We start from the raw sequence: 112,399 nt of genomic DNA, 5'->3' as shown, positions 1-112,399 counted from the left end.
GTCGGGAGTGAAGAGCCACTCCAGCATCTCGTCGTCGGTGAAGCCGTCGTCCTTCAGGAGCGTCAGGGTCCCGGCGAGACCCTTGACCACCTTGTTGCCGTCGATGAAGGCGGCAGGCACCTGAAGCGCCCGGTTCTCACCGCGGCGCACGGCGATCAGCTGGCCCTCCTTGACCAGCTGCCGTACGCGTGTCACCTCGACATCGAGCATTTCCGCGATGTCGGGAAGGTGGAGCCAGGCGGGGACGAGAGCATCGATTTTTGCGTCAATCTCGGTCACAGGACAAGCGTGCCATCCCGGACTGACAGTCGGTAGCCGGACCCCTCGCGCGGCACCTCGCTGCCCCCTAGACAGCCGCCGCCTTCAGAGGGACGGACGGGTCCGCCGCGCGGTCCGGATCCAGCCGCGCGCCGGACAGGATGAGTTTGCGCCCCTGCGCCAGGTCACGGGCCCTGCCCACGGCGAGCAGCGCTACCAGCGCACCCTCGCGCAGCCAGAGCACCGACCAGGAGGCGGCCGCCGGATCGCCCCGCCACACCATCGTGTCGGCGGCAGCGTGATGGCCCGCGTACTGCACGAAGCGGCCGAATTGCTCGGACCAGAAATACGGCACCGGGTCATAGACCTGCGGGGCCTCGCCCACGACATTGGCGGCCACCGTGCGCGGCCCCTGCAGGGCGTTGTCCCAGTGGTGCACGAGCAGCCGCTCGCCGTAGCGCGCGGACGGGAAGGAGGCGCAGTCCCCCACCGCGTACACATCGGGCAGCGAGGTGCGCAGATACTCGTCCGCGGTGATTGCTCCGTCCGGGCCGAGTTCGATGCCGGAGCCCGCGAGCCAGCCGGTGGCGGGGCGCGCGCCGATGCCCACGACCACGGCCCCGGCCGGGAGCAGGCGGCCGTCCGCCAGGATCACCGTGCCCGGCTCGATGTCGGCCACGCGCGCGTGGGTGATCAGTTCGGCGCCGTACTCCGCGTACCAGTGGGCCATCGGGGCGGCGACCTCGGCGGGCAGGGCACCCGCGAGGGGGCGGTCGGCGGCCTCGACGACGATCACGGCGCAGCCCGCCTCCCGGGCTGCCGTCGCGAACTCCGCGCCGATCCAGCCCGCGCCGACGACCACGACGTCGTGCTGCTGCGCGAGTACCGGGCGCAGCCGCTCGGCGTCGTCGAGGGTGCGCAGGAGATGGACGCCGGGGACGCCTTCGGTGCCGGGCAGGGTGATCGGCTCGGCACCGCCGGCGATGACCAGGACGTCGTACGGGACGGGCCCCGCCTCGGTGTCCAGCTCATGCACGGCCGGGCGCACGCCGGTCACCTCGCAGCCCAGCCGCAGTTCGATGTCGAGCGCCTCGAAGTCGACCTCGAAGGCCGACCCCTCCGCCTTGCCGAGCAGGATCGCCTTGGAGAGCGGGGGTCTGTCGTACGGCTGGTGGGGCTCGGCGCCGATCAGGGTGACCGGGCCGGTGAAGCCCTGCTCGCGCAGCGCCACCGCGGTCTGCACGCCGGCCATTCCCGCGCCGACGACGACCACGCGGCGCCCGCCCTGTGCTGTCTGCTGCTGCTCGCTCACCCTGCAACCCTAACGATCTGACGACCTGTCAGGAAGCCGGGATCCGCGACGCCGCTCACCCCGCACTCCCTTACTGCGAGTTGATGGCTGGGGTTAGGGTGGCCACCGTAAGGCACTCGCGGGAGCCCGGACGCACCGGGCTGAGAGGGAGGCTGGCGGCCTCCGACCGTACGAACCTGATCCGGGTCATGCCGGCGAAGGGAGGGGCTGGACGCCCATGTCGCGTATTTCCGAAACGCGCACTTCAGACGTCCTCGTCATCGGGGGCGGAATCATCGGCCTGGTCACGGCCTGGCGCACGGCACAGCGCGGACTGCGGGTCGCCGTCGCCGATCCGGAGCCGGGCGGCGGGGCCGCGCAGGTCGCCGCGGGCATGCTCGCCGCCGTCACCGAGCTGCACTACGGCGAGCAGATGCTGCTCGGTCTCAATCTGGAGTCCGCCGGACGCTATCCCGCATTCGTCGCCGAACTCGAGGAGGCGAGCGGGCAGCGCCTCGGGTACCGCGCCTGCGGGACACTCGCCGTCGCGCTGGATGCCGACGACCGCGCGCATCTGCGTGAACTGCACACCCTGCAACGCCGGTCCGGTCTTCAGTCGGAGTGGCTGACGGGCCGCGAATGCAGACGTCTCGAGCCGATGCTCGCACCCGGCGTGCGCGGGGGCCTGCGGGTGGACGGCGATCACCAGATCGATCCGCGCCGGCTGGCGGCCGCGCTGCTGACCGCCTGCGAGCGGGCCGGGGTGGTCTTCCACCGCGGCTGGGCGGACCGGCTTTCCGTGGTGCGGGACCGGGCGGCCGGGGCCGTACTGACCGACGGCGACGAGCTCAGCGCGGATCAGGTCGTCCTGGCGGGCGGCAGCCTGAGCGGCAGGCTCGGCGGTGTGCCGGCGGACGTACTGCCTCCCGTACGGCCGGTGAAGGGCCAGGTCCTGCGGCTGACCGTGCCGCCCGCGTACGCGCCCTTCCTCTCCCGGACGGTGCGGGCCGTGGTGCGCGGCAGCAATGTCTATCTGGTGCCGCGCGAGAACGGCGAGCTGGTCGTCGGCGCGACCAGCGAGGAGCTCGGCTGGGACACCACGGTCACCGCGGGTGGTGTGTACGAGCTGCTGCGCGACGCGCACGAGCTGGTGCCCGGCATCACCGAGCTGCCGCTCACCGAGACCCGCGCGGGGCTGCGCCCCGCCTCCCCCGACAACGCCCCGCTGCTGGGCCCGACCGCGCTGCCCGGTCTGCATCTGGCCACCGGGCACTACCGCAACGGGGTACTGCTGACTCCCGTCACCGGCGATGTGCTGGCCGAGCTGCTGGTCACCGGCGCGCTGCCGGACGAGGCCCGCGCCTTCACGCCGCGCCGTTTCTCTCCCGTACCTCTGGAGCAGCCCGCATGAACGTCTCCGTCAACGGCGAGGCCCGCGAGCTCACCGCCGGAACCACCCTGGACACCCTGGTCACGGCCCTCACCGCCGCTCCCGCCGGGGTCGCCGCCGCCGTCAACGAAGCGGTCGTCCCGCGCAGCCAGTGGTCGGGCACGCTGCTCGGCGACGGCGACCGCGTCGAGGTCCTCACCGCAGTGCAGGGAGGCTGATCAGCCATGGCCGACGACCGTCTCACCATCGGTGACACCGTCTTCAACTCCCGCCTGATCATGGGTACGGGCGGGGCGCCGAGCCTCGACGTGCTCGAACGCTCCCTCGTCGCGAGCGGCACCGAGCTCACCACCGTCGCGATGCGCCGCCTCGACCCGACGGTCCAGGGCTCCGTGCTGTCCGTCCTGGAGAAGCTGAACATCCGCGTCCTGCCCAATACGGCGGGCTGCTTCACCGCGGGCGAGGCCGTGCTGACCGCCCGGCTCGCGCGCGAGGCGCTCGGCACGGACTGGATCAAGCTGGAGGTCGTCGCGGACGAACGGACCCTGCTGCCCGATCCGATCGAGCTGCTCGACGCGGCCGAGACGCTGGTCGACGACGGCTTCACGGTGCTGCCGTACACCAATGACGATCCGGTGCTGGCCCGGAAGCTTCAGGACGTGGGGTGTGCGGCGATCATGCCGTTGGGCTCGCCGATCGGCTCCGGTCTGGGTATCCGCAACCCGCACAACTTCCAGCTGATCGTGGAACACGCGCGCGTGCCGGTCGTGCTGGACGCGGGAGCGGGCACGGCGTCGGACGCGGCGCTGGCGATGGAGCTGGGCTGCGCGGCGGTGATGCTGGCCTCGGCGGTCACGCGGGCGCAGGAACCGGTGCTGATGGCGGAGGCGATGCGGCACGCGGTGGAGGCGGGACGCCTCGCGTACCGGGCGGGCCGTATCCCGCGGCGCCACTTCGCGGAGGCGTCGTCGCCGCATGAGGGCCGCGCGGCCCTGGACCCGGAACGCCCGGCGTTCTGACCGCTGCGGCCGTTTCCGTAGCCGGGGCTCCGCCCCGGATCCTCCCCCTACGCCCTGCGGGCGTGGGGGGACCTCCACGCCTCAAACGCCGGCGGGGCTGAATTCAGCCCGTCTGGGGTCCCCCCGGACGAAGTCTGGGGGAGATTGAGGAACAACGCCCGAAGGGCGTCCCGGGCGGAGCCCCGGTCAACCCGCGCTGTCACAGCTCGGCTGCAGTACGGCCCCGGTCCCGCCCCGGGGAGTCTGGCCTGTCCGTGGTGACTCGTAGAATCTCCCGCGTGGATACGACCCTCAGGGACCCCCTCGTCGGGCAGGTGCTCGACGGCCGCTACCGCGTCGACGCGCGCGTCGCAGTCGGCGGCATGGCCACGGTCTACCGGGCCGTCGACACCCGACTCGACCGGGTGCTCGCGCTCAAGGTGATGCACCCCGCCCTCGCCACCGACGCCTCCTTCGTGGAGCGCTTCATCCGCGAGGCCAAGTCCGTGGCGCGGCTCGCCCACCCCAATGTGGTCGCGGTCTTCGACCAGGGCGCCGAGGGTGCGTACGTCTATCTCGCCATGGAGTACGTCGCGGGCTGCACCCTGCGCGACGTACTGCGCGAGCGCGGGGCGCTCCAGCCGCGGGCCGCGCTCGACATCCTGGAGCCCGTGCTGGCCGCCCTCGGTGCCGCGCACCGGGCCGGGTTCGTCCACCGGGACATGAAGCCGGAGAACGTGCTGATAGGAGACGACGGCCGGGTCAAGGTCGCCGACTTCGGTCTCGTACGTTCCGTCGGCTCGGTCACCAGCACCACCGGCACCGTGCTGGGCACGGTCTCCTATCTGGCTCCCGAGCAGATCGAGCACGGCACGGCCGACACCCGCGCCGATGTGTACGCCTGCGGGGTCGTCCTCTACGAGATGCTGACCGGTGCCAAGCCGCACGCCGGGGACACCCCCGCCCAGGTGCTCTTCCAGCATCTGAACGAGGCCATGCCGGCGCCCTCAGCGCAGTTCCCCGGACTCGCCGTCGAGCTCGACGAGCTGGTCGCGAGTGCCACCGCCCGCACCCCCGAGGTCCGTCCGTACGACGCGGTGGCGCTGCTGGCGCAGGTCCGCGAGGCCCGTGCGGCGCTCGGCGACGAGCAGTTGGACATGGTGCCGCCGCGTGCGCGTACCGAGGATCCGGCCGAGAACCCGGCGCGGAACGGAATCACCGGCGATAGCGCGGGCGAGATCTCCTCCTCGTCCGAGGACCGTACGGATGTCATCCCGCGGGTGATCTCCCGCGAGGAACCACCGGTGGACCACACCGCCCGGTTGGTGATGCCGCCCCCGCAGCCGCCGTACCAGCCCGAGCCGCCCCGCCTCCTGGGCGTCCCGCGGCGCGGCATGCTCGCCATTCTGGTCGCCGTCCTGCTCGTGCTCGGCGTGGGCGCCGGTGTCTGGTACATCAACTCGGGTCAGTTCACCCGCGTACCGGCCCTCATCGGCAAGACCGAGCAGGACGCCAGGCAGCAGCTGAAGAGCGCCGGTCTCGGCGTGAAGAAGGTGCGGTACGACTTCAGCGAGACGGTAGAGCGCGGCACGGTGATCAACAGCGTCCCCGCGATCAATCAGCGCATCCGCGGCAACGGCTCCGTGACACTCATCGTCTCGCGCGGCCCGGAGATCGTCAGGGTCCCCGACGTCGGCAGCATGCCGCTCAAGAAGGCCGAGCAGGAGCTGCGGAAGGTCGGCCTGGCACCCGGTGTGATCACCAAGGCCTTCAGCGACGAGATCGAGCAGGGCTCGGTGATCAGTACGGAACCGGCGGCCGGTACCGGACGCAGCCCGGACTCCGCGGTCGCCCTCGTCGTCAGCCGGGGCGCCCCGGTCGATGTCCCGGATGTGACCGGCGAGTCGGTGGAGGATGCCACCAGCAAGCTCGAAGGCGCCGGCTTCAAGGTCAAGGTCGCCGCCGAGCAGATCAACTCCCCCGAGGAGGCGGGCACCATCGCCGAGCAGTCCGCGACCGAGGGCGCCCAGCTGGCCCGCGGCGACACCATCACGCTCACGGTCTCCAAGGGCCCGCGCATGGTGGAGGTCCCCGATGTCGTGGGCATGAAGGCGGACGAGGCCACCGACAAGCTGAAGTCGGCAGGCTTCGAGGTCAAGGTGGAGAAGAGCTTCCCCTTCCTCGGCGACACCGTGGAGAGCCAGTCCGTCGCGGCGGGCGAACAGGCCCCCGAGGGCAGCACGATCACCATCAAGACCAAGGGACTGTAGTTCTGATGCGCAACCCCGTCGGCGGCCATGTCCCCGTGGCCGGCGGCCTCGCCACCACCGGCCTTGCCTACGCCCGTGAGCTGGAGGCCGAGACAGTACAGGTCTTCGTGGCCAATCCGCGCGGCTGGGCGACGCCCGCCGGAAACCCGGCGCAGGACGAGCGGTTCCGGGCCGAGTGCGCCGCCGACGGGATCTCGGCGTACGTGCACGCCCCCTATCTGATCAACTTCGGCTCGCACACCGAGGCGACCGCCGAGAAATCCGTGGAGTCGCTGCGGCACTCGCTGCGCCGGGGCCGGGAGATCGGCGCTCTGGGCGTGGTCGTGCACACCGGCTCGGCAACCGGGGGCAGGACCCGCGAGGTGGCGCTGGCGCAGGTGCGGGAGCGGATGCTGCCGCTGCTCGACGAGCTGACGCACGACGACGACCCGTTCCTGCTGCTGGAGTCGACGGCCGGCCAGGGCTTCTCGCTCTGCTCGAGGACCTGGGACTTCGGGCCGTACTTCGAGGCCCTCGACTCCCATCCGAAGCTGGGCGTCTGCCTGGACACCTGCCACGTCTTCGCGGCCGGGCACGATCTGGCGGGCCCGGACGGGATGGCGCAGACCCTGGATCTGTTGGTGGAGACGGTCGGCGAGGGCCGGCTCAAGCTGATCCACGCCAATGACTCCAAGGACGTGGTGGGCGCCCACAAGGACAGGCACGAGAACATCGGCGCAGGTCACATAGGTGAGGAGCCGTTCAGGGAGCTGATGCGGCATCCGGCGACCGAGGGCGTACCGCTGATCATCGAGACGCCCGGCGGCAAGGAGGGGCACGCGGCGGACGTGGCACGGCTGAAGAAACTCCGCTGAGAGATCCCCATCAGGGAATACCCTTGGGGGGTATACGGTTCTTGCTCGGCAGGAACCGCTGTCCGGCATTGGGGGCACTCATGCAGCACGAGACTCACACCGAGCACGCGCACCACACGCCCGAGGGCCGCGGCAGGGTCAGCTGGGCCATGGCCGCCGGGGCGACCCTTCACTGCCTCACGGGCTGCGCCATCGGCGAGGTGCTCGGTATGGTCATCGGCACCGCGCTGGGCTGGGGAAACGTCCCGACGACGGTCCTGGCGATCATCCTGGCCTTCTTCTTCGGTTACTCGCTCACGCTGCGCGGCGTCCTCAGGGCCGGAGTCGACTTCAGGACCGCGGTGCGGGTCGCCCTCGCCGCCGACACCCTCTCCATCGCCGTGATGGAGCTGATCGACAACGGCGTGATCGTGCTCTGGCCGGGCGCCATGGACGCACAGCTGGCCGACGCACTGTTCTGGGGCGCTCTCGCCATCTCGCTCGTCGTGGCCTTCGTGGTCACCACACCCGTGAACAGATGGATGATCGGCCGCGGAAAGGGCCATGCGGTGGTTCACCGGTACCACCACTGACCTGGGGCGCCAGGACTCAGAGCTCGGGGCCGTCCCCGGGCTCTTCCTGGTACGAGTAGCGCTGTTCCCGCCATGGGTCGCCGAGATTGTGGTACCCGCGCTCTTCCCAGAAGCCGCGGCGGTCGGCGGTCATGTATTCCACGCCCCGGACCCACTTGGGTCCCTTCCAGGCATACAGATGCGGCACGACAAGGCGGAGCGGGAAGCCGTGCTCGGCGGTGAGCAGTTCGCCGTCCTTGTGGGTCGCGAAGATCGTGCGCTCCGAGACGAAGTCGGCGAGCCGCATATTGGCGCTGAATCCGTACTCGGCCCAGACCATGGCATGGGTGGCGTTCGCCGCCGGCGGTGCGAGTTCCACGATCGTACGGGCGGGGACACCACCCCATTCGGCCCCCAGCATGCTGAACTTCGTCACGCAGTGCAGGTCGGCGACCACCGTCGAGAAAGGCAGAGCCGAGAACTCCTCATGGTTCCAGCAGTGCTTGCCGCCGTCGGCAGTGGCGCCGAAAACCCTGAACTCCCAGCGGTCCGGCTTGAACTTGGGTACGGGCCCGTAGTGAGTGACCGGCCAGCCACGCTGCAGTCGCTGCCCCGGCGGAAGCTCGGACTCCTCTGATGCGCGGTATTCCCGGCTTTCCGGCTGACCCATGCCTTCAATGGTGACAGACCTGGAGGGGTGGTCATGACCAGGTCTGGCCCGATTCGGGCAACTCGTACTAAGCATGCACTTACTGGACTGCCCCGGGCCGCGGTGCGAGGATTCGCCCACCTGCCCAGTCACACGTGCGGAAGGAGCCTCTGCGATGCAGGGCGACCCCGAAGTCATCGAGTTTCTCAATGAGCAGCTGACCGCCGAATTGACGGCCATCAACCAGTACTTCCTGCACGCGAAGATGCAGGAGAACTTCGGCTGGACGAAGCTCGCCAAGTACACCAGGGCAGAGTCGTTCGACGAGATGAAGCACGCGGAAGTGCTCACCGACCGGATCCTCTTCCTCGACGGCCTGCCGAACTACCAGCGCCTGTTCCATGTGCGTGTGGGCCAGACGGTGACCGAGATGTTCCAGTCGGACCGGCAGGTCGAGGTGGAGGCGATCGACCGCCTCAAGCGCGGGATCGAGGTGATGCGCAGCAAGGGCGACATCACGTCGGCGAACATCTTCGAGTCGATCCTGGCGGACGAGGAGCACCACATCGACTATCTCGACACGCAGCTGGAGCTGATCGAGAAGCTCGGTGAGCCGCTCTACATCGCGCAGCTGATCGAGCAGCCGGAGAGCTAGAGGTCGCCCCGGATCAGGCCGCTTCGCGGAGCTCGGTCTGCGCGTCGGCGCCGGGGTCGGAGGTCAGCACGGCTGTGCCGTTACCCTGCTCCAGCAGCTCACGCCGCGGGCAGCTGCCCCGGCCCAGAATCCCCTGGATGCGGCGGACACACGATCCACAGTCGGTACCGGCTTTGGATACCGACGCTATCTGTCGAGGGGTGCAGGCACCGGCGTCCGCGTGTTCCTTGACCTGCTTCTCGGTGATGCCGAAGCATGAGCACACGTACACGCGGTTCACCTCCCGGACGGGATCGATACGGTGGCGCCTTTCCCGATGATCGGTGAGGCTTACCTAACCTTAGCCGCAGAACCGGATACGCAAAAGCCCCGAAATGACGGTGGGGCGCGGATCACACCGATCCGCGCCCCACTGTCATTGATCCGTTACTACTGGTCGCGGTACATCTCGGCGACCAGGAAGGCCAGGTCCAGGGACTGGCTGCGGTTCAGGCGCGGGTCGCAGGCCGTCTCGTAGCGCTGGTGCAGATCGTCGACGAAGATCTCGTCGCCGCCGCCCACGCACTCGGTGACATCGTCACCGGTGAGCTCGACATGGATACCGCCCGGGTGCGTGCCGAGCGCCTTGTGGACCTCGAAGAAGCCCTTGACCTCGTCGAGCACGTCGTCGAAGCGGCGGGTCTTGTGGCCGGAGGCCGCCTCGAAGGTGTTGCCGTGCATCGGGTCGGTCACCCAGGCCACGGTGGCGCCGGAGGCGGTGACCTTCTCGACCAGCTCCGGGAGCCTGTCGCGGACCTTGTCGGCGCCCATGCGGACCACGAAGGTCAGCCGCCCGGGCTCGCGCTCCGGGTCGAGCTTGTCGATGTACTGCAGCGCCTCGTCGACCGTGGTCGTCGGGCCGAGCTTCACACCGATCGGGTTGCGGATCCTGGAGGCGAACTCGATGTGCGCCCCGTCCAGCTGGCGGGTGCGCTCGCCGATCCAGACCATGTGGCCCGAGACGTCGTACAGATTGCCCGTACGGGAGTCGATGCGGGTCAGCGCCGACTCGTAGTCGAGCAGCAGCGCCTCGTGGGAGGCGTAGAACTCGACCGTGCGGAACTCCGCCGGGTCGGTGCCACAGGCCTCCATGAAGTTCAGCGCGTTGTCGATCTCGCGGGCGAGCTGCTCGTAGCGCTGGCCGGAGGGCGACGACTTCACGAAGTCCTGGTTCCAGGCGTGCACCTGGCGCAGGTCGGCGTAGCCACCGGTGGTGAAGGCGCGCACCAGGTTGAGCGTCGCGGCGGAGGCGTTGTACATCCGCTTGAGGCGCTCGGGGTCCGGGATGCGGGCCGCCTCGGTGAAGTCGAAGCCGTTGACGGAGTCGCCCCGGTAGGTGGGGAGCGTCACGCCGTCGCGGGTCTCGGTCGGCTTGGAGCGCGGCTTGGAGTACTGGCCGGCGATACGGCCGACCTTCACCACGGGCACGGACGCGGCGTAGGTCAGCACCGCGCCCATCTGGAGCAGGGTCTTCAGCTTGTTACGGATGTGGTCGGCGGACACGGCGTCGAAGGCCTCGGCGCAGTCGCCACCCTGAAGCAGGAACGCCTCGCCCTTGGCGACGGCTCCCATCCGGGCACGCAGCTGGTCGCACTCGCCCGCGAAGACGAGCGGCGGATACGACTCGAGGTCCGCGATCACATCGCGCAGAGCCTCGGCATCGGGGTACTCGGGCTGCTGCGCCGCGGGCAGGTCTCGCCAGGTGTTGCCACCGACAGCGGTGGTCTTAGCGTTCACGGTCACCCAGCCAACAGTACGGGGTCTTCGCGGACGCCCCTTCCAGCGCCCACCAAATGAGACGCGATGTCCACCACTCCGCCATTGGTTGTTCAACGGGCCAGGTGGCCCGGCATGTCGGATCTGTCTGCCGAGGCGATGCGGAGCCCTCGCGCCTGTTACTCTCACGCCGATTTTCGCATTGGTTTGAGATTAAACAAGTAAACCAGGGGTGGGCGTGATCCGGGGTCATCGAAGAGACCGCAAGAAGAAGCTGCTCATTTACGGTGTCGCCACGGCCGTGGTCGCCACCGTCACGATCGGCACCATCGCCGTGGCCTCGCCCGGCTTCCTCGACTCCTCCGGCGACGGCAAGCCGACGCCTCCGGGTGCGGTGCTGCAGTCCCAGTTCGAGGACGCCGCGCGGGAGTTCGACGTACCGAAGAGCGTGCTGATGGCGGTCTCGTACCACCAGACGCGCTGGGAGAGTCACGACGGCCTGCCGAGCACCACCGGCGCCTACAACGTGATGGGCCTCACCCAGGTGACGCCGGACGACCTGGAGAAGCCGACCACCGAGGAGCGGCTCGCCCACCTCAACAGGAGCGGCGACCCCACGGTCGAAAAGCACTTCGACGCCGCGCGTGCGCTGAAGACCAACCCGACCACCGTGGACACGAGCGACCCGCGTCTGCACACGCTGAAGGAGGCGGCGGAGCTCATCGACGAGCCGGCCGACTCGCTCCGGACGGACGCGAAGGAGAGCATCCGCGCGGGTGCGGCGCTGCTCGCCGAGTACCAGCGCGAGGCCACCGACTCGCTTCCCGACGAGCCCGGCCAGTGGTACCCCGCGATCGCCCGCTTCAGCCAGGCGCCCGACGCCAAGGGCGCCCAGCTGTTCACGAAGCGCGTCTTCGCGTCCATCAACGCGGGCGAGAGCCGGCTCACGACGGACGGCCAGCAGGTCACGCTCGTCGGCGACCCCTCGGTCAAGCCCGTCAAGCCGTCGAGACTTCCCCTCGCCGCCAGTTACGCGAGTACGTCCGCGGTCCCGACGCCCGAGTGCCCGGCCGGACTGAACTGCGATTTCGTCCCGGCCGGCTATGCGGAGGACCAGGGCAACTACAACATTGCCAGCCGTCCGGCGAACGGCTTCGACATCCGCAAGATCGTCATCCACGACACGGAGGGCGGCTACGACGGATCGCTGGCCGCCTTCAAGAACCCGGCGTCGTACGCGAGCGCGCACTACATGATCCGCGCGTCCGACGGCCTGGTCACACAGATGGTGGAGACCAAGAACGAGGCGTGGCACGCGGGCAACAAGACCGTGAACATGCACTCGATCGGCATCGAGCACGAGGGCTACGCCATCAAGGCGGGCAGCTGGTACACCGAACCCCAGTACGAGTCCTCGGCGGCCGTGGCGAAATACGTGGCGGCCAAGTTCTCCGTCCCGCTGGACCGCGAGCACATCATCGGCCATGACGAGGTGCCGGGCGTGCTGGACGACAAGGTCCGCGCGCAGCACTGGGACCCGGGCCCGTTCTGGGACTGGAACCACTACATGTCGCTGCTGGGTGCACCCACCGGTGCGGGCGGCGCGGGCGGCCCGCTGACGGCCGGGCAGCTGGTCCGCGTCGTGCCCCCGTTCACCACGGCGAACCAGCCCAAGCTGACCAATGGTGGCGCCGCCGTCGCCACGCAGCCGACGAACTTCGGATACCTGTACGAGTCGCCATCGGCCGACGCGACGAAGCTGACCGACCCCTACTTCCCCACCGTGCTCTGGAGCGACGGCGCGAATTGGTCGAACAAGGTCCTCGCAGGCGGCGAGTACGTCGTCGCCGAGGCCCGGACCGACTGGACGGCGATCTGGTACGGCGGCACGAAGGCCTGGTTCTACAACCCGGGCGGGCAGTTCACCGCGCCGGTCGGCAAGACCTCCCAGACCGTGCTGGCCGCCAAAGCGGGCGTGACGTCGATCCCGGTCTACGGGCGTGCCTACCCGGAGGACGCGGCCTACGCGGGGACCGGTGTCCCGGTCCAGGACGACAACTCCGCATCGCTGACCAAGTACAGCGTCCCTGCCGGACAGGCCTACGCACTGGCCGGCGGATCGGCCGCCGGTGACTACTACTACTCGGCCTACAACACCGACGGCACCCTGGTGAAGGGCACCAACTCCTTCTTGCCGATCCACTTCAACCACCGCATGGCGTGGGTGAGGGCGAGCGACGTCCAGCAGATCAACAGCACCGTCCCGGACGCGGGCACCAGCCGTTACAACACGCTCGCCCGCGACTCCTCGGGCGTGCTGTGGCAGTACCAGGGCACGGGCAGCGCGACCGCTCCGTACCTCTCCCGCTACCGCGTCGGCAGCGGCTGGCAGGGCTACGACGCGGTGACCTCGATGACCGCCCTGCGGGCCGACGCCGTCGGCGACATCGTGGCCCGCGAGCCCTCCGGAGTGCTCTGGTACTACCGGGCCAGCGGCAATCCGTCCGCGCCGTTCCTCAAGCGTCTCGAAGTCGGCAAGGGCTGGCAGATCTACAACCAGCTCACCGGCGCCCGGGACATCACCGGTGACGGCACGGCCGATCTGGTCGCGCGGGACTCCTCCGGTGTGCTCTGGCTCTACACCGGCACCGGAACCGCCACCGCGCCGTTCGCCGCCAGGGTGAAGATCGGCTCCGGCTGGGGGATCTACACCCAGCTGACCGACACCGGTGACCTCACCGCCGACGGCAAGGCCGACCTGATCGCCCGCGACACCTCCGGCGTGCTCTGGCTCTACCGGGGCACGGGCAACGCCACCGCACCGTACGCCGCACGGACCAAGATCGGCACCGGCTGGGGGATCTACAACGTCCTGGTCGGGCCGAGCGACCTCTCCGGTGACGGCAAGCCCGACCTGATCGCCCGGGACTCCTCGGGTGTGCTGTGGCTGTACCAGGGCAGCGGCAGCGCGACATCGCCGTTTGCCGCCCGCGTCAAGATCGCCGACGGCTGGGGGATCTACAACCTGCTGGTCTGACCCCCGTCCGACCTCCCGGGGCTCCGCCCACGGTGCCGCGGCCGTCCGTTTCCCGGACTGCCGCGGCACCGCGCGCGGATGTGCGTTAGGGTCTGCGACATGTTCGCGCACTCGATCCAGAACTGGTGGTGGACCGCACACCCGGCGGCCCACTGACTGATCGCGCGCAACAGGATCGCGAAGGCCGCCCGAGGGGCGGCCTTCAGTGTTTCCCGGGTCCCGGGGCAACGGCCGTTCCTCCCACTCGGAAGGAACACCGATGCTCATCAGCCGACTCCTGGACGACGACTGCCCACCCTTCGCCCTGCTGCGCAGGCGCACCCCCGGCCATGACCACGACATCGTCGAGGTCCTGATCGGCTCCGTGCACGAGGTCGAGCGGCTCGCCGACCTCCCGGCCGGAGACCGCCCGTCCCTCGCCCTCGTCCCGTTCCGCCAGATCAGAGAACGCGGCTTCGACGTACGCGACGACGGCACGCCGCTGTCGGTGCTCGTCGCCGACGAGTCGTACGAACTGCCGCTCGCCGAAGTCCTGTCGACGCTTCCCGCCCATGACGTACAGGTCGAGGGCGGGGCCTTCGACGTCGGCGACGAGGAGTACGCGGACATCGTCCGCCGGGTCATCGACGACGAGATCGGCCGCGGCGAGGGCGCGAACTTCGTCATCCGCCGCACCTATACCGGCCGCATCCCCGGCTTCGGCCGGGCCGACGCCCTCGCCCTGTTCCGGCGGCTGCTGGCCGGCGAGCGCGGCGCGTACTGGACCTTCGTCGTGCACACCGGCGAGCGGACCCTGGTCGGCGCCTCCCCCGAGGTACATGTCCGGATGAGCGGCGGCACCGTCGTGATGAACCCCATCAGCGGCACCTTCCGCTATCCGCCCGAGGGCCCGACCCCCGAGGCGCTGCTCTCCTTCCTGGCGGACCGCAAGGAGCGCGAGGAGCTCTCCATGGTCGTCGACGAGGAGCTGAAGATGATGTGCAACGTCGGCGACATGGGCGGCGTCGTCATCGGTCCCCGGCTCAAGGAGATGGCCCATCTCGCGCACACCGAGTACGAGTTGAGGGGCAGGAGCTCCCTGGACGTACGGGACGTACTGCGGGAGACCATGTTCGCGGCGACGGTGACAGGATCGCCGGTGCAGAACGCCTGCCGGGTCATCGAACGGCACGAGATGGGCGGGCGCGGCTACTACGCGGGGGCCCTCGCGCTGATCGGCCTTGACGCGGGCGGTGCGCAGACCCTCGACTCACCCATCCTGATCCGTACCGCCGACATCGACGCCGAGGGCTTTCTGCGGGTGCCGGTCGGTGCGACGCTGGTCCGGCACTCCGACCCGGCGGGCGAGGTCGCCGAGACGCACGCCAAGGCTGCCGGTGTGCTCGCCGCACTGGGGGTGGCGCCGGGCCGGCCGCGGGAGGACGCCGGGCGCCCGCAGCTCGCCGACGACCCGCGGGTACGGGCCGCCCTCGACGCCCGCCGCGCCGACCTCGCGCCCTTCTGGCTGCGGATGCAGGAGCGCAGCGCCCGGCTGAGCGGCCATGCGCTGGTCGTCGACGGCGAGGACACCTTCACCGCGATGCTGGCGCATCTGCTGCGCTCCACCGGCCTGGAGGTGACGGTGCGTCGGTACGACGAGCCGGGCCTGCGGGAATCGGCCTTGTCGCATACGGGACCGGTGGTGCTGGGGCCGGGACCGGGCGATCCGGCCGACGCGGGCGACCCGAAGATGCGCTTCCTGCACTCGCTCGCAGCGGATCTGCTGCGCGATCACCGCCACGGTCTGCTGGGCGTCTGCCTCGGCCATGAGCTGATGGCGGCCGAGCTCGGCCTGGAGATCGTACGCAAGGACGCGCCGTACCAGGGGGCGCAGGAGCGGATCGACTTCTTCGGGCGTGCGGAGACGGTGGGCTTCTACAACAGCTTCACGGCGCGCTGCGACGACGCGGCGGCGGCGGAGCTGGAGGCGCACGGGGTCGAGGTGGCCCGCGATCCCGTCTCGGCGGAGGTGCATGCCCTGCGGGGCACGGGCTTCGCGGGCATCCAGTTCCACCCGGAGTCGGTACTGACGATGCGGGGGCCGGAGGTGATCCACGGCCTCCTCACCTCAACGGTGCGAGCGGGCCGAGCCTGATTTCTTGGCTGCGGTTCCGCCCCGGACCCTCCCCCCTACGCCCTGCGGGCGTGGGGGGACCGGCCCCCACGCCTCAATCGCCGGCGGTGCTCGAGGACATGCCTGAAGGGCGTACGGGGTCCGGGGCGGAGCCCCAGGGGTCAGCCGAAGAAGACCCCGACCTCCTCGTACAGCTTCGGGTCGACCGTCTTCAGCTTGGCCGTGGCCTCCGCGATCGGCACTCGCACGATGTCCGTGCCCTGCAGCGCGACCATCTTGCCGAAGTCCCCGTCCCGCACCGCGTCGATCACGTGCAGTCCGAAGCGGGTGGCCAGCCAGCGGTCGAAGGCGCTCGGGGTGCCGCCGCGCTGGACATGGCCGAGGACGGTGGTGCGGGCCTCCTTGCCCGTACGCCTCTCGATCTCCTTGGCCAGCCACTCGCCGACGCCGGAGAGCCGGACATGGCCGAAGGAGTCGAGCGAGCCGTCCTTGAGGACCGCCTCGCCGTCCTTGGGCATGGCGCCCTCGGCCACCACCACGATCGGGGCGTAACTGGCCTTGAAACGCGAGGTCACCCAGGCGCAGACCTGGTCGACGTCGAAGCGCTGCTCGGGGATGAGGATGACATTGGCGCCGCCGGCCAGACCGGAGTGCAGGGCGATCCAGCCCGCGTGGCGCCCCATCACCTCGACGACCAGGACGCGCATATGGGATTCGGCGGTGGTGTGCAGCCGGTCGATGGCCTCGGTGGCGATGCCGACCGCGGTGTCGAAGCCGAAGGTGTAGTCGGTGGCGGACAGATCGTTGTCGATGGTCTTGGGCACGCCGACGCACTTGATGCCGTACTCCTCGTACAGGCGCGCGGCAACGCCGAGGGTGTCCTCGCCGCCGATCGCGATCAGCGCGTCCACCTCGTGCTTGGCGAGGTTCTCCTTGATGCGGCGGACGCCGTTCTCCGACTTGAGGGGGTTGGTGCGCGAAGAGCCGAGGATGGTGCCGCCGCGGGGGAGGATGCCGCGTACGGCCGGGATGTCGAGCGTGACCGTGTCGCCCTCGACGGGTCCGCGCCAGCCGTCGCGATAGCCGACGAATTCGTACCCGTACTCCTGCACGCCCTTGCGGACGATGCCACGGATGACCGCATTGAGCCCGGGGCAGTCGCCGCCCCCGGTCAGTACTCCGACGCGCATGGAAACTTCCCTTCGCCTGGTGAGCCGTATTGACCGCCACGCTAATGGTGATCCAGGTCACTACGGGATGGGACGAAAGGTCAATTCCTGTGCGTCATACGACGGTTGACGCCCGTTTTTCACCCGTACGAGTCTCGTACGGGTGAGGGGCGGCGGGTTACTCGTCGTCGAGGCCGCGCTCGATCGCGTACCGCACGAGCTCCACGCGGTTGTGCAACTGGAGCTTGCCGAGCGTGTTCTGGACGTGGTTCTGGACAGTGCGGTGGGAGATGACCAGGCGCTCGGCGATCTGCTTGTAGGAGAGCCCCTTGGCGACCAGGCGCAGCACCTCGGTCTCGCGCTCGGTCAGCTGCGGGGCCTTCGGCTCGTCGCCCCCCGGCCCGGGAGCGGGCTCGGAGGCGAGCCTGCGGTACTCGCCGAGGACCAGGCCCGCGAGGCCGGGCGTGAAGACCGGGTCGCCGACGGCGGTGCGCCGCACGGCGTCGGTCAGCTCCTCCGTACTGGCGGACTTGAGCAGATAGCCGGTGGCGCCGGACTTCACCGCTTCCAGTACGTCCGCATGCTCGCCGCTCGCGGAGAGCACCAGGACCCGCAGGGCGGGGTGGGAGCCGACGAGTTCCTTGCACACCTGGACGCCCGGCATCCCGGGCAGATTGAGGTCGAGTACGAGGACGTCGGGCGCGACGGCCCTGGCGCGGCGCACGGCCTGGGGACCGTCGCCGGCCGTCCCCACCACCTTGAAGCCGGCGGCGTCCAGGTCGCGGGCGACCGCGTCCCGCCACATCGGGTGGTCGTCGACGACCATCACCTTGATCGTCTGCTGATCCGTCATTTTCCTGCCTTCCCCCGTGGAACCCGTGTCCGTGGAGCCCGCGAGGCCCGTGGAACCTTCAGTTCGACTTCTGTGCCCTGGCCCGGGACCGAGATCACTTCGGCCGTGCCGCCGAGATCCCGCAGCCGCCCGCGGATCGAGAGGGCGACACCGAGCCGTCCCTCGCCCTCCGCCTGGGCAAGCCTGCCCTCCGGAATGCCCGGGCCGTCGTCCCGGACCGTCACGATCACCTCGTCCGGCCAGTCCTCGACCAGGATCCAGGCCTGGGCGTTGTCCCCCGCGTGCTTGCGGACATTGTCCAGGGCGGCACTGACAGCGGCGGCGAGTTCGGCCGCCGCGGTCGTCGGGAGCAGCACCGGCGCGCCCGGCTCCGAGAACGTCACCTTCGATCCGGCGTGCTGCGCGAGCAGCGACCGCAGATCGTAGAGCTCCGGCTCGCCCGAGGCCTCGTCGTCCTCGACGGTGCGGACCACGGCACCCATCGAGGCGTCGTCGGAGGCACGCATCGCCGGGACCAGGCCGCTGGAGACCAGGGTGCGCAGGGCGACCTCCTGCTCCCCCGCCATCCGGCCGAGTTCGGCGGCCTCGCCGCCCAGCGCCGTACCGCGCCGCTGCACCATCGCAAGCACCTGGAGCACGCTGTCGTGGATGTCGCGGGCCAGCCGCTCCCGCTCGCGGGTCGCCGCCTCGATCTCCAGGGCGCGGGCGAGGGTGCGCTCGGAGGCGCGGGCGACCTCGACGACATAGCCGATGGCGACCGAGGCGACCCAGACCAGCAGGACGTTGTGGAAGGTGTCCCGGCTGGGCTGGCCGCGCTCGATGATGTTGACGACGGCGACGAGTGAGGACGCGAAGCCTGCCCAGCGCCAGCCGCCCTTGATGGCGAAGGCCAGGACGGATCCGGCGGTCCATATCGTCGGCAGCGTCGGGCCGTCCATGTGCTGCGCCTGGGCGTCGGCGAGCGGGGTGAGCAGAATGCCCGTCAGCGCAATGGTGAGATCGGCGCCGAGGAAGCGTTTGGTGCAGCGGCGGGCGTTGGCCACCTTGGGGAGCGTGAGCAGCGTCCAGACGGAGATCACCGCGAGGACGGCCACCGCCACCCAGGGACGCTCGAACTTGTCCCGGGTGAAGACGGCGAGGACCACCGCGTACGTCATGGTGATGAGGCGGTACGCCGTCAGCGCACGCCACAGCGGCAGTTCGACCGACATCCGTACGACCCGTCGGCGCTTGGCCATGTCCCCCACCCCAGGACGGACGGCTCGGCTAGGCAGCCGGCCGGTCCGTCGTCTCTGCCGTGTCCGCCTTCGCGGCCGCCTTCGCCGCCTTCTCCGCCGCCGCCTTCTGCTCGGCGATCTGGCGCTTCGCAGCCGTCGCGTAGATGTCGACGTACTCCTGGCCGGAGAGCTTCATGATCTCGTACATGACCTCGTCGGTCACCGAGCGCAGGATGAAGCGGTCGCCCTCCATGCCGTGGTAGCGGCTGAAGTCGAGCGGCTTGCCGATCCTGATCCCCGGGCGCATCAGCTTGGGGACCACCTTGCCGGGCGGCTGGATCTTCTCCGTGTCGATCATCGCGACCGGGATGACGGGAGCGCCGGTGGCGAGCGCCACGCGCGCGAGGCCGCCCGGCTTACCGCGATAGAGGCGCCCGTCCGGGGAGCGGGTGCCCTCCGGGTAGATGCCGAACAGGCCGCCGCCCGCGATGACATCGACTCCGGCCTTGATCGCTGCCTCACCGGCGCCGCGCGCGCCCGAACGGTCCACCGGGAGCTGTCCGACGCCCTTGAAGAAGGCCGCGGTGAGCTTGCCCTTGATTCCGGGCGAGGTGAAGTACTCCGCCTTGGCGATGAAGGTGACCTTGCGGTCGAGCACCGCCGGGAGGAAGAACGAGTCCGAGAAGGACAGATGATTGCTCGCCAGGATCGCCGGTCCCTCGGCGGGAATGTTCTCAAGACCCTCCACCCAGGGCCTGAAGGCAAGCTTCAGCGAGCCTCCGATGGAGAACTTCATTGCGCCGTAGATCAACTCGGGTGCCTCCTGTGTGCTGTGGAACAGACCTTAACCCGAGGTGGGCCCGGGGTCCCCGCGCTGGGGGGGCTTACGCACCTGGTCGGTGTCGGTCCGGTCGCGTACGGTGAAGTACACCTTCAGCAACTGACGAACAGGAGACCCTGGTGCCGGTCCTTCCTGGAGCCGAGCCATACCGCCACGAAGGCGGAGAGGTCGGCGTCCTTCTCTGTCACGGATTCACCGGTTCCCCGCAGTCGCTGCGCCCCTGGGCCGAGTATCTGGCGGAGCGCGGTCTCACCGTGTCGCTGCCGCTGCTCCCCGGGCACGGCACGAGCTGGCAGGACATGCAGGTCACCGGCTGGCAGGACTGGTATGCGGAGGTGGACCGCGAGCTTCGGGTGCTGGTCGAGCGGTGCAGCCAGGTCTTCGTCTTCGGGCTCTCGATGGGCGGCGCGCTCACGCTGCGGCTCGCCGCGAAGCACGGGGACGCGATCAGCGGCATCGTCCTGGTCAACCCGGCGAACAAGGTCCACGGCCCGTCGGCGCACGCCCTGCCGGTCGCCCGCCACTTCGTGCGCACGACCAAGGGGCTGACGAGCGACATCGCCAAGGAGGGGTCCCTGGAGGTCGGGTACGACCGGGTGCCGCTGCACGCCGCGCACTCCCTGCGGAACTTCCTCCGGCTGGTCGACGGCGAGCTGCCGCAGGTCACCCAGCCGATGGTGCTGCTGCACAGCCCGCAGGACCATGTGGTGCCGCCGGTCGACTCGGCCCGCGTCCTCAGCCGGGTCTCCTCCACGGACGTCACGGAGATCCTGCTGGAACAGAGCTACCACGTGGCGACGTTGGACCACGATGCGGAGCGGATTTTCGACGAGAGTTACGCGTTCATCGGCCGGCTCGCTCCGAGTGTCGGGAAGAAGGGGAGCACGACCGGTGGCTGAACAGCACGACGCGGACCGCGAGCCGCAGCCCATCGACGAGGAGGCCGCCTGGGCGGCCATCGTCGCCGGGTACGGCGACGAGCCCGCAGACCCGCCGGGCGCGAAGCCGTTCAAGTCGGTGGAGGATCTCGCGCTGCTCGCTGAGGGCGAGGTGAACGAGACCCCTCAGGACCGGGCGGCGCAGCCGGAGCCCGACCCCGAGGAGGACTCCGACGCGGACAGGCCCGCGCTGGGCAGCTCGATCACCTTTGCACCGGGGGTCGGCGGACCGCGCGACTACCAGGTGGAGGAGCCGAAGGAAGGCGACCTCGACGACGACGGCGACGACGAGGGCCACTTCGTGCCGCCGGAGCCGCCGCCGCTGCCGGAGGCCGATGTCACGGCCAAGTTCGCCTGGCTCGCGGTGGTCGGCGGCCCGGTGCTGATGCTCGTCGCGGTGCTCTTGCAGTGGGACATGACGTGGTGGCTGACGACGCTCTGCGTCGGCGGCTTCCTGGGCGGTTTCGCCACCTTGGTGGCCCGGATGTCGGGCGCCGACGACGACGAGGACGACGACCCGGGCCGCGGGGCAGTGGTCTGATCCGGGGGCTCGTACGAGGAGTGGTCTGATCCGGGGCTCGGGCGGGCCACCCGCTCAGGCCGCGGGCACCCGGAGCGCGGCCAGCACCGGAAGGTGATCCGTCGCGGCCTCCAGGTCGTCCGCGGTGATGCCCGGGAGGTCCAGCGGCACGCCGCAGCCCAGCACTTCGACCCCCTCCGTCGCGAAGATCGCGTCGATCCGCTGGTGCGGGTCCTCGGGCGTCGACGTGTGCTCGCCGCCCCAGGGGGCGACCGCCCAGCAGTCCTGCAGCGCCCCCGCAAGCCTGCGGAAGCTCCGCCCGGTGGGCCGGTCGTTGAGGTCGCCCGCCGCGATCGCGTACGGCACGTCCATCGCCCTCAGCCGGTCGAGCAGCATCCCGGCCTGTGTGTAGCGCTCGTCGCTCTGCAGGCTCAGATGACAGCTGAGCAATCCGATCCGGGCGCCCCCGATGCGTACGACGGCGGTGGCGAAGCCGCGCCGGTGCAGGCCGGGGGTGCGCGGCAGCAGCACGTCCTGCGTACGCTCCACGGTCGCCCGCAGCGAACACATCAGCAGCGGCCCGGCCGCGGTCGCGCCGCCGGTCAGCACGACGAGCTCGCTCTTGGCGGCGAGCCGGGCGGCGTGCTTGCGCCAGCGGAAGAACCGCGGCGCCTCCTGGACGAAGACCAGATCGGGCTCACAGGCACGGATCACCCGGGTCAGCGCGTCCTCGTCGTCGCGCAGGGAGCGGATGTTGTAGCTGAGCACCCGGATCACCACCGAACCGTCCGGCTCGGTGCGGGGGTTGGGCAGCACGGTGATCGCCATGCGGCTCACGATACGACGCCACGAGCCATCCACCGGGGCTCCGCCCCGGACCCTGCTCCTCAATCGCCGGAGCGGCTGATTCCGGGGGCTTCGCCCCCGGACCGGGATGCCCTTCGGGTGTGCCCTCAATCGCGGGCGGGCCGCATTTCGGCCCGCCCGCGATTGAGGACGAAGAGCTCAGCCCTGCCGGGCCAGGTCCGCCGCGCCCACCAGGCCCGCCCTGCCGCCCAGTTGCGCCGCCAGAACCTGCGCGTGCGGCCGGTACCGGCCGCCGATCAGCCAGCGGCGGAAGGACTTGCGGATCGGGTCCAGGACCAGCTCGCCCTCGTCCGAGACGCCGCCGCCCACGATGAACGCCGACGGGTCGAAGAGCGAGGCCAGATCGGCCAGGCCCGCGCCCGCCCAGCGCGCCAGTTCGCGGAAGGAGTCGACCGCGACCGGGTCGCCCTGCCGGGCCGCCGCGCTGACGTGCTTGCCCTCGATGCCCTCGACCGTGCCGTCGCCCAGAGAGAGGAGCACCTCGGCGTTCTCCGGGGTGGCGTTGGCGCGCTGTTTCGCGTACCGCACGAGGGCGCGCCCGGAGGCGTACTGCTCCCAGCAGCCCTGGCTGCCACAGCCGCACTGCAGACCGTCGGGGACCACCCGGATGTGGCCGAACTCCGCGGCCACGCCGAAGCGTCCGCGGCGCAACTTGTTGCCGATGATGATGCCGCCGCCGAGCCCGGTGCCGAGGGTGATGCAGATGACGTCCTCGTGGCCCTGGCCCGCGCCGAAGCGGTACTCGCCCCAGGCCGCCGCGTTCGCGTCGTTCTCGACGACCACCGGGAGCCCTACGCGCTGCTCGACCTTGTCCTTCAGCGGTTCGTGCCGCCAGTGGATGTTCGGCGCGAACAGCACGGTGGCGCGCTTGTCGTCGACGTATCCGGCGGCGCCGATGCCGACGGCCTCGATGTCGTGCCCCTCGCCGGCTCCGGCCACGGCGGAGCAGATCGCGTCGACGATGCCTTGCGGGGTCGACGGGGTGGGCACCGTGTGCGTCTCGATGATGGTGCCCTCTTCGTCGACCACGCCGGCCGCGATCTTCGTGCCGCCGATGTCGACGCCGATGGTGAGTCCCATGTGTCCCTCAGTTTTCGGTCGAGCCCCGCTACGGCCAACCGTACCCGAGGGCGGGCACCGCCTTTGTCAGTCCAGGTCGATGTGCTCGCTCGCCCCGGGGCCCTCGTCGCGGGGGTCCGTGTCGTCCTCGGCGGCCGCCGTGCCCTTCGTTCCCCTCGGGTCGTACGGCCGCTGTGCCCAGCGTCGCTCATGGCCCTCGACGGCCGATCGATACGCGGCGAGCAGCTCGCCGCCCGCCGCGGCGAGGTGGTCGAAGACCTGTGGGTTGCGCTCGATGACCGGCTCGACGGCCGATTTCGCCTGGTTGACCAGCTGCTGCACGGCGCTCTGCGCGGCCAGGCCGGGAACGGAGCTCTGGAACGAGGAGACCTTGTCGGCGACCGCGTCGAGCAGCTTGCGCAGCTCCTCCGCGGCGGAGCCGGGCGGCGGCCCGTACTGGGCGCGGCGGCGGGCCTTCTCGGCCTCCAGGTCCTCGGCGCACGCCCTGGCCCAGGCGTCGTCGTCGACGGGACGCTCGGTGGCATCACTCATGGCGTACTCCTGCACGGCGGCGGTGGCGGAACTTCCGGTTCGTACGCTCGACGTTACCCGAATGGGGGCAGGTCGTTCAGCGTGCCCGCGGCCACAGCTCGGGGTCCGGAGTGAAGCGGACCCGCAGCACGTCGTCGGTGAGTCCGGCGCCCGACACGGTGCAGCGGCGCAGTACGGACGGCAGCGAAACGATCCTGCGGAACGGGCCCACGGTGAGCAGCAGTTCGTCCCCACGGCGGACAAGCCCGACGTCCTCCTTGACGGCGCCGGGCAGCCGGAGCCCCCAGACGAGGACCCCCTCCTCCACGCGCCGGTCCTCGACCGGCTGCCAGGCGCTGCCCGCGCCCGCCGGTCCGGCACCCGCGCGACCGCGCAGCAGTGCGTCAAAACCGCCGTCCGCGGCCGGGTCGTCCACCGCCCAGGGGTCGGCGGCCCGCCGCTCGCGGTCCCAGTCGAGTTCGACCGCGAGCCCGTCGCCCGCGAAAAGGCCGCCGCCGGTGCCCGCCTGCTCGAAGGTGGTGCAGGACGAACCCGTGTCGAGGAGCGTGAGGTCGTCCAGGCCACGCGGGTCCCGGCCGAGGTGGGCCACCTCGCAGAGCGAGGCCTCGGGCACCCACAGCTCGTACCACTCGCGCAGGCACTTCTCCTGCTGGGCGGAGAGGGTCGCGAGCCAGGTGTCGGCCGAGTCCCGCGGCAGGATCCTGTTCGGTACGAGGGTGTCGACCCGCAGTCCGTGCAGTGCGAGCCCGGGGCGAGCGGCGGACAGGGCGTCGGCGGCCGCGGGCGAGGGCTCGGCGACGACCCGCAGGGTCGTGTTGCTGGATTCGATCACCGTCTGGACAGCGGCCAGTTCGGCGTCCCAGCGGGCCGCGGTCTCGTACAGCCACTGCGCGGGCATCGGCACGCCGGCGAGCTGGGCGAGCATCGGGCGCAGCGCGCGGGCGACCTGCCGTTCCGGCGGCAGCAACCGGCGCAGATAGCGCCGCAGCTGCTCGGGCAGGGCGAGCAGGGCGATGGACTCGCGCAGCGGCGGCATGTCGACGACGACCACGTCCCAGTCGCCGTCGGCGGCGGACGTCAGGGCGCGCAGCAGTGCGTACTGGTCGCTGCCGGGAAGCTCGGTCAGCTCCTCGTCCTCCAGCCGGGCCGCGCCCAGCAGATCGAGCGCGGCGCCGCTGCGCTCCTGCAGAGCGAGCAGCTCGGCCCGGAAGTCGGTCGCGGAGTCGATGCGCGCGGCCCACAGCCCGTCCGTGAGCTGCGCCGGATCGCCGGGCCGGCCGGTGACGGGCGTGCCGAGGACGTCGCCGGGTTCGGCGGAGAGCAGCAGTGTGCGCCGGCCGCGGCGGGCCGCGGCGAGCGCGGTGGCAGCGGCGACGGTGGTACGGCCCGCGCCGCCGAGGCCGGTGACGAGGACCTTGCGCATCAGGCGGTGGGCGCGCTCTCGACGCGCTTCTTCAGACCGGCCAGGGCGCGGTCGATGATGACCTTCTCGGCCTTGCGCTTGATCATGCCGAGCATGGGGATCTTGACGTCGACGGTCAGCTGGTAGGTGACCTCGGTGCGGTCGCCACCGCCGACGGCCTTGAGGCTGTACGAGCCGTCGATGGTGCGCAGCATCTGGGACTTGACGAGCGTCCAGCTGACCTCGTTGTCGCCGTTCCAGGTGTACGCGAGGGTGTGGTCGTCCTTGATCGCGCCGGCGTCGAGCACCAGGCGGACCTGCTCGGCGCGGCCCTTGGCGTCGGTGGCGAGCACCTCGGCCTCCTTCACCTCACCCGTCCACTCCGGGTAGCGGGCGAAGTCGGAGATCACGCCCATCACGTCGGCCGGCGCCGCCTCGATCGTGATGCTCGAGCTGGTGTGTTCCGCCATCGCTGCGGCTCCTCACAGTGCGGTTCGGACCGGGGGTGGTGTGGTGTGCAGGCTATCGCGCCCCGACTGGTCAGCACTCCAGGGCCCGTGGGTCACCACTGCGTGCCCCCACATCACCACTCCAGCGCCCAGGGGCGACCGGTCGAGGCGAAATGCCCGACGTTCACGCACTCCGTCCGGCCGACGCGCATTCGCTGGGCGAGCGGCTGGTGGACATGGCCGAAAAGCGCGTACCGGGGGCGGATCCGGTGGATCGCGTCGAGCAGTGCGCTGCTGCCGCGCTCGAAGCGGCGCGCGACGGTGTCGTACGTCAACTCGGGCACCTCCGGCGGGATGTGCGAGCAGAGCACATCGACGTCTCCGAGCGCCTCGACCTTGGCCGCGTACTCCTCGTCGGAGATCTCGTAGGGAGTGTTCATCGGGCTGCGCAGTCCCCCGCCGACAAAGCCGAAGACAAGGCCGCCGATTTCGACGCGCTCGCCGTCGAGAACGGTGGTGCCGGGGCGCGCGTACTCCGGCCAGAGGGCCGGCATGTCGACATTGCCGTAGGTGGCGTACGTCGGAGTGGGGAAGGCCGCGAACAACTCGGCGTACTGGCGCCGTACGGCCGACTCGATCGCGCTCTCCCGGTCCGTCCGGAGCTCACCCCAGAGCCTGCGCCCCAGCTCGCGGGCCTCGTCGAAGCGGCGGGCCGTGCGCAGCTCCACGATCAGGTCGGCGTTCTCGACGCCGAAGAGATCGGGGAAGATGCCGCGCGAGTGGTCGGCGTAGTCGAGAAAGAGGACGAGGTCACCGAGGCAGACGAGCGCGTCGGCACCGTCCCCCGCCATGGCTAGATCCTTGGCGTTGCCGTGCACGTCACTCACCACATTGACTCGCATGCCTCGCATGACGATCACCCTAGGACGACGGAGTTGTGGCTGGGTAGTGGGGGACGGACCAGCCGTTCTACCGAGGCGTCATGGGTGTGGACTACTCTGCGCGAAGCGATGCCACACACATGTGACGCAGCGAACATCTGGCCGGAACCCCCTATCCGGAACCGAGTACTGGTGGGTAACGTCCGGGCAGTCCAGTCGTGCTCGCCCCCATGAGCACCTGCCCGATCTTGGACCGCAGCCGGTGCATCACACAGAGCCGTGGCGCCGGCGCCTGATGAGGAGCAGCAGTCTTGCGCGAGTTCAGCCTCCCGGCCCTGTACGAGGTCCCTTCGGACGGCAATCTGACGGATCTGATCCGCCGCAATGCCGCTCAGCATCCTGATGTAGCCGTCATGGGCAGAAAGGTGGCGGGCGTCTGGACGGACGTCACCGCCACGCAGTTCCTTGCGGAGGTGCGCGCCGCCGCCAAGGGCCTGATCGCCGCGGGTATCCAGCCCGGCGACCGGGTGGCCCTGATGTCGCGCACCCGTTACGAGTGGGTGCAGCTGGACTTCGCGATCTGGAGCGCGGGCGCGGTCACCGTCCCGGTGTACGAGACCAGCTCGGCCGAGCAGGTCTCCTGGATCCTCGGCGACTCCGGCGCGGTCGCGGTGATCGTGGAGAACGACGGGCACGCCCAAGCCGTGGAGTCGGTACGGGACCGGCTCCCCGCTCTGCGCAGTGTCTGGCAGATCGAGAAAGGCGCGGTCGAGGAGCTGACCGCGGCCGGCGCCGAGGTCGCCGAAGAGACGGTCGACGCGCGCAGCGCCGCCGCCAAGGCGGACGACCCGGCGACGATCGTCTACACCTCGGGCACCACCGGCCGCCCCAAGGGCTGTGTGCTCACGCACCGCAGCTTCTTCGCGGAGTGCGGCAATCTCGTCGAGCGCCTCAAGCCGCTGTTCCGCACGGGCGAGAGTTCCGTTCTGCTCTTCCTCCCCGCCGCGCACGTCTTCGGCCGCATGGTCGCGCTCGCGCCGGCGATGGCGCCGATCAAGCTCGGCTGCGTTTCGGACATCAAGAACCTCACCGACGAGCTCGCGTCCTTCCGGCCGACGCTGATCCTCGGTGTGCCGCGCGTCTTCGAGAAGGTCTACAACTCGGCGCGGGCGAAGGCCCAGGCGGACGGCAAGGGCAAGATCTTCGACAAGGCCACGGACACGGCGATCGCGTACAGCAAGGCGATCGGCACCCCCGAGGGCGCGTCGGTCGGCCTCAAGATCAAGCACAAGGTCTTCGACAAGCTCGTCTACAGCAAGCTCCGTGCAGTCCTCGGCGGGCGCGGCGAGTACGCGATCTCCGGCGGCGCTCCGCTGGGCGAGCGGCTCGGCCACTTCTTCCGCGGCATCGGCTTCACGGTGCTGGAGGGCTACGGCCTCACCGAGTCGTGTGCGGCCACCGCGTTCAACCCGTGGGACCGGCAGAAGATCGGCACGGTCGGCCAGCCGCTGCCGGGCTCGGTGGTGCGGATCGCGGACGACGGCGAGGTGCTGCTGCACGGCGAGCATGTCTTCCAGGGGTACTGGAACAACGAGGCCGCGACCGCGGAGGCGCTGGCCGACGGCTGGTTCCACACGGGCGACATCGGCACCCTGGACGAGGACGGCTACCTCGCGATCACGGGCCGCAAGAAGGAGATCCTGGTCACCGCGGGCGGCAAGAACGTCGCCCCCGCAGTGATCGAGGACCGCATCCGCGCGCACGCACTGGTCGCGGAGTGCATGGTGGTGGGCGACGGGCGGCCCTTCGTGGGCGCGCTGGTCACCATCGACGAGGAGTTCCTCGGACGCTGGGTCTCGGACCACGGCAAACCGGCCGGTTCGACGGCGGCTTCGCTGCGCGACGACGCGGATCTGCTGGCGGAGGTCCAGCGGGCGGTGGACGACGGCAATGCGGCCGTCTCCAAGGCGGAATCGGTGCGGAAATTCCGCATTCTCTCCTCCCAGTTCACTGAAGAGGCGGGACACATCACGCCGTCGCTGAAGCTGAAGCGCAATGTGGTGGCGAAGGACTTCGCCGATGAGATCGAGGCGATCTACCGGGGCTGAGTGCCGCCGCTGATCAGCCGCTGGGGTCCTCGGCCAGAATCCGGGTCATGTTCCGTTCGGCGAGAGCCGTGATGGTGACGAACGGATTGACCCCGATCGAGCCGGGGACCAGCGCGCCGTCGGTGACATACAACCCCGAATACCCCCTGGCACGGCCGTAGTTGTCGGTGGCCCGGCCCAGTACGCAGCCGCCCAGGGGGTGGTACGTGAAGTCGTCGGCGAAGGTTTTGTTGCCACCGAAGAGGTCGTACCGGTAAATGGTGGCGTTCGCCCTGTTGACGCGGTCGAAGAGAGATTTGGCCGCGTTGACGGAGGGCTGATTCTGCGACCGGGTCCAGTCGAGCTTTGCGGAGTCGCCGGCGGGGTCGTACGAGAAAGTCCCGCGCTCCGGGTTCTTGGTGATCGCCAGATAGAGGCTGATCCAGTGCTCGAATCCCATGGGCAGCGGCGCGATTTCCGCGAAGACGGGATTCGTGGGGTTGGCCCAGTCGTCGATGCCCATGGTGGGCATGGTCGCCTGGTTCGCCCCGACAGTGTCCCAGATGTGGTTGGCACGGCCGGTCATCACATTGCCGTTGTGGCCCCAGCCTCTGCCCACCTCGGCGCTGAGGTCGGGCAGCGTGCCCTTCTCCCGTGCGCGCAGCAGGAGTTCGGTGCTGCCGAGGCTGCCCGCGCCGAGGAAGAGCTGCCGGCAGCCGATCTCGTCGGTCCCGACGACCCTGCCCGAGATGTCCGTCCGGTCGACGGTCAGGACATAGCCGCCGTCGGGTTCCCTTCGGATGCCTCGGGCCCGGCTCATGGTCTGGATGGTGACGTTGCCGGTGCCGAGCGCGGCCGCGAGATAGGTCTTGTCGACGCTGCGCTTGCCATGGTTGTTGCCGTAGATGACCTCGCCGGCGAGCGCCGACTTCGGGGCCTGTCCGGCGGCTTCACGCTGCATATGGCCGAAGTCGTAGACGTTCGGCACGAAGACGGTCCTCAGGCCGGCGTTCTGGGCGTGCTTGCGGGAGATCCGTGAGAAGCGGTACCACTCGGTGGACTCGAACCAGGCCGGGTCGATGGTGTTGACGCCGAGCATCCGGCGGGCCCGCGGGAAGTAGGTGTCGTACATCTCGGCGGCGTCGACCTGGGGCAGTACCTCGGAGAAGTACGTACGCAGCGGGGTCACCGCCATCCCGCCGTTGACCAGCGATCCGCCGCCGACGCCGCGTCCTACGTAGACGGACATGCCGGGGTAGCGAACCCGGTCGAGTACGCCGGGGTAGGGGCTGATGTTCTTGTTGACGACATCCAGCCAGAGGAAGGTGGCGAGCGGGGCCTCGGTGCGGGTGCGGAACCACATGGAGCGCTGATCGGGGGCTCCGGTGCTACAGAAGATCTTTCCGTCCGGGCCCGGGGTGTCCCAGAGCCGGCCCATCTCCAGTACGAGGGTGCGGACGCCCGCCTCGCCGAGACGGAGGGCGGCGACGGCAGCGCCGTAGCCGGAGCCGATCACGACTGCGGGGGCGTAGTCGGCTGCCGAGGGCTCGACGGCGGCCGAGGCCTCCCCGGCGGCTGCCGGGGAGAGACCGATGCGGGTGAAGCCGAGCGCGGCCGCGGTCTGCAGGGCGGCGATACCCAGCAGTTGACGGCGCGTCAGATTTGATGTCATGTCCGGAGCATGGGCGGAATTCGGTCTTGTGCCCATATCCCGCGCGGCTCAGAACTGACGCTCCATCAAAAAATGGTTTACGCAGCTCAGCGATGTGTCCGGTACGGGTTTACGCAGGTCAGCAAAATGTCTGGTTTCAGGGCTGGTCAGAGCAGTGTGCGAAGCTTCTCGGCCAGCAGGTCCCAGCGCCACTTCTCCTCGACCCACTCCCGGCCGCGCTCCCCCATCCGCCGCCGCAGCCCCGGGTCCTCGAGCAGCGCCACGATCCGCTCGGCCGACTCCTCGGCACTCCCGCCGCGGACCACCCAGCCCGTCTCTCCGTCTAGTACGGCGTCGGGGGCGCCGCCCGAGTCGCCCGCGACGACCGGGAGCCCGGTCGCCGACGCCTCCAGATACACGATTCCAAGGCCCTCGACGTCGAGGCCGCCTCTTCGGGTGCGGCAGGGCATCGCGAAGACGTCGCCCGCGCCGAAGTGCGCGGGCAGTTCCTCCCACGGCACGGCGCCGGTGAAGCGCACGGAGCCCGCGACGCCGCTCTCGTCGGCGAGCCTGCGCAGATCCTTCTCGTAGGGACCGCCGCCGACGATCAGGAGCACCGCGTCCGGCACCTTGGCCAGGATCGCGGGCATCGCCTGGATCAGCGTGTCCTGGCCCTTGCGCGGCACCAGCCGCGATACGCACACCACGACCGGCCGGCCGGCCAGCCCCAGCCGCTCGCGGACCGCGTCCCCGCCCGAGCCCGGATGGAAGGTCTTCTCGTCCACACCGGGCGGGAGTTGGACCATGCGCCCGGCCGCGGCGGGGGTGAGCGCGGCGGCTATGCGCGAGCGGGTGTACTCACCGAGATAGGTGATCGTGTCCGTGCCCTCGCCGATCCGGCGCAGCAACTGCCGGGACACGGGCAGCTGCGCCCAGCCGGCCTCGTGGCCGTGCGTGGTGGCCACCAGCCGACGTGCACCGGCCCTGCGCAGGGCCGGGGCCATCAGACCGAGCGGGGCTGCCGCGCCGAACCACACGGATTCACAGCCGTGCTCGCGCAGCAGCTGGGTCGCCCTCCGCGTGACACGCGGGGTCGGCAGCAGCATCGTCGTACGGTCCCGTACGACCGTGAACGGCTGCTCGACGTCGAATGCTGCGGTCGATTCGGCGCCCTCGCGGCCACGCTTCCAGGTGGAGGCATAGACGACGAGCTGCTCCGGGTCCAGCCGCAGCGCCATGTTGTGCAGGAACGCCTGGATGCCGCCGGGCCTGGGCGGGAAGTCGTTGGTCACGATCAAGGTCTTGTGCATCGTCGCCGACAGTACCGAACGGCCCTGCCTCACCGCTCCTGCGCTGCCCTGCCGGGCATCATGGGGACCCACAAATCGGCCCGAACGGGATGAGGTGCTCATGGCGGGCGGGCGCGGGAGCGGTGGCGGCACGGGCGGCGTCGGCGGTGACGCCACAAAGGGCGCGGGCAGCAGCGGCAGGGGCGGCACATGGCTTGCCGTCGCGGTGTGGATCCTCACCAGGACGGCGGTGCTGCTCTGCGTCCTCGATGTGCTGCCCCTCCCCGGCCCCGATGTCACCGCCGATGTCTCGGTGATCTACGAGGGCTGGTACGAGGTGCTGAAGAACGGCACCTATCCGATGGACGACGTCGCCTGGCAGTACCCGCCCGCCGCGGCGCTGGCGATCCTCTCCCCGGCCCTGCTGCCCTTCCTCGGCTACGCCCACGCGTTCTTCGCCCTCACCCTGCTCTGTGACGCGCTGGTCTTCGGCCTGCTGCTCCATGCGGGCGGACAGCTCCGCGAGCGACGCCCGCGAGGCCGCCGGGCAGCAGGCGGCGACGAAAGCCGCGCTGTCGCCGAGCGGGCGGAGAAGCGTGCAGAGGACAGGGGCAGGTCGCCGCATGGAGCGTGGGTGTGGGTCGCCGGTGTGCCGCTGCTCGGCCCGACCGCGTACGCCCGCTACGACCTCATGGTCACAGCCGTCGCCGTGGCCGCGCTGCTGGCCGGCGCTCGCCATCCGCGCACACTGGGCGCGCTCGCGGCCTTCGGCGCGCTGCTGAAGGTCTGGCCGCTGCTGCTGCTCACGGGGGTCCCGGGCGTACGGGCGAACCGCCGCGCCTGGGCCACCGCGGCGGGCACGGCGGCAGCGGTCGCGGTTGCGCTCGTAGCGGCGATGCCGGGGGCGCTGGCCTTTCTCACCTTCCAGCGCGATCGGGGCACCGAGATCGAGTCGCTGGGCGGACTGGTCTTCCATGTGGCGCGGCACCACGGCTGGCAGGGTCAGGTGCTGCTGCACTACGGGTCGGTGGAGTTCGTGGGCCGCCATGTCACCCTCGTCTCCACACTCTCCCTCGGCCTCGCCCTGCTCGCCCTCGGCTGGCTGGTGCTGTGGCGGCTGCGAATCAAGAAATTCGAGCCGAGCACGCTGTCCGACGCGGCGTTCACCGCGGTGCTGCTGTTCACCACGACGAGCCGGGTGATCAGCCCCCAGTACATGATCTGGCTGGTCGGCCTGGCCGCGGTGTGTCTGGTCTTCCGGGGCAGCCGGATGGCGCCGCCCGCCTGGCTGGTGCTGGCCGCGACGGGGGGCTCGCTGCTGGAGTTCCCCGTCTGGTTCTCACAGGTGGTGGCGAGCGAGCCGCTGGGGGTGCTGCTGCTGTTCGTACGCAACGGACTGCTCGTCGCCGCGACGCTGACGGCGTGCCTGCGGCTGTGGCGCCAGACGGTGAGCGAGCCGGGCCGCCGCCGGCTGCTGCCCGCCCAGTCGACCCGCGACAATGCGCTGCTGTCCTCCTGACCCCGAGTCCCGGTCCATGACCCCGACTCCCGGTCCGGCGCCGCGCCCGGGACAGCCATGGCAGCGTGGTCAGCCCGCCAGTCGCTCGCGCAGATACTCCCGCCACCGCACCGTGAAGTCCTGCGGCGTCGTCCCCAGCACATCCGCCAGCGCCTTCTCGACGGCCCCCGCCCGGTGTTTGCCCGCCCCCACGGCCCGGTAGAACGCCGTCAGCTTCTCCTCGCCCCAGCGCGCCGCAATCAGCTCACAGGCCAGCCACCCGCCCTCGTACGCCCGCGCCAGCCTGTCCGCGTCCGCCCCGAAGGCGAAGTCCGCGTCGGACGGCAGCGCGGCCGGCACCTCGCCGCTCCGGACCGCGCGCTGGAGTTCGGGGGCCGTCTGCCCGGCCGTGCGGCCCCTGCCGCGGTACGCGACCCAGTCGGCGAAGCCCTCCGAGAGCCACATCGGGGTCGACGCCGAGGTGTACGCGCGGGTGGCCACATGGGTGGTCTCATGCGTGAGGACGACACTCCTGCCGAAGTCGCCGAGCACCCCGTAGGCATCGGGGTTGACGATCACCCGGTCCGCCGGCGATGTGCCGGCCGCACCCGTCTCGCCCGTGGTGACCGCCGCTATCCCCCGGTACCCGGCAGCGGGCGCGCCCAGCAGCCTCCCCATGGCATCCAGTGAGGCAGGGACGAGGACGACGACGCGGCGCGCCCAGGGAGACGTCCAGGCGTCCGAGACGGCGGGCACGGCCCGGTCGGCGGTCGCCACGAGGGCTTTCAGCCGCTCGCCGTTCTGGCCGACGGCGAGGATCAGACTCCGCTCGCCCCGGACCACCCGCACATCACCCTGCTGCCAGAGCTGCTGGCCGCCGCCCTTGCCCGCGCGTTCGGCCGTGACGTACCAGCGGCCGTCGCGCTCGGCGAGCTCCAGCGTGCGGGACGCGGTCACCGGGGCGGTGTCGTACCCCTCGATCCGGTAGCGCAGTTCGGCCTCGGCGACGGCTCGGGTGCCGTGCCGCCGCACCGTCCCCAGCCGGTACTCCCAGGAGCGCAGTGGCACGTCCGCGAGGTTCCGGAACTCCCTGCGCTCCGCCGTACGCAGTTGCACGGCCTCGGGCGCCAGCGCGGCCAGATAGGCGCTCTCGTCATGGCCCAGGACGGCGGCCGCGCGCCCGTCCAGGGTCTGCTGGATGTCCCGCACGCTCGTGTCGGAGCCCTCGTCGGCCGTACAGCCGGACACCAGCAGGGCGGCGGAGAGGATCAGCCCCGCCGCACGCCGTATCGCCCGGCGCCCTGCGCTGCGCCCCTGACCTGCCACATGACCGATCGTACGGAACGGGGCGCGGAACGAAACGCAGCGGTTCGGAACACAGCGGGGAGCGGAACGCCGCTCAGACGCGGGTGACCGAGGAGATCGGCATCATGCCGACCGGGTCGTAGCGCACCGCGGCGCCGGGGTAGGGGGCGTGCACGACCTGTCCGTTGCCCATGTACATCCCGATATGACTGGCGTCGTTGCGGTACGCCACGAGGTCTCCCGGACGCGCCTGCGACAGCGGGACCTGCCGGCCCGCGTACCGCTGCGCCTGCGAGGTGCGGGGCAGACCGACGCCCGCCTGTGCGTACGACCACTGGGTGAGCCCCGAACAGTCGAAGCCGGACGGCCCGTTGGCGCCCCACACATAGGGGCGGCCGACCACGCTGCGGGCCGCCCGCACCGCGGCGGCCGCCCGCGCGGAGGCGGGCGCGAGGCCGGAGAGCGCGGGCAGGGGGCCGCGGCCCGCGCGCGACACCCGGTCGAAGGCCTCGCGGTCGGCGGCCGGCAGGGAGTTCAGCAGCCGCTGCGCCTCGGTGAGTTTGCGCTCGACGGTGCGTTTGTGGCGGGCCACCGCCGCCCGGCTGCGCTCCAGTTCGGCGAGGTCGCGGGAGGCCTCGGCCCGCTCCTGGCCGAGGCTGCGCTGCTCCCGCCGCAGATCCCGCAGCACGGCGGTCTGCCGCTCGCTGATGCGGTCCAGGGTCGCGGCCCTGTCCAGGTAGCTGTCCGGGTCCGCGGAGAGCAGCAGGGCGAGCGCGGGGTCCATGCCGCCCGACCGGTACTGCGCGCCTGCCACCGATCCGAGCGCTCCCCGCATCCGGTTGATGCGCTCCTGGCCGCGCGCCACGCTGTCCTGCACCTGCGTCACCTGCTCACGCAGCCGCTCGACGCGCTCACCGGCCTTGTTGAACTCCTCGGTGGCCTGCTCGGCCTCCTCGTAGAGCCGGTCGACCGTGGCCCGGGTGCTCTCCGCGGTGGCGCCCGGGTCGGCGCTCGCCGGTGCGGCCCCGAGCGCTGCGGCGGCCGTTGCCGCCGCGGCGGACAGGACGGTGACCCGGGCACTCTGAGTGAGGCCCGACTGTGAGAGCCGTCGATGGGACGTCACGAGCCGCGCTCCCTTCCGCTGTACGAGGGATGTTGCGCGGCAGACAGTAGCCGGGCGAACACGGAGCGGCCAAAGGCCGCGCCGGGCACGCAAAGTGACGCCCCGCCGGAGACCACAGGTCAATGGCGGGGCGTGACGTCAGCAGTGGGTACGGGAAATCGCCCGATTGGGCGTCAGATGCGCACGCCGAACTGGAACGGCATGTTGCCGATCGACTCGTAGCGCACACTGGCACCGGGCTTGGGGGCGTGCAGCACCTGGCCGTTGCCGGCGTACAGGCCGACGTGGTGCATGTCGCCGTAGAAGATGACCAGGTCGCCCTGCTGGAGCCCGCTCTGCGAGTAGATGCGGGTGCCGGCGTTGGCCTGCGACTGCGAGGTACGGGGTATGGAGACACCGGCCTGCGAGTACGCCCAGGAGGTCAGCCCGGAGCAGTCGAAGGAGCTGGGGCCGGACGCGCCGTAGACGTACGGCGAGCCGATCTTGCTCTGGGCGGCCGCGAAGGCCGCGCCCGCGCGCTGCGAGGCGGGAACCGAGTTGCCGAGGTCCGCACGCGAGTTGTCACGGTTTGCCCGGGACTCGTCGGCGGAGAGAGCGGCACGCTCCTGCGCGGTAAGGGTGTTGAGAAGCTTCTGCGCGGCGCCGAGCTTGGACTGGACTTCCTTCTTCTTGGCGCCCAGCTCCTTGCGCGTGTCGGCCAGGTCGGCGAGCTTGTCCTGGGCCTCCCTGCGCTGCTGCGCAAGGGTCCGCTGCTTGGCCTGGATCTCGGCCAGCGCCTCGGTCTGCTTGGCGCCCAGCTGGTCCAGCGCGGAGGCCTTGTCGAGGTAGGTGTCCGGGTCGGAGGAGAGGAAGAGCTGCACGGCCGGGTCGATGCCGCCCGAGCGGTACTGGGCGCTCGCCACCGAACCGAGTCCGTCGCGCAGGGTGTTGAGCTCGTCCTGACCGCGGGCGACCTTGTCCTGCAGAGCGTCGACCTGCTTCTCGAGCTTCTCCTGCTGCTCCTTGGCCCCGTTGTACTTCTCGGTGGCCTTCTCCGCCTCTTCGTAGAGCTTGTCGACCTTCTCCTTGACCTCGCTCTTGCTCGGCTTCGGCTCGGCCTGGGCGGCCTGGGAGGTCAGGGCTACGGCCGCAGCGGCGGTCGCGGTGAGCACGGTCACGCGGGTGCGGCTCGGCTGCTTGGGTCGACGGTGGGACGCCACGAAGGCGAGCTCCTTCTTCCTCGAGCCGCCTACCGGGCTGTGGGGGGTTGAATCCCCGGCTCTGGGCATTCATCCCCCGGGGACAAAAGGGCTGAACTGCACAGATTCGGCGGTTCCTTCGCTGTTCGCCCCGGCTGGACGATCAACCGCGCGAAGGTTCGAGGCCCGACCCTAGTGACCTTCTTGTGATCAGTTCAAATCCTGATGAGAAAAATCTGGGTCACCGACTGGATTCTTTACCCACATCACACGCGTAGTAGTGGCCACTTGACACAACGTCCCGTCAACATCGGTCGAATTCGGGCATTGGGCACGGGAGTTACTTAGACCCGTGAAAGCCGCTTCAGCAACAAGACGGACGCGACCGGCCGAGCCCCGGCCTTCGCCACTCCGTCGGCGACCTCGCGGTCGGTGGACACCACCACCACCGGCCGGCCCGGCGGCTCCGCCCGTACGAGCTGACGGATCAGTTCGTCCGCCGTCACGCCCGGCTTGGAGAACAGCACCCGCACTCCACGCGGTGGCGCGAGCAGCACCGGGGCGGCCAGCTCCGCTCCGTCGAAGACACAGGTGATCTCGGCGCCGGTCTGCGCGGCAAGCACCGAGAGGCCGCCGAGCAGCCGCAGTCGCTGCTTCTCCAACGGCATCGTCGGATAGCCCGTCTTGGTGACGTTGTAGCCGTCCACGACCAGATGCGCCTGCGGCAGCGCGAGCAGCTGGTCGAGCAGCGCCGGATCGGTCTCCGAAAGCGCGCGGGCCGCGATGTCCTTGGGTGACATCCGGCCCGGCTCGACCGCGTCCACCGTGTCGGCGGGATGGACCGCGGCGGGCGGCAGGGCCAGCTCACGGCGCAGCCCCTGGGCCGCCTCCAGCACCGTGTCCAGCAGCAGCCGCAGCCGCATGTCCTCGATCGAGCGGCCCTCGCGCGCGGCCCGGCGACTCGCCTCCACGGCCGCCTCCGCCTCGCCGAGGCGTGCCTTGAGCCGACGGCTCTCGCTCTCGGCGGCCGACACCTGGGCGGCGGCCTCCGACCTGATCGTCTCGGTCTCGGCGTGTGTACGGCGCAGAGCGGCCTCGCCGCGCTTCACATCGCTCTGGGCGCTGCGCAGCTTGCGGCGCAGCGATTCGGCTTCCTTGCGGGCCGCCTCCAGCTCCGTGCGCAGCCGCTCGGTCTCGCTCTTGGTCAGCCCGCGGGCCTCGGTCAGCTCCACGCGCAGCCGATCCAGCTCGCGCCGCCCGGCCTCGTCGGCGCGCTCGGCGTCCGCCCGCTGGGCCTCCTCGCCCGCGGCGGCGACGAGTTTCACCCATCCGGTGGGACGCAGCACATAGGCGGCAGCCGCGACATCGACGGGATCGGCGGCCGCGGGCGGCGATCCGGCCTCCAGCGCCGCGGACAGCTCCGGCTGGGCCTGGCCGAGCCGCTCGGCGATGCGCTGCCGGAAGACCGGGTCGCTCTCCAGCGCCGCGGCCATCGCGTTGCCCGCGAACTTGGCCCGACGACTCGGGGTGAACCGGGCGTACTGCCGCAGCTGGGCCGGAAGTTCGGAGACCGTCAGACCGCCGAACGCGTCCGAGACCAGCGCCACCACCCGGCGCCGTACGCCCTCCGGCAGCGGGCGGTCGAGCGCCTCGGCGGCGTCACCGGCTGCATCGGCCGGCTCAGCGCCGTTTGCAGGCTGCTCCACGATCCGTCACCCCACTACCCGTTCGGGCCGCTCCCTCAGGAGCCGGCGCCCGGCCTGTCCACCAGCTCGATCTGGTCCACCGCGTTGCACCAACGGCAGCGCACCGACTCGATGGTCTCACTGACCACCTCTCGCTCCTCGACCGTCGGCTCTCCGGCCAGGTCCAGATGGACGTACTCGACGACCTTGGAGGAGCGCGTGACGTCGAAGCGGGTGAGGTTGCCGCAGAGCGTGCAGCGCCAGCGGGTCTTGGCGGTCGGCATGGGAACCGTCGTCATCGAGCCGTCCTCTTCCATGATGGGGGTGCGGGTGCCGCTGTGCGCCGTCGAACTGCGGGTGTACTGCCCGTAACCCTACGGCCTCGCCGGTACCCTGTGCCGCGGCGAGGCACCCTGTACCGTTCAGTCCCACTACGCCATGCTCTGTCCATGATCGGTTGGCGGGGTGCGGGCCTCCGGAGCGCGGTCCTGCGGGGCACGCTCACCGGACCTGCGGTGACGTACGGAGTGATCGCCGTCTGCTGTGCGGTGTTCGTGATCAGCCCGGTCTCGGGCATCAACCCGGTGTACGGCACGGGTGACGCGCTGCTGACCGCGCAGAGCCTGTACTTCCAGCGCTGGGGGGTGATCCCCGCCGAGCTGCTGAGCAGCTCTCCCGACACCCTCCTCACTCCCCTCACCGCCCTCTTCGTCCACGGCAGTTGGCTGCATCTGCTGGGCAACATGCTCTTCCTCTACGTCTTCGGGGCGATGGCCGAGGAGCGCATGGGGCAGCTGGAGTTCGCCCTGTTCTATCTGGGCTGCGGCTACCTTGCGCTGCTCGCCTACGCGGCGGCCAACGCCGACTCCGAGCAGACCCTGGTGGGAGCGTCCGGGGCCATCTCGGGCGTGCTCGGGGCGTTCCTGTACCTCTTCCCGAAGGCCCGGGTCACCAGTCTCTTCCCGTTCCTCTTCTTCCTGCCGCTGCGCTTCCCCGCCTGGATCGTGCTGATCTTCTGGTTCGTTCTGCAGGGGCTGGCGGCGCGCGGGGCGGGCAGCGGTCCGGGGGTGGCGTATCTGGCGCATCTGGTGGGGTTCGGGATCGGGTTCCTCTACGCCTGGGGGCGATTCAGGCGTACGGCTGCGGCGATTCCCGAAGGCAGTGACACAGGGCAGTGACACAGGGGGCTGACGCCCGGCGGCCCCGGGACCCCCAGCCAGTAGGCTTGAGGCCCAAGCAGCGGCCACCGAGGGAGAAAGCCAGCCGTGATCACCGCGATCGTGCTCATCAAGACCAGCGTGGACCGCATCCCTGAGATCGCCGAGTCGATCGCCGCGCTGGACAGCGTCAGCGAGGTCTTCTCCGTCACCGGCACCTATGACCTGATCGCCATGGTGCGGGTGGCGAAGCACGACGACCTTGCGGATGTCATCCCCGGCCGGATCAGCAAGATCCAGGGCGTGGAGGCAACGGACACGCATGTGGCGTTCCGTACGTACTCGCAGCACGACCTGGAGGCGGCGTTCGCCATCGGCCTGGACGCGTAGCACCTCCGGCGGGGTGCTGGTTGAACGGCCGAGCACCGTCCCCACGGCGCGGGCTCCGGGCCGCCCGCCCCGCATCGGACCGGGGTGCTTTCCGGTGCGCCCGCCGGGCGCGCATCGCGCTCCGGCGGCGGCGCCACCGCAGGAAGCCACTGTCTCGCCCTGCGGGGCGTCCCGCAGGAAACAAGCCCGCACCGGAAGGCGCGGGCTTGTTCACGGGCCGGGGCGGCGGTCCGGGTCAGACTGCCGGGACGCAGCGGCCGTCCTCCGTGTGGTAGGTCCACTTCGCGCCGTGCCGCACCAGCTCCTTCACCGCCCCCACGAAACGCTCCACGTGCTCGTCGGGCGTCCCCGCGCCGAAGCTCACCCTGATCGCGTTCAGCGAGCGCTCACCCGGCTCGGCCTCCGGCGCGCCGCACTCGCCCGGGTCCTGCGGGTCGCTGCCGAGCAGCGTGCGTACCAGCGGGTGGGCGCAGAACAGACCGTCCCGGACGCCGATCCCGTACTCCGCCGAGAGCGCCGCCGCGAAGTGGGAGCTGTTCCAGCCGTCCACCACGAAGGAGATGACGCCGACCCTCGGTGCGTCGTCACCGAAGAGGGAGAGAACCTTCACCTCGGGGACCTCCGCAAGCCCCTCCCGCACCTTCGCGATCAGGTGCTGCTCGCGCTCGACCAGCGACTCGAAGCCCGCCTCGACCAGCGCCTTGCAGGCGGACGCGATGGAGTAGACGCCGATCACATTCGGCGAGCCTGCCTCGTGACGTGCGGCCGTGGTGTGCCACTCGACGTCCACACCGCCGTCCGTGCGCCGGGCGACCTTCCGCGAGGCGCCGCCGCCCGCCAGGTACGGCTCCGCGTCCTGCAGCCAGTCCGAGCGGCCCGCGAGCACGCCCGAACCGAAGGGTGCGTACAGCTTGTGCCCGGAGAAGGCGATCCAGTCGACGTCCAGGTCCTGAACGGAGACCGGGTGGTGCGGCGCCAGCTGAGCCGCGTCCAGCACGATTCGCGCGCCGTGCGCATGCGCCGCGGCCGCCAGCTCCTTCACCGGCCACAGCTCACCGGTCACATTGGACGCACCGGTCACGCAGACCAGCGCGGGGCCGTAAGGGTCACGGTCGGCGAGCGCGCGCTCCAGTGTGGCGACGGCGTCCTCCGGCGTGCGCGGCGCGTTCAGGTACGTCACCTGCGCGTCCCGCCAGGGCAGCAGCGAGGCGTGGTGCTCGGTCTCGAAGACGAAGACCTGGCAGTCGGCGGGCACGGCCTGGGCCAGCAGATTGAGGGAGTCCGTGGTCGAGCGCGTGAAGATCACCTGGTCGCCGGGGCGGCAGTCGAGGAACTCGGCGACCGTGATGCGGCTGTTCTCGAAGAGGTCGGTGGACAGCTGCGAGAGGTACCCGGCGCCCCGGTGCACGCTGCCGTAGTACGGCGCGTACGCGGCGACGTCGTCCCACACCCGCTGCAGGGCCGGCGCGCTCGCGGCGTAGTCGAGGGCGGCGTAGGTGACCTCACCGCCGGTCACGAGCGGGACCGTCACATCGCGGCCGAGGACCGGCAGCGGCGCCGCGCAGGCGGGGTCGGCGGAGTCGGCAGCAGCGGAGGCTACGGAGGAGGCAGAAGCGGCGGAGGCAACGGCGTTCGGGCGTGCGGACATGGCGGTATCTCCCGGCAGGACAAGGCTGAATGGCTTCGTGAACCCGCGCAGCTGCGCTCAACGGCCGCTCGGCACGCGGGGGTTGCCTCGAACGCACGGCAACTGACCGTACGGAGGCGTACTGAAGTGCGGGCGAAAAGCCCTATCGCATTCGCTTGCTCACGAGACTGCTCCCTTGAGGACCAGGACCCCAGGGTTTGCAGGGGTCCGCGCTTGCCGCAGACCTCGCTGCCCACGGCCTGGTCTTCACCCGGGGCACCCCGCCACGGACGGAGGGTTGCCGGACAGCGAGCCGGGGCCTTAATCGCTGTCACTCATGACCTTGAAGAGCATCCTGCCATACGTCCCGCGGCGTGCAAGGCGAGGTCCAGTTTCTGAGACGGGAACCAGCACCACGCCTTGCCTCACGCCACAGGAACCTCAGGCGTTGCTGACGGCCACCCAGCGCTCGAGCGCCGCCCTGGCCGCGCCCGAGTCGATCGACTGGGCGGCCCTGGCCATGCCCGCCGCCAGCTGCTCGTTCAGCGTGCCGTCCGTCGGCTCCAGCGCCGCCAGAGCCGCTGCCGAGTTCAGCAGCACCGCGTCCCGTACCGGCCCGGTCTCACCACTCAGCAGCCGGCGCGCGACATCCGCGTTGTACGAGGCGTCGGCGCCCCGCAGCGCCTCCACCGGCACCAGGTCGATGCCGATGTCCCGCGGATCGAAGGCCTCTTCGCGCACAGCGCCGTCCCGTACCACCCACACCCGCGACGTCGCCGTCGTCGTCAGCTCGTCCAGGCCGTCGTCACCGCGGAAGACCAGCGCCGAGGAGCCGCGCTCGGCCAGCACACCGGCCACGATCGGCGCCACGCGGGCGTCCGCGACCCCGGTGGCCTGAGCCTTCACCTTCGCCGGATTGGTCAGCGGGCCAAGGAAGTTGAACGTGGTGCGGATGCCCAGCTCCTTGCGGGCGGCAGCCACATGCCGCAGCGCCGGGTGGAACTTCACCGCGAAGCAGAAGGTGATCCCCGCCTCGGCCGCGACCTCGACGACCCGCTGCGGGGTCAGCTCGAGATTGACGCCCAGCTTCTCCAGCACGTCCGATGCGCCGCTCGCCGACGAGGCGGCACGATTGCCGTGCTTGACGACCTTCGCGCCCGTCCCCGCGACGACGATCGCGGACATGGTGGAGATGTTCACGGTCTTGGCGCCGTCGCCGCCGGTGCCGACGATGTCGACGCTGGGCCCGGGCACCTCGATCAGATTCGCGTGCGCGTACATGGTGCGTACGAGACCGGAGATCTCCTCGACCGTCTCGCCCTTGGCCCGCAGGGCCACCACGAAGCCCGCGATCTGTGCGTTCGTCGCCTCGCCGCTGAGAATGCGGTCCATCGCCCACGCCGTGGCGTCGGCGCTCTGGTCGCGGTTCTCCAGGAGGGCGTTCAGCACGACGGGCCAGGAGAGGTCCGCCACGCTGTCGCCGCCACCACGGGTCACAACGTTCATGGTCCACTCCAGGGTCCACAGCCGAACAGGGATGCTCCCACCCTATCCAGCCCCGGGGACAGCAAAGAGCCCCGTCCGATGATTGGACGGGGCTCTCCCCGAGCTACCGCTGGGAGGTGCCCCCAGCTGTGGCGACCGCTGTGCGCGGTCAGCTGGGATCAGTGGTGGCCGTGGCCGCTGGTGACTTCCTTGTACTCGTCCGGAGTGGGCTTGGGGATCTTGGTCCCCTCGCCGTAGAAGCCCTTGCTGAGCCTCGCCCTGAGCTTCTGGGTGAGGGGGACCTTGCGCTGGACACCGTTCTCGTCGACCGTCGGGCCGATCTCCAGCGGCTTGGGCTGCTCGTGCGCGGTCAGCGTGTACAGCTGCTCCTGGTTGAGCGGCTCGTGGACCTCGACGAACTCACCGTGCGGCAGGCGCTTGATGATGCCGGACTCACGCCCGTGCAGCACCTTCTCCCGGTCGCGACGCTGCAGACCCAGGCAGATCCGCTTGGTGATGACGAAGGCGACGACCGGCGCGACGAAGAAGCCGATCCGGGCGAACCAGGTGATGCTGTTGATCGACAGATGGAAGAACAGGGCGAACATGTCGTTTCCACCTGCGATCAGCAGGACGAAATACCAGGTCAGCCACGCCACACCGAAGGCCGTACGGGTCGGGGCGTTGCGCGGGCGGTCCAGGATGTGGTGCTCCCGCTTGTCCCCGGTGACCCAGGACTCGACGAACGGGTAGACCGCGATCGTGGCCAGGACCAGCGGGAAGATCATCAGCGGGATGAACACGCCCAGGGCGAGAGTGTGGCCCGCGAAGTTGATCTCCCAGCCGGGCATGGCCCGGATCAGCCCCTCGGAGAAGCCCATGTACCAGTCCGGCTGAGCGCCGGTGGACACCTGGTCCGGACGGTACGGACCCAGCGCCCAGATCGGGTTGATCGAGGCGATGGCGGCGATGGCCGCGATCACACCGAAGACCAGGAAGAAGAAGCCTCCGGCCTTGGCCATGTAGACCGGCAGCAGCGGCATGCCGACGACGTTCTTGTTCGTACGTCCGGGGCCCGCGAACTGCGTGTGCTTGTGGTAGAAGACCAGGATCAAGTGGCCCACCAGCAGGCCCATCATGATGCCCGGCAGCAGCAGGATGTGGATCGAGTAGAACCGGCTCACGAAGTCCCCGCCGGGGAACTCCCCGCCGAAGAGGAAGAACGACATGTACGTGCCGACGATCGGCATGGACAGGATCGCGCCCTCCATGAACCGGACACCCGTACCGGAGAGCAGGTCGTCGGGGAGCGAGTAGCCGGTGAAGCCGGTGAACATGCCGAGCACCAGCAGCAGGAAGCCGAAGACCCAGTTGACCTCGCGCGGCTTGCGGAAGGCGCCCGTGAAGAAGACGCGCATCATGTGCACGATCATGCCCGCGACGAAGATCAGCGCCGCCCAGTGGTGGATCTGCCGGATGAGCAGGCCGCCGCGGACGTCGAAGCTGATGTCCAGCGTCGAGGAGAACGCCTCGGACATCCGGATGCCCTGCATCGGGACGTACGAGCCGTCGTACACGACTTCGTTCATGCTCGGGTGGAAGAACAGCGTCAGATACACACCCGTGAGGATGATGATGATGAAGCTGTAGAGGCAGATCTCACCCAGCATGAAGGACCAGTGGTCCGGGAAGATCTTCCGCATGTTGGACTTGGCGAGGGAGTAGATCCCGAGCCGTCCGTCCGCCCAGTCGGCGACCCGCTCGCCCGCGGGTGCCTTGCGGTTCGTCTCTGTAGTACTCATCCGCGCTCCCAGAAGGACGGACCGACGGGCTCTTCGAAGTCGCCGAGCGCCTCAAGGTTGCCCTCAGCGTTCACGCCGATCCGCAGCTGCGGAAGAGCGTGACCGGCCGGGCCGAAGATGACGCGGGCGCCGTCGGAGAGGTCGAAGGTTGACTGGTGGCAGGGGCAGAGCACGTGATGCGTCTGCTGCTCGTACAGGCTGATCGGGCAGCCGACGTGGGTGCAGATCTTCGAGTACGCCACGACGCCCTCGTGCGACCACTCGAGCTCGCGCTTGTCCTTGATGTCCTCCGGCTGCAGCCGGACGATCATCAGGGCCGCCTTGGCGATCTCCTTCTGGAAGTCGTGCGCGTCCTCCTCCAGGCCCTCGGGCTTGGCGAAGGTCAGCGAACCGACGACGATGTCCTCGGGACGCAGCGGCTCATTGGTGTTCATGTTGATGAGCTGCTTGCCCTTGGCCCACAGAGTGGTCCGGAGCTTCTTCTCGGGCAGCGGTCCCAGGTCGCGCAGCAGCATCACACCGGCGAGCGGCACCATGGCCAGCGCGCCGAACATGGTGGTGCGGATCAGCTTGCGCCGGCCGATCGCGGACTCCTCGGCGCCCGCCGCGAAGTCCGCCATCACCTTGGCCTTGACCTCGGCGGGGGCCGCGATGGGGTGACGCTCGTCGGCGATCTCCACATCGGACATCAGGGTGCGGGCCCAGTGGACCGCGCCCGCGCCGATGCAGAAGAGGGCGACGCCGAGCGTCATGCCCAGCGAGAAGTTGAGCGCGCTCACATGGCCGAACGGCCAGATGAACACGATCTTGTCGACCGGGAAGGTGACGTACGAGGCGATGAAGCCGATCGTGGCCAGCATCGACAGCGTGAACAGGAAGGCGACCGCGCGCTCGGAGCGCTTGGCGGCCCGCTCGTCGATGTCCTGGATGCGCGGCTTGTGGGCCGGCAGCCCCGGGTCGGCGAACGGGTCTTCGGCAATCTCTACCGTGCCGTGCGCGGCGCCCTGCTCAGCGGGCAGGTTCTCTTCTGGAATCTCTTGGCTACTCATGACTTCTTGGCCTTAGCGGTGTGGGCCGCGACCCAGACGGCAACAGCGATCAGTGCACCCAGACCGAAGATCCAGCCGAACAGACCCTCGGGCACGGGGCCGAGGCCACCCAGCTTGAGGCCGCCGGGGCTCTCGGACTCGTCACCGTTCACGTTCTGGAGGTACGCGATGATGTCCCGCTTCTGCTGCTCAGGCATCGTCGTGTCGGGGAAGGAGGGCATGTTCTGCGGGCCGGTCTGCATGGCCTCGTAGACATGCTTGGGTTCCACGCCCTCGAGGTTCGGGGCGTACTTGCCGTGCGTCAGCGCACCGCCCTCACCCGTGAAGTTGTGGCACTGGGCGCAGTTGGTGCGGAACAGGTCGCCGCCCTTGGCGATGTCCGCACCCTCGGGGCTGTACTGCTTCTCGGTCGGCGCGATCGGACCGGCGCCGAAGGAGGCGATGTACGCCGCGAGCTGGTCGATCTCGCTCTGCGTGTAGATGACCTTCTTCTTCGGCACCTGGGCGCCGGGCTGCTGGGCCGGCATCCGGCCCGTGCCGACCTGGAAGTCGACGGCGGCGGAGCCCACGCCTACCAGGCTCGGGCCGTCAGAGGTGCCCTGACCGCCGGTTCCGTGGCAGCTGGCGCAGCCGACGGTGTAGAGCTTCTGGCCCTCCTGGATGGCGAGGGACTGGGCGGTCTCATCGGCCTGCGCCTTGTCCGCGGGTGCGAACGCGGCGTACAGCCCCCCAGTGGCCGCCAGCGCGAGGAGTAGGACGACGACCGCCGCCAACGGATGGCGTCGTCGTGCGGAGAGCTTTTTCACGGATTACCCCGGTGTCAGGATCTTCTGCGTCGATGCTTGCTGGATGTGTGTCGGGCCCGGCCCGACTACTTGATCATGTAGATCGTGGCGAAGAGGCCGATCCAGACGACATCGACGAAGTGCCAGTAGTAGGACACGACGATGGCGGCGGTTGCCTGCTCGTGAGTGAACCTTCTGGCCGCGTACGTCCTGCCGAGTACCAGCAGGAAGGCGATGAGGCCGCCCGTCACGTGCAGGCCGTGGAAGCCGGTGGTCAGGTAGAACACCGAGCCGTACGGGTCGGAGGACAGCGAGAGGCCGTCCTTCTTGACCAGCTCGGTGTACTCGAAGACCTGACCGCCGATGAAGATCGCGCCCATCACGAAGGTGATCACGAACCAGGCGCGGAGCTTCTTCACATCGCCCCGCTCCGCGGCGAACACGCCGAGCTGGCAGGTGAGGGAGGAGAGCACCAGGATCGTGGTGTTCGTCGCCGAGAAGGGGAAGTTCAGGGCCGAAGCCATTTCCTTCCAGTGCTCGGCGCCCGTCACCGATCGCAGGGTGAAGTACATCGCGAAGAGGGCCGCGAAGAACATCAGCTCGGAACTCAACCAGATGATGGTTCCGACGCTGGTGAGGTTCGGTCGATTGACCGACGGGTGCGCGTGCCCGGTTTCTACTGTCGTTGCTGTCGCCACGACCGACATTATGTCGGTCGCTTATCCCGCCCTCACTCCGGGGGGTGCCGTTCGGTGTGTCAGTAGGCTGTGTCCAGCCCGAACGGCCCATCGAAGCAGTGTCCGAAGCGCTGTTGACAGGGAGTGGGACGGAGTAGCATCCGCGCATCGGTTCCTGATGCAGTGCCGCCGTCGATTCGGAGGAACAATGCAGTCGAGCGCCACGGTCCTGGTCTACAGCGACAACGCCAACACTCGCGAGCAGGTGCGGCTGGCCGCTGGACGCAGGCCCGCGCCCGATGTTCCCCCGGTCGAGTTCGTCGAGTGCGCCACCCTCCCCGCGGTACTGAAGCGGCTGGACGAGGGCGGCATCGACGCGTGCGTCCTGGACGGCGAGACGGTTCCCGCGGGCGGCATGGGCGTCTGCCGGCAGATCAAGGACGAGATCTTCAACTGCCCACCGGTGCTGCTGCTGATCGGCCGCCCGCAGGACGCCTGGCTGGCCACCTGGAGCCGTGCGGAGGCCGCGGTGACGCTCCCGGTCGACCCGGTGGAGTTCGCCGACGCGCTGGCCGGCCTGCTGCGCGCCCGGCTGGCCATCAATTCCTGAAGCCGGGCCGCCTTCCCAGGGGCCCTTCCTGCGACGGCCCCGGACCGGCGAGCCGGGCCGAGCCGTCAGACCTCGGGACGCAGCCGCGCCATGTCCACGGGGCTGCTGCCGTCCCTGGTGTCGGCCACCAGGGCGCTGCCACCGCGCCACTTGTCCCAGGACACGTTCCAGTCGCCGAAGCCATTGCCGAACGGGTCCATCTCGGCGCCCTGGCTGTTGATGACCTTGACTATGTCGCCTTCACGGACCGTCTCGAAGAACCACGCGGCGTTGCCGGTGGACATCCCGGTGCAGCCGTGGCTGACGTTCGCGTACCCCTGTGAGCCGACGGACCAGGGCGCGGCGTGGACGTACTCACCGCTCCAGGTGACCCGTGTCGCGTAGTAGACGGGCAGGTCGTACGAGTCCGCACTGCCCTCCGCTATCCCGATGCTGGTACCGCGCATCCGTACGAAGTACTCCTTGCCGAGCACGACCTTGATTCCGTTGCGGGTGGAGAAGCCGGGCTTGCCGGTGGTCACCGGAATGGTGTTGATCACTTCTCCGTTGCGCTTGACCGTCATCTGGTGCGACCCCGCGTCCGTGATGGCCTCGATGCGGTCCCCGATGGTGATTTTCAGGTCCTTGGAGGGGCCGCCGTAGAGCTTGTCGGAGACCTTGACGCCCTGGAGGTTGCTCGCGGCCCGCAGGGTCGCGCCGGTGGGCCAGTACTCCTTCGGGCGGTAGTGCAGTTTCTTGTCGTCCACCCAGTACCAGGCGCCCTCCACGGAGGGGCTGGACTCGACCTTCAGGGCACGTTCCACGACTGCCCTGGCCGCCTTGTCCTTGACCGGGAGGCTGAGCTCCGCGGTGATGGGCTGGCCGACGCCGTACGTGCCCGCCTTGGGGCCGAGGTTGACCGTCAGGAACCGCTTGGCGGGTGCAGTCTCGAAGGCCAGCGTGCGGACCCCCGGGGCGCCGTCCTCGTCCTCCGTGGAGACCTTGACGGTGTACTTCACACCGGCGGACAGAGGTGCGGTGGAGCGCCAGCGGGCGCCTTCGGCGTCGAGTTCGCCGGCGAGGTGGTGTCCCGAGTCGTCGGTGACGGTGACATCGGTGATCCGGCCGTCGTCGCCCGTGGCGACGACCTCGAGCGGTTTGTCGGGGTCCACCTTGGTGTCGCCTTCGGGGGTGTTGAAGGAGACCTGGTCCGCGGCGTCGAAAGGCTTCGCGGCGAGCGGGTGGCTGTCTGAGTCCGAGCACGCTGCTGCGGTCGCGCCGAAGGACACGACCAGCAAGGTGCAGCTGAGGACGGTGCGAATGCGCGGCGTGTGGTTCATAAGCACACGCTATGAAGATCAGTTGGCAGCGGCGCGCTGGGTGACTCCAAACGGAGGGGCCCGGATCCCCCTCACGAGTGAAGGAGATCCGGGCCCTGCGTGTGTCGCTTGACGCGGCGCCGTATTGATCCGGGGGTCAACCCCCGGATGCTCAGCCGGAACTACTGGTTCTGGTTCTCGCCGCGGTAGTACTCGAATACCCAGCCGAACAGACCGATGAAGACGACCGGGACCGAGAAGTACAGCAGCCACCAGCCGAAGACGACGCCCAGGAAGGCCAGGGCACCGCCCACGGCCAGGGAGAGCGGCTGCCAGCTGTGCGGGGAGAAGAACCCCACCTCGCCGGCCTCGTCCGCCACGTCGGCGTCCTTGTTGTCCTGCGCCATGGCGTCCACTCGCCGGGCCGTGAAGGCCAGGTAGTAGCCGATCATGATGCTCAGGCCGAAGCCGAGGAAGAGCGCCGTGGTGCCGGCAGGCTCCTTCGACCACACGCCATAGACGACCGCCATGGCGAGGATGAAGACGCTCAGCCAGAGGAACATCTTGCCCTGGATCCTCACTTGCCCGCCTCCTTCTCACCAGCAATGACGCCGGCGCCGTGGCCGACGTGCTCGAGGGCCGCGATCTCCGGGTGGTGCAGGTCGAACGCCGGGGACTCGCTGCGGATCCGGGGCAGAGTGATGAAGTTGTGCCGCGGCGGCGGGCAGGACGTCGCCCATTCGAGCGAACGGCCGTAGCCCCACGGGTCGTCAACCTCGATCTTCTTGCCGTACTTGGCCGTCTTCCAGACGTTGTAGAAGAACGGCAGGACCGACAGACCGAGCACGAACGAGCTGATCGTGGAGATCGTGTTCAGCGCGGTGAAGCCGTCGGCGGCGAGGTAGTCCGCGTACCGACGCGGCATGCCCTCGGCGCCCAGCCAGTGCTGCACCAGGAACGTGCCGTGGAAGCCGATGAACAGCGTCCAGAAGGTCATCTTGCCGAGCCGCTCGTCCAGCATCTTGCCCGTGAACTTCGGCCACCAGAAGTGGAAGCCGGCGAACATCGCGAAGACCACGGTGCCGAAGACGACGTAGTGGAAGTGCGCGACGACGAAGTACGAGTCGGATACGTGGAAGTCCATCGGGGGCGAGGCCAGGATGACGCCGGTCAGTCCACCGAAGGTGAAGGTGACCAGGAAGCCGATCGTCCAGAGCATCGGAGTCTCGAAGGACAGCGAGCCCTTCCACATGGTGCCGATCCAGTTGAAGAACTTCACACCGGTCGGTACCGCGATCAGGAAGGTCATGAAGGAGAAGAACGGCAACAGCACGCCGCCTGTGACGTACATGTGGTGCGCCCACACCGTCACGGACAGACCGGCGATCGCGATGGTCGCGCCCACCAGTCCGATGTAACCGAACATCGGCTTGCGGCTGAAGACGGGGATCACCTCGGAGACGATCCCGAAGAACGGCAAGGCGATGATGTACACCTCTGGATGGCCGAAGAACCAGAAGAGGTGTTGCCAGAGCAACGCGCCGCCGTTGGACGCATCGAACACATGGGCGCCGAACTTGCGGTCCGCCTCCAGCGCGAAGAGCGCGGCGGCCAGCACCGGGAAGGCGAGCAGGACCAGCACACCGGTCAGCAGCACGTTCCAGACGAAGATCGGCATCCGGAACATCGTCATGCCGGGCGCGCGCATGCAGATGATCGTGGTGATGAAGTTGACCGAACCGAGGATCGTGCCGAAGCCGGAGAAGGCCAGACCCATGATCCACATGTCGGCGCCGACGCCCGGCGAACGGACCGCGTCCGACAGCGGGGAGTAGGCGAACCAGCCGAAGTCGGCCGCACCCTGCGGGGTGATGAAGCCGGCCACCGCGATGAGCGAGCCGAAGAGGTAGAGCCAGTACGCGAACATGTTCAGCCGCGGGAACGCCACGTCGGGCGCGCCGATCTGCAGCGGCATGATCCAGTTCGCGAATCCGGCGAACAGCGGCGTCGCGAACATCAGCAGCATGATCGTGCCGTGCATCGTGAACGCCTGGTTGAACTGCTCGTTCGACATGATCTGCGTGCCGGGACGGGCCAGCTCGGCGCGCATGAAGAGCGCCATCAGACCGCCGATGCAGAAGAACGCGAACGACGTGATCAGGTACATCGTGCCGATGGTCTTGTGGTCAGTGGTGGTCAGCCACTTCACGACCACACTCCCCGGCTGCTTGCGCCGTACCGGCAGCTCGTTCGCGTACGAGTCGTCAGCTGCTTCGGCGGCACCCTGAGGTTCGTTGAGGATGCTCACAGTTTGTTCGTCTCCGAGTTCCGGGCCGGGTCGGTCTGCTCAATACCGGCCGGGATGTAGCCGGTCTGCCCCTTCTTCGCCAGCTCCGCGAGGTGCTGCTGGTAGCGCTCCGGGGAGACGACCTTGACGTTGAAGAGCATCCGGGAGTGGTCGACGCCGCAGAGCTCCGCACACTTGCCGAGGAAGGTGCCCTCCTGGGAGGGCGTCACCTCGAAGGCGTTGGTGTGCCCGGGGATGACGTCCTGCTTCATCAGGAAGGGGACAACCCAGAAGGAGTGGATGACGTCACGAGAGGTCAGGACGAACCGGACCTTCTCGCCCTTGGGCAGCCACAGCGTCGGGCCCGGGTTGCCGGTCTGGGGGTTACGGGTGCCGGGGATGCCGGCGTCGTAGACGCCGCCCGCGTTCGCCGGGAAGTCCTCACGGAATCTGTCCGGAATCGCTTGCAGGTTCGGGTTGGTCTGGGCGTCACCCTTCACGCCCGGCACGTTCTCGACGTAGTTGAAGCCCCAGCTCCACTGGTAGCCGACCACGTTGATCGTGTGGGCGGGCTTGTCGGCGAGGGACAGCAGCTTCGACTCATCACGCGCGGTGAAGTAGAAGAGCACCGAAACGATGATGAGCGGAACCACGGTGTACAGGGCCTCGATGGGCATGTTGTACCGGGTCTGCGGAGGTACCTCCACCTTGGTGCGGCTGCGCCGGTGGAAGATGACACTCCAGATGATCAGCCCCCACACCAGGATGCCCGTGACGAGCGCTGCCGCCCACGAGCCCTGCCAGAGGGAGAGGATCCGGGGAGCCTCCTCCGTTACCGGGGTGGGCATTCCCAGGCGGGGGAAGTCCTTGTATGTGCAACCAGAGGCGGTCGCCAGGACAACGCCCGCGGTCAGCACCTGGAGCAGCTTCCGCCGCATCGGGCGCCGCGACGAGCGGTCGGAGCCGTTGGGACTCACGTAGCGCCTTCCCGAGAGTCTCGGCCCGCGCGACGGGATGCGGCCGTCTCGCTGGTCGGTCGCCGGCCCTGACGCGGGCAGGGGTTTGGATGTTTATGCGGACCAAACCCTACTGGACGCTATTTGGGGTCGCGCGGGGAGGGTGCCCAACGCGCCGTCCGACACCCCGAAGGGATGGACTGCCCTTGGTTTCGGCGCTGAATCCCGGCCTCCGGTGGGCATCTGACGGCCCCTGGCCTACGCCCTCCACGCTCGCGTTGGAGGGTCCGCGGAGGCCCCAAGGACGTGGTGACTCGGCGGGGTTAGCGTTGCAACGTGCCCTACTTCGATGTCGCCTCCTCCGCTCCACTGCACCCGGTGGCCCGGCAGGCCCTGCAGGCCTCCCTCGACGAGGGCTGGGCGGATCCCGCCCGGCTCTACCGCGAGGGGCGGCGGGCCAGGCTGCTGCTGGACGCGGCACGGGAGGCTGCGGCAGAGGCCGTGGGCTGCCGTCCGGACGAGCTCGTCTTCACTCCTTCGGGGACGCGGGCGATTCACCAGGGAATTTCCGGCGTGCTCGCGGGGCGTCGGCGTGTCGGGCGCCATCTGGTGGTTTCCGCGGTCGAACACTCGGCGGTGCTGCATGCGGCGGCCGAGCACGAGGCGGCCGACGGGGCGACGGTGACGGAGGTGCCGGTGAACCGGGCCGGGGCGGTGTCGGCTGCCTCCTACGCCGCCGCCCTGCGGGACGACACCGCGCTGGCCTGTCTGCAGACGGCCAACCACGAGGTGGGAACGGAACAGCCGGTGGCGGAGGTCGCCGAGGCGTGCGCGGCGGCGGGGGTGCCGCTGTTGGCGGACGCGGCGCAGTCGCTCGCGTGGGGCCCGGTGGCCGGCCCCTGGTCGCTGCTCGCCGCGAGCGCGCACAAGTGGGGCGGACCCGCCGGGGTGGGGCTGCTCGCCGTACGCAAGGGTGTCCGGTTCGCCGCCCAAGGTCCCGCCGACGAGCGGGAGTCGGGGCGGTCGGCCGGCTTCGAGAACATCCCGGCGATCGTGGCGGCGGCGGCGTCACTGCGGGCGGTACGGGCGGAGGCGGCTGACGAGGCGGTACGGCTGCGGACCCTGGTGGACCGGATCCGCGCACGGGTGCCGGAGCTGGTGCCGGACGTCGAGGTGGTGGGCGATCCGGTGCGCCGCCTCCCCCATCTCGTCACCTTCTCCTGTCTCTATGTCGACGGAGAGACAGTGCTGCATGAGCTGGACCGGGCGGGGTTCTCGGTCTCGTCGGGCTCCTCCTGTACGAGCAGCACGCTCACGCCGAGCCATGTGCTGCGGGCGATGGGGGTGCTGAGCGAGGGGAATGTGCGGGTCTCGCTGCCGCTCGGCACGACGGAGGAGGACGTGGACGGCTTCCTGTCGGTCCTGCCGGGTGTGGTGTCGGCGGTACGGGAACGCCTCGGCGCGCCCGTCGCTTCGCCCGGGACCGGTCAGACGGCGTCACTCGTGGTGGACGCACTCGGCAAGCGGTGCCCGATCCCGGTGATCGAGCTCGCGAAGGTGATCGGGGACGTGCCGATCGGCGGCACGGTGACGGTGCTGTCGGACGACGGGGCGGCACGGCTGGACATCCCGGCGTGGTGCGAGATGCGGGGGCAGGAGTACGTGGGCGAGGAGGGGGCGGAGGAGGGCGTGGCGTACGTGGTGCGTCGGGTGGCGTGACACGCCATGGGCTCCGCGCCTGTGCCCCTCGGCGCGCACTCGGGGCTCCGCCCCGAACCCCGGACTCCCTTCGGGAGTGTCCTCAATCTCCCCCAGACTTCGTCCGGGGGGACCCCCAGACGGGCTGGAATTCAGCCCCTCCGGCGATTGAGGTGCGGGTCCGGGGCGGGAGCCCCGGTGTCAGTGCAGGTGGCCCTGGACTTCCGCCGACGCGTCGTGGCCGTACGCCTTCGTGAAACGGTCCATGAAGTGCGCCCGCCGCAGCGTGTACTCCTGTGTGCCCAGCGTCTCGATCACCAGCGTCGCCAGCATGCAGCCGACCTGCGCCGCGCGCTCCAGGCTCACGCCCCACGACAGGCCCGACAGGAAGCCCGCGCGGAACGCGTCGCCGACGCCCGTCGGGTCGACCTTGGCCTCCTCCTCCGGCACGCCGACCTCGATCGGCTCTCCATCGGCGCACTCGATGCGGACGCCGTTCGAGCCGAGCGTGGTGACCCGGTGGCCGACCCGCGCCAGGATCTCCGCGTCCGTCCAGCCGGTCTTGGACTCGATGAGCCCCTTCTCGTACTCGTTCGAGAAGAGGTAGGTCGCCCCGTCCAGCAGTATCCGGATCTCGTCGCCGTTCATCCGCGCGATCTGCTGCGAGAAGTCGGCCGCGAAGGGAATCGCGCGGGAGCGGCACTCCTCGGTGTGGCGGAGCATCGCCTCGGGGTCGTCCGCGCCGATCAGGACGAGGTCCAGCCCGCCGACCCGGTCGGCGACGGACTTCAGCTCGATGAGGCGGGCCTCGCTCATCGCGCCGGTGTAGAAGGAGCCGATCTGGTTGTGGTCGGCGTCCGTGGTGCAGACGAAGCGCGCGGTGTGCAGCACCTCGGAGATGCGTACGGACGCGGTGTCCACGCCGTGCCGGTCCAGCCAGGCGCGGTACTCGTCGAAGTCGGATCCGGCCGCGCCGACCAGGATCGGCCCGCTGCCGAGCTGTCCCATTCCGAAGCAGATGTTGGCGCCGACACCGCCCCGGCGCACATCGAGGTTGTCGACCAGGAAGGAGAGGGAGACCGTGTGCAGTTGGTCCGCGACCAACTGGTCGGCGAAGCGGCCGGGGAAGGTCATGAGATGGTCGGTGGCGATGGAGCCGGTGACTGCGATTCGCACGGCGATGCGCTCCTGTGGCGGGGTGGGTTTGACAGTTCACGCTACCGGGTCGACGGCCCCTCGCGAAGTGCGGAAACTACCCGATAGTAGGCCTTTTTCATGGTCGCCCAGGTGCGTACGGTGCGGATATGACGAAGCCCATCACCCCCCGCGAGTCGCGAGAGTCCGAGATCAGTCTGGCCCAGCTGCGCGGTGACTGCGCACGGATGGCTCCGCACTGGGTGGTGCCCGCGGCGGCCGTGCCCGCGCCTGTGCCGCCGTCCCGTATCCATGGTGTCGTGGTTCCGGCCTCTTCCGCCCGGCTTCTCGACGCCATGGCCGAATACGGCGACTAGCTCTGCTCGGCGACTGAGTTCCGCTCGACGGGGGGCGCATCAGGGAACCGTGCGCTCCCCCGCTCCGTCACATTCATGTCCCCGTACAACGGGGACATGAGACAAGGAGCGATGCGGTGAGCAGTACGGAGCGACCCCCCAACAGCGCGGACAGCCCCCGCCGTCGGCGTTCCCCGCTCGTCGTCGCCTCAGTGGCGGCGGCTGTGCTGATCGCGGGTGGCGGTAGCGCGTATTTCGCGACGGCCGGCTTCGGCGGCGACGGCGCACAGGCCAAGAGCGGTGCGCCGGGCAAGGGCTCGAATCCGCCCCCGCTCGCCCTGGACGACCGCGAGGACGGTGCGGGCCGCAGCGGCATCGCGCCGGGTGAGCCCGACCCCTCGGGCGGGGTCGTCTACCGGGCCGCGGGCAAGCTGCCGGACGGACCGGACAAGGCCGCCGTCCACCGTGCGAAGGGTGCTGTCACGGCGGCCGAGGTGACGGCGCTGGCGAAGGCGCTCGGGCTGCCGGGCACACCGCGGCCGGTCGGCCAGGCCTGGAAGATCGGGACGGACAAGGACGGCGCGGGCCCGCTGCTACAGGTCAACAAGGAGGCGCCGGGCACTTGGACGTTCGCCAGGTTCGGGCCTTCGCCGGGCGGTGACAACTGCAAGAAGGTCGATGTCTGTGCGTCCCGTGGCGACTTGGGGACAAGGGGCGGGAGCTCGGCCCGCACCGCGCCGGTGAGCGAGGAGGCCGCGAAGAAGGCCGCGTCGCCCGTGCTGAAGGCGCTCGGCCAGAGTGACGCGAAGCTGGACGCTCGCCAACTGATGGGCTCGGTACGGGTGGTGAACGCCGATCCGGTGGTCGGCGGCCTGCCGACGTACGGCTGGACGACCGGCATCCAGGTCGGCGCGGACGGCCAAGTGGTCGGCGGCAGCGGGCAGTTGAAGAAGCCCGTCAAGAGCGACGAGTATCCGGTGATCTCCGCCCAGGAGGCGCTGAAGCAGCTGAACAAGGACTCCCGGGGCAGTGGCCCGATCGGTATCGGCGGCTGCGCCACGCCCGTGCCGCTGGAGGGCGAGCAGAAGCCCGACGCCCCGTGCGTGCCGAAGGGCAGGGCTACCGGTCCGGAACAGCTGACGATCGGCAAGGCGGTCTTCGGACTGGCCGCGCAGTACGTCGACGGGCAGCAGGCACTCGTACCGTCGTGGCTCTTCCAGGTGGAGCCGAAGGGCGGCGCCCAGCCGTTCACCATCGCGCAGCCCGCGGTGGCCCCGAAGTTCCTGAAGCAGCCCACACCGCCCGCACAGAACGTCAAGCCGGCCGAGCCGCGGAAAGAACACGCGACGCCGTCCGACCGGCGCGTCCAGGCGTACAGCGCGGACGGGCGGACCCTGACCGTGACGTTCTGGGGCGGGGTGTGCAGCGACTACGCGGCAACGGCGACGGAGAGCGCCGACACCGTGAAGGTCAAGATCGCCGAGACGAACCCGGACCCGGGTCGGGTCTGCATCGCCATCGCCAAGGAGCTGACGGCGAAGGTGACGCTGGACAAGCCGCTGGGCGACCGGAAGGTCGTGGACGCTGAGACGGGCCAGGCCGTACCGCGGAGCCCGTCCCGCTGAACCGACACGGCACTGAACCGACAGCGCACACGAAGGCGGCGACCCCGGTCTCGGGGCGCCGCCTTCGTACGTGTCGTACCTGCCTCGAGCCTTAGCTGAAGGAGTCGCCGCAGGCGCAGGACCCGGTGGCGTTCGGGTTGTCGATCGTGAAGCCCTGCTTCTCGATCGTGTCCACGAAGTCGATCGACGCGCCGCCCAGGTACGGGGCGCTCATCCGGTCGGTCACGACCTTGACGCCGCCGAAGTCCTTGACGACATCACCGTCGAGCGAACGCTCGTCGAAGAACAGCTGGTAGCGCAGGCCGGAGCAGCCGCCGGGCTGAACGGCGACGCGCAGCGCCAGGTCCTCACGGCCTTCCTGGTCCAGCAAGGCCTTGACCTTGGCCGCGGCGGCGTCGGACAGGAGGATGCCGTCGTTCACGGTGGTGGTCTCGTCCGATACGGACATCTGCTTCTCTCCCGGGTTGTACGGAGACTGCTTGCCGACGTTTGCAACCGGCGTGGCCGCGGATTCATTCCGGACCGAGGGCTGACTTTCCCCTTCATGCTCGCACACCGGCTCGTCGGAGGGGACTGACCTGTGGACGGCGGGTGTACAGCGGGGTGCACGGGGGGTGCGTCACATCGACGCTATGGACATCGTCAAAGTGACGTGAAGCAGTTATGATAGATAGCGTCAAATAGACGAGAAGTACCTCTGCAGAAGAGAAAGGGTGCGTGACGTGACCACCGCCCAAGCCCGCCTTGAGCTCGACGTCCAGCCGACGCCGCTCGCCCTGCTGCTGCTCGGCCGTGAGGCCGACCCCAGGAGCGAGCGCGGCGTGGAGTGCCCCGGCGACCTGCCGTCCCCGTCCGACCCGGACCTGGTGGAGCGCGCCCGCGCGGCGAAGGAGAAGCTCGGCGACAAGGTCTTCGTCTTGGGCCACCACTACCAGCGCGACGAGGTCATCCAGTTCGCCGACGTCACCGGCGACTCCTTCAAGCTGGCCAAGGACGCCGCGGCCCGGCCGGAGGCCGAGTACATCGTGTTCTGCGGTGTGCACTTCATGGCGGAGTCCGCCGACATACTGACCTCCGACGACCAGAAGGTCGTGCTGCCGGACCTGGCGGCGGGCTGCTCGATGGCGGACATGGCGACCGCCGAGCAGGTCGCGGAGTGCTGGGACGTGCTGACCGACGCCGGTATTGCCGAGCAGGTCGTACCCGTCTCGTACATGAACTCCTCGGCGGACATCAAGGCGTTCACCGGCAAGCACGGCGGGACGATCTGTACCTCGTCGAACGCGAAGCGCGCGCTGGACTGGGCCTTCGAGCAGGGCGAGAAGGTGCTCTTCCTGCCGGACCAGCACCTCGGGCGGAACACCGCGGTCCGCGACATGGGCATGTCCCTGGACGACTGCGTCCTCTACAACCCGCACAAGCCGAACGGCGGGCTGACCGTCGAGCAGCTGCGCGCCGCGAAGATGATCCTCTGGCGCGGGCACTGCTCGGTGCACGGTCGCTTCTCGCTGGACTCGGTGAACGACGTACGCGAGCGGATCCCGGGCGTGAACGTCCTCGTCCACCCGGAGTGCAAGCACGAGGTCGTGGCCGCGGCGGACTACGTCGGCTCGACGGAGTACATCATCAAGACGCTGGAGGCGGCCCCCGCCGGCTCCAAGTGGGCCATAGGCACCGAGCTCAACCTGGTCCGCCGGGTCGCGAACGCCCACCCCGACAAGGAGATCGTCTTCCTCGACAAGACGGTCTGCTTCTGCTCGACCATGAACCGCATCGACCTGCCGCACCTGGTCTGGGCGCTGGAGTCGCTGGCGGAGGGGAATCTGGTGAACCGGATTCAGGTCGACAAGGAGACGGAGAGCTTCGCGAAGCTGGCGCTGGAGCGGATGCTGGCACTGCCGTAGCGCGTCCGGTCTGTCGGTAAGGGGCACCCGCAGTTGCGGGTGCCCCTTACTCCACCCTTGGACGGACCAGGCCCGACTCGTACGCGATGACCACCAGCTGTGCACGGTCGCGGGCGCCCAGTTTCGCCATCGCGCGGTTCACATGGGTCTTGACGGTCAGCGGACTGACCGTGAGCTGCTCGGCGATCTCGTCGTTGGAGTGGCCACCCGCGACCAGGACGAGGACCTCGCGCTCGCGCCCGGTGAGCGCGGCGAGCCGCTCGGAGTACGCCTTGGAATCCTGCCCGTCGTCCGAAGTGCCGCCCTGCGCGAGGAACTTGGCGATCAGGCCCTTGGTCGCGACCGGCGAGAGCAGCGCCTCGCCAGCGGCGGCGATACGGATGGCGTTCAGCAGTTCGTCCGGCTCCGCGCCCTTGCCCAGAAAGCCCGACGCCCCAGCGCGCAGCGACTGCACCACGTACTCGTCCACCTCGAAGGTGGTCAGCATGACGACGCGTACCTGGGACAGCTCGGGGTCCGCGCTGATCAGGCGGGTCGCGGCGAGTCCGTCCGTGCCGGGCATACGGATGTCCATCAGGACGACATCGGCCTTGGCCGAGCGGGCCAGGTCGACCGCCTCGGCGCCGTCCGCGGCCTCCGCGACGACCTCCATGTCGGGCTCGGAGTCCACCAGCACCTTGAACGCGCTGCGCAGTAGTGTCTGATCGTCGGCGAGCAGCACCCTGATCGTCATCTGTCCTCCCCCGTACGTGTCTTGAGCGGAAGTATCGCCTGTACGCGGAAGCCGCCGCCGTAGCGGGGACCCGTGGTGAGGGTGCCGCCGAGTGCGGTGACGCGCTCGCGCATGCCCAGCAGACCGTGGCCGCCGCCGACCGTCTGCCCCTGCGGCTCCGCGCCGTTGTCCAGCACGGTCACTTCCAGGGTCGGGCCGACCCGGATCACGCTCACCTCGGCCTTGGCGTCCCGGCCCGCATGCTTCTGCGCATTGGTCAGCGCCTCCTGAATGATCCGGTACGCCGCGAGGTCGACGGCCGCCGGCAGCCTGATGCCGTCGTCGGCGCGGGCCACCTCCACCGGCAGACCTGCCTGCCGGAAGGTGATGACCAGCTCGTCGAGGACGTCGAGACCGGGGGCCGGCTCGGTCGGGGCCTCCGGGTCGCCGGACTGGCGGAGCAGGCCGACCGTGGCGCGCAGTTCATTCAGGGCCGAGCGGCTGGCCTCGCGCACATGGGCGAGGGCTTCCTTGGCCTGATCGGGCCGCTTGTCCATGACATGGGCCGCCACACCCGCCTGCACATTGACCAGGGCGATGTGGTGCGCGACCACATCGTGGAGATCGCGGGCGATCCGCAGCCGCTCCTCGGCGACCCGGCGGCGGGCCTCCTCCTCACGGGTGCGTTCGGCGCGCTCGGCCCGCTCGCGTATCGCGTCGACGAAGTCACGACGGCTGCGTACGGCATCGCCCGCGGCCGCCGCCATTCCGGTCCAGGCGAAGATGCCGAGGTTCTCCTGGGAGTACCAGGGTGGCGAGCCGAAGAACATCGCGGCACCGGTCAGCACCGCCATGGTGAGCAGGCCGACCCGCCAGGTGGTGGGCCGGTCGGTGCGGGAGGCGACCGTATAGAGCGCGATCACGGCGCTCATCGCGACCGGGGCGGGCGGGTCCCCGGTGACCAGTTCGACGACGGAGACCGCGCCGGTGAGGACGAGCACCACCAGCGGGTTGCGGCGGCGGAAGACGAGCGCGCCGGCCGCCAGGACCATCAGCACCACACTGCGCAGTTGAGGGGTCCGGCTCCCGAATTCCGGCCCGTGCCGCCCGTTCGGGTCCGCGAAGGAGCCGACGACCATGCAGATCAGCACGGCCGCCGCGAGTGCGCCGTCCAGCGCCAGCGGATGCGCGCGGAGCCAGCGCTTGGTGCGGGCGAACCCGGTGGCGAGTGAGGTCACATCGAGCAACGGTACGGCGTGCCACGAGAGCCGCGTACCTGCCTGAGCACCGCAGAAGACAGCAGAACGCCCCGCTCCCGATCGTCCGGGGCGGGGCGTTCTGTCTGTTGGAGTGCGAAGGTCGACGCGCAGGGACTGCGGACGTCAGCCGGGGATGAGGCCGTCGTCTCTGAGCAGTGCCCGGACGTCCTCGAGAGTCGCGTCCGGAGTCGGGAGAATCAGCTCGGACGGCTCCAGGGAGTCGTCGGGAAGCGGCTCGCCGAGCTCCCGGACCTTCTCCAGGAGCGCGTGGAGCGTCCGGCGGAAGCCCGGGCCGTCACCACTCTCCATCTCGGCCAGCAGCTCGTTGTCGAGCTTGTTCAGCTCGGCGAGGTGGCTGTCCGCCAGCCTCAGCTGACCCTCCCCCATGATCCGTACGATCATGACGAGTCCCTACTGCTTGTCGCTGCCTGTCACTGCTTGTCGAACTTCGGGGTGTTCTGCTGCCCAGCCGCGTCCTGCTGGCCGGAGCCGCCTTCGATGGCCTGCTTCGAGGTCGAGCCGCCCGCGAGCTCGGCCTTCATCCGCTGCAGCTCCAGCTCTACATCAGTACCACCGGAGATGCGGTCCAGCTCGGCGGCGATGTCGTCCTTCGCCATCCCGGACTGGTCGTCGAGCGCACCGGAGGCCAGCAGCTCGTCGATCGCGCCGGCCCGGGCCTGCAACTGTGCGGTCTTGTCCTCGGCCCGCTGGATCGCCAGGCCGACGTCGCCCATCTCCTCGGAGATGCCGGAGAAGGCCTCGCCGATCCGGGTCTGCGCCTGGGCCGCGGTGTACGTGGCCTTGATGGTTTCCTTCTTCGTACGGAAGGCGTCGACCTTGGCCTGCAGCCGCTGGGCCGCGAGGGTGAGTTTCTCCTCCTCGCCCTGCAGCGTCTGGTGCTGTGTCTCGAGGTCGGTGACCTGCTGCTGCAGCGCGGCGCGGCGGGACAGTGCCTCGCGCGCCAGGTCCTCACGGCCGAGCGCCAGCGCCTTACGGCCCTGGTCCTCGAGCTTGGTGGACTGTCCTTGCAGCTGGTTCAGCTGCAGCTCGAGCCGCTTGCGGGAGGTCGCCACATCGGCGACTCCGCGGCGTACCTTCTGGAGCAGCTCCAGCTGCTTCTGGTACGAGTAATCGAGGGTTTCGCGCGGATCCTCGGCCCTGTCAAGGGCCTTGTTTGCCTTCGCGCGGAAGATCATCCCCATACGCTTCATGACACCGCTCATGGGCTTCGCGCGCCCCCTTCTGACGGACTCAGCTTCAGCACTCCAACAGAACCCACAGTACGGGCCTTGCATCCATTACCGCACTGTTCGAGCGCGGATGCGCTCATCCCCAAGGACGACTGACAACTGCCCCGATCCGGCGCAAGGAGTAGGTGACCATCAGGGAAACCACGGGCAAGGTCCGCTCTGTCCGGCTTGCGGCCGGGTTCTGTCCCCTACAGACGCACGGTGTTGCGGGATCGTTCCCGGGCGGCTTCCCCGTCCCTGCGCTCCACCCCGTACCCTTGGGTTTTGTGTTTGGTAGCCGTTCCAAAGAAGAGAAGTCCCCCACCGACAAGGTGCCGCTGGACCTCTCCAAGCAGCCCCGCGACCCCGAGGCCCCCAAGGGCCGCCCCACGCCGAAGCGGAGTGAGGCACAGACCCAGCGTCGCCGTGCCTCCAGCGCGCCGGCCGACCGCAAGGAGGCCGCGAAGCGCCAGCGCGAGGCCCGCCGCTCGGACATGGCCAGGCAGCGCGAGGCGCTCGCCAGTGGCGACGAGCGGTATCTGCCGGCCCGTGACAAGGGACCGGTCCGCCGCTTCGTGCGCGACTTCGTGGACTCACGCTTCTGCATCGCCGAGTTCTTCCTGCCGCTCGCGGTGGTGATCCTGGTCCTGAGCATGGTCCGGGTGGGCTCGCTGCAGAACATCGCGCTGCTGCTCTGGCTGGGTGTGATCGTCCTGATCGTCGTCGACTCGATCGGCCTGGCGTTCCGGATGAAGAAGCAGCTGAACGAGCGCTTCCCGAACGAGTCCAAGCGTGGAGCGGTCGCTTACGGCCTGATGCGTACGCTCCAGATGCGTCGCCTCCGGCTGCCGAAGCCGCAGGTCAAGCGCGGAGAGCGGCCCTGAGCACGAAGGTCTCCGGTTTCGGAGGTGCTTCGGCCGAGTGGCTGGCCGGGCTCCGTGGACTGCGCAACACCGTCCGCCAGGAGCTCGTCGCCCGCCAGCTCGACGAGCAGATAACCGCCCGCTATCCGGTAGGACAGCGGCTGCGGATACTCGACGTGGGGATGGGCCAGGGCACGCAGGCGCTGCGCCTGGCGCGGGCCGGGCACACGGTGACGGGCCTGGAGTCCGAACCCGACATGCTCCGGGTGGCCCGTGAGTCGCTCGCCACCGAGCCGGCCGGGATCCGCGAGCGGGTCCGGCTGATCGAGGGTGACGGCCGGGACACCGGGGTGCACTTTCTGCCGGGCAGCTTCGACGTGGTGCTCTGCCACGGCGTGCTCATGTATGTCCCGGAGCCGGACGCGATGCTCGCGGGCCTGGCCAGGATGCTGGCGCCGGGCGGGCTGCTCTCGCTGCTCGTACGGAACGGCGACGCGCTGGCCATGCGGCCGGCATTGGACGGGGACTGGGCGGGCGCACTGGCCGCCTTCGACTCGGACACGTACACGAATCGGCTCGGGCTGCCTGTGCGGGCCGATCGGCTGGATGCGCTGACGGCAACGCTGGCGGGTATCGCCGCGCCGCTGCACGCCTGGTACGGGGTGCGGGTCTTCACGGACAACGTGCCCGTGGAGTGCGAGCTGCCGGCCGCCGCCGAGCTGGAGCGGCTGCTGGCGGCGGAGGACCGTGCGGGTCGCACGGAGCCGTACCGACGGGTGGCGGCGTTGCTGCATCTGTGCGGCGTACGCGGCTGAGCTGCGGGACGCGACTGAGCTGCCGCGGCTGAGTGAGGCGGCTGAGCTGCGCGGCTGGGCACTGAACCCGGTCCCGGCTCGGACGCCGCCCGGAAATCCACCGAAAGAGCGAACGAGAAGCCGCGTCCTGCTGCTGCGGCCCCACTGATCAGGGTCCACCGGAGGCCATTTCGTAGCAAAAGCGGGCCATGCCGCGGAGCAAAAGGGATACTCCGGGCATGGACGCATCGCTCGTACGCCGTGTACTGATGCCGGTGACCGCTGCCGTCTGCGCCGTTGCCCTGTTCGGCGGGTGCACGGGCTCACCGAAGGAATCCGCCTCGCCGCAGTCGGCCGCGCCCAAGGCCGCCAACGATCTGGAGGCCGACTACCAGAAGGTGATCAGAAACGTCCTGCCGTCGGTCGTCCAGATCCAGGCGGGCGACAGCATCGGCTCGGGCGTCGTCTACGACGACAAGGGCCATGTCGTCACCAACGCGCATGTGGTGGGCGCCGAGAAATCCTTCAACGTGACCGTGGCGACGGGTGAGCTGGAGCTGACGGCACAGCTGGTGTCCTCCTACCCGGACCAGGAACTGGCGGTCATCAAACTGGACAAGGTGCCGCAGGGTCTGAAGGCGGCGAGACTCGGTGACTCGTCGAAGGTCGAGGTGGGGCAGATCGTGCTGGCGATGGGTACGCCTCTGGGTCTGTCCAGCAGCGTCACGCAGGGCATCGTCTCGGCGGTCGGCCGCACGGTGAGCGAGGGCGAGGGCGGGGGCGGGACGGGCGCGACGATCAGCAACATGGTGCAGACGTCGGCGGCGATCAATCCGGGCAACAGCGGTGGGGCGCTGGTGAATCTGGACAGCGAGCTCATCGGGATTCCGACGCTGGAGGCGGTGGATCCGGGACTTGGCGGTGTGGCGCCGGGGATCGGCTTCGCGATCCCCGTCTCGACGGTGAAGTCGATCGCGGACCAGATCATCAAGGACGGCCGGGTCACGCATTCGGGCCGGGCGGCGCTGGGCATCACGGCGCGGACGGTGCTGGACGACAGCTACCAGCCGTCGGGGGTTGCGGTGGTGTCGGTGGCGAAGGGGGGCCCGGCGCAGCAGGCGGGGATCCGGCCGGGGGACATCATCACGAAGCTGGGCTCGACGGAGATTACGTCAGTGATGTCACTGGCGGAGGCGCTGGCGTCGGCGAGCCCGGGCGAGAAGGTGGCGGTGACGTATCTGCGGGGTGGTGAGGAGGGCCGGGTCGAGGTGACGCTGGGCGAGGCCTGAGCGGCGGGGGGTCCGGTGGGTTGTTTTCCCCTACCTGCCCTCCCTCAGCGCTTCGCCTGGGTGGGGGTGGCCCCGGCGCAGCCAGGGGAAGTACCCCCATCCCGGAACTGGGGGCAGGCCCCCAGACCCCCTGCGGGCGAGGCCCGGTGGGGCTGACACCCCCGCCCCCCGGGAAGCGGCAGCTTCGCGCCGCCCGCAGCGGTTAAGACAGGGGGGTCCGCGGGGAACTGACGCCCGCACAGCCTGGGAACGGCAGCTTCGCGCCGCAGCGCCCGCCGGGAGCCCCCCGCGGGCGCGGACCGGGTGCCGTCCGGGCGGCCCCGCGCCGGTAGCCGCGGACCGGTGCCGGGCAGGCGGTCCCGCACCCTGGAAATGGCAGCTTCGCGTCGCCCGCAGTCCGGGGGGAACCACACACCCGCGGCCGGAAACAGCCAGGGGCACGGGGACCCCCATGGCCGCGGACCCGACGCCGTGCAGGCGGACCGCGCCGTGGACCCCGCGCCCCCCGGCTGTCAGCCCTCCGCGTTCAAGCTCATCGGGCCGTAGATCTTCGCGCCGTCCTCCGACAGCACCACCTGGTCCGCGCCGCCCTCGAGCAAGTCCTTCCAGTACTCGCCGATCCAGGACTCCGCGTCACCCTGCGTCGTGAACTCCTCCGGCTGCACCGCCGGCTGGACCTCCGTGCCGTCGGACTTCTCGAAACGCCACGTCCATGCCATGTCCGCCTCCCACTCCCAGGGGCCACCAGCTGATCACTATCCTGCCCGCAGCGTATCCGGGCGCGCACCGCCCGCGGTGACGCGGGAGGATCAGAGGCGTGGAACTGACTCTGCTCGGCACCGGCGCGCCCGCCGGACTGCCCCGCCCCGACTGCCCGTGCGCCGTCTGCGCCACGGCCCGCGGGCCGTATGCGCGGGCGGCCACCGCGCTGCTCATCGACGGGGCCCTGCTGCTCGACCTCACGCCCGGCGCCGCGCTCGCCGCCGCGCGGTCCGGGCATTCCCTCGTCGGCGTGCGGCAGGTGCTGCTGACGCATCCTCACGACGGGCCGGCCGTGGATCTGCCCGCCGGGCTGCCCACGGCCGGGCGCGTGCCGGACGGGCAGGAGCTGACGCTGATCAGTGGGCACCGGGTGCGGGCCATGCCGATGGACCACCCCGGTACCGGGTACGAGGTGACGTCGCCGGAGGGCGAGCGGCTGCTGTACCTGCCGCCGGGCGCCGCGCCCGCGGGCCTCGCAGAGGGCCTCGCCGCGTACGCGATGGTCGTGGGCGATGTCGTCGGACGGCCGGACGGCATCGCCCGGCTGCGTGCCTCCGGCGCGATCGGCTCGACCACCGACATCGTCGCGGTGCACCTGGACCACGACGCCCCCGGCGGTCCCGAGCTCGCCCGCCGCCTCGCGGCCGCGGGCGCGCGGGCCGTGCCCGACGGCACGACGCTGATCGTCGGCGAGTACCACGCCGTACCGGACCTCCCCCGCCGCACCCTCGTCACCGGCGGCGCCCGCTCGGGCAAGTCCCTCGAGGCCGAGCGGCGCCTGGAGTCCTTCCCCGAGGTGCTGTACGTCGCGACGAGCGGCAGCCGGGACGGGGACGCCGAGTGGTCGGCCCGCGTCCGACGGCACCGCGAGCGCCGGCCCGGCTCCTGGCGTACCGCCGAGACCTGTGACCTCGTACCCCTCCTCGCCGAGGACGGACCGCCGATGCTGATCGACTGTCTGTCCCTCTGGCTCACCGACGCGATGGACCGGGTGGGCGCCTGGGACGACGCCAAGTGGGCGGCGCACGGCGAGCGCGCACTGCACGAGCGGGTCGCCGAACTGGTCGAGGCCGTACGGCAGACCCGCCGCACCGTCGTCGCAGTGACCAATGAAGTGGGCTCAGGTGTCGTGCCCGCCACCGCGTCGGGCCGGCGCTTCCGCGACGAACTCGGCCGCCTCAACGCCGCCTTCGCCGAGGAGTGCGAGCATCTGCTCCTGGTCGTCGCCGGGCAGGCTCTCGTGCTGCGCAGCTGACGGGCGCTGCCCTGTGGCGACACCGCTGCCGGTACTGTTCGGCGAATGAGCAGGCTGAATCTCGACGACTTCTCCGATCTGATCGAGCGCCCCGACAGCGGCATGCGGCGTGACGCCGAGGAACGCCGGGAGCGGCTGATCGTCCCGCCCGGTTCCCTCGGCCGGCTGGACGAGCTGGGCGAGTGGCTCTCCGCCGCGCAGGCCTCCGTACCGGTCAAGGCGATCGAGCAGCCGCGGGTGGTGCTGTTCGCCGGTGATCACGGAGTGGCCGAACTGGGCGTCTCCGGCCGGGAGTCCGGTTCCGCGCACGAGCTGGTGCGCGCCACGCTGGAGGGCGCGAGCCCCGTCGCCGTACTGGCCCGCCGGATGGGCGTACCGGTGCGGATCGTCGACGCCTCTCTGGACTGCGACCCCGAGCTGCTGCCCGAGGATGTCGTACGCCGCCGGGTGCGGCGCGGCAGCGGACGTATCGACGTCGAGGACGCGCTGACCGTGGAGGAGGCCGAGGCAGCCGTACGCCTGGGCATGGCCGTCGCCGACGAGGAGGCCGACTCCGGCACCGATCTGGTGGTGCTCGGCGATCTGAGCGTCGGCGGCACCACACCGGCCTCGGCCCTGATCGCCGCGCTGTGCGGCACGGACGCCTCCGTGGTCACCGGCCGCGGCGGCGCGGGCATCGACGATCTGGCCTGGATGCGCAAGTGCGCGGCGATCCGTGACGCGCTGCGGCGGGCCCGGCCGGTGCTCGGCGATCAGCTGGAGCTGCTCGCGACGGTGGGCGGCGCTGATCTGGCCGCGACGACGGGCTTCCTGCTGCAGAGCGCCGTACGCCGGATGCCGGTGATCCTCGACGGGGTGGTCTCGGCGGCGTGTGCCCTGGTGGGGCAGCGTGCGGCGTTCCGGGCACCGGACTGGTGGCTGGCGGGCCAGCTGAGCGGCGAACCGGCGCAGGCCAAGGCCCTGGACCGGATGGCACTCAACCCCCTGCTCGATCACGGCGTCACTGTGGGCGAAGGAACCGGGGCATTGCTCGCGCTCCCCCTCGTGCAGGCTTCGGCCGCGCTCGCGGCCGAACTGCCGGAGCGTACCGAGCCGGTGAAGCCGGTGGAGGGCGACACGGACTGACGCGTGGGTGCGGCCGCCACAGGCCGCCGCACCTCGCCCATCATGACGCGAGATGCCCCATATCATCGCGTTTCATGGGAGAGGTCCGTTTGTCCAGCGAAGAGGCCGGCCGGGGTACGAGCCGAAGCACCGTCCGCTCACGACGCAGCGCGGCATTCGCCGTCTGGTACCTGCGCGCGGTGGCGTTCATCAACCTCCTGAGCGCCGTATGGGTCTCTTTCGGGCAGGATCTCCGGCGGCACAACATCGATGACTTCTTCACGCCGTATCTGCTGACGGCGGGCTTCGCCTCCGGGGTCTTCACGCTCTTCCTGGCCATCACCATGCGCCGCCGCAAGCGGGCCGCCTGGATCCTCAACTCCGTACTGGCCGGGCTCTTTCTGCTGCTCTTCGTCCTGGCGCTCGCCGTCGACCCGGCCATCAGGGAGCACGCGCAGAACTGGATCTCGCTCGTCCTGACCGCCGCCTTCGTGCTCGCGCTGCTGCTCGGGCGGCGGGAGTTCTACGCCAAGGGCGACCGCGCCAACCCCAAGCTGGCCGCGGCCGTCGGGATCGGCGGGCTGCTGCTGACCTCGCTGCTCGCGGCCATACTCGTCACCGTCACCAACACCTCGGCCGGCCGGTCCACCTTCCTGGAGCGCTGGCGCTACGGCGTGATGCGGCTGGTGTCGCTCGCCGCCGACGACTCCGGCTTCGCCGGGATCAGCACGCCCGGCTGGGTCAACGTCACCATCAACGTCCTGTCCACGCTGCTGCTGCTCGCCGTGCTGTACGCGGCCTTCCGTTCCCGCCGCGCGGTCGACCCGCTCACCGAGGACGACGAGGAGAGACTGCGCGTCCTGCTCCAGCGCCACGGCGACCGCGACTCGCTCGGCTACTTCGCGCTGCGCCGCGAGAAGAGCGTCGTGTGGTCCCCCACCGGGAAGGCCGCGGTCACCTACCGGGTGGTGGGCGGAGTCTCGCTCGCCTCCGGCGATCCGCTCGGCGACCCGGAGGCCTGGCCCGGCGCGATCGACCCGTGGCTCGCGGAGGCCCGCGAACACGGCTGGATCCCGGCCGTGATGGGGGCGAGCGAGGAGGCCGGCACGATCTATGCGCGCCACGGCCTGGACGCGCTGGAGCTCGGGGACGAGGCGATCGTCGAGACGGACGACTTCACCCTCGACGGGCGCGCGATGCGGACCGTGCGCCAGGCCTACAACCGGGTCAAGCGGGCCGGCTACGAGGTACGGATCCGCCGCCACGAGGAGATCCCGCCCCAGGAGATGGACGTCCTGCTGGCACGGGCCGACGACTGGCGCGACGGAGCCACCGAGCGCGGCTTCTCGATGGCACTCGGGCGGCTCGGAGACCCCGGTGACGGCCGCTGCGTGATGCTCGAATGCACCGACGGCCAGGGCGAGTTGCGGGCGGTGCTGAGCTTTGTGCCCTGGGGTCCCAAGGGACTCTCGCTCGACCTGATGCGGCGTGACCGTGACTCCGAGAACGGCCTCATGGAGTTCATGGTCATCGAACTCCTGCAACGCGCGAAAGAGATCGGGATCACTCAGGTCTCATTGAACTTCGCGATGTTCAGATCGGTCTTCGAACGTGGCTCGAAGCTCGGCGCCGGTCCGGTGCTGCGGCTGTGGCGCTCACTCCTCAGCTTCTTCTCCCGCTGGTGGCAGATCGAGTCCCTCTACCGGGCCAACGCCAAGTACCGACCGATCTGGGAGCCGCGTTTCATGCTCTTCGAGAAGAGCGCCGACCTGCTGCGCATCGGCGTCGCCGCGGGCCGCGCCGAGGGTTTCCTGGAGGCGCCCGGTCTGCCCAAGTGGCTGCACCGCAGGCACCTGGAGACCAAGCGTTGAACAGGGTGGGGGCGTTCGCGCGCCGCGAGTGGGGTCCGCTGTACGCGACCCTGCGGAAGGCGCTCGTCACCAAGAAGTGGCGGGCCCTTCCGATGACGCTCGGGGCGGTCTGTCTCACGGCGCTCTTCCAGCTGATCCAGAACCAGTCCTGGGGTTTCGGCCCGGTCCGCGGCATCGGCTTCGTGAAGGCCGAGGACCCGCTCTGGGTCGCCCTGCTGCGCACCCCGCTCTCGCTGTTCGTACCGGCGCTGGATCTGCCGGTGTGGGGCGCGCTGGCGCAGATCCTGCTGGTGTTCGGCATCGCCGAGATCGCTCTGGGCCGGTACCGGACGCTGGTGATCGCGTACGCGTCGACGCTGGCCGGTACGACGTGCGCGCGGATCGGCATCTCGCTCGGCCCGGACGGCGTCTTCGGGCTGCCCGCGTCGGACGCCCTGATCGTCGACACCGGCCCCTCGGCGGCGGTCGTCGGCCTCGCGGTCTTCGTCTGCTGGCGCTACCGGGCCCGGCTCACGATGTCTCTCGTGATCGCGTCGATGATCGTCGAGGTGCTGGTGAAGAACAATCTGGCGGGCAAGGAGCATCTGGCGGCGATCGCCGCGGTGATGGTGGTGATCGGGCTCTCGACGCTGCGCCGCCGGCGGCGCCTGCGGCACCGGCGTCAGCCGTCGCGCGAGGCGGGCCGGTCGGGCGGCGCGTCCGGCCCGGGCGCGTCAGGTCGGTCGGGCGCGTCGGGCCCGGGTACGTCACGCCCGGGTGCATCAGGCCCGGGTACGTCACGCCCGGGTGCATCCGGCCGGTCGGGCGGCGCGTCAGGCCCAGGTACCTCAGGCCGGTCGGGCACGTCGGGCCGGTCGGGTGCGCCGCCGATAAGGTCCTGAAACTTGCGCCGGGGCCGGTTCCAGCGCCGGTCGTGGTGGAAGGAGCGCAGCCCCGACTTGGCGCGGGCCTTGGGCCGGTTGCGGTAGAAGCGGCGGGCCCAGAGCGAGCCGGGCCTGGCCAGCCGGACGGCCCCGACGATCGCCACGAACGGCACCAGAACGCTGATCAGGGCCATCCGTGGCTTGCCCTTGAACATCGTGATGAGCACCAGAAGGAAGTTGACCGCCACTGTGAGGATCAGCGAGGTGCGGTCCTGGCGCTCGCCGGGGCTCACCTCATTGACGCCGAGCGGCGAGAAGCCGCTGAGCACCAGCAGCGCCAGGGCCGCGGCGAGGACCACCACCTCCACGCTCTGACGTCCCTGCTCGGTCCAGTAGACGTCGTCGAGATGGAGGATCAGCGCGAACTCGTCGAGGACGAGGCCGGCACCCATGCCGAAGATGATCGCGCAGACCGCCGCCGCGGGACCGTACCGGCTGCTGCCGACCGCACCGAAGCCGCCGATGACGATGAGGAAGACGCCGGGGACCACATGGTGGATGTGCATGCCGCCGGGCGTGACGTTCTTGAACGGCCCCCTGCCCGCCCTGATCAGCCGCGTGACCATACGGGTGATCAGGAAGGTGAGTACGAAGGAGGCCAGCGCGAGCAGCATCGGGAGCTTCCCCGGCTCGATGATGTTGCGGTAAAACCAGTGACCCATGCCACCCGCTCCCGATTCGCGCGTTATGCGCAATTTACCGTCAGTCGGGCCGGGCTACCCTTCGCCGGTGCTCCCACTGACCGGCATACGTTTCGCCTTCGGCACCCTGACCGTGCTCCCCGTCCGTGTGAAGCGCTGGGACCGGGACGCGGCACGCGCCGGAATGCTCAGCGCGCCGCTCGCCGGCCTGGTCGTCGGCCTGCTGGCGGCGGCCGCCGGCGGTGTACCGGCGCTGCTGGGCGCGGGCCCGCTGCTCGCCGCGGTCGCCACCGTCGCCGTCCCCGCCGCCCTCACCCGGGGCCTGCATCTGGACGGCCTCGCCGACACCGCCGACGGGCTCGGCAGCGGCAAACCGGCGGAGGAAGCGCTGCGGATCATGAAGCAGTCGGACATCGGTCCGTTCGGGGTCATCACCCTGCTGTTCGTACTGCTCGCCCAGGTCGCGGCGGTGGCCGAGCTGTACGGCCGGGGCTGGGCGTACGGCGCGCTGGGCGCGGTGGTCTCGGGCGTGACCGCGCGCCTCGCCCTCACTCTCGCCTCGCGCACCGGCGTCCCGGCGGCCCGCCCGGAGGGCCTGGGCGCGGCGGTCGCGGAGACCGTTCCCGTACGCACCGCTCTCGCCGTCGCCGCCCTGGTCACCGCGGGCTGCGCGGGGGCGGGCGCACTGCTCGGCGGATACGCGACGGCGCAGCACGCGCTGGCTGTGGGGGCCGGCCTGGGTGCGGCCCAACTCCTGCTGCGCCACTGTGTACGCCGGTTCGGCGGCGTGACCGGCGACGTGTTCGGCGCGCTGGCCGAGACGGCGGCGACGGCTGCGCTGATCGCCCTGGCACTCGGCCGGGTTTGATCGTTCCGTGACCTCTGGGCGGGCAACCGTGGGCGATCTTCACAGGTCGAACCGTCATGATCAGACGCCACTTCCCCCTCGTCGCAGCCATTGCAGCGCCACTGCTGCTGCTCACCGCCTGCTCGGGCGGGTCCTCGGACAAGAAGCCGAAGGCGTCCCCGCACCCGGTGTTCTCCCAGCCGCTCACCGCCCAGCCGTACTTGGCGGTCGGCCAGACCAAGGGCGCGGGCAGCGCCGCATTCACCCAGACGATGACGTACGCCTCGAAGAAGGGCGACGCGGTCCTGACGACCAGAGGCCGTCTCGACTTCAAGGGCCACCGGGGAGACGGCACGCGCGCGTGGACGATGCCGAAGGGCTTTCCCGCCGCGGCCCAGGACACCATGCTCGGCACCACCCTGGGAGAGCGCCGGGGGCACCCGACCGCGCGGCTCGCCGTCGACACGACGCACACCCGCTACCGCTCGGGCCGCTCGGCGTACTGGCTGCGGTACGCACACGGCGTCGCCGAGCCGTACAGGGCGGGCGACTCGATCACCAGCCTGCGCGGAGTCGAGGCACCCATCGGCGGAACGCTGCTGGATTCCCTCTCGATGGTTCAGGGCGTGAAGGCGAGCAATGCCTCCGGCGGCGGCCGCAGTTACACGGGATCGCTGTCACCCGACGAGGCCGGCAGGCTCCTTTTCCCCGACGACATCAGGGACGAACTGCGCTACGGCCTCGATGCGCCCTCAAGCGTCGGCTTCACCCTGACAGTGGACGGCAAGGGCCGGATCAGCCACGCGACGGCCGATCTCTCGCGCCTGCTGAAGGCAAAGGACAGCGCCCTCGCCGACGTGACCGCGATCCGCTCCGAACTCACGCTCACCGGCTACGGCGCGTCGAACCCGGTCCTGCCCGCGTCCTCGGAGCAGACCCTCGATGCGGGCAAGACGGTGAAGTACATCCATCAGACCAAGCCCGGTCAGTGCATCGACTTCAACACGGGCATCGCGAGTGAGCGGCTGGTCGCTGTGGTTCCCTGCACGAATCCGCACGACGCCCGGATCTATGCCTCCGCCCGGCTCGGCTCCGGCGGCGCCTATCCCGGCGAGGAAGCGGCGCACCGGCAAGCATCCGACAAGTGCGACCGCGCCTACCGGTCGGCGCCGGACGCCTGGATCAGAGAGTCCGTGGAACCCGGGCATTTCTGGTCGACATGGCCGGTCGAGGGCAACTGGGACGATGCCGACCTGCGGGTCGTGACCTGCTTCGTCCTCGCCCGCCAGGACGGCTAGCAGGGCCTGCGCCACACCCCAGCTCGTACTTCGCCAGCATCGAGCTGAGCTTCAGCCGAGGGCCAAGGGACAGAACCCCCCGGTCTTCAGCTCGTACTCGACATGGAAGACCGCCTTGCCCGCGCGGATGAACGGCGCCAGCGAGACGTCACGTACGAGTGATTTACCGCCGCCGTGGGCGGGCCAGGTGACCGAGCGTAGGCTCTTGTCCGGCGCGGGATGTCGATCCGTCCCCACCACCCCCCTCTACGGCCTGGACTCAACGGAAGCGAGATTTCACCACCGTGACTGCTCTCACTCTCAGCACCGCCGGCGCAGCGACGCTCCGCGCCGACGCCCTCGTCGTCGGCGTCGCGAAGGGCGCCAAGGGCCCGGTCGTCGCGCCGGGCGCCGAGGCCGTGGACAAGGCGTTCGACGGAAAGCTCGCCTCTGTGCTGGACACCCTCGGCGCCACGGGTGCCGAGGGCGAGGTGACCAAGCTCCCCGCCCCCTCCGGCCTCAAGGTCCCGGTCGTCATCGCGGTCGGCCTCGGTCCGGTCCCGGAGAAGGACGAGGCGTACCCGGCCGAGTCGCTGCGCCGTGCCGCCGGCTCCGCGGCCCGTGCGCTGACCGGCACGAAGAAGGCTGCCTTCGCCCTGCCCATCGAGGCCTCGGAGGACGCGGAGGCCATCGCCGAGGGCGCGCTGCTCGGCGCATACGCCTTCAACGCCTACCGCGGCGTCGAGAAGGACGCGAAGAACACCAGAAACGGCAACGGCGCCAAGCTGCCGCTCGCCGAGGTCGCTCTGCTCGGCGCGAAGCCGCGCGACAAGGCGTACAAGGCCGCGGCCGAGCGCGCGATCGCGCTGACCGAGGAGATCAACCGCGCCCGCGACCTGGTCAACACCCCGCCGAACGACCTCACCCCCGAGGCCTTCGCCGCCGTGGCCACCGCCGCCGGCAAGGAGAACGGCATCAAGGTGCAGGTCCTGGACGAGAAGGCGCTCCTCAAGGGCGGCTTCGGCGGCATCCTCGGCGTCGGCCAGGGCTCGCAGAACCCGCCGCGCCTGGTGAAGCTCAGCTACACCCACTCCAAGGCGGCCAAGACACTCGCCCTGGTCGGCAAGGGCATCACCTACGACTCGGGCGGCATCTCGCTCAAGCCGGCCGGCCACAACGAGACGATGAAGTGCGACATGAGCGGCGCCGCCGCGGTGTTCGCCGCCGTCGTCGCGGCCGCCCGCCTGGGCATCGCGGTCAATGTCACCGGCTGGCTCGCGCTCGCCGAGAACATGCCGTCGGGCTCCGCCACCCGCCCCGGCGACGTGCTGCGCATGTACAGCGGCAAGACGGTCGAGGTGCTCAACACCGACGCCGAGGGCCGTCTGGTACTGGCTGACGCGCTCACCAAGGCCTCCGAGGAAAACCCGGACGCGATCGTCGACGTGGCGACGCTGACCGGCGCGATGGTGATGGCGCTGGGCAGCCGCACCTTCGGCATCATGTCGAACGACGACGCCTTCCGTACCTCCGTGCACGAGATCGCGGAGGAGGTCGGCGAGCAGTCCTGGCCGATGCCGCTGCCGAGCGAACTGCGCAAGGGCATGGACTCCCCGACCGCCGACATCGCCAACATGGGAGAGCGGATGGGCGGCGGCCTGGTGGCCGGTCTGTTCCTGAAGGAGTTCGTGGGCGACGGCATCACCTGGGCGCACCTGGACATCGCGGGCCCGGCCTTCCACGAGGGCGCGCCGTTCGGCTACACGCCGAAGGGCGGCACCGGCTCGGCGATCCGCACGCTGGTGAAGCTCGCCGAACGCACGGCTGACGGCGACCTGGGTTAGGGCCTGCCTTTCGGATCAGGCCGGATCAGTGAGCGGGGTCTGCTGCGTGCAGATGCAAGGCGGAGGAAGAAGCCCACGCGGAGCGTCGGCGACTGACGACAACGCAGCAGATGCGCGTGCCAGGGCACGCGCACCCGGCAAGATCCGAAAGACAGGCCTCGGGGCGTACGCCTGCGGCGGGCCTCCTACCCAGGGGAGGAGGGCCGCCGCAGGCGCCCCCTACGCGGGGGTAACCCCCAGAAGAGCTCAAGGTCACTATCTCAAGCCCCGGCCCCGCGTCCCGCCTTCCGTCAACAAGTGCGAAGATGGGTTCTCGGCAGGACAGGGCCCCCACCACAGGGCCGAAGAAACAGCGGCCGAACACCAGCCGCCGCCCGGTCATCGAAGGCCGGCGACCGGCGCACATGCATGGAGGACGTGACGTGGCGAACGACGCCAGCACCGTTTTCGACCTAGTGATCCTCGGCGGTGGTAGCGGCGGTTACGCCGCGGCACTGCGCGGAGCCCAGCTGGGCCTGGACGTCGCCCTGATCGAGAAGGACAAGGTCGGCGGCACCTGCCTGCACCGTGGCTGCATCCCCACCAAGGCCCTGCTGCATGCCGGCGAGATCGCCGACCAGGCCCGTGAGAGTGAGCAGTTCGGCGTCAAGGCCACCTTCGAGGGCATCGACGTCCCGGCCGTCCACAAGTACAAGGACGAGGTGATCACCGGGCTGTACAAGGGCCTGCAGGGTCTGATCGCCTCCCGCAAGGTGACGTACATCGAGGGTGAGGGCCGGCTGTCCTCCCCCACTTCCGTCGACGTCAACGGCCAGCGCGTCCAGGGCCGCCACGTCCTCCTCGCCACCGGCTCCGTACCGAAGTCGCTGCCGGGCCTGGAGATCGACGGTAACCGCATCATCTCCTCCGACCACGCGCTGGTCCTGGACCGCGTCCCGCAGTCCGCGATCGTGCTGGGCGGCGGCGTCATCGGCGTCGAGTTCGCCTCCGCGTGGAAGTCCTTCGGCTCCGACGTCACCGTCATCGAGGGCCTGAAGCACCTGGTCCCGGTCGAGGACGAGAACAGCTCGAAGCTTCTTGAGCGCGCGTTCCGCAAGCGCGGCATCAAGTTCAACCTGGGCACCTTCTTCGAGAAGGCCGAGTACACCGCGGACGGCGTGCGCGTCACCCTCGCGGACGGCAAGACCTTCGAGGCCGAGGTGCTGCTGGTGGCGGTCGGCCGCGGCCCGGTCTCCGCCGGACTCGGCTACGAGGAGCAGGGCGTCGCGATGGACCGCGGCTTTGTCCTGGTCGACGAGTACATGCAGACGAATGTCCCCACGATCTCCGCGGTCGGAGACCTCGTCCCCACTCTCCAGCTCGCGCACGTCGGCTTCGCCGAGGGCATCCTGGTGGCAGAGCGGCTGGCCGGTCTGAAGACCGTTCCGATCGACTACGACGGTGTGCCCCGGGTGACGTACTGCCACCCCGAGGTCGCCTCCGTGGGCATCACCGAGGCCAAGGCCAAGGAGGTCTACGGCGCGGACAAGGTCGTCGCCCTCAAGTACAACCTCGCGGGCAATGGCAAGAGCAAGATCCTGAAGACCGCGGGCGAGATCAAGCTCGTCCAGGTCAAGGACGGTGCCGTGGTCGGCGTCCACATGGTCGGTGACCGTATGGGCGAGCAGGTCGGCGAAGCTCAGCTGATCTACAACTGGGAGGCTCTGCCGGCCGAGGTCGCGCAGCTCATCCACGCGCACCCGACGCAGAGCGAGGCGCTCGGCGAGGCCCACCTGGCTCTCGCGGGCAAGCCCCTGCACTCCCACGACTGAGCCCTCGGGCGCGACGACACTTCCGCACGTCCCCTCGCTCGGCGCTCCGCGCGAGCTGGGGAGACCCCATCCGTTAGGAGCAACAGAAACCATGTCGGTTTCCGTAACCCTTCCGGCGCTCGGCGAGAGCGTCACCGAGGGCACCGTCACCCGCTGGCTGAAGGCCGAGGGGGAGCGTGTCGAGGCCGACGAGCCGTTGCTCGAGGTCTCGACCGACAAGGTCGACACCGAGATCCCGGCCCCCGCCTCGGGCGTCCTCGCCTCCATCAAGGTCGCTGAGGACGAGACCGTCGAGGTCGGCGCCGAGCTGGCGATCATCGACGACGGCAGCGGCGCCCCGGCCGCGGCCCCGGCTCCGGCCGAGGCCGAGACCGTGGTGGCCGAGGTTCCCGCCGCTTCGGCTCCGGCCGCCGAGACTCCCGCGGCTCCGGCCCCGGCCGCTGCCCCCGCGGGTGGCGCCACCGGCACGGACGTCGTCCTCCCGGCGCTCGGCGAGAGCGTCACCGAGGGCACCGTCACCCGCTGGCTCAAGCAGGTCGGCGACAGCGTCGAGGCCGACGAGCCGCTGCTCGAGGTCTCCACGGACAAGGTCGACACCGAGATCCCGGCGCCCGCCTCCGGCGTGCTGCTCGAGATCACGGTCGGCGAGGACGAGACCGCGGAGGTCGGCGCCAAGCTGGCCGTGATCGGCGCCGCGGGTGCCGCTCCGGCCGCAGCTCCCGCGCCCGCCGCCCCGGCTCCGGCTCCGGCCCAGGCCGCTGCTCCGGCCACTCCGGCGCCGGCTGCCCCTGCGGCCCCGGCGCCCGCCCCGGCCGCGCCCGCTGCTCCGGCTCCGGTGGCTCCCGCCCCCGCTCCGGCTGCCGCTCCGGCCCCCGTCATCCCGGCTCCGGCTGCTCCGGCCGCGCCCGCCGCGGGTGAGGCGAGCGACGCGTACGTGACCCCTCTGGTCCGTAAGCTCGCTGCCGAGAACGGCGTGAACCTGTCCACGGTCAAGGGCACCGGCGTCGGTGGCCGTATCCGCAAGCAGGACGTCATCGCTGCCGCCGAGGCCGCGAAGGCCGCTGCGCAGGCCCCGGCCGCCGCCGCTGCTCCGGCCGCTGCGAAGGCCCCGGCTCTCGAGCTGTCCCCGCTGCGCGGTCAGACCGTGAAGATGACCCGCATGCGCAAGGTCATCGGCGACAACATGATGAAGGCGCTGCACACCCAGGCCCAGCTGACCTCGGTCGTCGAGGTCGACATCACCAAGGTGATGAGGCTGCGCAACCAGGCCAAGGACGCCTTCGCCGCCCGTGAGGGCGTCAAGCTGTCCCCGATGCCGTTCTTCGTCAAGGCCGCTGCCCAGGCGCTGAAGGCCCACCCGGTCATCAACGCCCGGATCAACGAGGACGAGGGCACGATCACCTACTTCGACACGGAGAACATCGGCATCGCCGTGGACTCCGAGAAGGGCCTGATGACCCCGGTCATCAAGGGTGCGGGTGACCTCAACCTGGCCGGTATCTCCAAGAAGACCGCGGAGCTCGCGGGCGCCGTGCGCGCCAGCAAGATCACCCCGGACGACCTGGCGGGTGCGACCTTCACCATCAGCAACACCGGTTCGCGCGGTGCGCTGTTCGACACGATCATCGTGCCGCCGAACCAGGTCGCCATCCTGGGCATCGGTGCCACCGTCAAGCGCCCGGCGGTCATCGAGACCGCCGAGGGCACGGTCATCGGCATCCGCGACATGACGTACGTCGCGCTCTCCTACGACCACCGTCTGGTCGACGGCGCCGACGCGGCCCGCTACCTGACGGCTGTCAAGGCGATCCTGGAGGCGGGCGAGTTCGAGGTCGAGCTCGGCCTGTAAGGCTCACCAGCAGTGCGTGTGGCCCCCGTCCGGTCGTCCGGGCGGGGGCCACACGCGTACGCGAGCCCCTCTCCGGCGCTTTCGGCGGTGGCCCAACAGCCGTGCCGAGCATGCCCAGTAGTGCGTCGAGCCGCCACGCGACCTCAGGGTCGACGAGCGGCGGCAATAATGGCCCCTGTGTCCGCGCTGTCCTCCCCGGGAGCCCTCATGACCCCGCCCATCGTCCACTCGCTGCGCGAACAGATCCGCGAGCACATCGTGGAGGGGATCGTCAGCGGCCGCTGGAAGCCCGGCGAGCGGATCGTCGAGCGGCGGATCGCGACCGAACTGCAGGTCTCCCAGACGCCCGTGCGCGAGGCGCTGCGGGAGCTGGAGAGCCTGCGGCTGATCGAGTCCGCGCCCAACAAGGGCGTACGGGTACGGAATCTGACCGCGGCGGATCTGGAGGAGAGCTACCCCGTACGGGCCGGCCTGGAGCAGATCGCGGCGGAGCTGGCGGCGGGGCGGCTGGCCGAGGACTGCTCCGCGCTGGAGCCGCATGTGGCGGCGCTGTACGCGGCGGACGCGGCCGCGGACTCGGCCGCACAGGTCCGGCACACGGTCGCCTTCCACCGTGAGCTGGTGCGCGCGGCCAGGAACGGGGTGCTGCTGCACACCTGGGAGGGGCTGGGGATCGAGGTGTTCACGGCGTTGTCGATCCGCTGGCTGGGGACGGTGCAGAAGTCGTACGCGGAGGAGCACGAGGCGCTGGTCGAGGCGTTCCGCCGCCGGGACCCGGAAATCGGCGCGCTGGTCAAGGCCCACGTCCTGGGCTGCGCGCCGCGCGCCTGACCGGGGCCCGCCCTTGTCGGGGCTCCGCCCCGAACCCTCCCCCTACGCCCTGCGGGCGTGGGGGGACCCCCACGCCTCAATCGCCGGAGGGGCTTGATATTCCTGGCCGAGCCTGAAGTTCGGGCCGAACAGTCAAGCCCGTCCGGCGATTGAGGACACGCCCGAAGGGCGTCCGGGGTCCAGGGGCGGAGCCCCGAAGCCGGCGCACAGGGGTCCAGGGCGCCCGGCCTCGCAGCCCGCGCCGCGAAGCCGACCCGCGAGGCCTGGGGGCTCACCCCCAGGCAAAAAGCCCCATACGCACCGTTTGAACACGGCACCCTGTGCCCCATTTCGCGGCACTGGATGCCAATTTCCCGCCAAGCTTTGATCGATCATCGATCAGGGACTTACAGTCGACACCGGGTCCACCGACCCGCCGCCCTGTCCTGCCAGACAAGGCACCCCCTATCTCCACCCCCCTCCAGTCCGGAAGGCGGCGACCATGCCCGACCCCGTACGCGTACGCAAGCTTCCGAGCGAGCTCGACCAGCTCCCGGACCGCGACGCCGAGGAAACCGCCGAGTGGGCGGCGTCCCTCGACGCCGTCACCAAGCACGCCGGCACGCACCGCGCCGCGTACCTCATGCGCCGCACCCTCCAGCACGCCGAGGCGGCCGGCGTTCCCGTGCCCCGGCTGCTGGAGACGGACTACGTCAACACCATCCCCACCACCGCCGAGCCCGCCTTCGACGGCGACGAGGCGATGGAGGCCCGTATCACCGCGTGGAACCGCTGGAACGCGGCCGCGATGGTCACCCGTGGCTCCAAGCACAGCGTCGGCGGCCATATCGCCACCTTCGCCTCTGCCGCCTGGCTCTACGAGACCGGCTTCAACCACTTCTTCCGCGGTAAGGAGGGCGACGGCTCCGGCGACCAGCTCTACATCCAGGGCCACGCCTCCCCCGGCATCTACGCCCGCGCCTTCCTCGACGGCCGCCTCACCGAGGCGCACCTCGACAACTTCCGGCAGGAGGCCGGCGGCAACGGGCTCCCGTCCTACCCGCACCCGCGCCGACTGCCCTGGCTGTGGGAGTTCCCCACCGTCTCCATGGGCCTCGGCCCGCTCTCCGCGATCTACCAGGCGCGCTTCAACCGCTACCTGCACAACCGAGGCATCAAGGACACCGCGAACTCGCACGTCTGGGCCTTCCTCGGCGACGGCGAGATGGACGAGCCCGAGTCGACCGCCGCCCTCGCCCTTGCCTCCCGTGAGCGGCTCGACAACCTGACCTTCGTCATCAACTGCAATCTGCAGCGCCTCGACGGCCCGGTGCGCGCCAACTTCAAGATCGTGCAGGAGCTGGAGGCCCAGTTCCGCGGCGCAGGCTGGAATGTCGTCAAATCGCTCTGGGGCTCCGCCTGGGACGAGCTGTTCCAGCTGGACGTCACCGGAGCGCTGGTCCGCCGCCTGCGTGAGGTCCCGGACGCACAGTTCCAGACGTACGCGACCAGGGACGTCGCGTACATCCGCGAGCACTTCTTCGGCGCCGAGCCCGCGCTCGTCGTGCTGTCGAAGCTGCTGAGCGACGCGAAGATCGCCGAGTGCTTCTACACCTCCCGCGGCGGCCACGAGGCCCGCAAGGTGTACGCGGCGTACCGGGCGGCCGTCGAGCACAAGGGCGCGCCGACCGTGATCCTCGCGCAGACGGTCAAGGGCTACACGCTCGGCAAGGGCTTCGAGTCCAAGAACGCCAACCACCAGATGAAGAAGCTGACGATCGACGAGTTCAAGGGCATGCGTGACCTGCTCGGGCTCCCGATCGCGGACAGCGCCTTCGCCGACGGCCAGGTGCCCTACGGCCACCCCGGCGCCGACTCCCCCGAGGTCCGCTACCTCACCGAGCGCCGCGCGGCCCTCGGCGGGCCCGCCCCGGCCCGCCGGGTGCACGCGGTGGCACTGCCCACGCCGGAGGAGCGTGGCTTCAAGGCGCTCGAAAAGGGCTCCGGCAAGCAGGAGATGGCGACCACCATGGCGTTCGTACGCCTGGTGAAGGACCTCATGCGGGACAAGGAGACCGGCCGGCGCTGGGTCCCGATCGTCCCGGACGAGGCCCGCACCTTCGGCATGGAGTCGCTGTTCCCGTCGGCGGGCATCTACTCGCCGCTGGGCCAGACGTACGAGCCGGTCGACCGCGACCAGCTGATGTACTACAAGGAGGCCAAGGACGGCCAGATCCTCAACGAGGGGATCACCGAGGCCGGGGCCATGGCCGACTTCATCGCCGCCTCGACGTCGTACGCGACGCACGGCGAGCCGATGATCCCCTTCTACATCTTCTACTCGATGTTCGGCTGGCAGCGCACCGCCGACCAGATGTGGCAGCTCGCCGACCAGCTCGGCAAGGGCTTCATCGTCGGGGCGACGGCCGGTCGTACGACCCTGACCGGCGAGGGGCTGCAGCACGCGGACGGCCACTCGCACCTGATCGCGTCCACGAACCCGGCGTCGCTCAACTACGACCCGGCGTTCGCGTACGAGATCTCCGTCATCGTCAAGGACGGTCTGCGCAGGATGTACGGCCCCGAGGCCGAGAACGTCTTCTACTACCTGACCGTCTACAACGAGCCGAAGCCGCAGCCCGCCATGCCGGAAGGCGTCGAGGAGGGCATCCTGCGCGGTCTGTACCGCTTCAAGGAGGGCGTCGCCCCTGCCGCCGACTCCCCGCGGCTCCAGCTCCTGGCCTCCGGCACCGCGATCCACTGGGCCCTTGAGGCGCAGGAACTGCTCGGCGCGGACTGGGGGGTTGCGGCCGACGTCTGGTCCGCGACCTCCTGGGGCGAGCTGCGCCGCGACGCGCTGGAGTGCGACGAGGCCCTGCTCCGCGGCGAGCAGCGCACTCCGTACGTCACCCAGGCGCTGGAGGGCGCACCCGGCCCGGTCCTGGCCGTGTCCGACTGGATGCGCCAGGTGCCCGACCAGATCAGCCAGTGGGTCGAGCAGGACTACTCCTCGCTCGGCACGGACGGCTTCGGGCTCTCCGACACCCGCGAGGCGGCCCGTCGCCACTTCGGCGTCGACGCTCAGTCGATCACGGTCGCGGCGCTGGCCCAGCTGGCCCGGCGCGGCGAGGTCCCGGCCTCGGCCGTGAAGGAGGCGCGCGAGCGCTACGGCCTGTAAGGCCCTGTTGTACGAAGTTGTACAAAGTTGCACGAATGGCGAACCCCCGGCGGCCCGACGGCGCCGGGGGTTCGTCGTCGGTGATCCTTGACACTGACACCGTGTGAAGCCGTGCAGTGGGAGGCGTCATGTTCACCATCGGAGACTTCGCCAGGCACGGCCGGGTGTCGGCCCGCATGCTGCGTCACTACGACGCGGTCGGGCTGCTGCGTCCGGACCGCACCGATCCCTCCAGCGGCTACCGCTATTACGCGGCGGGCCAGCTCGCCCAGCTCAACCGCATCATCGCTCTCAAGGATCTCGGCTTCACGCTGCAACAGGTGCAGGAGATCCTGGAGGGAAAGGTGAGCACGGAGGAGCTGCGCGGGATGCTTTCGCTGCGGCGGGCGGAGCTGGAGACGGCGATGACCGAGGCGGCCGCGCGGCTGTCCCAGGTCGAGGCGAGGCTCCGGTCGATCGAGAGCGAGGGTCACATGCCCACCGAAGACGTCATCATCAAGAGCATCCCCGCGGTACGGGTGGCCGAACTGACCGCCACCGCTGCGGGTTACGAGCCCGAGCACATCGGCCCGGTCATCAGTCCGCTGTACGACGAGCTGTTCCGGCGTCTGGAGGCGGCGGGCGTCACCCCGACGGGCCCCGGCATCGCGTACTACGAGGACGCGCCCGAGGGCGACGGCGCGATCCTGGTGCACGCGGGAGTCACGGTCGCGGCCGCACCGCGGCCCGGCCAGGACTTCGAGATCGTCGACCTGCCCGCCGTCGAACGGGCCGCGACCATCGTGCATCGCGGCCCGATGGCCGCGGTCGTACCGACCGCCCAGGCCCTGGCCCGCTGGATCGACGCGGGCGACCACCGCTCGGCCGGGTACGCCAGGGAGGTCACCCTGGAGTGCCCGGCGGACCTCGAGAAGTGGGTGACCGAGCTCCAGGAGCCGCTCGGCTGATCTCCGCCATCATGGGGTCATGCGCGCTGCCCGGCTGATCAAGATGGTTCTGCTCCTCCAGGCAAGGCCCTCGATGACCGGGGCCGAGCTGGCACGTGAGCTCGAGGTGTCGGAGCGAACCGTCACCCGGGACGCCCTCGCGCTGTCGGAGGCCGGCGTCCCGGTCTACGCCGACCGGGGCCGGGCCGGCGGCTACCGGCTGGTCGGCGGGTACCGCACCCGGCTGACCGGCCTCGGCCGCAGTGAGGCCGAGGCCCTGTTCCTGTCCGGGCTCCCGGGCGCACTGCGGGAGATGGGCCTTCACGACGCGGCGTCCGCGGCCCGTCTGAAGGTGTCCGCGGCGCTGGTTCCCTCGCTCAAGGACGCCCCGCAGAGCGCGGCGCAGCGCTTCCATCTCGACGCCCCCGGCTGGTACCAGGAGCCCGAGACACCGCAGTTGCTGCCCGCGGTCGCCGAGGCGGTGTGGGACGACCGCCGCATCAGGACCCGCTACCGGCGTCGGGACGCCGAGGTGGAGCGGGAGTTGGAGCCGTACGGGCTCGTGCTCAAGGCGGGCGTCTGGTACCTGTGCGCCCGCGCGGACGGGACCTTCCGGGTGTACCGCATCGACCGGTTCACGGCGGTGGACGGGAACGGACAACTCTTCGTACGGGACGAGGACTTCGATCTGCCCGGCTTCTGGGCGGAGCGCGCGGCCCAGTTCGCGCGCTCCATCCTCCGCGCCGAGGTGGTGGTCCGGGTCACCGAGGAGGGCGCGCGGCGACTGCCGTACGTCACGGACCGCGTGGCGGCCCGTGAGGCGCTGGCGGCCGCGGAAGAGCCGGACGTGCAGGGCCGGGTGACGCTCAGGCTGCCGGTGGAGTCCCATGAGGTGGCGTACGGGCAGCTGTTCGCGCTGGGCCCTCATCTCGAGGTGCTCGAGCCACCGGAGCTGCGTGCGCTGTTCGCCGAGTCGGCGCAGCGGGCGGCCCAGCTCTACCGGTAGCCGGCGCCGGGACAGTCGACGCTCCCGGCAGCCGGCGCTCCCGGCGGCCGGCACTTCCGGTAGCCGGCGCTCTCCGCAGTGGGCGCCACCGGCAGTCGGGGCCATCGGCCCGGCGGGCCCTACCGGTAGTCCTCCAGGGACGGATCCGCGCCCGCCGCCTCCTCCGCCATGAAACCCCAGACGTCCGGCCGGCTCCCGTCCGTGTCCGTGAAGCCGTATACCTTCGCCAGCTGCCCGCTGTGCAGCGACCGTCCGTTCCAGCGCGCCCGATCCGGGTCCGCGGCGAGCGCCGCCACCCCCCGGCCGACATAGACCGGCGACTCGGAGAGCGCCCAGTGCCGCTGCTTGTCGATCCCGTCGCGCCAGGTCTCCTCGGTGAGGCCGAAGATGTCGAGCATCTCCTCGGAGCGGATGAACCCGGGCGTGACCGCCACCGCCGTGCCGCCCACACTCTTCAGTTCCTCACCCAGGATGAAGGCCATCCGGATCGGGGCGTTCTTGGCCAGGTCGTAATAGAAGTTCTCGCGGAAGTCCTTGTTGGACTCGGCCGTGCCGTCCGTGACCTCGACGACCAGCCCGCCCGGCCTGCGCACCAGCAGGGGAAGGGCGATGCTGCTGGTGATGATGTGGCTTCTCGCGCCGAGGTCGATCATCCGCAGCCCGCGGTCCAGCTCGATGTCCCACATCTTGGTGTTGAAGTCGAGCAGATGGTTGCCGCCCCAAATGTCGTTCACCAGGATGTCGAGCCGGCCATGGTCCCGGTCGATCCGCTCGACCAGCGCGCGCACCCGGTCCGGCTCCAGATGGTCCGTCGGTACCGCGACGGCCTCGCCGCCCGCCGCCGCGACCAGCTCGGCCGTCTCCTCGATGGTTTCCGTCGCCCGGCCGACCTCGCTGATCCGCTCGCGGGTAGTGCGTCCGGTCACATATACGGTCGCGCCGGCGGCCCCGAGCGCCAGGGCGATGGCGCGGCCCGCGCCCCGAGTGGCCCCGGCGACCAGCGCGACTTGCCCGGTCAGAGGCGTATGCGTGGGTGTCTGCGTCGTCATGCGCCGACCGTCGCACGGATACCCGACATCTCCTGTCCGCCATTCGTCAGACTGTCGAAAGAGTCAGCATTTCGGCGGCTCCACGTGCGCCGCCCCTCGCCAACCACGATGCTTGTCCCGTGATGGACGAGACGGAGTTCTGGGAGATCGTCGACAGCACCCGCGAGGCGGCCGAGGGTGACCCCGAGGACCATGCCGACCTGCTGGTCGAACGGCTGCTACAGCTCGACCCCGACTCCGTGCTGGACTTCGCCCGGCACTTCGAGGCCCGCTACAACCGCGCGTACACCTGGGATCTGTGGGGCGCGGCAGCCGTGCTGCTCGGTGGCGCCAGCGACGACGCGTTCGACTACTTCCGCTGCTGGCTGATCGGGCAGGGCCGGGAGATCTTCGAGGGCGGGGTGCACGAGCCTGATTCGCTCGCCGAGCTGCTGGAGGAGTTCGACGAGGACATCGACGGGGACGGTGAGGAGCTGGGGTACGCGGCGGACGAGGCGTACGAACAGCTCACCGGGGTCGTCGCGCCGGACCTGGGGATCCCGCCGCAGCCGGCCGAGCCGATCGGCACGCCGTTCGACTTTGACGACGACGCGGCGCTGGCGCAGCGCTTCCCCAAACTCTGGGAGCGCTTCGGCACGGTGTGAGCCAAGCCGACCGGCGTGATCCGAGCGCTCCGGGCCGATCCGTTCAGCCGGTGAGACTGCCCAGACCGCGGCCCATCATGACGTCGTCCACGTACTGTCCGTCCAGGCAGAACTCCCCCGGCAGCACGCCCTCGACCGCGAAGCCCTCCGACTCGTACAGCGCACGCGCGGGCTTGTTGTGCCCGAGCACCCGCAGCGTCATCCGTACCGCGCCCTGCCGCCGCGCCTCGTCGCACGCCGCCCGCAGCAGCGCCCGGCCGGTGCCCCGCCCGCGCGCCGGGCCGGCCACCGCGAGGCCCTGGATCTGACGCACATGCTGGTTGCAGGCGAGCGGTGTTGGCGGGATCAGCCGGATGTATCCGACGACCGTGCCGTCGGCGTCCTCGGCGACCAGGAAGTGCTCGGGCCGGTGGTTCGAGTCGAAGAAGGGGTCGTACGGAGGCTTCGGCCGCGGCTGTACGGAGTGCAGCGGCGACCAGGTGTCCCGGTCGAGCTCGCCGAGGGCTGCCTCGTCGGTACGGAGTGCGGGGCGTATGTGCGACTCGGACATGGCGCCACTGTGCCATGCGCCGACGTCCGGGCAGGATGGGGGCCATGCAGCCAACTCGTATTGCCGTCACCGGTTCCACGGGACTCATCGGCTCGGCGCTCGTGCGCTCGTTGCGCTCGGACGGGCACGAGGTGGTGCGCCTGGTGCGCCGCCCCGCACAGGCCGGGGACGAGGTGGAGTGGGACCCACAGCGGCAGTACGTCGACGTGGGCGGCCTGGTGGGCTGCGAGGCCGTGGTGCATCTCGCCGGGGCGGGGATCGGCGCGCGCCGCTGGAACGACGCGTACCGCAAGGAGGTCCGGGACAGCCGGGTGCTGGGCACAGCGGCGATCGCGGAGGCCGTCGCCTCCCTGGACACACCGCCCCGGGTGTTGGTCAGCGGAAGCGCGGTCGGCTACTACGGCGACACCGGGGACCGCGAGGTGGACGAGAGCGCGCCGCCCGGCGACGGGTTTCTGCCAAAGTTGACCGTCGACTGGGAGGAGGCGGCGGCCCCGGCCGAGGAGGCGGGCATCCGTACGGCCTTCGCCCGCACCGGACTCGTGGTGGCCCGCAAGGGCGGGGCATGGGGCCGGATGTTCCCGATCTTCAAGGCGGGCCTCGGCGGTCGGCTCGGCAGCGGCCGGCAGTACTGGAGCTTCATCTCGTTGCACGACGAGGTGGCGGCCCTGCGCCACATCCTGGACACCGAGTCGCTGTCGGGGCCGGTGAATCTGACGGCCCCGTACCCGGTGACCAACCGCGAGGTCACGGAGGCGATGGGCCGTGCGCTGCACCGTCCCGTGGTGTTCGCGGTGCCGGCCCCGGCGCTGCGGATCGCACTCGGCGAGCTGGCGGGGGATGTGCTGAGCAGCCAGCGGGCGCTGCCGACGAGGCTGCTGGAGTCCGGGTTCTCGTTCGCGTTCCCGCGCATCGACGAGGCGATCGGCGCGGCGCTGCGATAGCGGTGCCTGCGTACTCGGGTGCCGGACGGGCTTGATGTCCGGCCGGTCCCCGTCCGGCCCGTCCGGCCCGTCCGGCACTTCAGGGTCCGGGGGGCGGAGCCGGGGCAAGCCGACGTGCGCCCCCGCGCACCGGTGCCCCACCGCATGCGCGAGTCCCGGTTCGGCCACCGCTGCCTAGTCTCGGTCCGAACTCGGGTATTCCTCGGGCCTGTCGGGGGCATGAGCCTCCCACCAGCCGCGCCGACCTCGGGGAGGGGCACGTGCTCAGCAGCACCGCTCATGATGCGGACGTCATCATTGTCGGGGCCGGAATCGCCGGTCTCGCAGCAGCTCACCAACTGACCTGCGCAGGCGTCTCGGTCAGTGTTCTGGAGGCCGGCCCTGAGGTGGGCGGGCGGATGGCCACCGAGTACTTCGACGGCTTCCGGCTCGACCGCATCGGCCAGTTGCTCAACACCTCGTATCCCGAGCTGCGCCGCACGGGCGGGCTCGGGGACGTGGTCCTGCGGCCCTTCTCGCCCGGTGTGCTCGTGCACAGCGGGGGCCGGCTCCAGCGGACCGGTGAAGTGGTCCGGCGGGCCGGTGAACCAGGGAGCGCGCGGTGGGGGTCCCCCGGCGCCCTCCGGAGCGTAGGGGGAGCATTCACCGTAGCGCGCGCCCTCGCGAGCGCCCCCCGGCCGCTCGACCAGGCCCGGCTCGGCGCATCCCTCGCCCGTATCGCCGCCACCCCGGTGGAGCGCCTGCTGGCCCGCCCCGAGCGGTCCACGGGAGACTCGCTCGGCGCCCGCGGGCTGCCGGCCCGTACGGTGCACGGCTTCCTGCGCCCGCTGCTCTCCTCGCTGTTGTGCGATCCGGCGCTGACCACGTCCAGCCGATGCGCGGACCTGGCCCTGCGCGGCTTCGCCCGCGGCCGGATGTGCGTACCGGAGGGCGGCGCCGCGGCCCTGCCCCGGCAGCTGGCGGCCGCGCTGCCGCCGGGCACCGTACACACGGGGATTCGCGTCAAGGACGCCTCGATCAGCCGCGTGGCGACCGAGGAGTACGGCGAACTCCGCTGCCGGGCCCTCGTACTGGCCACCGGGGCCCGCGCGGCCGCCGAGCTGCTGCCCGGCCTGCGCGTACCGCCCTTCCACCCCGTCACGGTGCTGCACCACACCGCGCCCGAGGCCCCGCTCACCGACCCGGCCCTGGTGCTGGACGCGGACCACAGCGGGCCCGTCGCGCACACGGCAGTCATGAGCGAGGTCGACCCCTCGCGCGCGCCGCAGGGCCGGGTGCTGATCTCCTCGACGGTGCTCGGGACTCCGCCGCAGTATCTGGACCGGACGGTCCGCGCGCAGCTGGCCAGGCTGTACGGCACCCCGACCGACGACTGGGAGCTGCTCGCGGTCCACCACGACCCGGAGGCGGTCCCCGCGATGCCCCCGCCGCACGACGTGCGCCGCCCGGTGCGGCTGCTGTCCGGCCTGTACGTGTGCGGGGACCACCGCGACACGAGCACGGTCCAGGGCGCACTGCTCTCGGGCCGCAGGGCGGCGAATGCGATCCTGCGCGACTTCGGCGTCCAGACGGGGCCCGCGGGGTCGGCCGCGCTGTCGGCGGCGGCGTAACTGCTGGGGCTCCGCCCCAGCCCCCGCGCCTCAATCGCCGACGGAAATCAAGCCCGTCCGGCGATTGAGGACAACGCCCGAAGGGCGTACTGGGGGTCTCCCACGCCCGCAGGGCATAGGGGGCGGGTCTGGGGCGAAGCCCCAGTTACGGGATGGGGTACTTCTGGCTGCGCCGGGGGCACCCCCACCCAGGCGAAGCTCTGGGGGAGGGCGGGCAGGCGAACAAGCCCCGCCGCGCCTCTGAGGCGCCGAAGTCCGCGGGCCCGGGCGTCCGGGACTGCGGCCCAGGGATCCGGGGGCGCCCCCCCGGGGTTCAGCCCAGCGCAGCGACCCGGTCGCGATAGTTCCGCACCGCCGCCGCATCCCGATACGGCTCCAACCGCCGCTCGAATTCCCGTACATACTCCATCGCCCGCGCCGACCGCATCTCCGACGCCTGCAACGCCGCCTCCGCCCCCAGCGCGCACGCCTGGTCCAACTCCCCCAGGCCGAGCCGGGCGGAGGCCAGTACCACCCGGCAGAAGAGCCGGCTGCGCGCGAACGCCGGCGCGCGCAGCTGGAGCGAGCGCTCCGCGTGCTGCACGGCCGACCGGTACTGCTGCAGATCCCGGTGGCAGTGCCCGAACTCGTCCGCGAGCTGCGCCTCGTCGAAGAAGCGCGCCCAGTGCGGCACTTCGTCCCCCGGCCGTGCCGTCTCCAGCGCCCGCTCGGCCCTCACCAGCGCGGCGGTGCACGCGCGCACATCGGCCAGCACACCGTGACCGCGCGCCTCGACCGCGTGCAGCAACGCCTGCACCAGCGGCGGCGCCGACGAGCCGACCCCCTGCTGCGCGACGCGGGTCAGCTGCACCGCCTCCCGCCCGTGCCCGAGATAGACCGCCTGCCGGCTCATGGTCACCAGCACATAGGAGCCGTACGCCCGGTCTCCGGCGGCCTGCGCGAGCCGCAGCGCCTGGACGAAATAGCGCTGGGCAAGCCCGTGGGCCGCGATGTCGTACGAGGTCCAGCCGGCCAGCCGGGTCAGATCGGCGGTCGCGGCGAACAGCCGCCGCCCGGTGGCCTCTCCGTAGGTGCCGCGCAGCATCGGCTCGGCCTCGTGCTCCAGGTAGCGGACCAGCGCCTGCCGGGCGTGCCCACCGCCGTATGCGTGGTCGAGGCTGCGGAACAGCTCGCCGACGGAGCGCAGCGCCGCGATGTCACCGGTGGAGACCTTCTGCCCGGGCCCCCGGTCGGTGCCGCGCTGCCGGGGGACGGTGGGCCGGCCCTGCACCGGGAGGCGGGTCGTCCCGTTCATCCCGGTGTCACCCCGGCTCACCCGCTCGTCGGGCCGACCGATCAGCCAGTCCCGGCTCGGTACGACCAGACCGGCCGGGGTGAAGGCGATCTTGCGGAGTTCCGCGTGGCTGCCGGAATCCTTGCGCCACAGCCCGCTGACGATGTCCACGGCCTCCTCGGGCGTGGCGGCGAACTCCAGACCCGCATAGACGGGCGCGCAGGCGTCCAGACCCAGGTCCTGCGCCGACAGCCGACGGCCGAGCCGGCGGGTGAAGACCTCGGCGATCAGCGCGGGAGTGGTGCCGCGCGGCTGCTGGCCGCGCAGCCAGCGGGTCACGGACGTCTTGTCGTAGCGCAGATCCAGGCCATGCTCGAGGCCGAGCTGGTCCACTCGGCGCGCAAGTCCTGCGTTGGAGAATCCGGCTTCTGCGATGAGCGCGGCAAGCTGGCGGTTCGGGATGCGCTGAGGGGGTCGGTCCGTCATCAGCTGTGCGGTCTCCTGCCTTCCGGGCGGCCGGAAGCAGCCCTCATGGAACGGCGCGAACTTAGCCGCCCCGCCCGCCCCGACCGGCAGCTTCGCCCCACATTCATCCGATCGTGTGAGGATTGGGGACAACGCTGACGGGTCGCCCTTTCCCTCGTGGCCCTCCGGGCACGGGAGGTACCGCCAGACCCACCTCACGGGAGCCGCCGTACAGTGGCTTGGGCGTGATGAGTGCAGGGTGAAGGTTCTAGGGAGGCACAGCCGTGAGTGAGCTGCGGTTCGTCCGACTGGGGTTCGGCGAGGAAGCCGTCGAGTACCAGGAGGCGTGGCAGAAGCAGCGCGCGGTCCACGCCGCCCGCTTCGCCGACGAGATCGAGGACACCTGCCTGCTCCTCGAGCACCCGCCGGTGTATACGGCCGGGCGGCGCACCGCCGACAGCGAGCGCCCGCTGGACGGCACCCCCGTCATCGACGTGGACCGCGGCGGCAAGATCACCTGGCACGGCCCCGGCCAGCTGGTGGGCTATCCGATCCTCAAGCTCCCGCGGCCGGTGGATGTCGTCGCGCACGTCCGACGGCTGGAGGACGCGCTGATCCTCACCTGTGCGGAGTTCGGCGTGCGGACCAGCCGGGTCGAGGGCCGCAGCGGCGTGTGGGTGCTCGGCGATCCGGTGGAGCAACGTCCGGCGATCGGCGGTCTCTCGCTCGACTTCGACCCGCGGCTGCAGGACGAGGAGTTCGACCCGCGGCTGAACGGCCCGGAGTACGCCCCCTCCAACGCCGGCCAGCGGCGCGAGGACCGCAAGCTGGCGGCGATCGGCATCCGTATCGCCAAGGGCGTCTCGATGCATGGCTTCGCGCTCAATGTGAACCCGGACAACACCTGGTTCGACCGGATCGTGCCGTGCGGGATCCGGGACGCGGGCGTGGCGTCGCTGGCGAACGAGCTGGGCCGTGAGATCACGATCGCCGAGGTGCTGCCCGTACTGGAGAAGCATCTGCGGGAAGTGCTGGAGCAAGCGGTGCTGAAGCCGCGTGAGGTGGAGAAGGCGACCGCCTAGGGAATGCGTCTCTCTGGCCATGGGTTGGCCAGACGTAATGGCGCACTTTTAACGGGCGTACCCTGGTGTTCGCCGAAGAATCGAAGCTGTAGGGAGCCGGTCGTGTCCGCAGTCGCACCCGACGGACGCAAGATGCTGCGCCTGGAGGTCCGCAACAGCCAGACCCCCATCGAGCGCAAGCCCGAGTGGATCAAGACCCGGGCGAAGATGGGCCCCGAGTACAACCAGCTGCAGAAGCTCGTCAAGAGCGAGGGCCTGCACACGGTCTGCCAGGAGGCGGGCTGTCCGAATATCTTCGAGTGCTGGGAAGACCGCGAGGCCACGTTCCTCATCGGCGGCGACCAGTGCACGCGGCGCTGTGACTTCTGCCAGATCGACACCGGCAAGCCGCAGGCGCTGGACCGTGACGAGCCGCGCCGCGTGGGCGAGTCGGTCGTCACGATGGACCTGAACTACGCCACCATCACCGGCGTCGCGCGCGACGACCTGGAGGACGGCGGCGCCTGGCTGTACGCGGAAACCGTGCGCCAGATCCACTCGATGACGTCGGAGCGCGAGGCGGGCCGCACCAAGGTCGAGCTCCTCATCCCCGACTTCAACGCGGTGCCCGAGCAGCTGGCCGAGGTCTTCTCCTCGCGCCCCGAGGTGCTTGCGCACAACGTCGAGACCGTGCCGCGGATCTTCAAGCGGATCCGTCCCGGCTTCCGTTACGAGCGTTCCCTCGAGGTCATCACGCGCGCCCGTGAGGCGGGGCTGATCACCAAGTCGAACCTCATCCTCGGCATGGGCGAGGAGCGCGAGGAGGTCAGCGAGGCGCTGCAGCATCTGCATGACGCGGGCTGCGAGCTGATCACGATCACCCAGTATCTGCGTCCCTCCGTGCGCCACCACCCCGTCGAGCGCTGGGTGAAGCCGCATGAGTTCGTGGAGCTTCAGGAGGAGGCCGAGGAGATCGGCTTCTCCGGTGTGATGTCGGGTCCGCTGGTGCGTTCCTCGTACCGCGCGGGCCGGCTGTATCAGCAGGCGATGGAGCGGCGGGGCGCGACAGTCGCCCCCTAAGTCCTGTCCGGCACGTCGTGTCCGGCCGACCTCGCAGAGCGTGTGAATTCAGGCACAAGAAACTACCGCCGAGTAATGGCGCATTGGACGCGGTTCGCACCCTCCCCGCAGGTCGGGGCGGCGTACGGGCCGCGTCAGCGTTCCTACAGTCTGCGTAAAGGTTTCATCGGTGTTTGACCGCTCGGTCACGCCCTGGTAACACCAATCAGTAACCCTGACTGTACGCACAGCACGCACCACCCCCCGTGGAGCTCCGCACCGCTCCCCGCAACGGACAGGGCAACCCCGCACCGCAAGCCCCGCACCGCACCCGCTCACCGTCGTCACCCACCCCGAGGGGGGACCTCAACCATGCAGGCCGTACCGGTTCGACCCGTACGCGCAACCGCCATCCCGTCCGTCACCGACGCTCTGCGCGCCATGGAGTCGCTGCTTCTGGGCAGCGGGCAGCGCACAGCCCGCAGGAACGCTTGGACCTCAGTCCTGGAAGACCGGCGCCGGGCCAAGGACCGGGTCGAGGCGCAGCATGTACTGGAGGCCGTGGCTGGTCGCACTTCCTAGGCCACGTAAACTTCCACACATGGCGAGGAAGGCAAACTCAGACAGCGCTGACGCTGCTGCGAACCCCGGGCGACTGAAGCAGATCGCCCTGACGTACAAGATGACCCGTAAGGCCGACTCGAAGGTCGGTCTTGTCGTCGCGGCTGTGGGAATCGTCACCTTCGGTGTCTTCCTCACGATCGGCTTCTTGATCGACCACCCTGTTTATCTGGGCATCCTCGGTTTCCTGCTGGCCTTCCTCGCGATGGCGATCGTCTTCGGACGTCGCGCCGAGCGGGCGGCCTTCGGGCAGATGGAGGGCCAGCCGGGTGCGGCGGCGGCCGTACTGCAGAACGTGGGCCGCGGCTGGACCACGACCCCGGCGGTCGCGATGAACCGCAGCCAGGACGTGGTGCACCGGGCGGTCGGCAAGGCCGGCATCGTGCTGGTGGCCGAGGGCAACCCGAACCGGCTCAAGTCACTGCTGGCGGCCGAGAAGAAGAAGATGGCCCGCATCGTGGTGGACGTGCCGGTGCACGACATCATCGTCGGCGACGGCGACGGTCAGGTGCCGCTGAAGAGGGTGCGCACGACGATGCTGAAGCTGCCTCGGGTGCTCACCGGACCGCAGGTCACGGCGGCGAACGACCGTCTGCGGGCGATGGGCGACCTGATGAGCAATATGCCGCTGCCGAAGGGTCCGATGCCGAAGGGCACGCGGATGCCGCGCGGCGGAAAGATGCGCTGACGTTCCACGATGTGAGCAGGGGCGCCCCGGAGTGATCCGGGGCGCCCCTGTTTCGTCTTCTCGCCTTCGTACGGCTTCTCGTCTTCTCGCCTTCGTACGGCTTGCTAGATCCGCACCTGTACGGCGCGGGCGAGGCGGTCGTGCAGCCCGCGCCCGTCGCGGTCCCAGATGAGGGCCGGGATCGCGAGGGTGAGCAGCAGGCTGCGAAGGGCAACCCGGAAGACACCGAGCCTTCCGCCGTCCTCGGCGACGACGCGCAGCCCGAGGATGCGCTTACCGGGCGTGAAGCCCACGGTCCCGACGGTGAGCACGCTCAGTACGAGAAAGATGCCGAGCGCCCAGTTCCCCGCGGCCTTCCCGTCACCATTCGCAAACAGTCCGTATGCGATCAGGAGGCAGAGCCCCCAGTCGATGAAAACGGCCCCGAAGCGCCGCCCGAGCGGGGCGATGGAGCCCGGTCCCGCCTGCGGCAGGCCCAGCCGCTCACCCCGGTGACCGAAGTCGGCACCCATGTCCTCGGCGGCCGCGCGCGGCCCGGAGAGCCACGATCCGATTACTTGCCTGTTGTCCACCCGTCCACGGTACTGGCCCCGCTTTGGATCACTTCGGGCCGGGTCCTTGACACAGCCCTGATCCCGGCTCCGGTTAACTTGGGCGAAACAAATGGGTCATGCTTGAGAAATCCGGCGTGCCTAAGGTCGGGTCCAGCGTGTGCCACCGCACTGGCCGCACGACGAGCAACCACCCCGCCCGTCCCCGGGTCGGGAGTAGGAGGAGTTGGATGTTCCAGAACGCCGACGACGCCAAGAAGTTCATCGCCGACAACGACGTGAAGATGGTCGACGTCCGGTTCTGCGACCTTCCCGGCGTGATGCAGCACTTCACGATCCCGGCGACGGCGTTCGACCCGTCCGACGAGCTGGCCTTCGACGGCTCGTCGATCCGGGGCTTCCAGGCGATCCACGAGTCGGACATGGCGCTGCGCGCGGACCTGTCGACGGCGCGGCTCGACCCGTTCCGCAAGGACAAGACGCTCAACATCAACTTCTTCATCCACGACCCGATCACGGGCGAGCAGTACAGCCGTGACCCGCGGAACATCGCGAAGAAGGCGGAGGCGTACCTGGCCTCCACCGGCATCGCGGACACCGCGTACTTCGGCCCCGAGGCCGAGTTCTACGTCTTCGACTCCGTGCGCTTCAACACCACGTCGAACGAGGGCTTCTACCACATCGACTCCGAGGCCGGCGCCTGGAACACCGGTGCGCTCGAGGACAACCGCGGCTACAAGGTCCGCTACAAGGGCGGCTACTTCCCGGCCCCGCCGGTCGACCACTTCGCCGACCTGCGCGCCGAGATCTCCCTGGAGCTGGAGGCGTCCGGCATCCAGGTCGAGCGCCAGCACCACGAGGTGGGCACCGCCGGCCAGGCCGAGATCAACTACAAGTTCAACACCCTGCTGGCCGCGGCCGACGACCTGATGCTCTTCAAGTACATCGTGAAGAACGTCGCCTGGCGCAACGGCAAGACCGCGACCTTCATGCCGAAGCCGATCTTCGGCGACAACGGCTCGGGCATGCACGTCCACCAGTCCCTGTGGCAGGGCGGCTCCCCGCTCTTCTACGACGAGCAGGGCTACGCGGGCCTCTCCGACATCGCCCGCTACTACATCGGCGGCATCCTGAAGCACGCCCCGTCGCTGCTGGCGTTCACCAACCCGACGGTGAACTCGTACCACCGCCTGGTCCCCGGCTTCGAGGCCCCGGTCAACCTGGTCTACTCGCAGCGCAACCGCTCCGCGGCGATGCGTATCCCGATCACGGGCTCGAACCCGAAGGCGAAGCGCGTCGAGTTCCGCGCCCCGGACCCGTCCTCGAACCCGTACCTGGCCTTCTCGGCGCTGCTGCTCGCGGGCCTCGACGGCGTGAAGAACAAGATCGAGCCGGCGGAGCCGATCGACAAGGACCTCTACGAGCTGGCCCCGGACGAGCACGCGAGCGTCCCGCAGGTCCCGACCTCGCTCCCGGCGGTGCTGGAGGCGCTGGAGGCGGACAACGAGTACCTGCAGGTGGGCGGGGTATTCACGTCGGACCTGATCGAGACGTGGATCGACTACAAGCGGACGAGCGAAATCGCGCCGATCCAGCTGCGGCCGCACCCGCACGAGTTCGAGCTGTACTTCGACATCTAGGAAGACCCCAGGTCGGAGCGGGTTTCCGCCCGCCTGGGCCGTCTGTGGGCCGTCGGCCGTGCTCTTCCCTCACCGGAAGGCACGGCCGACGGTCATTTGGTCCGGTGTACGGGGGGCTTGATCCAGCGGCGGAGAGCGTCAGGGTCGTAGCGGAGATGTCTCCCGACGCGGAATCCTGATGGTCCGGTGCGCTTGCGGCGCCACTGGTAGACGGTCTCCATGGGCACCCCAAGCAGCGCCGCCACGACGCGCATGCCTGGCCCACCCACGTGGTGCGCCTCAAGAATGCGGGGAGTCAAATTCCTTGGAATTAAAGGAAATTGATGGCCCATCAAATTGCGGCTACCGTGACTGCGGGATTTTGCCTGGCGTCCGTCTTGGCGACGCATCGATGGCCAGGTGGTGGTCGGGGCCCCGCTTCGGCCTGCGTGCCAGCTCCTCATGATCACGCGTCCGTGACGTGCTGATCTATGCTGGACAGCATCACTCGAAGGGGGTGCACGTGCACTTTCTCACTCTCGGAGTGATGGCACAGTCACGTAAAGAGAACGAGCGTCGACTGCCGATTCACCCCTCACACTTCGACCAGATCGACTCGGACCTCCGCGAACGCTTTTTCCTTGAACGCGGGTATGGGGAGCGCTTCGGCATCCCCGACGAGAAGCTGGCGCCCCTCGTCGCCGGGTTTCGCTCCCGAGAGCAGCTCATCACTGAGTGCGATGTCGTCCTGCTGGCCAAACCGCTGCAGGAAGATCTCGAGGAACTGCGTCATGGACAGGTGCTCTGGGGCTGGCCGCACTGCGTCCAGGACAAGAGGCTCACTCAGGTGGCGATCGACCGGAAGCTGACGTTGATCGCCTTCGAGGCGATGAACCACTGGACCAACGACGGCTCGTTCAACCTGCACGTCTTCCACAAGAACAACGAGCTGGCCGGCTACTCCTCCGTACTTCACGCCTTGCAGATCAACGGTTCGACGGGCGACTACGGCCGTCGGCTTCGAGCGGCCGTGCTCGGCTTCGGCGCGACCGCCCGCGGAGCCGTGACCGCTCTGAGCGCGCTGGGCGTGCACGACGTCGACGTCCTCACCCAACGTGGCGTCACAGCCGTCAGCTCGCCGATCCATTCGGCGCGGATCATACAGTTCGACCGTGACGAAGCTGACACCCGCCGTAGTTACGCCCTCTCCGACGCCGGCCGAGTACCACTGGCCGGATTCCTCGCCGAGCACGACATCATCGTCAACTGCGTACTGCAGGACACCGCGGCGCCGCTGATGTTCCTCAGCGACGACGACCTCGATCTGCTCGCACCGGGCACCCTCATCATCGATGTCTCCTGCGACGAGGGCATGGGCTTCAGCTGGGCGCGGCCGACATCGTTCATCGAGCCGACGTTCGTGGTCGGCGAGAACGTCCTCTACTACGGCGTGGACCATAGCCCGTCCTACCTGTGGAACTCCGCGACCTGGGAGAACAGCGAGGCTCTGCTCCCCTTCCTGCGGGCCGTGCTCACCGGACACAGCACCTGGGAGTCCAACGAGACCATCCGCCGCGCCATCGAGATCCGCGACGGTGTCATCCAGAACCCCAGCATCCTGGCGTTCCAACACCGTTCGGCTCAGTACCCGCACCCGCCTGACTGACCGACACGATCGATGCAGGTCGCAGGCGCCTCCGGCGCCTTCCCTCTTGCTCTTGTTCAGTGTCAGCCCGTGTAGTTGAGCTGTTGGAGCATCCGTGCCGCGGTCCATCAAACTCCCTCGGGCCGTCCGAGGGCGGCCGGTGATAGCCAACAAGGACCAACGGTGACCGTCCCGCCGCTGGTAACCACGAGCGGACCGCCGATTCGACGAGGTCGTACCACCACGGACCAACTTCCTGCGCAACAAGAAGCGCGAGGGCGCGCCGCTCCACGGTCAGCCCGCGCTGTATTTGTGCGGGCGGCCGCCCTGCCACTCCACCTGTGCGGGACCGTCCAGCGCTTCCCAGGCGTCCGGCATGCCCGCGCGGCGCAGGAACTCGATCAGGTCGTCGCTGTGCGCAAGGCCCGCGATCTGGGCACGGATCGTCACCCTCCGGCCGCCCGTGCCGGTCGGGCGGTGCACGACGATCGGCGCATCGCTCATGTCTTCAGGCTGCGACGGTTCGCGGTTCACAGCACACCCAGGTCGGTGTCGGGTCGGCAGTACGCGCACGCAGTGATGCCTTCTTCAGTGATCGCGCGAAGAGCTTGCTCGCGAGTCAGCGGCTTCGTGTGCGTGCCCGTCATGCCGTCGCTGCCGCACCAGTCGTGCCGCTGGTCCGGAAACGACTCGCCCTTCTGCGAGACGACCCGATGGAGGAGCCCGAAGTCAGGGACGCCGCCGGGGCGCGGCTGGCAACCGCCGACTGATCCGAATCCGGGCTTCGGTGCGCATTGGCTCCGGACTGTAGTCAGCCCGCCCGCAGCCACGTGTCGAGAGCGTCGAAGTCCTCGTCTGTGAGGCCTCGTCGAGGGTCGACGCGATGTAGAAGGGCTCTTCCTGGGTGGTGCGCTGCCATCCAGTCCCGATCGACATCGGTGATCTCATCGTCGACCCAGGCGAATGAGCGCCCGGCTGCCCACTCGAGGAGAGTGCGGGTCTTCCAATGGAGCCCGCTGCGCTCATCCTCGTCGGACGACTCCGGCCAGATCACCACGGGCAACTCCGGCAGGCCGATCCGCGGCGCGATGCACTCGTTCGCGTCTGACATCCACGTCGTAGCCCACACCAGGTCGCACGGTAGCGCCAGCAATCGAGGCCCGTGCGCGGGGTTGATCCTGGTCAGCAGCGGATTCGCGTAGGCCTCCAGCGGTTCGGGGCCTGTCTGATACGTCGGATACCCGTTCCGATGTTGTTGCGGCGTCGCCCCGAACGGAATAAGGGGTCCGTCGACATCGAGAAAGAGTAGTGAATGCTGTGCAGAACCGGTCACGACTGCACGGTAGCGATCCTTCCCGCTGGTGCGGCAGCCGGTGAATATCGTGCGGACCTACAAGCCGCAGCGCTGTCAGCAAGAGCCGGCGGTCGGTGAGGGCTGAATGAGGGCCGACACCCCGATGCGGTGTCGGCCCCGTCCACTCCAGCCCCGGCAGCCGATTCAGCCCTCGGACCGCTCCGGCGCCAGCAGCTCCCGCAGCTCCGCCACCGCCTCCCGGAGCCGCTCCGCGAACACCCCCATCTGGTCCGCCACCGCCAGCGGCGTGCTCAGATAGATGTTGAAACGCTCTGGCAGCAGCACATAGGCCACGCCGATGCACTGGAGGCTCGTAGAGCCGAAGCCGAAGTACTGGATGTTGTGCGACGGCGCCGAGCTGGTGCTCAGGTAGTCGTCGCGCATCGTCAGCCAGCCCGGCGACCGGTACAGCGCAGGCTGCTCAAGCACTCCGAGCTCCGTACCACGCCGGCGCTGGATCAGCTCAAGCTCCCACAGGTGCTGCTCTGGCACCTGGCCGGCCTGGCACTCCTTCGCGCGTGCCACATGGGCCTCCGCGGCGGCCCGGAACGCGGCGCGGCGGGTGGCCGTGTCCGTCGACGGGTCTTCCATCGTCGACACGAAAGCCACCATCTCGGGGGTGACCACGCGCATCGCCTCGGTCCGCCCGTGCTGGTACTGCCGGGTGGCGATCGATTCGTACGTCGCGCCCAGGTGCCCCTTGGCCCGCTGGTGGGCGAGCTGGTACGCGACCTGCACGAATGCGTCCGGTGAGACCCGCAGTGTCTTGGCGGCGCTGCTGCCGAAGTCCGCGAAGGACACGGTGCGGGTCGCGGTGTTCTGCCCGTACGCCGCAAAGGCATCGGCGGCCGAGCGCGCCTGGTCCCGCAGGGCCTCGTCCAGTTGGAAGACGATCGGCTCCAGCGCCGGGAGGCCCTGGGCCAGTGCGCCGGACTGGCGGGACTGTTCCTCGGCCGGGGTGCTGAGCAGGGCGTCGGTGAAGCTGAGGATGGTGGTTCCGTCCAGCTCACAGTGTTCGACGTTGATGCCCGCCCGGCCATCGGCGAAGACGACGAAGGACACGGCCTTGTCGAACCAGCGGTTGCCGCGGTCGCCGTACAGCAGCTCGTCGCACGCCTCCTGGATGTCCGCGGGTGCGAAGTCCTCCAGAGCGACGCAGAACAGCGCGGTCTCGACGTCGTCCAGTGCCTCCGCGTTGCGGGGGTGGCAGGCGAGCAGGGACTCACGGGCGGCCGCCCATTCCGCCCGGGCCATGGTCGTGAGGTGGCCCACGGACGTGTCCGCAGGTTCGGCACCCGCCTTCATGACGGCGCGCAGGCCCGCCTCGAGGTCGTCCAGGCTGTGCTGGACACCGTCGGCCCCGAGCACGTCCAGCCGGAACATGGCGCCCCGGAAGAACACCACGATGTGCCGGGCTTTGGACGGGCCCGGCTGTGCCTCGCTGTAGGGGGCGCGGACGGTGTCCTGTTGCGCTCCGGGGATCCGGGTGGTGGAGAACAGGTACTTGTTCTGCACCATCGACTGGGGCTGCCCGCGCTGCACCACCGGCGCGATGAGCTCCTGATCGAGCTGCCGCTTGTAGTTGAGGGCCCCGGCGATGAGCCCGGCCGCCCGCTCCACCTGCGGCCGGTCGGAGTCCTTGAACAGGAAGAAGAAGTTGGCGTTGAGCGCGATCCGGTCCCGGCGGCCCAGGTAGCGGTACGGCCAGAAGGTGTCGAGCCAGCTGTGTACGCCTTCCGTCGCGTCGTACTCCGCCAGCGCGGCGTGCAGCAGGCGGCCCGGGCCGTCGGGCCGCAGGAAAGCGGTCACCTCGGCCTCGGTCGCCGCCAGCTCGTCGGCGGTCAGCAGCGGCGCGCACCAGGCGAGGAACCTCTCGCAGCTTGCCTCCAGCGTGGGCAGCGGCACGCGCGGCAGCGTGTCCTCGTACGCGAAGGTCGTTGCTGCTCCCTGACTGGCCTGACTGGTGTTCAATTCTGTTCTCGATTCCGTTCGTTGGGACCTGACGTGCGTGTGCGTGCGCCGTACGGCCGGGAAAGGTAGAGCTCTGCGTACAGCCAGCCTTCCGCTTCCAGGCCCTGCGCATCCACCCCGTTGGCAGACATCGTGTCCAACACGAGCGTCTGTTCCTCCTCGGAGGCGAACCGCCGCTGCTTGAAAACACCTTCGACGCGGACGGTCCGGTAGCCCAGTTCGTCGAGCGCGCGCTCGACGGGGTCGAACGGGAACATCCGCAGCACGAAGTGCGCCATCCAGGGCAGGCGACCGCCCTGCGCCCGCACGACGCGGGTGAGTGTCCGCTCGGTGACATAGCCGAGGCAGCCCGTCGAGATCACCAGGTCCGTCCCGGCGAGCTGGGCGCCCTGCGGCGGTGTGGGCTCGTGCTCCTCCAGGTCGGCGTGTACCGCGTCGTCCAGGAAACCGGCCCCGAGTGCGTACGACAGCGCGCTGTCGGAGGCGTCCAGGCCGACGAAGCGGATGCGCTGCGCGGGCTGTCGGGACCGGGACAGCTCCCGGTCCCGGGCCAGCAGGGCTTCGCGGCTCTCCCTCTGGCTCTTCTCGTCGTCATAGCGCGCGTACAGCTCGTCCATGGTCGCGTCGTACTTCAGCAGGGCTGCGTTGATTCCGTACGAACACCCTATGTCCAGCACTTGCGGCACCGCGACGTGCTGGGAGTCCCGGTACTCCTTGATGAGTTTCGCGAAGTAGGGCTTGGCCTGTTGCGGAACGCAGTAGCCGAGCGGGCGCAGCACGTTGAAATACGCGCGCGGATCGGGCTGCGTGTAGATGTGGTCGAGCGAGACTTTTCCGGTCGCGTCGAAACGCACAGGGCTTACTCCTCCGTGGATCGCAGAGTGGGGAAACGGCCTACGACGGCTGCGGTCGCCCGCGCACGGCCTACGCCGCCCGCTAATCCAGCAGCCGATCGCCCCGCACGGCCCGGCCCTCGGCCGCCACATGCTCGGGCAGTACCCGGCCGAAGAGCTGCCGGGTCCGTGCCACGCTCCCGATGACGCCGGGGCGCTCGCTGTAGGCGAATATCGTGGAGTGGCGCGCGACCTCGCCCTGCACGGGGCTCACCCGGTGCAGCGAGTAGCGGCCCTTGAACAGCTGCAGGTCACCCGGTTGCAGGGGCAGGCGCCGGATCATCCGCTCGCCCCGGCCGTCCAGTACGTCCCGGACGTCGTCGAAGCTCTCGTCCTGCGCGGACCTGATGTTCGGGCAGTACTCGAAGACGCCGCCGGACTGTGCTTCCTGGGTGAGCATGCTGACGGTGAACTCGTTGGTGTCGAAGTGCCAGGGGTGCTCCATGCCGGGCTCGACGACGTTGAGAACGAGCCCGGAGAGCGGGTCCGCCAGCTCGTGCAGCTGCGGCAGTCTGAAGCAGTCGGCGACGAAGCGCTGGAAGGCCTGGTGGGAGTAGAGCCTGCTGATGAGGGAGCCCGCGGGGATACGGTCCCGCGCGACGAAGGCGTTGCCCCGCTGGAAGGTCCTCCGGCCGGGGTGGTCCGGAGGCAGAGCCGAGTCGACCGCGATGTTGTAGACGTTGACCGTTTCGACGTCGAAGTGCGCGCGGGGGGCGATGGCCGAGCACTCCTGCCGCAGGACGTCGCGGAGCGCGGGACGGATGAAGTCCGGCAGCACGGTGCAGCCGACAGCCGCCAGTTCGCGCCGGGCGCGGGAAATCACGGCCTGCCCCTCGGCGCTCCCGGGTTCGGACAGGGGATATTGAGCCGTGTCGACCACCTGGTCAAGCGTCATTGCTTCCAAAGTGCTCATTCGATCCTCTCCACGTGCGGGCAGATCGTCGACTCTTCAGCAACTCACCTGAGGAGTACCGGGGTTGAAGCTCCCACAGCCCCGCCGGGTTGTCTGTGACACGTCGCACTAAGATGGCGCGATTGCGTCTTGCACTAGTGCAAACCAGGATTGCAGCTAGTACAGAATGGAGCTACCGTTCCAGTCATGCCTGCCAAGACACCGCTGCCCGTGACGCTGACCGGCCACTACGTCCGTCTCGAACCGTTGACGATGGATCACCTCCCCGATCTGTTCGGCGCAGGCGGCGGGGACGACGAGGTCTGGCGCTGGCAGGGCGGGCCGACGCCGCATACGCAGGACGAGCTCGGCCAGAAGCTGCGCGCGCTGCTCGATGACGCGGAGCGGGGCGAATACGTGGCGTTTGCCGTCATCCACCGGGCCTCCGGGCAGGCCGTCGGCTGGACCACGTACATGGACATCGACACGGCGGACGAGCGCCTGGAGATCGGCTGGACCTGGTACGGGCGCGCGTTCTGGCGGACTGCCGTCAACACCGAGACGAAGCTGCTGTTGCTGACGCATGCCTTCGAGGAACTCGGCATGGGGCGCGTCCAGTTGAAGACCGACCATATGAACCAGCGGTCGCAGGCTGCCATCGTCCGCATCGGGGCGCAGCGTGAGGGCGTACTGCGCCGCCACCGGCAGCGGCCGGACGGCACGTGGCGGGACAGCGTGTACTTCTCGATCCTGATCGAGGAGTGGCCGGCGGCGAAGGCGCGCCTCAGTGCCCGGGGCTGAATCCGGCCGGCCCAAGCCTCAGGCAGGCTCGGTCGCCGAGATGCGGTACTTCTGCACATCTGCGTCGACGATCGCCACCAGCTGGTCCGGCGCCGGGCCCGAGTCGCGGAACGCTGTCAGGGCCTCGTCCGACTCCCAGCGTTCGTAGACGTTGATACGGGTCGGGTCGAGCGGGTCCGGTGAGAGCGCGAAGTCCAGGCAGCCGGGGGCCGTACGGGCGTGGGTCACGACCTCGCGGCAGCCGGTGAGGAAATCGTCGCGGGCCGTGGCAGCAACATGGAGTCGTCCGGACACGATGAGCATGTACGTCTCCCTGGTGGTCGTCAGGCTGATCGTCTCACCGGTCGGCGCGACACGCACGTACGATCGGTCGGCATGGGGATCACTGTGCAGAAACTGACGTACTACCCGGTCAAGGGCTGCGCCGGTACGGATGTCGAGTCCGCCCGGGTCGGTGAGACAGGGCTGGAGCACGACCGCACGTTCATGGTCGTGGACGCCGCGGACGGTACGTTCCGCAGTCAGCGGGCGCTGCCCGCCATGGCCGCGATCCGGCCGGAGACCGTCGACGGGGGTGTCGCGCTGCGACTGTCCGCGGGCGGGGTCGAGAGCGTAGTGCTGGAGGTGGACCCGGACGGGGAGCGGCGGCCGGTGAGCATGTTCGGCAGGGACATCGGGGAGGGCGCCGATCAGGGGGACGCGGCCGCCGAGTGGTTCTCCGAGGTGCTGGGGGCGAAGTCACGGCTGGTGCGGGTGCCTTCGGGGTTCGACCGGGACGGGTGGGGCGAGACGCCCGGCAAGGTCGCCTTCGCGGACGCGCATGCGGTGCTGGTGGCGTCACAGGCGTCGCTCGACGGGCTGAACGCGCGGATCGCGCAGCGCAGTGCGGAGCGGGGCTCGGGACAGGGCGCGGAACGAGGAGCAGGGCCGGGCGCGGCACCGGTGCCGATGGACCGCTTCCGGGCGAACATCGTGCTCGACGGCTGCTCCGAGCCGCACGCCGAGGACGAGATGCGACGGCTGGAGATCGGGACGGTCCGGCTCGCCTACGCGGTACGGGCGATGCGGTGCAGCGTCCCGATGGTCGACCAGCTCACGGGGCTGCGGGCCGGTCCCGAGCCGATCCGTACGCTCGCCACCTACCGGCGGGAGCCGGAGTACGAGAACAAGGTCAGCTTCGGCATGAAGGCAGCCGTGGTGCAGCACGGGACGCTCGCTGTCGGAGATCCCGTGCTGGCCACCTGGGCGTCCGGCGCGGCTGCCTGAGTCAGCAGCGGGGAACCGGCTTGCTGTAGGTCGTGTTGCTGGGTGTCGCCACGTAGTAGTCCGAGACATAGCGGCCGCTGTCCATGCGGTCCCAGACGCTGGTGGTGCCGACCTTCGAGCCCGGCCGCTGGCAGTACACCCACGCCAGGGACCCGTTGGGAGCCGTCCCTGCCACGGCGTACGACGTGCCGGGGCCGGTGTGTTCGGCGAGGCCGCTCGCCGCGGTGGTCTGGTACGGGTACGTGCAGCGCGGCAGCGGGGCGCTGTAGTTGGTGTTGGACGGGGTGCTGACGTAGTAGTCCGTGACGTACGAGCCGTCGGAGAGCTTGTCCCATACGCGGGTGCTGCCGACGGTCGAGCCGGGCGCCTGGCACACCACCTTGAGGGCCGCCCCGGGCGCGTAGGACTTGGCGACGGGGTAGACCGTCGAGGGGCCGGTGCGGGCGTTGAGCGTGGTGGAGCTCGTCACCGTGTAGGTGTACGCGACGGTGGCGACCGGTGTGTTGAGCCGGTCGGTGTCGATGTTCAGCGTGACGCCGCCGTACGTCTCGGTGTGGTCGCCCTTGAACTGCTTGGCCCGCTGGGTCACGGCCCACTTGGCGTCGGCGATGTTGGTCCAGCCCGTCAGGGAGTCGACTCCGTCGTAGCGGGCGATCCACAGCGCGTCGGGACGGGCGTAGGCGGTGGAGGTGTAGGCGTCGGAGAGCTGCTTGGCTCCCTGGTTGAGGTTCATGTAGACGCCGGAGACATAGCCGAGCCGGTGCAGCTCCTTCGTCCAGGCGGAGGCGTACGACAGGACGGCGACCTTGCAGCTGTCGTCGGTCTGGGAGTAGTTCTCGATGTCGTTGTAGAAGGCGCTGCCGGGCTGCATACCGAGCGCCTTGGCCTTGGCGATGGCGTCCGCGGCCGCCGCGGTGCCCTGGGAACGGGCGGTCGCCGGAACGGTGCTGATCTTGGCGTCGGTGGGGCGGCCGCCGCACGGCGGCTGCAGGCCCTTGTAGATGGGCAGCAGACGCCACTTGAGCGCCGACACGGACGCGACCCACGACGCGGTCAGTTGGGGCTGGGCGCAGGTGCGGTTGACGCCCCCGATGTAGACGCCGATGGCGCGGTACGGGGAGGCGCTCCACGCCTGGATCGCCGTCAGCGGCGGTGCGGTACAGGTGTCGAAGGCCAGTCCGGAGTAGCGGGTCGCGCTCGCTCCTGAGGGATAGGCGACCGCCGTGGCCGGTTCGGCGGCGGCGGGTGGGGCGAAGGTGAGCGTGGTGCCGGCGCTGAGGACGCCGGCGGCGCAGAAGACGAGGAATCTTCGAAGGGTGCGGTACGGATGCGACATGGCTGGCCCCCGGGGCTGCTCGAACCGAGTGGGTTCAGAATGCCCCAATGTGTGCCAACTGCACCCTGTGCCGGTGTGGTTTCTTGCCCGTGTCGAACCTGCCGCCGTCACCCGGGGTGACGGCGGCAGGTCATGCCCCTTGCTCGACCTGGCCTATCGGCCGTAGCGGATCAGCGCCCGCACCATCCGGCAGGTCGTGTCCGACGGCGGGTGGATCCCGATGCGCTCCGCCGTCGCTCGTATCTTGATGTTGTCGGCCGTCGCCGGGTGATAGACGCCCGAGTCGAGCAGGGCGATCGACAGGCGCATGGCCTTCAGGCGGCGGTTGTGGGAGACGTACCACTCGCGCGGCTGTCCGGCCGGGAGCGGCTTCTTCTTCAGCGGGTGCTGCGAGGACTTGGTCTGGTTCGTCGACTTCGTCTTCTTGGTCGTCTTGGTCGGCTTCGTGATGAGTGTGGCAACGGCCATCGGCAACCTCCTGGCGCGGTGGCGGGACCATCCCGAACTACTGTTCAGTCTACTGGCCACCACTGACAATCGCCGCTGGCCAGGGGGTGTTTGAGGGGCATCTGAGCGGTACCGTGGCGGGATGGAGATCTGGATCAACCCCGCGTGTTCGAAGTGCCGCAGCGCCATCAGCCTGCTCGACGAGGAGGGTGCCGAGTACACCGTCCGGCGCTATCTGGAGGACGTGCCCAGCGCGGACGAGATCCGCGCCGTCCTGGGGCGGCTCGGTCTTGAGCCGTGGGACATCACGCGGACGCAGGAGGCGGTGGCGAAGGAGCTCGGGCTCAAGGAGTGGGTGCGGGACGAGGATTCACGCGACCAGTGGATCGAGGCGCTGGTGAAGCACCCCAAGCTGATTCAGCGGCCGATCATCACGGCGGAGGACGGGACGGCCGTCGTGGGGCGTACGGACGAGGCGGTACGGGACGCGCTCGGCCGGTCCTGAGACGTCAACGGTCCGAGGACGTCACTGGTGCTGGGACGTCAGAGCGGTACGGCGTACCAGCGGCGGTGCGTCAGCGGTTCGACGAGCAGCACCCCCACCGATGCCGCCGCCGCGACCGTCGCCGCCGGGAGAGAGCCCCAGGCCGCCGCGACCGCGGCGGCCAGGACGACGAAGGGGCGCAGCAGCGTCAGCGGGCCGAGGCCGACCACCACCGCGAGGGTGCCCGCGCGGAACGGCGCCCACAGATAGCAGGCCAGGCTCACGACGACGGCCGCCGCGTACGGAACGAGGACGATGAGCATGCGGCGGGCCGCGGCGTCGAGTTCGGCGTAGCGGTCCGCGGGCGTGGCGGCCGTGAGCAGGAGAGTGCCGGCGAGGGCCGCGGTGAGCGCGAGCGCGGGTACGCCCAGGGCGAGACCGCGCCTCGCGGCCACCGCGTTGGCCGCGGTCTTGCGGATCCGGCCGTCGCGCCCGGCGGATGCGCGGAAGCCCGCGAACGCGGCGTCGGCCAGGGCGAGGGCGGTCAGCAGCAGCGCATTCACCGGAGCTCCCGTTCTCCGACGAGACGGCCGGAGGCCCCGCGCCCGAGCGCCTCGCGCAGGGCCGGGAGGAGCGCGGGGCGTACGCCGATGACGGGTCGGAGCGTGGTGCAGAACGGGTTGCTCCGGCCCCTCGGTTCGTAGACCAGCGGGACCATGCCCTCGGCGTGCGCGGCAGCGCGCAGCAGCGTCGCGTCGTCGTGGGCGCGCCGGGCGGAGACCACCCCGTCGTGGCGGCCGAGCGGGTCGCGCATCCTGGCCCGGTGGAAGATGTGTGCGCCGATGGGGGCGAGGCCGGTGGCGGCGATGTCGTAGTGGCAGAAGGCGGCGGCGCCCGCGGCGGCCTGGGCGGCGAAGAAGCCGTCGAGGTCGGGGGCGGGGAAGTGATGGAGCACGCCGGTGGAGATGTAGACGGTGGCGGGCTCGTCGAGGACGAAGGCATCGCCGCGGACGAAACGGCAGGGAAGGTTCTCGTCCCGGGCGAGGCGGTCGGCCTCGTCGACGAGAGCGGCGTTGAAGTCGACACCGACGAGGTCGACGGCATCGGCCGTTCCGTCGGGTGCCAATACGCCCGACGCCGCCAACCGGCGCACCAGGTAACCCAGGCCGCAGCCCACGTCCACGACCCGCAGCGGTGACGTCGGGTCGGCTGTCCTCACCGCCGCGAGAATCGGGCGAAGCAGCTCTGCGATGCGGTCGCCGATCCTCAACTCCTCGCTCAGGCGCTGCAGTTCCGTGTGAACGGCGACGAGCCTTCGGTCCACCGCGTACGGATCGAGCACACCGTCCCCGTCGCACACCAGCCCCGCGGCGATCCGCGCCCCGCGGCGGTCGCCCGCCGCCGTCAGGCGGGCGACGATCTCGTCGCGCCGCACGGGCAGGCGTTCCAGGGTGCGCGGGTCGTGGGCCACGACCAGGTCGGATATTTCCAGCAGATGCACGCGGGTACGGTACGTCAACGGCCGAGGACGTTCGCGGTCCGGTCGTCCGCGGTCCGGTCGTCCGTACCGACGGGCTTGGGTGACGAGCACACGGGGGCGGAATGACGGAGCACTACCAGGGCGCGCCCGACGGCCTCGCGGCCGGCCGCATACCGGCCGAACCCGGGCTCGCCTTCTATGTCGACGTCATTGCGAGCGGATCCGTGCGCGGCGCCGATGCCCGGTGCACGCCCGACGACGTCTCCGCCCTGCTCGGCACGGACTGCTTCGAACACCCTCAGAAGGATCTGCTGTACCGCAGCTACGGGCCGAACGGACTGATCGACTTCTGGTGGCAGCGCTGGGAACCCGACGGGGACTGGGTCGGGCACTACTTCAGCCTCAAACCGCGCCGACTGGAAGTTCCCTTGCTGCTGGCCGACTTGAGGCAGGCAGCCCAGGCGGCCGGCTGCCCGCTGAGCGAGCCGGTCCCGGACAGTTCCGGTGGCTATGTGCGGTGTCACCGGCGTGCGAGCGGTGTCGAAGTGATCGCCGACGACGAAGGTGAAGTGTTCTCGATCACCGCGAACGACTTCCTTCCTCCGCCGAGACCATGGTCCCGGCAGGCCGTGCAGGACTCGCTGAGGCATCTGCTCGGGATTCCGGACACGGACCGGCGGCGCTGGGTGGAACGGCGGATGCCGGAGCCGCCGGAGCTGGAGGACTGGTGGGACAGTCTCCGGCGCGAGTGCAGTCATCAGCTCGACCTGGCGGCACCCGGCGAGCGTGACGCCTGGGTGCGGTTGCGGCTCTGGCTGGAGCTGCATGCGGCGGAGTCGGGGGCCTTCGACCGGGCGCACTCCGCCATGAACCTCGCGTACGTCGTCGACCAGCTGAAGGCTCCGGAGCCCACCGCCGACGAGGTCGTACGGGGCTGTCTCGACGCACTCCCCGTCGCCCGGGCCGATGTGCCGACCCGGGACAACACCGCGCTCGCCCGCCGGAATCTGGACGCGATGCGTATCTCGCGCGGCGCCAGGGACCTGGTGGATGCCGCCCTCCTGTGTCGTGATCGCGTCCAGGACCCCGAGCTGCGGGGCGAACTGGCCGCCTGGGCACGGCTCCTGGACCGGTTGTTCTGAGGTCAGCGCTCGTCCGTGCCCCACCGGCGCAGGCGCGACACTCGGGGTCCTTGAACGCGCTGTGCCGCGCTCTCCCACCCGAGTGGGGCGTGAGTGGGAACTCGGCTCAGAAATCGGCCGATAACTCGCTGAGCTGCGCCAACCTTAAGAAAAGTTAAGGAAGTTGTGGGTGAGACCGCTGAAACGAACCAGATGGCTACTCGTACGTAACGGCACACGGAACCGACCCGACAGGAGTCCCACGTGTCGCGCAAGAAGACCCTCAGCGGTAAGAAGAAGATCGCTCTGCTCGTCGGCGCCGCCGCAGTAGTGGGCGGTACGGCAGTGGCCATGACCGGCACCAGCAACGCGTCGGTGGCCTGCGACGGACTGACCCAGGCCCTGAAGAACAACGAGAACTTCATCGCCGGCCAGCGTGCCAATCCGGACGCGCAGTCCGAGGCCCGGATCGCGAACCGGCAGGCGGTCATCGAGGAGATCAAGCGGAAGCAGGCGGCTTCCGGGTGCGAGGTGGCTGGCGGGGGAGGTGAAGCCGCTCAGCCGCCCGCGGAGGACCAGGGCGGCGGCCAGAACAGCGACCAGGGCGGAAACCAGGCCGGCGGACAGGCCAACGGCGAAGTCGTCTGCGCCGGGTCGACCGTCACCCTGTCCGGCGAAGGCGGCGCACCCGCCGCCTCCAGCAACCAGTTCCCCGTCGGCACCACCCTCAAGGTGACCAACCTCGACAACAACAAGTCGACCACGGTCAAGGTCACCTCGACGTCCGGCAGCTGCGCCCTGCTCAACAACGCGGCCTTCGAGCAGGTCCGCGAGCCCGGCAAGAACCTCATCCGCAAGGCCAGGATCGAGAAGATCGGGAACGGCGACCAGGCCACCCAGCCCCCGGCCGCCGAGCAGCCGCCCGCGGACAACCAGGGCGGCGACCAGGCCGGCGGCGATCAGGCCGGCGGCGGCCAGGCGAACGGCCAGGTCGTCTGCGCCGGCTCGACCGTCACCCTGTCCGGCGAAGGCGGCGCACCCGCCGCCTCCAGCAACCAGTTCCCCGTCGGCACCACCCTCAAGGTGACCAACCTCGACAA

At 70.0% G+C, this 112,399-nt stretch carries 105 protein-coding genes, 4 pseudogenes and 2 riboswitches (1 of these 111 only partly in view); of the genes and pseudogenes, 52 read left to right on the top strand and 57 right to left on the bottom strand.

What is annotated here, in order from left to right; translation table 11 throughout:
- Together ACI2LP_RS20505 and ACI2LP_RS20500 are read right to left on the bottom strand one after the other, a co-directional pair.
- Nucleotides 1-279, bottom strand: partial view of an Rv2175c family DNA-binding protein gene (locus ACI2LP_RS20505; protein ID WP_404725913.1) — the 5' portion only. The gene continues 87 nt to the left of window position 1, outside the view; 279 of the gene's 366 nt are visible here — the first part of the coding sequence; it begins with the start codon at nt 277-279; the stop codon falls past the left edge of the window.
- Between the two features lie 67 nt (nt 280-346).
- Complete coding sequence (locus tag ACI2LP_RS20500; RefSeq protein ID WP_404725912.1) at nt 347-1,570, bottom strand: NAD(P)/FAD-dependent oxidoreductase; 1,224 nt, start codon at nt 1,568-1,570, stop codon at nt 347-349.
- Nucleotides 1,571-1,678: 108 nt separating this feature from the next.
- A riboswitch (TPP riboswitch) is annotated at nt 1,679-1,790 on the top strand.
- Here ACI2LP_RS20500 and thiO point away from each other — a divergent pair.
- The 6 genes from thiO (at nt 1,788) to ACI2LP_RS20470 (ending at nt 7,633) form a co-directional block, all read left to right on the top strand.
- The gene (gene thiO, locus ACI2LP_RS20495) at nt 1,788-2,960 is read left to right on the top strand and encodes a glycine oxidase ThiO (protein WP_404725911.1); all 1,173 of its coding nucleotides are present in this window, start codon (nt 1,788-1,790) and stop codon (nt 2,958-2,960) included. Its footprint overlaps the riboswitch before it by 3 nt.
- Nucleotides 2,957-3,157, top strand: coding sequence for a sulfur carrier protein ThiS (gene thiS, locus ACI2LP_RS20490; RefSeq protein WP_404725910.1), 201 nt, complete (start codon nt 2,957-2,959; stop codon nt 3,155-3,157). The genes thiO and thiS overlap by 4 nt, the downstream gene beginning before the upstream one ends.
- Nucleotides 3,158-3,163: 6 nt before the next feature.
- Nucleotides 3,164-3,958: a thiazole synthase gene (locus ACI2LP_RS20485; RefSeq protein WP_404725909.1), complete on the top strand. Its 795-nt coding sequence runs from the start codon at nt 3,164-3,166 to the stop codon at nt 3,956-3,958.
- Nucleotides 3,959-4,236: 278 nt separating this feature from the next.
- Entirely contained in the window at nt 4,237-6,207 is a 1,971-nt protein-coding gene (gene pknB, locus ACI2LP_RS20480; RefSeq protein ID WP_404725908.1) for a Stk1 family PASTA domain-containing Ser/Thr kinase, read from the top strand.
- Nucleotides 6,208-6,212: 5 nt separating this feature from the next.
- Nucleotides 6,213-7,061, top strand: a complete 849-nt coding sequence (locus ACI2LP_RS20475; protein ID WP_404725907.1) for a deoxyribonuclease IV — start codon at nt 6,213-6,215, stop codon at nt 7,059-7,061.
- 80 nt (nt 7,062-7,141) lie between these two features.
- On the top strand, nt 7,142-7,633 hold the full coding sequence (locus tag ACI2LP_RS20470) for a DUF4396 domain-containing protein (protein WP_404725906.1): 492 nt from the start codon (nt 7,142-7,144) through the stop codon (nt 7,631-7,633).
- A 16-nt stretch (nt 7,634-7,649) separates the two neighbouring features.
- Here ACI2LP_RS20470 and ACI2LP_RS20465 read toward each other — a convergent pair whose 3' ends face one another.
- Nucleotides 7,650-8,282: a sulfite oxidase-like oxidoreductase gene (locus ACI2LP_RS20465; protein ID WP_404725905.1), complete on the bottom strand. Its 633-nt coding sequence runs from the start codon at nt 8,280-8,282 to the stop codon at nt 7,650-7,652.
- Between the two features lie 154 nt (nt 8,283-8,436).
- On the opposite strand from ACI2LP_RS20465, the gene bfr reads away from it, so the two are divergent.
- Nucleotides 8,437-8,916, top strand: a complete 480-nt coding sequence (bfr, locus tag ACI2LP_RS20460) for a bacterioferritin (protein ID WP_360866360.1) — start codon at nt 8,437-8,439, stop codon at nt 8,914-8,916.
- A gap of 13 nt (nt 8,917-8,929) precedes the next feature.
- Here the strand turns inward: bfr and ACI2LP_RS20455 are convergent, their stop codons facing one another.
- Both ACI2LP_RS20455 and ACI2LP_RS20450 read right to left on the bottom strand, forming a co-directional pair.
- Nucleotides 8,930-9,196 (bottom strand): bacterioferritin-associated ferredoxin, encoded by a 267-nt coding sequence (locus ACI2LP_RS20455; RefSeq protein WP_404725904.1) that lies wholly within the window; start codon nt 9,194-9,196, stop codon nt 8,930-8,932.
- Between the two features lie 149 nt (nt 9,197-9,345).
- Nucleotides 9,346-10,698 carry a class II 3-deoxy-7-phosphoheptulonate synthase gene (locus ACI2LP_RS20450; RefSeq protein ID WP_404725903.1) on the bottom strand — a complete coding sequence of 451 codons (1,353 nt, stop codon included), beginning with the start codon at nt 10,696-10,698 and terminating at the stop codon, nt 9,346-9,348.
- Nucleotides 10,699-10,909: 211 nt separating this feature from the next.
- Between ACI2LP_RS20450 and ACI2LP_RS20445 the strand changes: the two genes are divergently transcribed.
- The 3 genes from ACI2LP_RS20445 (at nt 10,910) to ACI2LP_RS20435 (ending at nt 15,842) form a co-directional block, all read left to right on the top strand.
- A complete protein-coding gene (locus ACI2LP_RS20445; protein WP_404725902.1) occupies nt 10,910-13,708 on the top strand; it encodes an N-acetylmuramoyl-L-alanine amidase in 2,799 nt (932 codons plus the stop codon).
- Nucleotides 13,709-13,786: 78 nt separating this feature from the next.
- Nucleotides 13,787-13,864 (top strand): trp operon leader peptide, encoded by a 78-nt coding sequence (locus ACI2LP_RS20440; protein WP_404726211.1) that lies wholly within the window; start codon nt 13,787-13,789, stop codon nt 13,862-13,864.
- A gap of 103 nt (nt 13,865-13,967) precedes the next feature.
- On the top strand, nt 13,968-15,842 hold the full coding sequence (locus ACI2LP_RS20435; protein WP_404725901.1) for an anthranilate synthase family protein: 1,875 nt from the start codon (nt 13,968-13,970) through the stop codon (nt 15,840-15,842).
- Nucleotides 15,843-15,982: 140 nt separating this feature from the next.
- On the opposite strand, the gene ACI2LP_RS20430 is transcribed toward ACI2LP_RS20435, so the two are convergent.
- The 4 genes from ACI2LP_RS20430 to ACI2LP_RS20415 all read right to left on the bottom strand — a co-directional run bounded on the left by ACI2LP_RS20430 (nt 15,983) and on the right by ACI2LP_RS20415 (nt 19,871).
- Nucleotides 15,983-17,011 carry a 6-phosphofructokinase gene (locus ACI2LP_RS20430; protein ID WP_404725900.1) on the bottom strand — a complete coding sequence of 343 codons (1,029 nt, stop codon included), beginning with the start codon at nt 17,009-17,011 and terminating at the stop codon, nt 15,983-15,985.
- A 157-nt stretch (nt 17,012-17,168) separates the two neighbouring features.
- The gene (locus ACI2LP_RS20425; RefSeq protein WP_404725899.1) at nt 17,169-17,843 is read right to left on the bottom strand and encodes a response regulator; all 675 of its coding nucleotides are present in this window, start codon (nt 17,841-17,843) and stop codon (nt 17,169-17,171) included.
- Nucleotides 17,840-19,081: a MacS family sensor histidine kinase gene (gene macS / locus ACI2LP_RS20420; protein WP_404725898.1), complete on the bottom strand. Its 1,242-nt coding sequence runs from the start codon at nt 19,079-19,081 to the stop codon at nt 17,840-17,842. Before macS ends, ACI2LP_RS20425 begins: the two co-directional genes overlap by 4 nt.
- 28 nt (nt 19,082-19,109) lie before the next feature.
- Nucleotides 19,110-19,871, bottom strand: a complete 762-nt coding sequence (locus tag ACI2LP_RS20415; RefSeq protein WP_404725897.1) for a lysophospholipid acyltransferase family protein — start codon at nt 19,869-19,871, stop codon at nt 19,110-19,112.
- Nucleotides 19,872-20,020: 149 nt separating this feature from the next.
- On the opposite strand from ACI2LP_RS20415, the gene ACI2LP_RS20410 reads away from it, so the two are divergent.
- Together ACI2LP_RS20410 and ACI2LP_RS20405 are read left to right on the top strand one after the other, a co-directional pair.
- Nucleotides 20,021-20,800, top strand: a complete 780-nt coding sequence (locus ACI2LP_RS20410) for an alpha/beta hydrolase (RefSeq protein WP_404725896.1) — start codon at nt 20,021-20,023, stop codon at nt 20,798-20,800.
- A complete protein-coding gene (locus tag ACI2LP_RS20405; RefSeq protein WP_404725895.1) occupies nt 20,793-21,380 on the top strand; it encodes a hypothetical protein in 588 nt (195 codons plus the stop codon). Before ACI2LP_RS20410 ends, ACI2LP_RS20405 begins: the two co-directional genes overlap by 8 nt.
- Nucleotides 21,381-21,434: 54 nt before the next feature.
- Here the strand turns inward: ACI2LP_RS20405 and ACI2LP_RS20400 are convergent, their stop codons facing one another.
- The 6 genes from ACI2LP_RS20400 to ACI2LP_RS20375 form a co-directional block, all read right to left on the bottom strand.
- Nucleotides 21,435-22,187, bottom strand: a complete 753-nt coding sequence (locus ACI2LP_RS20400; RefSeq protein WP_404725894.1) for an endonuclease/exonuclease/phosphatase family protein — start codon at nt 22,185-22,187, stop codon at nt 21,435-21,437.
- A 177-nt stretch (nt 22,188-22,364) separates the two neighbouring features.
- Nucleotides 22,365-23,306 carry an ROK family glucokinase gene (locus ACI2LP_RS20395; RefSeq protein ID WP_404725893.1) on the bottom strand — a complete coding sequence of 314 codons (942 nt, stop codon included), beginning with the start codon at nt 23,304-23,306 and terminating at the stop codon, nt 22,365-22,367.
- A gap of 66 nt (nt 23,307-23,372) precedes the next feature.
- Complete coding sequence (locus tag ACI2LP_RS20390) at nt 23,373-23,837, bottom strand: DUF5304 domain-containing protein (RefSeq protein WP_404725892.1); 465 nt, start codon at nt 23,835-23,837, stop codon at nt 23,373-23,375.
- A gap of 76 nt (nt 23,838-23,913) precedes the next feature.
- Nucleotides 23,914-25,260 (bottom strand): ArsA-related P-loop ATPase, encoded by a 1,347-nt coding sequence (locus tag ACI2LP_RS20385; protein ID WP_404725891.1) that lies wholly within the window; start codon nt 25,258-25,260, stop codon nt 23,914-23,916.
- Nucleotides 25,260-25,709: an SRPBCC family protein gene (locus tag ACI2LP_RS20380; protein WP_360866401.1), complete on the bottom strand. Its 450-nt coding sequence runs from the start codon at nt 25,707-25,709 to the stop codon at nt 25,260-25,262. The genes ACI2LP_RS20385 and ACI2LP_RS20380 overlap by 1 nt, the downstream gene beginning before the upstream one ends.
- Before the next feature lie 113 nt (nt 25,710-25,822).
- Nucleotides 25,823-26,578: a metallophosphoesterase gene (locus ACI2LP_RS20375; RefSeq protein WP_404726210.1), complete on the bottom strand. Its 756-nt coding sequence runs from the start codon at nt 26,576-26,578 to the stop codon at nt 25,823-25,825.
- A gap of 302 nt (nt 26,579-26,880) precedes the next feature.
- Here ACI2LP_RS20375 and ACI2LP_RS20370 point away from each other — a divergent pair, with 302 nt between their 5' ends.
- Nucleotides 26,881-28,677, top strand: coding sequence for an AMP-dependent synthetase/ligase (locus ACI2LP_RS20370; protein WP_404725890.1), 1,797 nt, complete (start codon nt 26,881-26,883; stop codon nt 28,675-28,677).
- A 13-nt stretch (nt 28,678-28,690) separates the two neighbouring features.
- Here the strand turns inward: ACI2LP_RS20370 and ACI2LP_RS20365 are convergent, their stop codons facing one another.
- Together ACI2LP_RS20365 and ACI2LP_RS20360 are read right to left on the bottom strand one after the other, a co-directional pair.
- Nucleotides 28,691-30,328 carry a GMC oxidoreductase gene (locus ACI2LP_RS20365; protein WP_404725889.1) on the bottom strand — a complete coding sequence of 546 codons (1,638 nt, stop codon included), beginning with the start codon at nt 30,326-30,328 and terminating at the stop codon, nt 28,691-28,693.
- Nucleotides 30,329-30,474: 146 nt separating this feature from the next.
- Entirely contained in the window at nt 30,475-31,617 is a 1,143-nt protein-coding gene (locus ACI2LP_RS20360; protein ID WP_404725888.1) for a glycosyltransferase family 4 protein, read from the bottom strand.
- A gap of 100 nt (nt 31,618-31,717) precedes the next feature.
- Between ACI2LP_RS20360 and ACI2LP_RS20355 the strand changes: the two genes are divergently transcribed.
- Nucleotides 31,718-33,115 carry a glycosyltransferase 87 family protein gene (locus tag ACI2LP_RS20355; RefSeq protein WP_404725887.1) on the top strand — a complete coding sequence of 466 codons (1,398 nt, stop codon included), beginning with the start codon at nt 31,718-31,720 and terminating at the stop codon, nt 33,113-33,115.
- A gap of 69 nt (nt 33,116-33,184) precedes the next feature.
- Here ACI2LP_RS20355 and ACI2LP_RS20350 read toward each other — a convergent pair whose 3' ends face one another.
- The 5 genes from ACI2LP_RS20350 to ACI2LP_RS20330 form a co-directional block, all read right to left on the bottom strand.
- Nucleotides 33,185-34,420 carry a hypothetical protein gene (locus tag ACI2LP_RS20350; RefSeq protein WP_404725886.1) on the bottom strand — a complete coding sequence of 412 codons (1,236 nt, stop codon included), beginning with the start codon at nt 34,418-34,420 and terminating at the stop codon, nt 33,185-33,187.
- 73 nt (nt 34,421-34,493) lie between these two features.
- Nucleotides 34,494-35,522, bottom strand: coding sequence for an NlpC/P60 family protein (locus tag ACI2LP_RS20345; RefSeq protein ID WP_404725885.1), 1,029 nt, complete (start codon nt 35,520-35,522; stop codon nt 34,494-34,496).
- Between the two features lie 173 nt (nt 35,523-35,695).
- Nucleotides 35,696-36,721 (bottom strand): NlpC/P60 family protein, encoded by a 1,026-nt coding sequence (locus tag ACI2LP_RS20340; protein ID WP_360866418.1) that lies wholly within the window; start codon nt 36,719-36,721, stop codon nt 35,696-35,698.
- A gap of 323 nt (nt 36,722-37,044) precedes the next feature.
- Complete coding sequence (locus tag ACI2LP_RS20335; RefSeq protein ID WP_404725884.1) at nt 37,045-38,406, bottom strand: NYN domain-containing protein; 1,362 nt, start codon at nt 38,404-38,406, stop codon at nt 37,045-37,047.
- Between the two features lie 35 nt (nt 38,407-38,441).
- On the bottom strand, nt 38,442-38,684 hold the full coding sequence (locus tag ACI2LP_RS20330) for a hypothetical protein (RefSeq protein ID WP_360867359.1): 243 nt from the start codon (nt 38,682-38,684) through the stop codon (nt 38,442-38,444).
- A 150-nt stretch (nt 38,685-38,834) separates the two neighbouring features.
- On the opposite strand from ACI2LP_RS20330, the gene ACI2LP_RS20325 reads away from it, so the two are divergent.
- Both ACI2LP_RS20325 and ACI2LP_RS20320 read left to right on the top strand, forming a co-directional pair.
- Complete coding sequence (locus ACI2LP_RS20325) at nt 38,835-39,563, top strand: rhomboid family intramembrane serine protease (RefSeq protein ID WP_404725883.1); 729 nt, start codon at nt 38,835-38,837, stop codon at nt 39,561-39,563.
- Between the two features lie 87 nt (nt 39,564-39,650).
- The gene (locus tag ACI2LP_RS20320; RefSeq protein WP_277325772.1) at nt 39,651-39,932 is read left to right on the top strand and encodes an Lrp/AsnC family transcriptional regulator; all 282 of its coding nucleotides are present in this window, start codon (nt 39,651-39,653) and stop codon (nt 39,930-39,932) included.
- Nucleotides 39,933-40,167: 235 nt separating this feature from the next.
- Here ACI2LP_RS20320 and ACI2LP_RS20315 read toward each other — a convergent pair whose 3' ends face one another.
- The 6 genes from ACI2LP_RS20315 to ACI2LP_RS20290 all read right to left on the bottom strand — a co-directional run bounded on the left by ACI2LP_RS20315 (nt 40,168) and on the right by ACI2LP_RS20290 (nt 47,387).
- Nucleotides 40,168-41,580: an aminotransferase class V-fold PLP-dependent enzyme gene (locus ACI2LP_RS20315; protein WP_404725882.1), complete on the bottom strand. Its 1,413-nt coding sequence runs from the start codon at nt 41,578-41,580 to the stop codon at nt 40,168-40,170.
- 204 nt (nt 41,581-41,784) lie between these two features.
- Nucleotides 41,785-41,902: riboswitch (SAM riboswitch) on the bottom strand.
- 98 nt (nt 41,903-42,000) lie between these two features.
- A complete protein-coding gene (gene trpD / locus ACI2LP_RS20310) occupies nt 42,001-43,065 on the bottom strand; it encodes an anthranilate phosphoribosyltransferase (RefSeq protein ID WP_404725881.1) in 1,065 nt (354 codons plus the stop codon).
- Nucleotides 43,066-43,223: 158 nt separating this feature from the next.
- Complete coding sequence (locus tag ACI2LP_RS20305; RefSeq protein WP_404725880.1) at nt 43,224-44,846, bottom strand: cytochrome bc complex cytochrome b subunit; 1,623 nt, start codon at nt 44,844-44,846, stop codon at nt 43,224-43,226.
- A complete protein-coding gene (locus ACI2LP_RS20300) occupies nt 44,843-45,895 on the bottom strand; it encodes a Rieske 2Fe-2S domain-containing protein (protein WP_404725879.1) in 1,053 nt (350 codons plus the stop codon). The genes ACI2LP_RS20305 and ACI2LP_RS20300 overlap by 4 nt, the downstream gene beginning before the upstream one ends.
- Nucleotides 45,892-46,701 carry a c-type cytochrome gene (locus ACI2LP_RS20295; protein ID WP_404725878.1) on the bottom strand — a complete coding sequence of 270 codons (810 nt, stop codon included), beginning with the start codon at nt 46,699-46,701 and terminating at the stop codon, nt 45,892-45,894. Before ACI2LP_RS20295 ends, ACI2LP_RS20300 begins: the two co-directional genes overlap by 4 nt.
- Before the next feature lie 65 nt (nt 46,702-46,766).
- A complete protein-coding gene (locus ACI2LP_RS20290; protein WP_360866443.1) occupies nt 46,767-47,387 on the bottom strand; it encodes a heme-copper oxidase subunit III in 621 nt (206 codons plus the stop codon).
- A 178-nt stretch (nt 47,388-47,565) separates the two neighbouring features.
- On the opposite strand from ACI2LP_RS20290, the gene ACI2LP_RS20285 reads away from it, so the two are divergent.
- A complete protein-coding gene (locus tag ACI2LP_RS20285) occupies nt 47,566-47,967 on the top strand; it encodes a hypothetical protein (protein WP_360866445.1) in 402 nt (133 codons plus the stop codon).
- Nucleotides 47,968-48,032: 65 nt separating this feature from the next.
- Here ACI2LP_RS20285 and ACI2LP_RS20280 read toward each other — a convergent pair whose 3' ends face one another.
- The 4 genes from ACI2LP_RS20280 to coxB form a co-directional block, all read right to left on the bottom strand.
- Nucleotides 48,033-49,286, bottom strand: coding sequence for an Ig-like domain-containing protein (locus tag ACI2LP_RS20280; protein ID WP_404725877.1), 1,254 nt, complete (start codon nt 49,284-49,286; stop codon nt 48,033-48,035).
- A 161-nt stretch (nt 49,287-49,447) separates the two neighbouring features.
- On the bottom strand, nt 49,448-49,846 hold the full coding sequence (locus tag ACI2LP_RS20275; protein WP_404725876.1) for a cytochrome c oxidase subunit 4: 399 nt from the start codon (nt 49,844-49,846) through the stop codon (nt 49,448-49,450).
- Nucleotides 49,843-51,573, bottom strand: coding sequence for a cytochrome c oxidase subunit I (gene ctaD, locus ACI2LP_RS20270; protein ID WP_404725875.1), 1,731 nt, complete (start codon nt 51,571-51,573; stop codon nt 49,843-49,845). The genes ACI2LP_RS20275 and ctaD overlap by 4 nt, the downstream gene beginning before the upstream one ends.
- Nucleotides 51,570-52,529 (bottom strand): cytochrome c oxidase subunit II, encoded by a 960-nt coding sequence (gene coxB, locus ACI2LP_RS20265; protein ID WP_404725874.1) that lies wholly within the window; start codon nt 52,527-52,529, stop codon nt 51,570-51,572. Before coxB ends, ctaD begins: the two co-directional genes overlap by 4 nt.
- A gap of 315 nt (nt 52,530-52,844) precedes the next feature.
- On the opposite strand from coxB, the gene ACI2LP_RS20260 reads away from it, so the two are divergent.
- Nucleotides 52,845-54,227, top strand: coding sequence for a cysteine desulfurase/sulfurtransferase TusA family protein (locus ACI2LP_RS20260; RefSeq protein ID WP_404725873.1), 1,383 nt, complete (start codon nt 52,845-52,847; stop codon nt 54,225-54,227).
- A gap of 180 nt (nt 54,228-54,407) precedes the next feature.
- Here ACI2LP_RS20260 and ACI2LP_RS20255 read toward each other — a convergent pair whose 3' ends face one another.
- Nucleotides 54,408-55,382: a carbohydrate kinase family protein gene (locus ACI2LP_RS20255; protein WP_404725872.1), complete on the bottom strand. Its 975-nt coding sequence runs from the start codon at nt 55,380-55,382 to the stop codon at nt 54,408-54,410.
- A gap of 128 nt (nt 55,383-55,510) precedes the next feature.
- Between ACI2LP_RS20255 and ACI2LP_RS20250 the strand changes: the two genes are divergently transcribed.
- Nucleotides 55,511-55,717, top strand: coding sequence for a hypothetical protein (locus tag ACI2LP_RS20250; protein WP_360866465.1), 207 nt, complete (start codon nt 55,511-55,513; stop codon nt 55,715-55,717).
- Nucleotides 55,718-55,833: 116 nt separating this feature from the next.
- A complete protein-coding gene (locus ACI2LP_RS20245) occupies nt 55,834-57,321 on the top strand; it encodes a hypothetical protein (protein WP_404725871.1) in 1,488 nt (495 codons plus the stop codon).
- Between the two features lie 91 nt (nt 57,322-57,412).
- On the opposite strand, the gene ACI2LP_RS20240 is transcribed toward ACI2LP_RS20245, so the two are convergent.
- A complete protein-coding gene (locus ACI2LP_RS20240; RefSeq protein ID WP_360867362.1) occupies nt 57,413-57,769 on the bottom strand; it encodes an iron-sulfur cluster assembly accessory protein in 357 nt (118 codons plus the stop codon).
- 265 nt (nt 57,770-58,034) lie between these two features.
- Between ACI2LP_RS20240 and nadA the strand changes: the two genes are divergently transcribed.
- Entirely contained in the window at nt 58,035-59,225 is a 1,191-nt protein-coding gene (gene nadA / locus ACI2LP_RS20235) for a quinolinate synthase NadA (protein WP_404725870.1), read from the top strand.
- Nucleotides 59,226-59,271: 46 nt separating this feature from the next.
- Here the strand turns inward: nadA and ACI2LP_RS20230 are convergent, their stop codons facing one another.
- From ACI2LP_RS20230 to ACI2LP_RS20215, 4 genes are all read right to left on the bottom strand, one after another.
- Nucleotides 59,272-59,958, bottom strand: coding sequence for a response regulator (locus tag ACI2LP_RS20230; RefSeq protein WP_404725869.1), 687 nt, complete (start codon nt 59,956-59,958; stop codon nt 59,272-59,274).
- Entirely contained in the window at nt 59,955-61,175 is a 1,221-nt protein-coding gene (locus tag ACI2LP_RS20225; RefSeq protein WP_404725868.1) for a sensor histidine kinase, read from the bottom strand. Before ACI2LP_RS20225 ends, ACI2LP_RS20230 begins: the two co-directional genes overlap by 4 nt.
- A gap of 144 nt (nt 61,176-61,319) precedes the next feature.
- On the bottom strand, nt 61,320-61,598 hold the full coding sequence (locus ACI2LP_RS20220) for a hypothetical protein (protein ID WP_404725867.1): 279 nt from the start codon (nt 61,596-61,598) through the stop codon (nt 61,320-61,322).
- A gap of 29 nt (nt 61,599-61,627) precedes the next feature.
- Nucleotides 61,628-62,419 (bottom strand): PspA/IM30 family protein, encoded by a 792-nt coding sequence (locus ACI2LP_RS20215; RefSeq protein WP_404725866.1) that lies wholly within the window; start codon nt 62,417-62,419, stop codon nt 61,628-61,630.
- Nucleotides 62,420-62,712: 293 nt separating this feature from the next.
- Here ACI2LP_RS20215 and ACI2LP_RS20210 point away from each other — a divergent pair, with 293 nt between their 5' ends.
- The 3 genes from ACI2LP_RS20210 to ACI2LP_RS20200 all read left to right on the top strand — a co-directional run bounded on the left by ACI2LP_RS20210 (nt 62,713) and on the right by ACI2LP_RS20200 (nt 65,371).
- Nucleotides 62,713-63,309, top strand: a complete 597-nt coding sequence (locus tag ACI2LP_RS20210; protein ID WP_404725865.1) for a DUF3043 domain-containing protein — start codon at nt 62,713-62,715, stop codon at nt 63,307-63,309.
- Nucleotides 63,310-63,350: 41 nt separating this feature from the next.
- Complete coding sequence (locus ACI2LP_RS20205) at nt 63,351-64,103, top strand: class I SAM-dependent methyltransferase (RefSeq protein WP_404726209.1); 753 nt, start codon at nt 63,351-63,353, stop codon at nt 64,101-64,103.
- Nucleotides 64,104-64,321: 218 nt separating this feature from the next.
- Nucleotides 64,322-65,371, top strand: coding sequence for a S1C family serine protease (locus tag ACI2LP_RS20200; RefSeq protein ID WP_404725864.1), 1,050 nt, complete (start codon nt 64,322-64,324; stop codon nt 65,369-65,371).
- Nucleotides 65,372-65,883: 512 nt separating this feature from the next.
- Here the strand turns inward: ACI2LP_RS20200 and ACI2LP_RS20195 are convergent.
- Nucleotides 65,884-66,090, bottom strand: a complete 207-nt coding sequence (locus tag ACI2LP_RS20195) for a hypothetical protein (protein WP_360866491.1) — start codon at nt 66,088-66,090, stop codon at nt 65,884-65,886.
- A 98-nt stretch (nt 66,091-66,188) separates the two neighbouring features.
- Between ACI2LP_RS20195 and ACI2LP_RS20190 the strand changes: the two genes are divergently transcribed.
- The 4 genes from ACI2LP_RS20190 to ACI2LP_RS20175 all read left to right on the top strand — a co-directional run bounded on the left by ACI2LP_RS20190 (nt 66,189) and on the right by ACI2LP_RS20175 (nt 71,244).
- Entirely contained in the window at nt 66,189-67,388 is a 1,200-nt protein-coding gene (locus ACI2LP_RS20190; RefSeq protein ID WP_404725863.1) for a bifunctional adenosylcobinamide kinase/adenosylcobinamide-phosphate guanylyltransferase, read from the top strand.
- Nucleotides 67,389-67,442: 54 nt separating this feature from the next.
- On the top strand, nt 67,443-68,513 hold the full coding sequence (gene cobT, locus ACI2LP_RS20185) for a nicotinate-nucleotide--dimethylbenzimidazole phosphoribosyltransferase (protein WP_404726208.1): 1,071 nt from the start codon (nt 67,443-67,445) through the stop codon (nt 68,511-68,513).
- A gap of 74 nt (nt 68,514-68,587) precedes the next feature.
- On the top strand, nt 68,588-70,363 hold the full coding sequence (locus ACI2LP_RS20180) for a phosphatidylglycerol lysyltransferase domain-containing protein (protein WP_404725862.1): 1,776 nt from the start codon (nt 68,588-68,590) through the stop codon (nt 70,361-70,363).
- Nucleotides 70,360-71,244, top strand: a complete 885-nt coding sequence (locus ACI2LP_RS20175) for a hypothetical protein (protein WP_404725861.1) — start codon at nt 70,360-70,362, stop codon at nt 71,242-71,244. Before ACI2LP_RS20180 ends, ACI2LP_RS20175 begins: the two co-directional genes overlap by 4 nt.
- Here ACI2LP_RS20175 and ACI2LP_RS20170 read toward each other — a convergent pair.
- Nucleotides 71,202-71,948: pseudogene (locus tag ACI2LP_RS20170) on the bottom strand (hypothetical protein); the annotation flags it as partial. The gene ACI2LP_RS20175 and the pseudogene ACI2LP_RS20170 sit on opposite strands and share 43 nt — an antisense overlap.
- Nucleotides 71,949-71,973: 25 nt before the next feature.
- Between ACI2LP_RS20170 and ACI2LP_RS20165 the strand changes: the two are divergent.
- Together ACI2LP_RS20165 and ACI2LP_RS20160 are read left to right on the top strand one after the other, a co-directional pair.
- Nucleotides 71,974-72,795 carry an adenosylcobinamide-GDP ribazoletransferase gene (locus ACI2LP_RS20165; RefSeq protein ID WP_404725860.1) on the top strand — a complete coding sequence of 274 codons (822 nt, stop codon included), beginning with the start codon at nt 71,974-71,976 and terminating at the stop codon, nt 72,793-72,795.
- Nucleotides 72,796-72,851: 56 nt separating this feature from the next.
- A complete protein-coding gene (locus ACI2LP_RS20160; RefSeq protein ID WP_404725859.1) occupies nt 72,852-74,072 on the top strand; it encodes a hypothetical protein in 1,221 nt (406 codons plus the stop codon).
- Here the strand turns inward: ACI2LP_RS20160 and ACI2LP_RS20155 are convergent.
- A pseudogene (locus ACI2LP_RS20155) lies at nt 74,069-74,213 on the bottom strand (endo alpha-1,4 polygalactosaminidase); the annotation flags it as partial. The gene ACI2LP_RS20160 and the pseudogene ACI2LP_RS20155 sit on opposite strands and share 4 nt — an antisense overlap.
- Nucleotides 74,214-74,356: 143 nt before the next feature.
- Here ACI2LP_RS20155 and ACI2LP_RS20150 point away from each other — a divergent pair.
- The 7 genes from ACI2LP_RS20150 to ACI2LP_RS20120 all read left to right on the top strand — a co-directional run bounded on the left by ACI2LP_RS20150 (nt 74,357) and on the right by ACI2LP_RS20120 (nt 85,475).
- Entirely contained in the window at nt 74,357-75,895 is a 1,539-nt protein-coding gene (locus ACI2LP_RS20150) for a leucyl aminopeptidase (protein ID WP_404725858.1), read from the top strand.
- Between the two features lie 422 nt (nt 75,896-76,317).
- Nucleotides 76,318-77,706: a dihydrolipoyl dehydrogenase gene (gene lpdA, locus ACI2LP_RS20145; RefSeq protein ID WP_360866506.1), complete on the top strand. Its 1,389-nt coding sequence runs from the start codon at nt 76,318-76,320 to the stop codon at nt 77,704-77,706.
- Between the two features lie 91 nt (nt 77,707-77,797).
- Nucleotides 77,798-79,555, top strand: coding sequence for a 2-oxoglutarate dehydrogenase, E2 component, dihydrolipoamide succinyltransferase (gene sucB / locus ACI2LP_RS20140; RefSeq protein WP_404725857.1), 1,758 nt, complete (start codon nt 77,798-77,800; stop codon nt 79,553-79,555).
- A gap of 207 nt (nt 79,556-79,762) precedes the next feature.
- Nucleotides 79,763-80,386, top strand: coding sequence for a GntR family transcriptional regulator (locus ACI2LP_RS20135; RefSeq protein WP_404725856.1), 624 nt, complete (start codon nt 79,763-79,765; stop codon nt 80,384-80,386).
- 481 nt (nt 80,387-80,867) lie between these two features.
- Nucleotides 80,868-83,543: a pyruvate dehydrogenase (acetyl-transferring), homodimeric type gene (gene aceE, locus ACI2LP_RS20130; RefSeq protein ID WP_404725855.1), complete on the top strand. Its 2,676-nt coding sequence runs from the start codon at nt 80,868-80,870 to the stop codon at nt 83,541-83,543.
- Nucleotides 83,544-83,671: 128 nt separating this feature from the next.
- Entirely contained in the window at nt 83,672-84,490 is an 819-nt protein-coding gene (locus ACI2LP_RS20125; protein ID WP_404725854.1) for a MerR family transcriptional regulator, read from the top strand.
- Between the two features lie 19 nt (nt 84,491-84,509).
- A complete protein-coding gene (locus ACI2LP_RS20120; RefSeq protein WP_404725853.1) occupies nt 84,510-85,475 on the top strand; it encodes a helix-turn-helix transcriptional regulator in 966 nt (321 codons plus the stop codon).
- Nucleotides 85,476-85,594: 119 nt separating this feature from the next.
- Here ACI2LP_RS20120 and ACI2LP_RS20115 read toward each other — a convergent pair whose 3' ends face one another.
- Nucleotides 85,595-86,524, bottom strand: coding sequence for an SDR family oxidoreductase (locus ACI2LP_RS20115; protein WP_404725852.1), 930 nt, complete (start codon nt 86,522-86,524; stop codon nt 85,595-85,597).
- 122 nt (nt 86,525-86,646) lie between these two features.
- Between ACI2LP_RS20115 and ACI2LP_RS20110 the strand changes: the two genes are divergently transcribed.
- Entirely contained in the window at nt 86,647-87,168 is a 522-nt protein-coding gene (locus tag ACI2LP_RS20110) for a DUF4240 domain-containing protein (protein WP_404726207.1), read from the top strand.
- 43 nt (nt 87,169-87,211) lie between these two features.
- On the opposite strand, the gene ACI2LP_RS20105 is transcribed toward ACI2LP_RS20110, so the two are convergent.
- The gene (locus ACI2LP_RS20105) at nt 87,212-87,718 is read right to left on the bottom strand and encodes a GNAT family N-acetyltransferase (RefSeq protein WP_404725851.1); all 507 of its coding nucleotides are present in this window, start codon (nt 87,716-87,718) and stop codon (nt 87,212-87,214) included.
- 44 nt (nt 87,719-87,762) lie between these two features.
- Here ACI2LP_RS20105 and ACI2LP_RS20100 point away from each other — a divergent pair, with 44 nt between their 5' ends.
- Nucleotides 87,763-88,662, top strand: a complete 900-nt coding sequence (locus tag ACI2LP_RS20100; protein ID WP_404725850.1) for a TIGR01777 family oxidoreductase — start codon at nt 87,763-87,765, stop codon at nt 88,660-88,662.
- Nucleotides 88,663-88,922: 260 nt separating this feature from the next.
- Nucleotides 88,923-90,272: an NAD(P)/FAD-dependent oxidoreductase gene (locus ACI2LP_RS20095; protein ID WP_404725849.1), complete on the top strand. Its 1,350-nt coding sequence runs from the start codon at nt 88,923-88,925 to the stop codon at nt 90,270-90,272.
- Nucleotides 90,273-90,585: 313 nt separating this feature from the next.
- Here the strand turns inward: ACI2LP_RS20095 and ACI2LP_RS20090 are convergent, their stop codons facing one another.
- The gene (locus tag ACI2LP_RS20090; protein ID WP_404725848.1) at nt 90,586-92,031 is read right to left on the bottom strand and encodes a regulator; all 1,446 of its coding nucleotides are present in this window, start codon (nt 92,029-92,031) and stop codon (nt 90,586-90,588) included.
- 263 nt (nt 92,032-92,294) lie between these two features.
- Here ACI2LP_RS20090 and lipB point away from each other — a divergent pair, with 263 nt between their 5' ends.
- From lipB to ACI2LP_RS20070, 4 genes are all read left to right on the top strand, one after another.
- Nucleotides 92,295-93,092, top strand: a complete 798-nt coding sequence (gene lipB / locus ACI2LP_RS20085) for a lipoyl(octanoyl) transferase LipB (RefSeq protein WP_404725847.1) — start codon at nt 92,295-92,297, stop codon at nt 93,090-93,092.
- A gap of 102 nt (nt 93,093-93,194) precedes the next feature.
- Nucleotides 93,195-94,151, top strand: a complete 957-nt coding sequence (gene lipA / locus ACI2LP_RS20080; RefSeq protein WP_404725846.1) for a lipoyl synthase — start codon at nt 93,195-93,197, stop codon at nt 94,149-94,151.
- Nucleotides 94,152-94,502: 351 nt separating this feature from the next.
- Complete coding sequence (locus ACI2LP_RS20075) at nt 94,503-94,712, top strand: hypothetical protein (protein ID WP_360866545.1); 210 nt, start codon at nt 94,503-94,505, stop codon at nt 94,710-94,712.
- A 19-nt stretch (nt 94,713-94,731) separates the two neighbouring features.
- Nucleotides 94,732-95,439, top strand: coding sequence for a DUF4191 domain-containing protein (locus ACI2LP_RS20070; protein WP_404725845.1), 708 nt, complete (start codon nt 94,732-94,734; stop codon nt 95,437-95,439).
- Nucleotides 95,440-95,543: 104 nt separating this feature from the next.
- On the opposite strand, the gene ACI2LP_RS20065 is transcribed toward ACI2LP_RS20070, so the two are convergent.
- A complete protein-coding gene (locus ACI2LP_RS20065) occupies nt 95,544-96,011 on the bottom strand; it encodes an RDD family protein (protein WP_404725844.1) in 468 nt (155 codons plus the stop codon).
- A gap of 209 nt (nt 96,012-96,220) precedes the next feature.
- Between ACI2LP_RS20065 and glnA the strand changes: the two genes are divergently transcribed.
- Nucleotides 96,221-97,630 carry a type I glutamate--ammonia ligase gene (glnA, locus tag ACI2LP_RS20060; RefSeq protein WP_404725843.1) on the top strand — a complete coding sequence of 470 codons (1,410 nt, stop codon included), beginning with the start codon at nt 96,221-96,223 and terminating at the stop codon, nt 97,628-97,630.
- A gap of 92 nt (nt 97,631-97,722) precedes the next feature.
- Here glnA and ACI2LP_RS20055 read toward each other — a convergent pair whose 3' ends face one another.
- Nucleotides 97,723-97,962, bottom strand: coding sequence for a helix-turn-helix domain-containing protein (locus ACI2LP_RS20055; RefSeq protein ID WP_404725842.1), 240 nt, complete (start codon nt 97,960-97,962; stop codon nt 97,723-97,725).
- Nucleotides 97,963-98,156: 194 nt separating this feature from the next.
- Here ACI2LP_RS20055 and ACI2LP_RS20050 point away from each other — a divergent pair.
- Both ACI2LP_RS20050 and ACI2LP_RS20045 read left to right on the top strand, forming a co-directional pair.
- A pseudogene (locus tag ACI2LP_RS20050) lies at nt 98,157-98,456 on the top strand (alanine dehydrogenase); the annotation flags it as partial.
- Nucleotides 98,457-99,275 carry an alanine dehydrogenase gene (locus ACI2LP_RS20045; protein WP_404726206.1) on the top strand — a complete coding sequence of 273 codons (819 nt, stop codon included), beginning with the start codon at nt 98,457-98,459 and terminating at the stop codon, nt 99,273-99,275. It abuts the pseudogene before it with no gap.
- Between the two features lie 273 nt (nt 99,276-99,548).
- Here ACI2LP_RS20045 and ACI2LP_RS20040 read toward each other — a convergent pair whose 3' ends face one another.
- The 6 genes from ACI2LP_RS20040 to ACI2LP_RS20015 form a co-directional block, all read right to left on the bottom strand.
- On the bottom strand, nt 99,549-99,758 hold the full coding sequence (locus ACI2LP_RS20040) for a hypothetical protein (RefSeq protein ID WP_404725841.1): 210 nt from the start codon (nt 99,756-99,758) through the stop codon (nt 99,549-99,551).
- A 26-nt stretch (nt 99,759-99,784) separates the two neighbouring features.
- Nucleotides 99,785-99,901, bottom strand: a complete 117-nt coding sequence (locus ACI2LP_RS20035; protein WP_404725840.1) for a DUF6233 domain-containing protein — start codon at nt 99,899-99,901, stop codon at nt 99,785-99,787.
- Between the two features lie 164 nt (nt 99,902-100,065).
- Nucleotides 100,066-100,587, bottom strand: a complete 522-nt coding sequence (locus ACI2LP_RS20030) for an HAD domain-containing protein (protein ID WP_404725839.1) — start codon at nt 100,585-100,587, stop codon at nt 100,066-100,068.
- 165 nt (nt 100,588-100,752) lie between these two features.
- Nucleotides 100,753-102,579 (bottom strand): choline/carnitine O-acyltransferase, encoded by a 1,827-nt coding sequence (locus ACI2LP_RS20025; RefSeq protein WP_404725838.1) that lies wholly within the window; start codon nt 102,577-102,579, stop codon nt 100,753-100,755.
- Nucleotides 102,576-103,433 (bottom strand): class I SAM-dependent methyltransferase, encoded by an 858-nt coding sequence (locus ACI2LP_RS20020; protein ID WP_404725837.1) that lies wholly within the window; start codon nt 103,431-103,433, stop codon nt 102,576-102,578. The genes ACI2LP_RS20025 and ACI2LP_RS20020 overlap by 4 nt, the downstream gene beginning before the upstream one ends.
- 82 nt (nt 103,434-103,515) lie before the next feature.
- Nucleotides 103,516-104,385, bottom strand: coding sequence for an arpA protein (locus tag ACI2LP_RS20015; RefSeq protein WP_404725836.1), 870 nt, complete (start codon nt 104,383-104,385; stop codon nt 103,516-103,518).
- Nucleotides 104,386-104,571: 186 nt separating this feature from the next.
- On the opposite strand from ACI2LP_RS20015, the gene ACI2LP_RS20010 reads away from it, so the two are divergent.
- Nucleotides 104,572-105,165, top strand: a complete 594-nt coding sequence (locus ACI2LP_RS20010) for a GNAT family N-acetyltransferase (RefSeq protein ID WP_404725835.1) — start codon at nt 104,572-104,574, stop codon at nt 105,163-105,165.
- An 18-nt stretch (nt 105,166-105,183) separates the two neighbouring features.
- On the opposite strand, the gene ACI2LP_RS20005 is transcribed toward ACI2LP_RS20010, so the two are convergent.
- Entirely contained in the window at nt 105,184-105,525 is a 342-nt protein-coding gene (locus ACI2LP_RS20005) for a putative quinol monooxygenase (protein ID WP_404725834.1), read from the bottom strand.
- Between the two features lie 15 nt (nt 105,526-105,540).
- Between ACI2LP_RS20005 and ACI2LP_RS20000 the strand changes: the two genes are divergently transcribed.
- On the top strand, nt 105,541-106,431 hold the full coding sequence (locus ACI2LP_RS20000) for an MOSC domain-containing protein (protein WP_404725833.1): 891 nt from the start codon (nt 105,541-105,543) through the stop codon (nt 106,429-106,431).
- A 1-nt stretch (nt 106,432) separates the two neighbouring features.
- Here the strand turns inward: ACI2LP_RS20000 and ACI2LP_RS19995 are convergent, their stop codons facing one another.
- Both ACI2LP_RS19995 and ACI2LP_RS19990 read right to left on the bottom strand, forming a co-directional pair.
- A complete protein-coding gene (locus ACI2LP_RS19995; RefSeq protein WP_404725832.1) occupies nt 106,433-107,767 on the bottom strand; it encodes a glycoside hydrolase domain-containing protein in 1,335 nt (444 codons plus the stop codon).
- Nucleotides 107,768-107,920: 153 nt separating this feature from the next.
- Entirely contained in the window at nt 107,921-108,235 is a 315-nt protein-coding gene (locus ACI2LP_RS19990) for a hypothetical protein (protein ID WP_404725831.1), read from the bottom strand.
- Between the two features lie 121 nt (nt 108,236-108,356).
- Between ACI2LP_RS19990 and ACI2LP_RS19985 the strand changes: the two genes are divergently transcribed.
- A complete protein-coding gene (locus ACI2LP_RS19985) occupies nt 108,357-108,719 on the top strand; it encodes an arsenate reductase family protein (RefSeq protein ID WP_404725830.1) in 363 nt (120 codons plus the stop codon).
- A gap of 38 nt (nt 108,720-108,757) precedes the next feature.
- On the opposite strand, the gene ACI2LP_RS19980 is transcribed toward ACI2LP_RS19985, so the two are convergent.
- Together ACI2LP_RS19980 and ACI2LP_RS19975 are read right to left on the bottom strand one after the other, a co-directional pair.
- Nucleotides 108,758-109,261 (bottom strand): oxidoreductase, encoded by a 504-nt coding sequence (locus ACI2LP_RS19980; protein WP_404725829.1) that lies wholly within the window; start codon nt 109,259-109,261, stop codon nt 108,758-108,760.
- Entirely contained in the window at nt 109,258-110,199 is a 942-nt protein-coding gene (locus ACI2LP_RS19975; protein WP_404725828.1) for a class I SAM-dependent methyltransferase, read from the bottom strand. The genes ACI2LP_RS19980 and ACI2LP_RS19975 overlap by 4 nt, the downstream gene beginning before the upstream one ends.
- Before the next feature lie 101 nt (nt 110,200-110,300).
- Between ACI2LP_RS19975 and ACI2LP_RS19970 the strand changes: the two genes are divergently transcribed.
- Both ACI2LP_RS19970 and ACI2LP_RS19965 read left to right on the top strand, forming a co-directional pair.
- Nucleotides 110,301-111,320, top strand: coding sequence for a hypothetical protein (locus tag ACI2LP_RS19970; protein WP_404725827.1), 1,020 nt, complete (start codon nt 110,301-110,303; stop codon nt 111,318-111,320).
- Nucleotides 111,321-111,563: 243 nt separating this feature from the next.
- Nucleotides 111,564-112,178 (top strand): annotated as a pseudogene (locus tag ACI2LP_RS19965) (hypothetical protein); the annotation flags it as partial.
- Nucleotides 112,179-112,399: the final 221 nt, after the last annotated feature.

This window comes from Streptomyces sp. NPDC019890 (genome assembly GCF_044903445.1).
Classification (GTDB): domain Bacteria; phylum Actinomycetota; class Actinomycetes; order Streptomycetales; family Streptomycetaceae; genus Streptomyces.
This window is presented reverse-complemented; position numbering and strand designations above follow the sequence as displayed.

What these genes read in the sequence shown, in the direction of transcription:
- thiO (WP_404725911.1), top strand. Translation starts at nt 1,788, where the DNA reads ATGTCGCGTATTTCCGAAACGCGCACTTCAGACGTCCTCGTCATCGGG.
- thiS (WP_404725910.1), top strand. Translation starts at nt 2,957, where the DNA reads ATGAACGTCTCCGTCAACGGCGAGGCCCGCGAGCTCACCGCCGGAACC.
- ACI2LP_RS20485 (WP_404725909.1), top strand. Translation starts at nt 3,164, where the DNA reads ATGGCCGACGACCGTCTCACCATCGGTGACACCGTCTTCAACTCCCGC.
- ACI2LP_RS20475 (WP_404725907.1), top strand. Translation starts at nt 6,213, where the DNA reads ATGCGCAACCCCGTCGGCGGCCATGTCCCCGTGGCCGGCGGCCTCGCC.
- ACI2LP_RS20470 (WP_404725906.1), top strand. Translation starts at nt 7,142, where the DNA reads ATGCAGCACGAGACTCACACCGAGCACGCGCACCACACGCCCGAGGGC.
- ACI2LP_RS20465 (WP_404725905.1), bottom strand. Translation starts at nt 8,282, where the DNA reads ATGGGTCAGCCGGAAAGCCGGGAATACCGCGCATCAGAGGAGTCCGAG.
- bfr (WP_360866360.1), top strand. Translation starts at nt 8,437, where the DNA reads ATGCAGGGCGACCCCGAAGTCATCGAGTTTCTCAATGAGCAGCTGACC.
- ACI2LP_RS20440 (WP_404726211.1), top strand. Translation starts at nt 13,787, where the DNA reads ATGTGCGTTAGGGTCTGCGACATGTTCGCGCACTCGATCCAGAACTGG.
- ACI2LP_RS20435 (WP_404725901.1), top strand. Translation starts at nt 13,968, where the DNA reads ATGCTCATCAGCCGACTCCTGGACGACGACTGCCCACCCTTCGCCCTG.
- ACI2LP_RS20430 (WP_404725900.1), bottom strand. Translation starts at nt 17,011, where the DNA reads ATGCGCGTCGGAGTACTGACCGGGGGCGGCGACTGCCCCGGGCTCAAT.
- ACI2LP_RS20425 (WP_404725899.1), bottom strand. Translation starts at nt 17,843, where the DNA reads ATGACGGATCAGCAGACGATCAAGGTGATGGTCGTCGACGACCACCCG.
- macS (WP_404725898.1), bottom strand. Translation starts at nt 19,081, where the DNA reads ATGGCCAAGCGCCGACGGGTCGTACGGATGTCGGTCGAACTGCCGCTG.
- ACI2LP_RS20400 (WP_404725894.1), bottom strand. Translation starts at nt 22,187, where the DNA reads ATGGCGATCACCGTGCTGCCCAACCCCCGCACCGAGCCGGACGGTTCG.
- ACI2LP_RS20395 (WP_404725893.1), bottom strand. Translation starts at nt 23,306, where the DNA reads ATGGGACTCACCATCGGCGTCGACATCGGCGGCACGAAGATCGCGGCC.
- ACI2LP_RS20390 (WP_404725892.1), bottom strand. Translation starts at nt 23,837, where the DNA reads ATGAGTGATGCCACCGAGCGTCCCGTCGACGACGACGCCTGGGCCAGG.
- ACI2LP_RS20385 (WP_404725891.1), bottom strand. Translation starts at nt 25,260, where the DNA reads ATGCGCAAGGTCCTCGTCACCGGCCTCGGCGGCGCGGGCCGTACCACC.
- ACI2LP_RS20380 (WP_360866401.1), bottom strand. Translation starts at nt 25,709, where the DNA reads ATGGCGGAACACACCAGCTCGAGCATCACGATCGAGGCGGCGCCGGCC.
- ACI2LP_RS20365 (WP_404725889.1), bottom strand. Translation starts at nt 30,328, where the DNA reads ATGACATCAAATCTGACGCGCCGTCAACTGCTGGGTATCGCCGCCCTG.
- ACI2LP_RS20360 (WP_404725888.1), bottom strand. Translation starts at nt 31,617, where the DNA reads ATGCACAAGACCTTGATCGTGACCAACGACTTCCCGCCCAGGCCCGGC.
- ACI2LP_RS20355 (WP_404725887.1), top strand. Translation starts at nt 31,718, where the DNA reads ATGGCGGGCGGGCGCGGGAGCGGTGGCGGCACGGGCGGCGTCGGCGGT.
- ACI2LP_RS20330 (WP_360867359.1), bottom strand. Translation starts at nt 38,684, where the DNA reads ATGACGACGGTTCCCATGCCGACCGCCAAGACCCGCTGGCGCTGCACG.
- ACI2LP_RS20325 (WP_404725883.1), top strand. Translation starts at nt 38,835, where the DNA reads ATGATCGGTTGGCGGGGTGCGGGCCTCCGGAGCGCGGTCCTGCGGGGC.
- ACI2LP_RS20315 (WP_404725882.1), bottom strand. Translation starts at nt 41,580, where the DNA reads ATGTCCGCACGCCCGAACGCCGTTGCCTCCGCCGCTTCTGCCTCCTCC.
- trpD (WP_404725881.1), bottom strand. Translation starts at nt 43,065, where the DNA reads ATGAACGTTGTGACCCGTGGTGGCGGCGACAGCGTGGCGGACCTCTCC.
- ACI2LP_RS20305 (WP_404725880.1), bottom strand. Translation starts at nt 44,846, where the DNA reads ATGAGTACTACAGAGACGAACCGCAAGGCACCCGCGGGCGAGCGGGTC.
- ACI2LP_RS20300 (WP_404725879.1), bottom strand. Translation starts at nt 45,895, where the DNA reads ATGAGTAGCCAAGAGATTCCAGAAGAGAACCTGCCCGCTGAGCAGGGC.
- ACI2LP_RS20290 (WP_360866443.1), bottom strand. Translation starts at nt 47,387, where the DNA reads ATGTCGGTCGTGGCGACAGCAACGACAGTAGAAACCGGGCACGCGCAC.
- ACI2LP_RS20285 (WP_360866445.1), top strand. Translation starts at nt 47,566, where the DNA reads ATGCAGTCGAGCGCCACGGTCCTGGTCTACAGCGACAACGCCAACACT.
- ACI2LP_RS20280 (WP_404725877.1), bottom strand. Translation starts at nt 49,286, where the DNA reads ATGAACCACACGCCGCGCATTCGCACCGTCCTCAGCTGCACCTTGCTG.
- ACI2LP_RS20250 (WP_360866465.1), top strand. Translation starts at nt 55,511, where the DNA reads ATGACGAAGCCCATCACCCCCCGCGAGTCGCGAGAGTCCGAGATCAGT.
- ACI2LP_RS20240 (WP_360867362.1), bottom strand. Translation starts at nt 57,769, where the DNA reads ATGTCCGTATCGGACGAGACCACCACCGTGAACGACGGCATCCTCCTG.
- ACI2LP_RS20230 (WP_404725869.1), bottom strand. Translation starts at nt 59,958, where the DNA reads ATGACGATCAGGGTGCTGCTCGCCGACGATCAGACACTACTGCGCAGC.
- ACI2LP_RS20220 (WP_404725867.1), bottom strand. Translation starts at nt 61,598, where the DNA reads ATGATCGTACGGATCATGGGGGAGGGTCAGCTGAGGCTGGCGGACAGC.
- ACI2LP_RS20215 (WP_404725866.1), bottom strand. Translation starts at nt 62,419, where the DNA reads ATGAGCGGTGTCATGAAGCGTATGGGGATGATCTTCCGCGCGAAGGCA.
- ACI2LP_RS20200 (WP_404725864.1), top strand. Translation starts at nt 64,322, where the DNA reads ATGGACGCATCGCTCGTACGCCGTGTACTGATGCCGGTGACCGCTGCC.
- ACI2LP_RS20195 (WP_360866491.1), bottom strand. Translation starts at nt 66,090, where the DNA reads ATGGCATGGACGTGGCGTTTCGAGAAGTCCGACGGCACGGAGGTCCAG.
- ACI2LP_RS20180 (WP_404725862.1), top strand. Translation starts at nt 68,588, where the DNA reads ATGGGAGAGGTCCGTTTGTCCAGCGAAGAGGCCGGCCGGGGTACGAGC.
- ACI2LP_RS20165 (WP_404725860.1), top strand. Translation starts at nt 71,974, where the DNA reads ATGCGCAATTTACCGTCAGTCGGGCCGGGCTACCCTTCGCCGGTGCTC.
- ACI2LP_RS20160 (WP_404725859.1), top strand. Translation starts at nt 72,852, where the DNA reads ATGATCAGACGCCACTTCCCCCTCGTCGCAGCCATTGCAGCGCCACTG.
- sucB (WP_404725857.1), top strand. Translation starts at nt 77,798, where the DNA reads ATGTCGGTTTCCGTAACCCTTCCGGCGCTCGGCGAGAGCGTCACCGAG.
- ACI2LP_RS20135 (WP_404725856.1), top strand. Translation starts at nt 79,763, where the DNA reads ATGACCCCGCCCATCGTCCACTCGCTGCGCGAACAGATCCGCGAGCAC.
- aceE (WP_404725855.1), top strand. Translation starts at nt 80,868, where the DNA reads ATGCCCGACCCCGTACGCGTACGCAAGCTTCCGAGCGAGCTCGACCAG.
- ACI2LP_RS20125 (WP_404725854.1), top strand. Translation starts at nt 83,672, where the DNA reads ATGTTCACCATCGGAGACTTCGCCAGGCACGGCCGGGTGTCGGCCCGC.
- ACI2LP_RS20120 (WP_404725853.1), top strand. Translation starts at nt 84,510, where the DNA reads ATGCGCGCTGCCCGGCTGATCAAGATGGTTCTGCTCCTCCAGGCAAGG.
- ACI2LP_RS20115 (WP_404725852.1), bottom strand. Translation starts at nt 86,524, where the DNA reads ATGACGACGCAGACACCCACGCATACGCCTCTGACCGGGCAAGTCGCG.
- ACI2LP_RS20110 (WP_404726207.1), top strand. Translation starts at nt 86,647, where the DNA reads ATGGACGAGACGGAGTTCTGGGAGATCGTCGACAGCACCCGCGAGGCG.
- ACI2LP_RS20105 (WP_404725851.1), bottom strand. Translation starts at nt 87,718, where the DNA reads ATGTCCGAGTCGCACATACGCCCCGCACTCCGTACCGACGAGGCAGCC.
- ACI2LP_RS20100 (WP_404725850.1), top strand. Translation starts at nt 87,763, where the DNA reads ATGCAGCCAACTCGTATTGCCGTCACCGGTTCCACGGGACTCATCGGC.
- ACI2LP_RS20090 (WP_404725848.1), bottom strand. Translation starts at nt 92,031, where the DNA reads ATGACGGACCGACCCCCTCAGCGCATCCCGAACCGCCAGCTTGCCGCG.
- ACI2LP_RS20075 (WP_360866545.1), top strand. Translation starts at nt 94,503, where the DNA reads ATGCAGGCCGTACCGGTTCGACCCGTACGCGCAACCGCCATCCCGTCC.
- ACI2LP_RS20070 (WP_404725845.1), top strand. Translation starts at nt 94,732, where the DNA reads ATGGCGAGGAAGGCAAACTCAGACAGCGCTGACGCTGCTGCGAACCCC.
- glnA (WP_404725843.1), top strand. Translation starts at nt 96,221, where the DNA reads ATGTTCCAGAACGCCGACGACGCCAAGAAGTTCATCGCCGACAACGAC.
- ACI2LP_RS20055 (WP_404725842.1), bottom strand. Translation starts at nt 97,962, where the DNA reads ATGGGCCATCAATTTCCTTTAATTCCAAGGAATTTGACTCCCCGCATT.
- ACI2LP_RS20040 (WP_404725841.1), bottom strand. Translation starts at nt 99,758, where the DNA reads ATGAGCGATGCGCCGATCGTCGTGCACCGCCCGACCGGCACGGGCGGC.
- ACI2LP_RS20035 (WP_404725840.1), bottom strand. Translation starts at nt 99,901, where the DNA reads ATGACGGGCACGCACACGAAGCCGCTGACTCGCGAGCAAGCTCTTCGC.
- ACI2LP_RS20015 (WP_404725836.1), bottom strand. Translation starts at nt 104,385, where the DNA reads ATGAGCACTTTGGAAGCAATGACGCTTGACCAGGTGGTCGACACGGCT.
- ACI2LP_RS20010 (WP_404725835.1), top strand. Translation starts at nt 104,572, where the DNA reads ATGCCTGCCAAGACACCGCTGCCCGTGACGCTGACCGGCCACTACGTC.
- ACI2LP_RS20000 (WP_404725833.1), top strand. Translation starts at nt 105,541, where the DNA reads ATGGGGATCACTGTGCAGAAACTGACGTACTACCCGGTCAAGGGCTGC.
- ACI2LP_RS19995 (WP_404725832.1), bottom strand. Translation starts at nt 107,767, where the DNA reads ATGTCGCATCCGTACCGCACCCTTCGAAGATTCCTCGTCTTCTGCGCC.
- ACI2LP_RS19990 (WP_404725831.1), bottom strand. Translation starts at nt 108,235, where the DNA reads ATGGCCGTTGCCACACTCATCACGAAGCCGACCAAGACGACCAAGAAG.
- ACI2LP_RS19985 (WP_404725830.1), top strand. Translation starts at nt 108,357, where the DNA reads ATGGAGATCTGGATCAACCCCGCGTGTTCGAAGTGCCGCAGCGCCATC.
- ACI2LP_RS19970 (WP_404725827.1), top strand. Translation starts at nt 110,301, where the DNA reads ATGACGGAGCACTACCAGGGCGCGCCCGACGGCCTCGCGGCCGGCCGC.